General features: G+C 70.5%; 116 protein-coding genes, 4 tRNA genes and 2 pseudogenes. 69 read left to right on the top strand and 53 right to left on the bottom strand.

The window, feature by feature from the left end; genetic code table 11:
• Positions 1–29 precede the first annotated feature (29 nt).
• From FK529_RS03710 to FK529_RS03700, 3 genes are read left to right on the top strand one after another with little or no spacing between them, the layout of a single operon-like run.
• Complete coding sequence (locus FK529_RS03710) at positions 30–1025, top strand: methionine ABC transporter ATP-binding protein (protein WP_146559687.1); 996 nt, start codon at positions 30–32, stop codon at positions 1023–1025.
• Complete coding sequence (locus FK529_RS03705; protein ID WP_146559686.1) at positions 1022–1732, top strand: methionine ABC transporter permease; 711 nt, start codon at positions 1022–1024, stop codon at positions 1730–1732. Before FK529_RS03710 ends, FK529_RS03705 begins: the two co-directional genes overlap by 4 nt.
• On the top strand, positions 1729–2649 hold the full coding sequence (locus FK529_RS03700; RefSeq protein WP_146559685.1) for a MetQ/NlpA family ABC transporter substrate-binding protein: 921 nt from the start codon (positions 1729–1731) through the stop codon (positions 2647–2649). The genes FK529_RS03705 and FK529_RS03700 overlap by 4 nt, the downstream gene beginning before the upstream one ends.
• 48 nt (positions 2650–2697) lie before the next feature.
• Here FK529_RS03700 and FK529_RS03695 read toward each other — a convergent pair whose 3' ends face one another.
• Together FK529_RS03695 and FK529_RS03690 are read right to left on the bottom strand one after the other, a co-directional pair.
• Positions 2698–4671 carry an acyl-CoA dehydrogenase family protein gene (locus tag FK529_RS03695; protein WP_146559684.1) on the bottom strand — a complete coding sequence of 658 codons (1974 nt, stop codon included), beginning with the start codon at positions 4669–4671 and terminating at the stop codon, positions 2698–2700.
• Between the two features lie 50 nt (positions 4672–4721).
• The gene (locus tag FK529_RS03690; protein ID WP_231702909.1) at positions 4722–5357 is read right to left on the bottom strand and encodes a pyridoxamine 5'-phosphate oxidase family protein; all 636 of its coding nucleotides are present in this window, start codon (positions 5355–5357) and stop codon (positions 4722–4724) included.
• Positions 5358–5435: 78 nt separating this feature from the next.
• Between FK529_RS03690 and FK529_RS03685 the strand changes: the two genes are divergently transcribed.
• Entirely contained in the window at positions 5436–6818 is a 1383-nt protein-coding gene (locus FK529_RS03685; RefSeq protein WP_158635038.1) for an aminotransferase-like domain-containing protein, read from the top strand.
• 10 nt (positions 6819–6828) lie between these two features.
• Here the strand turns inward: FK529_RS03685 and FK529_RS03680 are convergent, their stop codons facing one another.
• The 5 genes and pseudogenes from FK529_RS03680 to FK529_RS03660 form a co-directional block, all read right to left on the bottom strand.
• On the bottom strand, positions 6829–8403 hold the full coding sequence (locus FK529_RS03680; RefSeq protein WP_146559681.1) for an alkaline phosphatase D family protein: 1575 nt from the start codon (positions 8401–8403) through the stop codon (positions 6829–6831).
• Positions 8404–8492: 89 nt separating this feature from the next.
• Positions 8493–9983 carry a carboxylesterase/lipase family protein gene (locus FK529_RS03675; protein WP_146559680.1) on the bottom strand — a complete coding sequence of 497 codons (1491 nt, stop codon included), beginning with the start codon at positions 9981–9983 and terminating at the stop codon, positions 8493–8495.
• Between the two features lie 2 nt (positions 9984–9985).
• Positions 9986–11403, bottom strand: a pseudogene (locus FK529_RS03670) (WS/DGAT/MGAT family O-acyltransferase).
• Positions 11404–11463: 60 nt separating this feature from the next.
• Positions 11464–11865, bottom strand: a complete 402-nt coding sequence (locus FK529_RS03665; RefSeq protein WP_146559679.1) for a type II toxin-antitoxin system death-on-curing family toxin — start codon at positions 11863–11865, stop codon at positions 11464–11466.
• Entirely contained in the window at positions 11862–12065 is a 204-nt protein-coding gene (locus tag FK529_RS03660) for a ribbon-helix-helix protein, CopG family (protein ID WP_146559678.1), read from the bottom strand. Before FK529_RS03660 ends, FK529_RS03665 begins: the two co-directional genes overlap by 4 nt.
• A 124-nt stretch (positions 12066–12189) precedes the next feature.
• Here FK529_RS03660 and hemL point away from each other — a divergent pair, with 124 nt between their 5' ends.
• Genes hemL through ccsB form a run of 6 tightly spaced genes read left to right on the top strand, consistent with a single transcriptional unit; the run spans position 12190 to position 18147 of the window.
• Positions 12190–13506, top strand: a complete 1317-nt coding sequence (gene hemL, locus FK529_RS03655; RefSeq protein WP_231702908.1) for a glutamate-1-semialdehyde 2,1-aminomutase — start codon at positions 12190–12192, stop codon at positions 13504–13506.
• Positions 13507–13513: 7 nt separating this feature from the next.
• Positions 13514–14152 (top strand): histidine phosphatase family protein, encoded by a 639-nt coding sequence (locus FK529_RS03650; RefSeq protein ID WP_146559676.1) that lies wholly within the window; start codon positions 13514–13516, stop codon positions 14150–14152.
• Positions 14149–14769, top strand: coding sequence for a TlpA disulfide reductase family protein (locus FK529_RS03645; protein ID WP_231702907.1), 621 nt, complete (start codon positions 14149–14151; stop codon positions 14767–14769). The genes FK529_RS03650 and FK529_RS03645 overlap by 4 nt, the downstream gene beginning before the upstream one ends.
• Positions 14769–15554: a cytochrome c biogenesis CcdA family protein gene (locus FK529_RS03640; protein ID WP_146559675.1), complete on the top strand. Its 786-nt coding sequence runs from the start codon at positions 14769–14771 to the stop codon at positions 15552–15554. Before FK529_RS03645 ends, FK529_RS03640 begins: the two co-directional genes overlap by 1 nt.
• The gene (gene resB, locus FK529_RS03635; RefSeq protein WP_146559674.1) at positions 15554–17146 is read left to right on the top strand and encodes a cytochrome c biogenesis protein ResB; all 1593 of its coding nucleotides are present in this window, start codon (positions 15554–15556) and stop codon (positions 17144–17146) included. The genes FK529_RS03640 and resB overlap by 1 nt, the downstream gene beginning before the upstream one ends.
• Positions 17147–17148: 2 nt before the next feature.
• A complete protein-coding gene (ccsB, locus tag FK529_RS03630; protein ID WP_146560129.1) occupies positions 17149–18147 on the top strand; it encodes a c-type cytochrome biogenesis protein CcsB in 999 nt (332 codons plus the stop codon).
• 84 nt (positions 18148–18231) lie between these two features.
• On the opposite strand, the gene FK529_RS03625 is transcribed toward ccsB, so the two are convergent.
• Positions 18232–18471, bottom strand: a complete 240-nt coding sequence (locus tag FK529_RS03625; protein WP_438947170.1) for a BldC family transcriptional regulator — start codon at positions 18469–18471, stop codon at positions 18232–18234.
• Positions 18472–18570: 99 nt separating this feature from the next.
• Between FK529_RS03625 and FK529_RS03620 the strand changes: the two genes are divergently transcribed.
• Both FK529_RS03620 and cds1 read left to right on the top strand, forming a co-directional pair.
• Positions 18571–18870 (top strand): DUF4229 domain-containing protein, encoded by a 300-nt coding sequence (locus FK529_RS03620; RefSeq protein WP_146559673.1) that lies wholly within the window; start codon positions 18571–18573, stop codon positions 18868–18870.
• A complete protein-coding gene (gene cds1 / locus FK529_RS03615) occupies positions 18867–19967 on the top strand; it encodes an L-cysteine desulfhydrase Cds1 (protein WP_146559672.1) in 1101 nt (366 codons plus the stop codon). Before FK529_RS03620 ends, cds1 begins: the two co-directional genes overlap by 4 nt.
• A 35-nt stretch (positions 19968–20002) precedes the next feature.
• Here cds1 and FK529_RS03610 read toward each other — a convergent pair whose 3' ends face one another.
• Complete coding sequence (locus FK529_RS03610) at positions 20003–20941, bottom strand: SDR family oxidoreductase (protein WP_146559671.1); 939 nt, start codon at positions 20939–20941, stop codon at positions 20003–20005.
• A gap of 118 nt (positions 20942–21059) precedes the next feature.
• Here FK529_RS03610 and FK529_RS03605 point away from each other — a divergent pair, with 118 nt between their 5' ends.
• Complete coding sequence (locus tag FK529_RS03605; protein WP_146559670.1) at positions 21060–21920, top strand: helix-turn-helix transcriptional regulator; 861 nt, start codon at positions 21060–21062, stop codon at positions 21918–21920.
• 120 nt (positions 21921–22040) lie between these two features.
• On the opposite strand, the gene FK529_RS03600 is transcribed toward FK529_RS03605, so the two are convergent.
• From FK529_RS03600 to FK529_RS03565, 8 genes are all read right to left on the bottom strand, one after another.
• Entirely contained in the window at positions 22041–22592 is a 552-nt protein-coding gene (locus FK529_RS03600) for a LysR family transcriptional regulator (protein ID WP_158635037.1), read from the bottom strand.
• A 127-nt stretch (positions 22593–22719) separates the two neighbouring features.
• Positions 22720–23595, bottom strand: coding sequence for a 1,4-dihydroxy-2-naphthoate polyprenyltransferase (locus tag FK529_RS03595; RefSeq protein WP_146559668.1), 876 nt, complete (start codon positions 23593–23595; stop codon positions 22720–22722).
• Between the two features lie 20 nt (positions 23596–23615).
• Positions 23616–25409 (bottom strand): acyl-CoA dehydrogenase, encoded by a 1794-nt coding sequence (locus tag FK529_RS03590; protein ID WP_146559667.1) that lies wholly within the window; start codon positions 25407–25409, stop codon positions 23616–23618.
• Positions 25410–25475: 66 nt separating this feature from the next.
• A complete protein-coding gene (gene menE, locus FK529_RS03585) occupies positions 25476–26645 on the bottom strand; it encodes an o-succinylbenzoate--CoA ligase (RefSeq protein ID WP_146559666.1) in 1170 nt (389 codons plus the stop codon).
• A complete protein-coding gene (locus tag FK529_RS03580; protein ID WP_146559665.1) occupies positions 26621–26980 on the bottom strand; it encodes a DUF3349 domain-containing protein in 360 nt (119 codons plus the stop codon). Before FK529_RS03580 ends, menE begins: the two co-directional genes overlap by 25 nt.
• A 149-nt stretch (positions 26981–27129) precedes the next feature.
• A complete protein-coding gene (locus FK529_RS03575; RefSeq protein ID WP_146559664.1) occupies positions 27130–27444 on the bottom strand; it encodes a DUF3349 domain-containing protein in 315 nt (104 codons plus the stop codon).
• A 7-nt stretch (positions 27445–27451) separates the two neighbouring features.
• Positions 27452–27754, bottom strand: coding sequence for a hypothetical protein (locus tag FK529_RS03570; protein ID WP_146559663.1), 303 nt, complete (start codon positions 27752–27754; stop codon positions 27452–27454).
• Between the two features lie 3 nt (positions 27755–27757).
• Positions 27758–29005 carry an inorganic phosphate transporter gene (locus FK529_RS03565; protein ID WP_146559662.1) on the bottom strand — a complete coding sequence of 416 codons (1248 nt, stop codon included), beginning with the start codon at positions 29003–29005 and terminating at the stop codon, positions 27758–27760.
• A gap of 207 nt (positions 29006–29212) precedes the next feature.
• On the opposite strand from FK529_RS03565, the gene FK529_RS03560 reads away from it, so the two are divergent.
• The gene (locus tag FK529_RS03560; RefSeq protein WP_146559661.1) at positions 29213–30352 is read left to right on the top strand and encodes a BTAD domain-containing putative transcriptional regulator; all 1140 of its coding nucleotides are present in this window, start codon (positions 29213–29215) and stop codon (positions 30350–30352) included.
• 31 nt (positions 30353–30383) lie between these two features.
• Here the strand turns inward: FK529_RS03560 and FK529_RS03555 are convergent, their stop codons facing one another.
• Together FK529_RS03555 and FK529_RS03550 are read right to left on the bottom strand one after the other, a co-directional pair.
• Positions 30384–30803, bottom strand: a complete 420-nt coding sequence (locus FK529_RS03555; RefSeq protein ID WP_146559660.1) for an HIT family protein — start codon at positions 30801–30803, stop codon at positions 30384–30386.
• Positions 30804–30809: 6 nt separating this feature from the next.
• Entirely contained in the window at positions 30810–31736 is a 927-nt protein-coding gene (locus tag FK529_RS03550; RefSeq protein WP_146559659.1) for a 1,4-dihydroxy-2-naphthoyl-CoA synthase, read from the bottom strand.
• A gap of 24 nt (positions 31737–31760) precedes the next feature.
• Here FK529_RS03550 and FK529_RS03545 point away from each other — a divergent pair, with 24 nt between their 5' ends.
• A complete protein-coding gene (locus tag FK529_RS03545) occupies positions 31761–32735 on the top strand; it encodes an o-succinylbenzoate synthase (protein ID WP_146559658.1) in 975 nt (324 codons plus the stop codon).
• Here FK529_RS03545 and FK529_RS03540 read toward each other — a convergent pair whose 3' ends face one another.
• Entirely contained in the window at positions 32736–33203 is a 468-nt protein-coding gene (locus tag FK529_RS03540) for a C40 family peptidase (RefSeq protein WP_146559657.1), read from the bottom strand.
• Between the two features lie 96 nt (positions 33204–33299).
• Between FK529_RS03540 and FK529_RS03535 the strand changes: the two genes are divergently transcribed.
• Positions 33300–33776, top strand: a complete 477-nt coding sequence (locus tag FK529_RS03535; protein ID WP_146559656.1) for a hypothetical protein — start codon at positions 33300–33302, stop codon at positions 33774–33776.
• On the opposite strand, the gene FK529_RS03530 is transcribed toward FK529_RS03535, so the two are convergent.
• On the bottom strand, positions 33773–34405 hold the full coding sequence (locus tag FK529_RS03530; RefSeq protein ID WP_146559655.1) for a TetR/AcrR family transcriptional regulator: 633 nt from the start codon (positions 34403–34405) through the stop codon (positions 33773–33775). The genes FK529_RS03535 and FK529_RS03530 overlap by 4 nt on opposite strands.
• Before the next feature lie 107 nt (positions 34406–34512).
• Here FK529_RS03530 and FK529_RS03525 point away from each other — a divergent pair, with 107 nt between their 5' ends.
• Positions 34513–35946 (top strand): amidase, encoded by a 1434-nt coding sequence (locus FK529_RS03525; protein ID WP_146559654.1) that lies wholly within the window; start codon positions 34513–34515, stop codon positions 35944–35946.
• 26 nt (positions 35947–35972) lie between these two features.
• Here the strand turns inward: FK529_RS03525 and FK529_RS03520 are convergent, their stop codons facing one another.
• Complete coding sequence (locus tag FK529_RS03520; protein WP_146559653.1) at positions 35973–37238, bottom strand: saccharopine dehydrogenase family protein; 1266 nt, start codon at positions 37236–37238, stop codon at positions 35973–35975.
• Positions 37239–37283: 45 nt separating this feature from the next.
• Positions 37284–37418 (bottom strand): hypothetical protein, encoded by a 135-nt coding sequence (locus FK529_RS20685; RefSeq protein ID WP_269432080.1) that lies wholly within the window; start codon positions 37416–37418, stop codon positions 37284–37286.
• A 58-nt stretch (positions 37419–37476) separates the two neighbouring features.
• Here FK529_RS20685 and FK529_RS20475 point away from each other — a divergent pair, with 58 nt between their 5' ends.
• From FK529_RS20475 to FK529_RS03480, 8 genes are all read left to right on the top strand, one after another.
• Positions 37477–37818 (top strand): hypothetical protein, encoded by a 342-nt coding sequence (locus FK529_RS20475; protein WP_231702906.1) that lies wholly within the window; start codon positions 37477–37479, stop codon positions 37816–37818.
• 70 nt (positions 37819–37888) lie between these two features.
• Entirely contained in the window at positions 37889–39547 is a 1659-nt protein-coding gene (gene menD / locus FK529_RS03510; RefSeq protein ID WP_146559652.1) for a 2-succinyl-5-enolpyruvyl-6-hydroxy-3-cyclohexene-1-carboxylic-acid synthase, read from the top strand.
• Positions 39544–39996 carry a DUF3592 domain-containing protein gene (locus FK529_RS03505; protein ID WP_146559651.1) on the top strand — a complete coding sequence of 151 codons (453 nt, stop codon included), beginning with the start codon at positions 39544–39546 and terminating at the stop codon, positions 39994–39996. Before menD ends, FK529_RS03505 begins: the two co-directional genes overlap by 4 nt.
• A 38-nt stretch (positions 39997–40034) precedes the next feature.
• A complete protein-coding gene (locus tag FK529_RS03500) occupies positions 40035–41186 on the top strand; it encodes a glycosyltransferase family 4 protein (RefSeq protein ID WP_146559650.1) in 1152 nt (383 codons plus the stop codon).
• A 22-nt stretch (positions 41187–41208) separates the two neighbouring features.
• The gene (locus FK529_RS03495; protein ID WP_146559649.1) at positions 41209–41898 is read left to right on the top strand and encodes a demethylmenaquinone methyltransferase; all 690 of its coding nucleotides are present in this window, start codon (positions 41209–41211) and stop codon (positions 41896–41898) included.
• 4 nt (positions 41899–41902) lie between these two features.
• A complete protein-coding gene (locus FK529_RS03490; protein WP_146559648.1) occupies positions 41903–42895 on the top strand; it encodes a polyprenyl synthetase family protein in 993 nt (330 codons plus the stop codon).
• A gap of 11 nt (positions 42896–42906) precedes the next feature.
• A complete protein-coding gene (locus FK529_RS03485; RefSeq protein ID WP_231702905.1) occupies positions 42907–43767 on the top strand; it encodes a M48 family metalloprotease in 861 nt (286 codons plus the stop codon).
• Positions 43768–44033: 266 nt separating this feature from the next.
• A complete protein-coding gene (locus FK529_RS03480) occupies positions 44034–44948 on the top strand; it encodes a hypothetical protein (RefSeq protein ID WP_146559647.1) in 915 nt (304 codons plus the stop codon).
• 256 nt (positions 44949–45204) lie between these two features.
• On the opposite strand, the gene FK529_RS03475 is transcribed toward FK529_RS03480, so the two are convergent.
• A complete protein-coding gene (locus tag FK529_RS03475) occupies positions 45205–45696 on the bottom strand; it encodes a YajQ family cyclic di-GMP-binding protein (RefSeq protein ID WP_146559646.1) in 492 nt (163 codons plus the stop codon).
• Between the two features lie 94 nt (positions 45697–45790).
• Here FK529_RS03475 and FK529_RS03470 point away from each other — a divergent pair.
• From FK529_RS03470 to rplA, 11 genes are all read left to right on the top strand, one after another.
• A tRNA-Tyr gene (locus FK529_RS03470) sits at positions 45791–45875 on the top strand.
• Positions 45876–46006: 131 nt separating this feature from the next.
• Positions 46007–46079, top strand: a tRNA-Thr gene (locus tag FK529_RS03465).
• A 32-nt stretch (positions 46080–46111) separates the two neighbouring features.
• A tRNA-Met gene (locus FK529_RS03460) sits at positions 46112–46185 on the top strand.
• Between the two features lie 34 nt (positions 46186–46219).
• The gene (gene rpmG, locus FK529_RS03455; RefSeq protein ID WP_013125415.1) at positions 46220–46387 is read left to right on the top strand and encodes a 50S ribosomal protein L33; all 168 of its coding nucleotides are present in this window, start codon (positions 46220–46222) and stop codon (positions 46385–46387) included.
• 94 nt (positions 46388–46481) lie between these two features.
• The gene (gene hadA / locus FK529_RS03450) at positions 46482–47048 is read left to right on the top strand and encodes a (3R)-hydroxyacyl-ACP dehydratase subunit HadA (RefSeq protein ID WP_146559645.1); all 567 of its coding nucleotides are present in this window, start codon (positions 46482–46484) and stop codon (positions 47046–47048) included.
• Positions 47035–47460: a (3R)-hydroxyacyl-ACP dehydratase subunit HadB gene (gene hadB, locus FK529_RS03445; RefSeq protein WP_146559644.1), complete on the top strand. Its 426-nt coding sequence runs from the start codon at positions 47035–47037 to the stop codon at positions 47458–47460. Before hadA ends, hadB begins: the two co-directional genes overlap by 14 nt.
• A gap of 146 nt (positions 47461–47606) precedes the next feature.
• Positions 47607–47679 (top strand) — tRNA-Trp (locus FK529_RS03440).
• A gap of 76 nt (positions 47680–47755) precedes the next feature.
• A complete protein-coding gene (gene secE / locus FK529_RS03435) occupies positions 47756–48145 on the top strand; it encodes a preprotein translocase subunit SecE (RefSeq protein WP_158635036.1) in 390 nt (129 codons plus the stop codon).
• 42 nt (positions 48146–48187) lie between these two features.
• Positions 48188–49027 (top strand): transcription termination/antitermination protein NusG, encoded by an 840-nt coding sequence (nusG, locus tag FK529_RS03430; RefSeq protein ID WP_146559642.1) that lies wholly within the window; start codon positions 48188–48190, stop codon positions 49025–49027.
• A gap of 61 nt (positions 49028–49088) precedes the next feature.
• Complete coding sequence (rplK, locus tag FK529_RS03425; protein WP_013125420.1) at positions 49089–49520, top strand: 50S ribosomal protein L11; 432 nt, start codon at positions 49089–49091, stop codon at positions 49518–49520.
• 126 nt (positions 49521–49646) lie between these two features.
• On the top strand, positions 49647–50363 hold the full coding sequence (rplA, locus tag FK529_RS03420) for a 50S ribosomal protein L1 (RefSeq protein ID WP_146559641.1): 717 nt from the start codon (positions 49647–49649) through the stop codon (positions 50361–50363).
• A gap of 72 nt (positions 50364–50435) precedes the next feature.
• Here rplA and FK529_RS03415 read toward each other — a convergent pair whose 3' ends face one another.
• Both FK529_RS03415 and FK529_RS03410 read right to left on the bottom strand, forming a co-directional pair.
• Positions 50436–50804, bottom strand: coding sequence for a DUF4190 domain-containing protein (locus FK529_RS03415; RefSeq protein ID WP_146559640.1), 369 nt, complete (start codon positions 50802–50804; stop codon positions 50436–50438).
• A gap of 82 nt (positions 50805–50886) precedes the next feature.
• Positions 50887–51144, bottom strand: coding sequence for a hypothetical protein (locus FK529_RS03410; RefSeq protein ID WP_146559639.1), 258 nt, complete (start codon positions 51142–51144; stop codon positions 50887–50889).
• Positions 51145–51419: 275 nt separating this feature from the next.
• On the opposite strand from FK529_RS03410, the gene FK529_RS03405 reads away from it, so the two are divergent.
• The 9 genes and pseudogenes from FK529_RS03405 (at position 51420) to FK529_RS03365 (ending at position 64673) form a co-directional block, all read left to right on the top strand.
• Positions 51420–52238: a DUF2786 domain-containing protein gene (locus tag FK529_RS03405; protein WP_146559638.1), complete on the top strand. Its 819-nt coding sequence runs from the start codon at positions 51420–51422 to the stop codon at positions 52236–52238.
• Positions 52239–52266: 28 nt separating this feature from the next.
• The gene (locus tag FK529_RS03400; protein WP_146559637.1) at positions 52267–52464 is read left to right on the top strand and encodes a hypothetical protein; all 198 of its coding nucleotides are present in this window, start codon (positions 52267–52269) and stop codon (positions 52462–52464) included.
• Positions 52461–53402: a hypothetical protein gene (locus tag FK529_RS03395; RefSeq protein WP_146559636.1), complete on the top strand. Its 942-nt coding sequence runs from the start codon at positions 52461–52463 to the stop codon at positions 53400–53402. The genes FK529_RS03400 and FK529_RS03395 overlap by 4 nt, the downstream gene beginning before the upstream one ends.
• Positions 53403–53407: 5 nt before the next feature.
• Positions 53408–53899, top strand: coding sequence for a TIGR04338 family metallohydrolase (locus tag FK529_RS03390; protein WP_146559635.1), 492 nt, complete (start codon positions 53408–53410; stop codon positions 53897–53899).
• Between the two features lie 326 nt (positions 53900–54225).
• The gene (gene rplJ, locus FK529_RS03385) at positions 54226–54756 is read left to right on the top strand and encodes a 50S ribosomal protein L10 (protein WP_146559634.1); all 531 of its coding nucleotides are present in this window, start codon (positions 54226–54228) and stop codon (positions 54754–54756) included.
• A 99-nt stretch (positions 54757–54855) separates the two neighbouring features.
• Positions 54856–55248 carry a 50S ribosomal protein L7/L12 gene (rplL, locus tag FK529_RS03380; RefSeq protein WP_146559633.1) on the top strand — a complete coding sequence of 131 codons (393 nt, stop codon included), beginning with the start codon at positions 54856–54858 and terminating at the stop codon, positions 55246–55248.
• A 189-nt stretch (positions 55249–55437) separates the two neighbouring features.
• Positions 55438–56700, top strand: a complete 1263-nt coding sequence (locus FK529_RS03375; RefSeq protein WP_166436373.1) for an ABC transporter ATP-binding protein — start codon at positions 55438–55440, stop codon at positions 56698–56700.
• A gap of 435 nt (positions 56701–57135) precedes the next feature.
• A pseudogene (gene rpoB / locus FK529_RS03370) lies at positions 57136–60686 on the top strand (DNA-directed RNA polymerase subunit beta).
• Positions 60687–60716: 30 nt separating this feature from the next.
• Entirely contained in the window at positions 60717–64673 is a 3957-nt protein-coding gene (locus tag FK529_RS03365; RefSeq protein WP_146559631.1) for a DNA-directed RNA polymerase subunit beta', read from the top strand.
• Between the two features lie 242 nt (positions 64674–64915).
• Here the strand turns inward: FK529_RS03365 and FK529_RS03360 are convergent, their stop codons facing one another.
• Together FK529_RS03360 and FK529_RS03355 are read right to left on the bottom strand one after the other, a co-directional pair.
• Positions 64916–65647, bottom strand: coding sequence for a PDDEXK family nuclease (locus tag FK529_RS03360; protein ID WP_146559630.1), 732 nt, complete (start codon positions 65645–65647; stop codon positions 64916–64918).
• Positions 65648–65815: 168 nt separating this feature from the next.
• A complete protein-coding gene (locus FK529_RS03355; protein ID WP_146559629.1) occupies positions 65816–66190 on the bottom strand; it encodes a YccF domain-containing protein in 375 nt (124 codons plus the stop codon).
• Between the two features lie 34 nt (positions 66191–66224).
• Between FK529_RS03355 and FK529_RS03350 the strand changes: the two genes are divergently transcribed.
• Positions 66225–66563 (top strand): PNPOx family protein, encoded by a 339-nt coding sequence (locus FK529_RS03350; protein ID WP_146559628.1) that lies wholly within the window; start codon positions 66225–66227, stop codon positions 66561–66563.
• Here FK529_RS03350 and FK529_RS03345 read toward each other — a convergent pair.
• On the bottom strand, positions 66560–67477 hold the full coding sequence (locus FK529_RS03345; protein ID WP_146559627.1) for a helix-turn-helix transcriptional regulator: 918 nt from the start codon (positions 67475–67477) through the stop codon (positions 66560–66562). The genes FK529_RS03350 and FK529_RS03345 overlap by 4 nt on opposite strands.
• A 63-nt stretch (positions 67478–67540) precedes the next feature.
• Here FK529_RS03345 and FK529_RS03340 point away from each other — a divergent pair, with 63 nt between their 5' ends.
• Positions 67541–68119, top strand: coding sequence for a TIGR03086 family metal-binding protein (locus FK529_RS03340; protein WP_146559626.1), 579 nt, complete (start codon positions 67541–67543; stop codon positions 68117–68119).
• A 273-nt stretch (positions 68120–68392) separates the two neighbouring features.
• Here FK529_RS03340 and FK529_RS03335 read toward each other — a convergent pair whose 3' ends face one another.
• The 4 genes from FK529_RS03335 to FK529_RS03320 form a co-directional block, all read right to left on the bottom strand.
• Positions 68393–71647 carry a DEAD/DEAH box helicase gene (locus tag FK529_RS03335; RefSeq protein ID WP_146559625.1) on the bottom strand — a complete coding sequence of 1085 codons (3255 nt, stop codon included), beginning with the start codon at positions 71645–71647 and terminating at the stop codon, positions 68393–68395.
• A gap of 66 nt (positions 71648–71713) precedes the next feature.
• Positions 71714–72721, bottom strand: coding sequence for a DUF8320 family protein (locus FK529_RS03330; RefSeq protein ID WP_146559624.1), 1008 nt, complete (start codon positions 72719–72721; stop codon positions 71714–71716).
• Positions 72718–73917, bottom strand: coding sequence for a sensor histidine kinase (locus tag FK529_RS03325; RefSeq protein WP_146559623.1), 1200 nt, complete (start codon positions 73915–73917; stop codon positions 72718–72720). Before FK529_RS03325 ends, FK529_RS03330 begins: the two co-directional genes overlap by 4 nt.
• Complete coding sequence (locus FK529_RS03320; protein ID WP_146559622.1) at positions 73905–74603, bottom strand: response regulator transcription factor; 699 nt, start codon at positions 74601–74603, stop codon at positions 73905–73907. The genes FK529_RS03325 and FK529_RS03320 overlap by 13 nt, the downstream gene beginning before the upstream one ends.
• Positions 74604–74687: 84 nt before the next feature.
• Here FK529_RS03320 and FK529_RS03315 point away from each other — a divergent pair, with 84 nt between their 5' ends.
• Complete coding sequence (locus tag FK529_RS03315; protein ID WP_146559621.1) at positions 74688–75020, top strand: LuxR C-terminal-related transcriptional regulator; 333 nt, start codon at positions 74688–74690, stop codon at positions 75018–75020.
• A gap of 9 nt (positions 75021–75029) precedes the next feature.
• Here the strand turns inward: FK529_RS03315 and FK529_RS03310 are convergent, their stop codons facing one another.
• A complete protein-coding gene (locus tag FK529_RS03310) occupies positions 75030–75953 on the bottom strand; it encodes a LysR family transcriptional regulator (protein WP_146559620.1) in 924 nt (307 codons plus the stop codon).
• A gap of 122 nt (positions 75954–76075) precedes the next feature.
• Here FK529_RS03310 and FK529_RS03305 point away from each other — a divergent pair, with 122 nt between their 5' ends.
• From FK529_RS03305 to FK529_RS03295, 3 genes are all read left to right on the top strand, one after another.
• A complete protein-coding gene (locus FK529_RS03305; RefSeq protein ID WP_146559619.1) occupies positions 76076–77437 on the top strand; it encodes an MFS transporter in 1362 nt (453 codons plus the stop codon).
• 5 nt (positions 77438–77442) lie between these two features.
• Positions 77443–78162 (top strand): SDR family oxidoreductase, encoded by a 720-nt coding sequence (locus FK529_RS03300; protein WP_146560126.1) that lies wholly within the window; start codon positions 77443–77445, stop codon positions 78160–78162.
• A gap of 306 nt (positions 78163–78468) precedes the next feature.
• Positions 78469–79878 carry an acyltransferase gene (locus tag FK529_RS03295; RefSeq protein ID WP_146559618.1) on the top strand — a complete coding sequence of 470 codons (1410 nt, stop codon included), beginning with the start codon at positions 78469–78471 and terminating at the stop codon, positions 79876–79878.
• Here FK529_RS03295 and FK529_RS03290 read toward each other — a convergent pair.
• From FK529_RS03290 to FK529_RS03280, 3 genes are read right to left on the bottom strand one after another with little or no spacing between them, the layout of a single operon-like run.
• The gene (locus FK529_RS03290) at positions 79875–81512 is read right to left on the bottom strand and encodes a dihydroxyacetone kinase family protein (protein WP_146559617.1); all 1638 of its coding nucleotides are present in this window, start codon (positions 81510–81512) and stop codon (positions 79875–79877) included. The genes FK529_RS03295 and FK529_RS03290 overlap by 4 nt on opposite strands.
• A 9-nt stretch (positions 81513–81521) precedes the next feature.
• Positions 81522–81953 (bottom strand): SixA phosphatase family protein, encoded by a 432-nt coding sequence (locus FK529_RS03285; protein ID WP_146559616.1) that lies wholly within the window; start codon positions 81951–81953, stop codon positions 81522–81524.
• 10 nt (positions 81954–81963) lie between these two features.
• Entirely contained in the window at positions 81964–82416 is a 453-nt protein-coding gene (locus FK529_RS03280; RefSeq protein WP_158635035.1) for a SixA phosphatase family protein, read from the bottom strand.
• 40 nt (positions 82417–82456) lie between these two features.
• Between FK529_RS03280 and FK529_RS03275 the strand changes: the two genes are divergently transcribed.
• Genes FK529_RS03275 through FK529_RS03265 form a run of 3 tightly spaced genes read left to right on the top strand, consistent with a single transcriptional unit; the run spans position 82457 to position 83561 of the window.
• The gene (locus FK529_RS03275; RefSeq protein WP_146559614.1) at positions 82457–82669 is read left to right on the top strand and encodes a hypothetical protein; all 213 of its coding nucleotides are present in this window, start codon (positions 82457–82459) and stop codon (positions 82667–82669) included.
• Positions 82670–82671: 2 nt separating this feature from the next.
• Positions 82672–83028: an RNA-binding S4 domain-containing protein gene (locus FK529_RS03270; RefSeq protein WP_146559613.1), complete on the top strand. Its 357-nt coding sequence runs from the start codon at positions 82672–82674 to the stop codon at positions 83026–83028.
• A complete protein-coding gene (locus tag FK529_RS03265) occupies positions 83025–83561 on the top strand; it encodes a GNAT family N-acetyltransferase (protein WP_146559612.1) in 537 nt (178 codons plus the stop codon). The genes FK529_RS03270 and FK529_RS03265 overlap by 4 nt, the downstream gene beginning before the upstream one ends.
• Here FK529_RS03265 and FK529_RS03260 read toward each other — a convergent pair.
• The 3 genes from FK529_RS03260 to FK529_RS03250 form a co-directional block, all read right to left on the bottom strand.
• Positions 83459–85081 carry an adenylate/guanylate cyclase domain-containing protein gene (locus tag FK529_RS03260; RefSeq protein ID WP_146559611.1) on the bottom strand — a complete coding sequence of 541 codons (1623 nt, stop codon included), beginning with the start codon at positions 85079–85081 and terminating at the stop codon, positions 83459–83461. The two genes, FK529_RS03265 and FK529_RS03260, sit on opposite strands and share 103 nt — an antisense overlap.
• A 90-nt stretch (positions 85082–85171) precedes the next feature.
• Positions 85172–85657, bottom strand: coding sequence for an SRPBCC family protein (locus FK529_RS03255; protein ID WP_146559610.1), 486 nt, complete (start codon positions 85655–85657; stop codon positions 85172–85174).
• Positions 85654–86037: an ArsR/SmtB family transcription factor gene (locus FK529_RS03250; protein WP_146559609.1), complete on the bottom strand. Its 384-nt coding sequence runs from the start codon at positions 86035–86037 to the stop codon at positions 85654–85656. Before FK529_RS03250 ends, FK529_RS03255 begins: the two co-directional genes overlap by 4 nt.
• Before the next feature lie 123 nt (positions 86038–86160).
• Between FK529_RS03250 and FK529_RS03245 the strand changes: the two genes are divergently transcribed.
• Together FK529_RS03245 and FK529_RS03240 are read left to right on the top strand one after the other, a co-directional pair.
• Positions 86161–87609, top strand: a complete 1449-nt coding sequence (locus tag FK529_RS03245) for an ABC transporter substrate-binding protein/permease (RefSeq protein WP_146559608.1) — start codon at positions 86161–86163, stop codon at positions 87607–87609.
• On the top strand, positions 87606–88361 hold the full coding sequence (locus FK529_RS03240; RefSeq protein ID WP_146559606.1) for an amino acid ABC transporter ATP-binding protein: 756 nt from the start codon (positions 87606–87608) through the stop codon (positions 88359–88361). The genes FK529_RS03245 and FK529_RS03240 overlap by 4 nt, the downstream gene beginning before the upstream one ends.
• A 60-nt stretch (positions 88362–88421) precedes the next feature.
• Here the strand turns inward: FK529_RS03240 and FK529_RS03235 are convergent, their stop codons facing one another.
• From FK529_RS03235 to FK529_RS03220, 4 genes are read right to left on the bottom strand one after another with little or no spacing between them, the layout of a single operon-like run.
• Positions 88422–88838 carry a type II toxin-antitoxin system VapC family toxin gene (locus FK529_RS03235; protein WP_146559604.1) on the bottom strand — a complete coding sequence of 139 codons (417 nt, stop codon included), beginning with the start codon at positions 88836–88838 and terminating at the stop codon, positions 88422–88424.
• The gene (locus FK529_RS03230; protein WP_146559602.1) at positions 88826–89095 is read right to left on the bottom strand and encodes a hypothetical protein; all 270 of its coding nucleotides are present in this window, start codon (positions 89093–89095) and stop codon (positions 88826–88828) included. The genes FK529_RS03235 and FK529_RS03230 overlap by 13 nt, the downstream gene beginning before the upstream one ends.
• Positions 89096–89124: 29 nt before the next feature.
• Positions 89125–90279, bottom strand: coding sequence for an N-acetylglucosamine-6-phosphate deacetylase (locus FK529_RS03225; protein ID WP_146559600.1), 1155 nt, complete (start codon positions 90277–90279; stop codon positions 89125–89127).
• Positions 90276–91511 carry a PTS transporter subunit EIIC gene (locus FK529_RS03220; RefSeq protein WP_146559598.1) on the bottom strand — a complete coding sequence of 412 codons (1236 nt, stop codon included), beginning with the start codon at positions 91509–91511 and terminating at the stop codon, positions 90276–90278. The genes FK529_RS03225 and FK529_RS03220 overlap by 4 nt, the downstream gene beginning before the upstream one ends.
• Positions 91512–91616: 105 nt before the next feature.
• Between FK529_RS03220 and FK529_RS03215 the strand changes: the two genes are divergently transcribed.
• From FK529_RS03215 to FK529_RS20470, 4 genes are all read left to right on the top strand, one after another.
• On the top strand, positions 91617–91844 hold the full coding sequence (locus FK529_RS03215) for a PTS sugar transporter subunit IIB (protein WP_146560125.1): 228 nt from the start codon (positions 91617–91619) through the stop codon (positions 91842–91844).
• On the top strand, positions 91841–92296 hold the full coding sequence (locus FK529_RS03210; RefSeq protein ID WP_146559596.1) for a PTS sugar transporter subunit IIA: 456 nt from the start codon (positions 91841–91843) through the stop codon (positions 92294–92296). The genes FK529_RS03215 and FK529_RS03210 overlap by 4 nt, the downstream gene beginning before the upstream one ends.
• A 160-nt stretch (positions 92297–92456) precedes the next feature.
• Positions 92457–93731, top strand: coding sequence for a DUF445 domain-containing protein (locus FK529_RS03205; protein ID WP_146559594.1), 1275 nt, complete (start codon positions 92457–92459; stop codon positions 93729–93731).
• Positions 93728–94564 (top strand): Abi-alpha family protein, encoded by an 837-nt coding sequence (locus FK529_RS20470; RefSeq protein ID WP_231702903.1) that lies wholly within the window; start codon positions 93728–93730, stop codon positions 94562–94564. The genes FK529_RS03205 and FK529_RS20470 overlap by 4 nt, the downstream gene beginning before the upstream one ends.
• Before the next feature lie 9 nt (positions 94565–94573).
• On the opposite strand, the gene FK529_RS03195 is transcribed toward FK529_RS20470, so the two are convergent.
• Both FK529_RS03195 and FK529_RS03190 read right to left on the bottom strand, forming a co-directional pair.
• On the bottom strand, positions 94574–95299 hold the full coding sequence (locus tag FK529_RS03195) for a GntR family transcriptional regulator (protein WP_146559592.1): 726 nt from the start codon (positions 95297–95299) through the stop codon (positions 94574–94576).
• Between the two features lie 37 nt (positions 95300–95336).
• Positions 95337–95930 (bottom strand): alpha-ketoglutarate-dependent dioxygenase AlkB, encoded by a 594-nt coding sequence (locus FK529_RS03190; RefSeq protein WP_146560123.1) that lies wholly within the window; start codon positions 95928–95930, stop codon positions 95337–95339.
• Between the two features lie 61 nt (positions 95931–95991).
• Between FK529_RS03190 and FK529_RS03185 the strand changes: the two genes are divergently transcribed.
• Positions 95992–96978, top strand: coding sequence for an LLM class F420-dependent oxidoreductase (locus FK529_RS03185; protein ID WP_146559590.1), 987 nt, complete (start codon positions 95992–95994; stop codon positions 96976–96978).
• Here the strand turns inward: FK529_RS03185 and FK529_RS03180 are convergent.
• A complete protein-coding gene (locus FK529_RS03180; protein ID WP_146559588.1) occupies positions 96921–98123 on the bottom strand; it encodes a pyridoxal phosphate-dependent aminotransferase in 1203 nt (400 codons plus the stop codon). The two genes, FK529_RS03185 and FK529_RS03180, sit on opposite strands and share 58 nt — an antisense overlap.
• A gap of 38 nt (positions 98124–98161) precedes the next feature.
• Between FK529_RS03180 and FK529_RS03175 the strand changes: the two genes are divergently transcribed.
• From FK529_RS03175 to FK529_RS03160, 4 genes are all read left to right on the top strand, one after another.
• Positions 98162–99469, top strand: a complete 1308-nt coding sequence (locus FK529_RS03175) for a phytoene desaturase family protein (protein WP_146559586.1) — start codon at positions 98162–98164, stop codon at positions 99467–99469.
• A 77-nt stretch (positions 99470–99546) separates the two neighbouring features.
• Positions 99547–99828, top strand: a complete 282-nt coding sequence (locus tag FK529_RS03170) for a helix-turn-helix transcriptional regulator (protein ID WP_146559584.1) — start codon at positions 99547–99549, stop codon at positions 99826–99828.
• Positions 99825–100367, top strand: a complete 543-nt coding sequence (locus tag FK529_RS03165) for a hypothetical protein (protein ID WP_146559582.1) — start codon at positions 99825–99827, stop codon at positions 100365–100367. Before FK529_RS03170 ends, FK529_RS03165 begins: the two co-directional genes overlap by 4 nt.
• 100 nt (positions 100368–100467) lie before the next feature.
• On the top strand, positions 100468–101700 hold the full coding sequence (locus FK529_RS03160; RefSeq protein ID WP_146559580.1) for an HNH endonuclease: 1233 nt from the start codon (positions 100468–100470) through the stop codon (positions 101698–101700).
• Between the two features lies 1 nt (position 101701).
• Here the strand turns inward: FK529_RS03160 and FK529_RS03155 are convergent, their stop codons facing one another.
• On the bottom strand, positions 101702–103369 hold the full coding sequence (locus FK529_RS03155) for a DNA repair helicase XPB (RefSeq protein ID WP_146559578.1): 1668 nt from the start codon (positions 103367–103369) through the stop codon (positions 101702–101704).
• A complete protein-coding gene (locus tag FK529_RS03150) occupies positions 103370–104200 on the bottom strand; it encodes a tyrosine-type recombinase/integrase (protein WP_231702902.1) in 831 nt (276 codons plus the stop codon).
• Positions 104201–104993: 793 nt separating this feature from the next.
• On the opposite strand from FK529_RS03150, the gene FK529_RS03140 reads away from it, so the two are divergent.
• On the top strand, positions 104994–105608 hold the full coding sequence (locus FK529_RS03140; RefSeq protein ID WP_146559574.1) for a DUF5642 family protein: 615 nt from the start codon (positions 104994–104996) through the stop codon (positions 105606–105608).
• Between the two features lie 181 nt (positions 105609–105789).
• A complete protein-coding gene (locus tag FK529_RS03135) occupies positions 105790–106413 on the top strand; it encodes a hypothetical protein (RefSeq protein ID WP_146559572.1) in 624 nt (207 codons plus the stop codon).
• Here FK529_RS03135 and FK529_RS03130 read toward each other — a convergent pair.
• The 3 genes from FK529_RS03130 to FK529_RS03125 form a co-directional block, all read right to left on the bottom strand.
• A complete protein-coding gene (locus FK529_RS03130; RefSeq protein WP_158635034.1) occupies positions 106407–106739 on the bottom strand; it encodes a type II toxin-antitoxin system Phd/YefM family antitoxin in 333 nt (110 codons plus the stop codon). The genes FK529_RS03135 and FK529_RS03130 overlap by 7 nt on opposite strands.
• Positions 106736–106954 carry a hypothetical protein gene (locus tag FK529_RS19950; RefSeq protein ID WP_158635033.1) on the bottom strand — a complete coding sequence of 73 codons (219 nt, stop codon included), beginning with the start codon at positions 106952–106954 and terminating at the stop codon, positions 106736–106738. The genes FK529_RS03130 and FK529_RS19950 overlap by 4 nt, the downstream gene beginning before the upstream one ends.
• A 260-nt stretch (positions 106955–107214) precedes the next feature.
• A complete protein-coding gene (locus FK529_RS03125) occupies positions 107215–107640 on the bottom strand; it encodes a DUF6069 family protein (protein WP_231702901.1) in 426 nt (141 codons plus the stop codon).
• Positions 107641–107832: 192 nt separating this feature from the next.
• Here FK529_RS03125 and FK529_RS03120 point away from each other — a divergent pair, with 192 nt between their 5' ends.
• Both FK529_RS03120 and FK529_RS03115 read left to right on the top strand, forming a co-directional pair.
• The gene (locus tag FK529_RS03120; protein WP_146559568.1) at positions 107833–108195 is read left to right on the top strand and encodes a YciI family protein; all 363 of its coding nucleotides are present in this window, start codon (positions 107833–107835) and stop codon (positions 108193–108195) included.
• Positions 108192–109409 carry an RNA polymerase sigma factor gene (locus FK529_RS03115; RefSeq protein ID WP_146559566.1) on the top strand — a complete coding sequence of 406 codons (1218 nt, stop codon included), beginning with the start codon at positions 108192–108194 and terminating at the stop codon, positions 109407–109409. Before FK529_RS03120 ends, FK529_RS03115 begins: the two co-directional genes overlap by 4 nt.
• 1 nt (position 109410) lies before the next feature.
• Here the strand turns inward: FK529_RS03115 and FK529_RS03110 are convergent.
• Positions 109411–110526: helicase-associated domain-containing protein (locus tag FK529_RS03110; RefSeq protein WP_166436372.1), on the bottom strand; the 1116-nt coding region annotated here is incomplete at its 5' end.

Genomic DNA, 110526 nt, shown 5'->3' with positions numbered 1-110526 from the left:
CTGTTCTCCTCACATCGCGAGGAGGACAGATGATCGAGGTGCGCAACCTCACCAAGACCTACGGGACCGGCGCGGCGGCGACGCCCGTGCTGCGCGACGTGGGCTTCACCGTGGCCGCGGGCGAGATCTTCGCCGTCGTCGGCCCCAGCGGCGCAGGGAAGTCGACGCTCGCCCAGTGCCTGAACCTGCTGGAGCGGCCGACGAGCGGCACCGTCGTGATCGGCGGGCAGGACCTGACAGCGCTGCCGGAGGGGGAGCTGCGGGCGGCGCGCCGCCGGATCGGCACCGTCTTCCAGGCATCGAGCCTGTTGCGCCGCCGCACCGCGGCCGAGAACGTCGCGCTGCCGCTCGAGTACCTGGGCGTCACGAAAGGGGAGGCGCGGGCCCGGGTCGCCGAGCTGCTGGACCGAGTGGGCCTGGCAGACAAAGCCGGACACTATCCGTACCAGCTCTCCGGCGGCCAGCGGCAGCGCGTCGGGATCGCCCGCGCCCTGGCGCTGAGGCCCAAGGTCCTACTCTCCGACGAGGCCACGTCGGGCCTCGACCCCGAGGCCACCGCGCAGTACCTCGACCTGCTCCGCGACGTGCGCGACGAGCTGAACCTCGCCGTCGTGCTCATCACGCACGAGATGGACACCATCGTCCGCGTCGCGGACAGCGCCGCCCGCCTCGACCACGGCGTCCTCGCCGAGCAGGGCGCCCTCGTCGACCTGCTCACCGACCCGGAATCGGTGCTCGGCGAGGCCCTGCGCGCCGCCGGACCCGCGGCGAGCGCACCGTCGGGCCAGGCGACGGTGCGACTGACCTACGACACGGCGGTACCGGCCGACTGGCTCAGCCGCGTCACTCTCGAAACCGGGGCCGCCGTCGCGCTGCTCGCGGCGTCCGTGCAGGCCGTCGGGGGTGTCACGGTCGGGACCGTCACCGTCGGCGTGGACGACGGTGACCTGCCCCGCGTCCTCGAGGCGGCACGCGCCCTCGGCCTGCGCACCGATGCCGCCTCGCGCGAGGTGGTGGCGGCATGACCCTCCTCGCCTCCGGGATCACCGTGCCGATCAACGAGATCCCTGACCTGGTGTTGCCCGCGCTGCGTGACACGGTGATCATGGTCGGCCTCGTCATGGTGATCGTGCTCGTCGTGGGGGTGCCGCTCGGTGCCCTGGTGCACAATCTCGCACCCGGCGGGCTGCTCGCGAAACCGTCGCTGCACCAACCGCTCACGTGGGTCATCAGCATCGGGCGGTCGCTGCCCTTCCTCGTGCTGATGACGGCGATCATCCCGTTCACCCGGTTCGTCACGGGCACCAACATCGGGATCGCCGCCGCGGTCGTCCCGATGTCCATCGCGGGTATCGCGTTCTTCGCGCGCATCGTCGAGAACAGCCTGCGCGCCCTGCCTCCCGACGTCGTGACCGTGGCCAAGGCATCGGGCGGATCGAATGCCCAGATCATTTGGGGCGCACAGATCCCCGAGGCGCTTCCCGGCATCGTCGGCGGCCTCACCATCAACACCATCGCCATGATCGAGTACTCCACGATCGCCGGCACCATCGGCGCGGGCGGCCTCGGGTACGTCGCCGTGACCTACGGTTACCAGCGCTTCGACCACGGCGTCATGATCGCCACCATCGTCGTGCTCATCGTCGTGGTCACCGCGATCCAGCTGACCGGCGACGCCCTCGTGCGCTACCTCACCCCCGAACAGACCGTCCTCCGAAAGGCCCTCGCATGAGCGACACCCAGACCCCCACGCCCGCAGAATCCTCCGCGGACGACGATCACGGCTTCACCACGCGCGGCTCGCGCCGTCCCCTGATCATCGGCGCCGTCGTCCTCGTGGCGCTCGTGGTGGCCGGATTCGTGGGGTGGCGCGCCCTCGGCGGGTCGGACGCGAAGACCGCCAACGAGACCGCCGGAGCGACCCTGCTGGTCGCCACCACCGAAGGCAATGCGGCGGAGAAGGCTCTCATCGAGTTCATCGCGCGGGACGTGGCCCCGCGGCACGGCATCAAGGTCGCCTTCAAGGGCCTCGCCGACTCCACCACGATCAACCGTGCCGTCAGCGAGGGCGAGGTGGCCGCCACCATCTACCAGCACAAACTGTGGCTCGGCCAAGTGCTGCAGGCCAATCCGGACTTCCAGGAGGAGGCCGCGACGCCCGTCTTCCGGTGGGGCTTCGGGCTGTTCTCCGACAAGTACACCGACCCGCAGCAACTCCCGCAGAACGCCAAGGTGTCGCTGTACTCGGACCCGGCGAACGAGGCCCAGGGGCTGTGGTTCCTCGAGCGCGCAGGGCTCATCACCCTCAAGCCCGGCGTGAACAAGTGGCAGGCCACCGTCAAGGACATCGCGACGAACCCGAAGAACCTGCAGTTCCCCCTGCTCGACTTCGCCGCACAGACCCGCGCGCTGCCCGACCTCGACGCCGCCGTCGGCTACACCGAGTACTACCTCGCCGCCGGCGTGAGCATCGACAAGGAGATCTTCGCGCCGCCCGCCCCCGACGAGTTCGCCGGGCAGCTGACCATCGGCACGCGCTGGAAGGACACCGAGAACATCACGAACCTGGTCGCGGCGTTCAAAGATCCCGCGGTACAGGATTTCCTGCGTACCGATCCGCGCGTGAAGGACATCCTGCTGCCGCTGTAGGGGCCGCCCCTGTCGCTCCGCCGCGGGCGGGGCGACACCGGGGAGACGCTAGCGGACGGCGACGCTGTTCGCGGGGTCGAGCAGCGGCACGTCGAGGGCGACGGCGGGAACGCCGAAGGCGTCCACCAGCGAGTCGGCCAGTGGCCGCGCCTTGCCGCACAGCTCGTTCACACCGCGGCGGATCGCCTTGGCGCGCTCCACCGAGATCTGCCGGTGCATGAGGAACCAGCCCAGGTCGCGCTCGAGCAACGAGTACACGTACAGGTTGCGCATGAGCTTGAGCGCGTCGCGCGTCGCACGGTCCTGCACGTCGGTGATCGCATCGACGAAGGCCTCGAGAACGATCCGCTCGATGTGGGCCTCGCCCACCTTGATCAGGTGGTCCTGCGTCTCCGTGAAGACCTCGAGCGGGTCGGCGTCTTCCTCCTTGGCGCGACGCATGCGGGCGGCGGCGGTGCGCAGCAGGTGATCCTCCCGATTGCGCAGCAGGCGCAGTTGGGTGCCGGGGTGGGTGAGCTCGCTCTCCTCGGTGTCCTCGTTCGAGTCGTCGAGCAGCGTCTGCACGACTTGGCGGGCAGCGGTCTTCTCGAGCACCACATCGCGCGCCATCTCGGCGACGAAGCGCACCCAGCCCACGGCGTCGAGGCCCTGGACATCGGCTGCGTACGCGGTCAGCTGCTCCTTGGCGACGAGCTGCGTGAGTACCAGGTTGTCGCCCTCGAACGTGGTGAAGACGTCGATGTCGCCACGCAGCAACGGAAGCCGGTTCTCCGAGAGGTAGCCGGCGCCGCCGCAGGCCTCGCGGGCCGCGCTGATCGCGTCCGAGGCGAGGCGGGTGTGGCCGGCCTTGATCGCGGCGGCCTTGCCTTCGATCTCGCGGGCGTAGTCGGGATCGACGTCGTTGGGATCGGCGGTCTGCAGCTCGTGCAGTTCGGCGGTGAGCTCGTTCTGCGCGATCGCGAAGGCGTAGGCCCGTGCGACCAGCGGTAGCAGTCGGCGCTGGTGGGTGCGGTAGTCCAGCAGCAATAGCTCGTTGTCGCCCCCCGGCGCGTCGAACTGGCGGCGCACCAGCGCGTACTTGGTGGCGAGGGTGATGCCGAGGCGACCCGCAGCGCCCGCCGCGGCGCCGACGGTCACGCGGCCGCGGATCAGGGTGCCGAGCATCGTGAAGAAGCGCTTATTGTCGGATTCGATGGGGCTGGAATAGGTTCCGTCCTCCGCGACGTCCGCGTAGCGGTTCAGCAGCTCGCGCCGGGGGATGCGCACGCGGTCGAAGACGATGCGGCCGTTGTCCACGCCGGGCAGGCCACCCTTGTAGCCGCAGTCGGAGGTGGTGATGCCGGGCAGGTCGTTGCCGTTCTCGTCGCGGATCGGCACGACGAAGCAGTGCACGCCGCGGCCCGTCGGCTCCTCGCCGGGGCCCGCGGTGATGAGCTGGGCGAACACGGTGGCCCAGCGCGCGTGCGCGGCGGCGCCGCCGATGTAGTCCTTGCGGGCGCTGGAGGTGGGGGAGTGGATCTCGAACTCGCCGGTCTCCGGGAAATAGGTCGCGGTGGTCTCCAGCTCCTGCACGTTGGAGCCGTGTCCGGTCTCGGTCATGGCGAAACAGCCGAGCACGTCGAGGTCGATCAGCCCCTTGACGTACGTGTCGTGGTGGTATTGCGTGCCGAGGTTCTCCACGGCGCCGCCGAACAGGCCCCACTGCACGCCCGCCTTGACCATCAGCGACAGATCGCCGTAGCCCAGCGTCTCGATCGCGCTGACCGCGGCCCCCACGTCGCCCGTGCCACCGTGGTCGGACTTGAAGCCGTCGGCCGGAAAGCCCAGCGGCACCATGTCCTTCATCTGCGAGAGCATCAGCTCGCGGTACTCGTCCAGGCTCAGCCCCGTTTTCGGGACGACGTTTCCGTCCTGGATCTGCTCGCGTACCACGTCCTTCGTCGCGGCCCACCGGCCGTCCAGGATGGCGCGCAGCGCTGCGGTCAGTTCGGGCGACGATGATGACGAGGTCGGAGCACTCATAGTTCAACCGTACCCAGCGCGGGTGATTTGTGCCCGTTCCGAGAGGGGAATCACGAGGTCGGAGCGCAGCACGCCCCTGGGCCACTCGCGTCGACCGCCGCGCGGACCGACGCGGGCACCGGGGTTTCACGACCGGGGGTGGGCTCGATACGGGCGTAGCCCTTCCTGAGTGGCAGTACGCCCGACCATCCTCCCTCGGTCGACGGGGCTCCTCCAGTGCGCGCCTTAGCGATCCAGTTGTCTGCCGTGATCGGGAAGGTGAGCACGGTCGTCGCGGCGAGCTCCTTGCGGGTGTTGGTGCGAATCTCGGCGCTGCGGCCGGGAAGTATCTTGTCGATGAACGAGTCGAGCAGGTCCGTGCCGTCGACCTCCGCGGTGAGTGCGCCGCGCAGTACCGCCGAGCGGTAGTTCATCGAGTGGCCGAAGGCAGTGTCGGCCACGACCAGGGCATCGAGGTGAGTCACGGTGAGCGTGGCAGGGGCGCCCGCAGCGACGTGCCGCAGGGCGCCGGCCCCCGTCGAGCCGTGCACGACGATTCTATCGCCGAGGCGGGCGTAGGCGATCGGCACCGACCATGGGAGTCCGTCGGCGATCGTCGACAGCACGGCGACCATGCCCTCGTCCAGGATCTCGTCGAGGAGGCGGCGGTCGCCGCCGCGCTCGGGGTATCGGGTGAGCGTATCCATGACACCCATCCTGAACTGGATACCGGTGCACCGAAAGATCCAGAATTCCTCGATTCTAAGAACCAGTATTCTCGGTGCGTGGCCCGCCTACCCGCGTCCCTTCCGGACTTCTGGATCGCGCTCGCGCACGCCGGCGACCCGCTCCCCGGCGCCGCGATCGTTGACGCCGTGCTCGACGGGCTCGACCGGGGCGCTCTGCATCCAGGTGACATGCTGCCGTCCTCGCGGGCGCTCGCCGCCGGTCTGGGCGTCGCCCGGAACACGGTGATCGCCGCCTACGACACTCTCGCCGCAATGGGTGTCACGGCCGCGGTCCCCGGCAGTGGCACCAGGATCGCGCCGGGAACCGACCGGTTCGCGCACGCGCTGCACGCCGCGTCCGCCCCGCGGTGCGCGGAGGAGGCACCGTCGGACCCGTGGGACACGATTCTCGTGCCGGGCGTGCCCGACGTGGGCCTCATCGACGAGCGCCGGTGGCGGCGATCGTGGCGGCACGCGACCGCACTCCCGCCCTCGACCTCGACGGCGCCGCACGTCGCGGCGCTGCAGGAGGCGCTCGCCGTGCACCTGAGGCGCCGGCGCGCGGTGCGGACCGCGCCCCGTGACCTGCGCCTGTTTCCGGGCGTGAATCCGGCCCTGGCGACGATCGCCGGGGAGTTCGGCGCCCCGGTCGTGGTGGAGACGCCCGGCTACCGTCGGGCCTTCGACGCCTTCCGTGCGACGGGTAGCGAAGTTGTGGGCGTACCCGTCGACACCGCCGGACTTGTCGTCGACCGGTTGCCGCGCCGCAGATGCCTCGTCTACACGACCCCGGCGCACCAGTACCCGACCGGTGTGCGGCTCTCGATGGCTCGTCGGCTCGACCTCGTCGACTGGGCGCGCGAGACGGGCAGCGTGATCGTCGAGGACGACTACGACGGTGAATTCTCCTACGACGTGGCGCCGCTGCCCGCGCTGCAGACCCTCGCGTCCGACCGGGTCGTCTACCTCGGCACCGCCTCGAAAGCGCTGAGTCCGCAGCTGCGGCTCGCATGGGCCGCGATCCCCGAGTCGCTGCGTGGGCTGCCGCACGCCGGGCACAGCTCGAGCGCGGGCGTCGACGGTGCCGCGGCCTCGATGCTGGCTCACTTCCTCGACTCCGGCGCCTGGGACGCCCACGTCGCCCGGGCGGCCCGCACCTACGGCGCTCGCCGCGCCGCCGTCCGGCGGGCGCTCGCGGAGTACCTCCCGAATGCGCTCGTTCTCGGCGCCGACGCGGGCCTACACCTCACTGTGGACCTGGGCTCCGAGGCGGCGCTCGCCGCCGCGACGGCGACCCTGGCCCGGCACCGCTACCGCGTCTCGACTCTCGCCGAGCACGCCCTGACCGACGGCGACGTCGACGACACCGCGCTGCTGCTGTCCTTCGCGCTCATCCCCGAGACCCACGCCGCCGCCGTCGTCGCGCTGCTCCGCGCCTGACGGCGGTCGGTCAGACCTGCTGCAGGCCGCGCACCCCGTCGTGGATGGTGAACGAAGCCGCGGTCTCCACCGGCGCCCCGGGCTTCGAGACGTACGGCAGCACACGATAATCCGCACGGACGGTCTCGGGCGTGATCCGGGTGCTGATGTAGCCGCGCTGGTTACGCAGCAGCCGGATGTGCGGGTTGTCGCGCAGCTGCGCCGTCTCCCGCTCACTGTGGTCCGCGGAGCCGTCGCCGCCGCTGGTGATCGACGTCGCCGTCAGCTCGGAGGCGACCACGGCGTCGCCGCGTCGGATGTCGTTCGCGTAGTGGGTGTGCACATCGCCGGTGAGCACCAGGGGGTTGCGCGTGCCCGCGGCCTGCCAGCCGTCCATGACCCGGTCGCGCGAGCCGACGTAGCCGTCCCAGGCGTCGGGGTTGTAACCGGTGGCTTCGGTGGGGTCATAGTCGATGGGGGCGAACATCACCTGCTGCCCCAGCACGTCCCAGCGCGCCCGCGAGGCGTGCAGCCCGTCGAGAAGCCACCGCTCCTGCTCGGCGCCGGTGAGGCTGCGCGTGGGATTCCGGTTCTCGGGGTCGGTGGCCGGCACGGTGTCGTTGCCCACCTGGTCGTCGCGGTACTGACGGGTGTCCAACATGTGGAAGGTGGCGAGGTCGCCCCATTGCACGCGGCGGAACAGGCGCAGCGACAGCCCGTTCGGCACCTGCGCGCGGCGCAGCGGCATGTTCTCGTAATAGGCCTGGAACGCTGCGCGGCGGCGCTCCAGGAAGTCGGGCTGCGGCTTCTCGGGCTTCTCGTAGACCTCGCCGGCCCAGTTGTTGTCGACCTCGTGGTCGTCCCACACGGCCACCCACGGCGCGGCGGCGTGCGCGAGCTGGAGGTCCGGATCGGACTTGTACTGCGCGTACCGCTGCCGGTAGTTCGCCAGCGTGACGGTCTCCGGGCCGCGGTGGTCGCGCACGTTCCCGGTCTTGAGCTCGTAGCCGCCGGCTTCGTACTCGTACTGGTAGTCACCGAGGTGCAGGATCAGGTGCGGGCGCTCCTCCGCGAGGTGCCGGTACGCGGTGAAGTAGCCGTGCTCGTACTGCGAGCAGCTGGCGAAAGCCATCGCCAGCGGCGTCATCGCCCCGGGCTCCGGCGTGGTGTGCGTGCGCCCGGTCTGCGACAGCGCGCCCTCGGCGCGGAAGCGGTAGAAGTACTCCCGTCCGGGGCGCAGGCCCGCCAGCTCGACGTGGACGCTGTGGCCGGCCTCGGGCGCGGCGGTCGCATCGCCGCGCTGCACGACCTTCGTGAACCGCTCGTCCTCGGCCACCTCCCACTGCACGGGGAAGGCTCGCGCCGGGATGCCGCCCATGCCGTCGTCGGCCAGCGGATCGCGTGCGAGCCGGGTCCAGAGCACGGCACCGTCTGGCGTGGGATCACCCGACGCGACGCCGAGCGCGAACAGATCGCCGCGCGGCGTCGCGCTGGGCGAGGTGCCCGGGGCGGGATCGCCGCCCGGGGCACAGCCGACGCTCCCGAGCGCCGCCGCGCCCGCGGCGCCGAGGAGGAAGGTACGACGGGAAACGAACGGTGAGGGCATGCCTGCACGGTGCCCTCCCGGGGTGACGCGGGCACGTCGCCGACATGAGCACGCGGTGAACGCGTCGCCGGGGCTGCGCCAGGGATGGCTCAGCGGCGGGCGGCCTCGAACGCGTCCCAGGCGCGGCGGATCTCGGGGGAGGGGTCGTAGACGATGCGGTTGCGGTCGTCGATCACCAGCGTCGCGCGGGAGGTGCCGTTGTACGTCGGCCACTCGCCCGCGGGATGGCCGGTGCGGGCGAAGGTGATCCAGTCGCGCTGCATGCCGTCGGAGACGCGCATCGCGATACGGCGGTCGCCGAGCGCACCGAGCACCCACCCCGTCGTGCCGTGGTAGACGCCGAAGACGGCCATCAGCTCGGAGGCGTGGGTCGGGCCGTAGCCCAACAGGTCCAGCGTCTTCGGGGAGAAGTCGTAGCGGTAGAAGTAGGTCGGCGCGTGCTTGGCGTGCGCCTGCGCGATCCGCAGCGACGGCGCCCAGAACATGTAGTCGCCGATGATCCGGTTCAGCGCCGCCACGCCGGGGAAGCCCGGGTACGCCGCGGCGAGCGGAGCGAACGTCTCCGGCGTCGCGCCCAGGGTGTGCGCGGCCCGCTCGGCCGACGGCTTGCCCATGCCCGGCATCTTCGTGAACAACGTCGCCTCGGTGCGATTCGTGCCGATGATGAGTGGCACCTGCGCGCCCCGTCCGGCCGCGATCGCGACCTCGGGATCCTCCGGGAGGTAGTCACCGTCGACCGTGGGGCCGAAGGGCACCACGCCCAGCTGCGCCCGGTTGAGCTCGCCCATGAGGCGGTTGCCCGCGCGGCCGAGCTCCTCCGAGGTGGCCGCGTCGAGGTGCTCGGGGCCGCCGACGATCTCGACGAAGCGCTTTCCCCAGCCGCGGGCGGTGACCGCGTCGACGGTGAGCCCGGGAGCCGAGCTCTGCGCGATGGCGCGGTGGAACAGGCCCCGGGCGGCGGGCGTCGCGAGCAGCGTGGTGACGGCGTTGCCGCCCGCGCTCTCGCCGAAGATCGTGACGTTGCCCGGATCGCCGCCGAAGGCAGCGATGTTGCGGTGCACCCACTCCAGCGCCGCGACCTGGTCGCGCAGGCCGAGGTTGCCGTCGATCGGACGCTCCGCGGTGGAGAAATCCGTGAGGTCGAGGTAGCCGAGGGCGCCGAGGCGGTAGTTGATCGAGACGAAGACCACGTCGCCGCGCTCGACCAACGAGTTGCCGTAATACAACGGCGTCGCCGAGCTGCCCATGAGATAGGCGCCGCCGTGGATGAAGACCATCACCGGCCGGGGCGCCGTGGCCTCCCGCGCCGGGGTGACCACGTTGAGGGTGAGCGAATCCTCGCTGGTGGGCTGGTACTCGCGGAAGCCGACCAGCGTGTACTTCTTGTTCTGCGGCGCCGCAGCGCTGAACTCCGTCGCCGGGCGGACACCCTCCCACGGCTCGACGGGCAGCGGCGCGCGGTACCGCAGGGGCCCGACGGGCGGCTGGGCGTAGGGGATGCCGCGGTAGGCGTGCACTGTTCCCTGGTCGCGGCCGGAGATCTCGCCGCTGTCGATGTGCACCCGCGGGCCGTCGGTCATGGTCAGCCTTCCTTGGTGCCCGCCGCGTCGACGGCCGCGACCAGGGCCGCGATCTCGCGCTCGAAGGCGCGGACGATCGGCCACGGGTCGGGTACCTGCGACTTGCAGGCGATGACACCGATGTTCAGTGTGCCCTCCTGGGAGAAGACCGTGATGTTCAGGCCCGCGCCGTGGAACACCGGCCCCAGCGGATACATCGAGTGGATCCGCGCGCCCAGGAAGTACAGCGGGATGTCGGGGCCGGGCACGTTGGAGATCACCAGGTTGTAGATCACCGGGTGCAGTTCGGGCAGGTTCTTGTCGCCGTAGAGCCGCGCGCCGAGGTGCATGATCGACGCGGGGGCGAACTGCGCCCAGGAGCGGAGCAGGTTGTCGTCGAGTTCGCCGTGGTGCTCCTTGCTCGTCGCGACTCGCTCGCGGATCGCCTCCAGCCGAGCGACGGGGGTGTCGACGTCGGTGGTCATCCGGGTGAACATGCCCGTGACCTTGTTGGTGCCCTCCGTGAGCGTCGCGCCGACCTCGGCCTCGTGGACCGAGACGGGGATCATCGCGATGAGCGGCTGCGCGGGGAGCTCGCCGCGGTCGTGCAGGAACTCGCGCATCGCGCCGGAGCACGCCGCCAGCACCACGTCGTTGACCTTGACGCCGAAGTGGTTCTTGATCTTCTTGACGTCGGGCAGCGGCACGGAGGCGAAGGCGATGGAGCGCCGGCCGGTGATCGAGCTGTTGAGCGAGGTGCGGGGTGCGCTGAACGGGGCCGGCATGGCGGCCCCGCGGCGTGAGCGGGTCCACCACCGGACGGGCACCGGCAGGGTGCGCGGCAGCAGCGAGACCAGCGACAGCGGGCGGAGCAGGACGTTCTTCGCGCCCTCCGTCGCGAGCGCCAGCAGTGGCGCGCCTCCGGTGGATTTGCCCACCATCGCGGGGTCGAGCGGGGGCGGCTCGGGCGTGAGCGAGCACAGCTGCGCCAGGAGCCCGGCGCCGGTCACGCCGTCGACGGCCGCGTGGTGCATGCGCATCATGATCGCGATCCGGCCGTCGGCCAGGCCCTCGATGACCCACATCTCCCACAGCGGCTTGCTCCGGTCCAGCACCTGGCCCGCGATGTGCGCGCAGAGGTCGGCGAGCTCGTGATCGCCACGGGGGCGGGGACCGCGATGCGGTGCACGTGCGCCTCGATGTCGAAGGACTCGTCCTCCACCCACACCGGGTGATCCAGGTTGGCCACCGCGTCGTGCAGCTTCCGGCGGAATGCGGGCATCGCGGTGACCCGTCGGGCGAGCTCGCTGCGCAGGTCTTCGAAGCGGTAGCCGCCGTCGACGGTGCCGGGGTCCAGTTCGAGGATCCCGCTCACGTGCATCAACTGCGACCGCGACTCGAGGTACAGGAAGGAGGCATCCAGTCCACTGAGTCGTTCCATGTGCGCGCCCCCGAGGTGTGTCAGTGGTGATGTGCGGCTGCAGTCAGCGGACACCGCCCACTATAAGGGCTGGGCGCCCCGGTGCGGCGCGGGCCAGGGATTCGTCCACGCGGCGAGCGCCGCGGCGCTCGCCCGGTAGTCGATGCGACCCTCGGCAATTCCGATGACCAGGTCGTACGCGGGGGCCTCCGGCGCGTCCAGGTCGACGCCGTTGAGCGCGTAGAAGATCACCGTCGCGAGCCAGCCCAAGCGCTTGTTTTCGTCGATGAGGGGATGGTTGCGGACGATCGACTCCAGGAGCGCCGCTGCCTTCTCGTCCAGGGTCGGATACGCGTCCTCGCCGAACACCGAAGTACGCGGCCGCATCGCCGCTGCCTCGAGAAGGCCCGCGTCGCGGATCCCGGGGAGGTCTGCCTCGTCGGCGATCGCGCGCAGGAGGCCGAGGTCGAGGTGGACGGTCACTGTGCGAGTCGGTCGAGGAGGGGGCCGTACCGCGCCACTGCGTCGCGCGTCAGGCGTCGCACCTGCGTCTCGCGGCTCAGCTGCGCGGACTTCTCCCGGATGGCCCGCAGAGCGGCCTCCTGCTTGCTGACCCCCTCGGCCGCGGCGAGTGCGGTGAGTGCGGCGTCGTCGTCATCGGTGAGGCGGAGCGTCATGGCCATGACTCCACCGTACGCGCGCTGATACCACTGTGGTATCGGCTTTCCTTCGCGGCCGTCGATGCGGATCCGGCGTCTCCTACACCCTGTAGTTGACGATTTGGTGCCGCCTGGGACACTGGAGGCCGTGAGTTCTCCCGAAGCCCCCGGCGCGGCCCCTGCGAGCGCTGTGTTGTTCGACCGCGCGGCCCGCTCGATCCCGGGTGGCGTGAACTCTCCGGTGCGCGCCTTCTCGGCCGTCGGCGGCACCCCGCGGTTCATCGTCTCGGCGTCCGGCGCGCAGCTCGTCGACGCCGACGGCAAGCGTTACGTGGACCTCGTCGCCAGCTGGGGCCCGATGATCCTGGGCCACGCGCACCCCGCCGTCGTCGAGGCGGTGCAGAGCGCCGCCACCACCGGCCTGAGCTTCGGCGCCCCCACCGAGGCCGAGGTCGCGCTCGCCGAGGAGATCATCGCCCGCGTCGCGCCCGTCGAGCGGGTGCGCCTGGTCAACTCCGGCACGGAGGCCACCATGAGCGCCGTCCGCCTGGCGCGCGGCGTCACCGGGCGCGCCAAGATCATCAAGTTCGCCGGCTGCTACCACGGCCACGTCGACGCCCTGCTCGCCGACGCCGGCTCCGGCGTCGCCACCCTCGGCCTGCCCACCAGCCCCGGCGTGACCGGCGCGCAAGCGGCCGACACCGTCGTCCTGCCCTACAACGACCTCGCCGCGGTGCGCGAGGCCTTCGCCCAGTACCCCGGGCAGATCGCCGCCGTCATCACCGAGGCCGCCGCCGGGAACATGGGCGCCGTTCCGCCCCGGCCGGGCTTCAACGAGGGCCTGCGCGAGGTCACCCGCGCCGACGGCGCCCTCCTCATCCTCGACGAGGTGATGACGGGCTTCCGCGTCAGCCCGTCCGGCTGGTACGGCCTCGATCCCGTCGACGCCGACCTGTTCACCTTCGGCAAGGTCATGTCGGGTGGGCTCCCGGCCGCGGCCTTCGGCGGCTCGGCCGAGGTCATGGGGCATCTGGCGCCGCTCGGCCCCGTCTACCAGGCAGGCACGCTGTCCGGGAACCCCGTCGCCGTGGCCGCGGGCCTCGCGACGCTGCGGAACGCCACCGACGAGGTGTACTCGAAGCTCAACGCCAACGCGATCCGCCTCGGCGGGCTCATCGGCGACGCGCTCACCGCGGAGGGCGTGCGGCACCACGTCCAGTACGCCGGCAACCTCGTCTCCGTCTTCTTCAGCGACGGCCCCGTCGCCGACTACGCGCAGGCCAAGGCAGCCGAGACGTTCCGCTTCGCGCCCTTCTTCCATTCCCTGCTCGAACAGGGGATCTACCCGCCGCCCAGCGCCTTCGAGGCGTGGTTCGTCTCCGCCGCGCTCAGCGACGACAACTTCGCATCCATCGAGGCGGCACTGCCCGCCGCCGCCCGCGCGGCCGCCGCGGCGACAGAGTGAGGGCCCTATGACCGCCAAGGAAACGACGATCGTGCACGTGATGCGGCACGGCGAGGTGCACAACCCCGACGGCATCCTCTACGGGCGCCTCCCCGGGTTCCGCCTGTCCGAGAAGGGCCGGGCCCAGGCACAGACGGTCGCCGACGCGCTCGCCGACCACGACATCACCGCCGTCTTCGCCTCGCCGCTGCAGCGCGCCCAGGAGACCGCGACCCCCATCGCCGAATCCCACGGACTGACCATCATCACCGACGAGGAGCTCATCGAGGCGGGGAACCAGTTCGAGGGCCTCAAGGTGGCCGTCGGCGACGGTGCCCTGCGCCAGCCCAAGCACTGGCCCAAGCTGCGCGACCCGTTCACCCCGTCGTGGGGCGAGCCCTACCTGCAGATCGCCCACCGCATGGTCGGCGTCGTCGACATCGCCCGCGAGCGGGCCCGCGGCCACGAGGCCGTGCTCGTGAGCCACCAGCTGCCCGTCGTGACCCTGCGCCGCCACCTCGAGGGCAAGCGGCTCTGGCACGACCCGCGCAACCGGCAGTGCTCGCTCGCCTCGCTCACCAGCCTCGTCTACGAGGGCGACGAGCTCGTCGACATCGTCTACTCCGAGCCGGCGGGCGCCACGGACCCGCTGGTGCGCGGAGCGTGAGCCGCGCCCGCCGCGGCGCCGGGCGCTCCGCGATCGTCCGCCGCGCCGCCGCGCTCCTCGTCGCCGGCGCGGTCGCGTTCGGCACCTCCGGCTGCGTCCAGCTCTCCGATCAGGCCGCCAAGGGCGGCGTGATCGCGCCCGGCGGCAAGGTCCGGCAGTTCTACGAGCCCGGGCAGCGCAGCGCCGTCGAGAACCTGTCCGGGCGCAGCGTGACCGACCCGAACACGACCCTGAGGCTCTCCGACTACGCGGGCAAGGTCGTCGTGGTCAACGTGTGGGGCAGCTGGTGCGCGCCGTGCCGCATCGAATCCCCCGAGCTCGAGCGGACCTTCGTCGCCACCAAGGACAAGGGCGTGCAGTTCCTCGGCATCAACGTCCGCGAGACCGCCGGTGACGACGCCGCCCGCGACTTCATCGCCTCGCAGGGCCTGACGTACCCGTCGATCTACGACCCGCCGGGGAAGACCCTGCTCGCCATCGGCGAGGAGTATCCGACCACCGTGGTGCCGATGACCTTCGTGCTCGACCGGCAGCACCGCGTGGCCGCCGCCTATCTCACGACCGTCGGCGAGCAGGAACTCACCGCCACGATCGAGAAGGTCCTGGGGGAGGGCTGATGGGGGACGCCTTCGCCAACGCCGCCGTCTCGGGCCCGCTGCTGCTCGCGCTCGGCGCCTGCCTGCTCGCCGGACTCGTCTCCTTCGCCTCGCCGTGCATCGTGCCCCTCGTGCCGGGTTACCTGTCGTACCTGGCCGGGCTGGTCGGGGCCGAGGCGCCCGCCGCCACCGTCGACGAGGCGCGGGCCGGCGCGCGAGCGGGCCGCTGGCGGGTCCTGGGCGCCGCGGTGCTCTTCGTCGCGGGCTTCACCGCGGTCTTCCTGCTGATGACGATGTCGGTCTTCGGGCTCGCCGCCTCGATCCGGCTCAACGCCGAGACGCTCATGCGGATCGGCGGCGTCATCACCATCGTCATGGGCCTCGCCTTCATCGGCCTGGTCCCGATGCTCGAGCGCGACGTCCGGTTCGCGCCTCGGCAGTGGACCACCCTCGCGGGCGCGCCGCTGCTCGGCGGCGTCTTCGCACTCGGCTGGACCCCGTGCATCGGGCCGACGCTGGCCGGGATCCTGTCCATCGTCGTCGGCACCGACGCCGAGCCCGCCCGCGGCGCGATCCTCATCGTCGCCTACTGCGCGGGGCTCGGCCTGCCCTTCATCGTCCTGGCCCTCGGGTCGACGGTGGCCGTCCGCGCCGTCGGGTGGATGCGCCGAAACTCGCGCCGCATCCAGGTCGTCGGCGGCGTGCTGATGATCGCCGTCGGCATCGCCCTGGTCACCGGCTACTGGGCCGAGTTCATCGACCTGGTGCGCCGCCTCTTCATCTCCAACACAGTGATGCCGATCTGATGAGTACCTCCCGCACGCAGTCCCCGCTCCGCCGCGCCCTCGCCGCAGTCCGCAACGCATGGCGCTCGCTCACGTCGATGAAGACCGCGCTGGTGCTGCTTTTCCTCCTGGCCGTCGCGGCCATGCCCGGTGCGCTGCTACCCCAGCGCGACGTCGAGGCCGAGGCCACCGCGAACTACATCGCCGAGCACGGCACCGTCGCCGAGATCATGGACAAGCTCCAGCTCTTCGGCGTCTTCAAGTCGGTGTGGTTCACGTCGATCTACGCACTCCTGTTCGTCTCGCTCGTCGGCTGCATCGTGCCGCGGTGTTTCGAGCACTTCCGCGCCCTGCGCACCCCGCCCGTCGCGACCCCGCGCAATCTGTCGCGGCTGCCGCGGCACACCACCCGCGAGAGTGACGAGGACCCGGAGACCGCCGCGCAGACCGTGCTCGCGGGGCTCAAGGGCTGGCGCAAGATCTCCCGTGTCGGCGGCGCGAACGAGGCCGAGGGCACCGTCACCGTCTCCGCCGAGAAGGGCTACCTCCGCGAGGCCGGCAACCTGGTCTTCCACATCTCGCTGGTGGGGATCCTCATCGCGATCGGCGTCGGCCAGCAGTTCTCCTACGAGGGCTCGCGCATCGTGATCGCAGGCGACGACGGCTTCTGCAACATCTCGTCGAACTACGACAACTTCCGCTCCGGCAACCTCGTCGACGGCACCGGGCTCGCGCCCTTCTGCCTCAAGGCCGACAAGGTGCTGGCCACCTTCCTGCCGAACGCGCAGCCCGACATGTTCCGCACGACGGCCTCGTACCAGGATCGTGAGGGACTGCGCGACGGCACGTGGAAGCAGTACGAGATCGAGGTCAACAAGCCTCTCCGCATGGACGGCGTGCGCGTCTACATGCTCGGTCACGGCTACGCCGCCACCTTCACCGTGACCTACCCGAACGGTGCGGTGCGGAAGCAGACCATGCAGTTCGCCCCGCAGGACAGGATCAACTTCCTCTCCTCCGGCGCCCTGCGCTTCGATCCGCCCGCCGAGCTCTACCCCTCCGAGGAGGAGCGGCGCACCAAACAGATCGGGATCGAGGGGTTGCTCGCCCCCACCAAGCAGCTCGACGGGACGCTGCTCACCTCGCGGTTCCCCGCGGCGAACGATCCGGCCGTCGCGGTGGACATCTACGAGGGCGACACCGGGCTCGACACCGGCAAGCCGCAGAACATCTTCTCGCTCAGCCGCGATCAGATCGACTCCGGCCGGCTCGCGAAGAAGGCGCGGGTGAACCTCTCCGTCGGGCAGTCGACGACCATCGAGGGCGGCACCCAGGTCCGGTTCGACGGGGTGACCAACTTCGCGGCCCTGCAGGTCAGCCACAACCCGGCGCAGAACTGGACGCTGATCTTCTCGATCGGGATGCTGGGCGGGCTCATCGTCTCGCTCACCGTGCGCCGTCGGCGGGTGTTCGTCCGGCTGACCCCGCGCGAGCACGGCGGTACGGTGATGGAGATCGCCGGCCTGGCCCGCACCGACCTGGCCGGATGGACCGAGGACTTCGAAGCACTGGCCGACCGCCTGGTCGGCCCCAACGGTGAGAAAGTGGCGTGACCATGGGAACCGAGACGAACGTCGACCTGGCGAACTTCGCCGATGTGCTGTTCACCAGCGCCACCGGGATCTACGCGCTCGCGCTGGTCCTGATGGTCGTCGAGCTCGCGACGTCGCGGGTGGACGCTTCCACCGCGCGCGACCGCAAGCGCGAGCTCGTCGCCGCCGGCGGCGGCCCGATCGCCACCGACTCCGCTCCCGGGCGGGTGGTCGACGACACGCCCCGTCGCTCGAAGTCCGAGCGGATCGGCCGCATGGGGTACGCCCTGGTCGTTGCCGGACTGCTCGTACACGCGACCTCGATCGTGCTTCGCGGCGTCGCCACCGAGCGCATGCCCTGGGGCAACATGTACGAGTTCATGTCCATCATGTGCGCGGGCGCGGTCTTGGCCTCGCTGGTGTTGCTGCGCAAGCCTGAGGCCCGGCCGATCCTCGGGTTCGTGCTGGTCCCGATCCTCATCTTCATGTTTATCGCCGAGGCCGTCCTGTACACGACCGCCGGTCCCGTGGTGCCCTCGCTGAAGTCGTACTGGCTCGCGATCCACGTCTCGATCGTCTCGATCGGTGCCGGCATCTTCCTGGTCTCCGGCGTGGCCAGCCTGCTGTACCTGATCCGCCGGCGGTTCGAGCTGCCCGACGGTTCCGTCACGGTCACCTCCGGCGCCGGCGGCCGGCTGCTGCAGGCCATCCCGCCCACGCAGGTGCTCGATCGCGTGGCCTACGGCACCGTGATCGTCGCTTTCCCGCTGTTCAGCGCCGGCGTCATCTGCGGCGCGATCTGGGCCGAGGCCGCGTGGGGCCGACCGTGGGCCTGGGACCCGAAGGAGACCACCTCGTTCATCGCGTGGGTCTTCTACGCGGCGTACCTGCACGCCCGGGCCACGTCGGTGTGGCGCAAGGCCGCGCCGTACCTGAACCTGCTCGGCTTCGCGGTGATGGTCTTCAACCTGTTCGTCATCAACTACTTCGCGACGGGCAGCCTGCACTCCTACGCCGGCTGAGCCCGCTCGCGCGCTCATCGACGAAAACGGGCGCCGCCCCGCCGAGGACCTCGGTGGAGCGGCGCCCGCCGGCGTTGACGAGAACTACGCGGTGGTGTTCTGGTTCAACAGAGCAAAGACTTCCGATGCGCGGAAGCGACGGTGTCCGCCCGGCGTCCGAACGGAGCCGAGCAGGCCCGCGCCGGCCCATCGGGTGACGGTCTTGGGGTTCACGTTGAACAGTGAGGCCACCTGGCCTGGGGTCATGAGCCGCTCGGGCTGACGGGGAGCAGCGGTCCGCGGGTCCGCTGCGCGCTGGGCGAGATTCGGGTGTGCCGTGGTCATGATGCCCAGTATGCAGCGATTTGCCCGAGTACTCGAACCTCTATCGGAGTGCCAAGAATTGGTAAAGTCGTATTTCGGGCGGGGAGTAAACTGTTGCTCATGACCGAGACGAGTACGGCCAAGCGGGCCCTGGTGCGCGACATCTTTTTCTATACGCTGTTCCGCCTGGGACTCGTCGTCGCCGTCTTCGCGGTGCTCTACGGCATCGGGTACCTCGTCCTCGACGAGGTGCCGCCCGTTCCCGTCTTCCTGTTCGCGCTCGTGGTCTCGCTGCCCCTGTCGATGGTGCTGGGTAAGAAGCTGCGCACGAGGGTGAACGAGAGCGCGGCCGTGATCGACGAGGCGCGCAAGGCCAAGCGTGACGACTTCCGACGGCGGCTCCAGGGCGCGGACGAGTGAGGACCAGCGTCCACGACCGGTCCGCGGACCGGTCGTGGGTGGACAACGCCGTCCGCCTGATCGAGGCCGACGCCCGTCGCAGTGCCGATACGCACCTGCTGCGCTTCCCGCTGCGGGAGTGGTCGTGGGACGCGGGTATCGACCTGTACCTCAAGGACGAGACCACGCACATCACCGGCAGTCTCAAGCATCGCCTGGCCCGGTCCCTGTTCCTGTACTCCCTGTGCAACGGTTGGGTCCGCGAAGGTACGACGGTGATCGAGGCCTCGTCGGGCTCTACGGCGGTGTCGGAGGCGTACTTCGCGAAGCTGCTGGGGTTGCCCTTCATCGCGGTGATGACGCGCTCGACGTCGCCCGCGAAGGTGGCGCTCATCGAGCGCGAGGGCGGCACGTGCCATTTTGTCGACCGCGCCGACGAGGTGTACACCGAGGCCGCCCGGCTCGCCGCTGAGCGCGGCGGCCACTACATGGATCAGTTCACGCACGCCGAATGCGCGACGGACTGGCGTGGCAACAACAACATCGCCGAGTCGATCTTCTCGCAGCTCTCGCTCGAGAGGCACTCCGAGCCGGCGTGGATCGTGGTCGGCGCGGGCACGGGTGGCACCTCGGCGACCATCGGCCGCTACATCCGCTACCGCCGGCACGCGACCCGCCTGTGCGTGGTGGACCCGGAGAACTCCAGTTTCCTGCCCGGGTTCGTCGCCGGCGACTGCACGGTGCAGACGGGGCAGTCCTCCCGCATCGAGGGCATCGGTCGCCCACGGGTGGAGCCCTCGTTCATCCCGGAGATCGTCGATCGGATGGTCGGGGTACCCGACGCCGGTTCGATCGCCGCGGCCCGCGTCGCCTCGGCCGTGCTCGGCCGCCGCGTGGGCGGCTCGACCGGCACCAACCTGTGGGGCGCGTTCGGCGTGATCGCCGAGATGCTGCAGGCGGGCCGCTCCGGCAGCGTCGTCACCCTCCTCGCGGACGACGGGGACCGGTACCTGGACACCTACTTCGACGACAGCTGGGTGCAGCGGAAGGGCTTCGATCTCGCCTCGCCCACGCTCACCGTCGAGCGCTTCCTCGCCGACGGGACGTGGCAGGAGTAGGGGCCGTCGTGGGTGCCGCGCCGGCGGTCGCCGGGTCAGTCCGGGAAGGCGACCCCGGTCATGCGTTGCGAGATCTGCCACATGCGGCGGGCCTCGTCCTCGCTGCGGAGCCTGCTGTAGAGGGGCTGTACTGCGGGCGGGCCGCCGAGGTGCATCACGCCCTTGGGGCCGTACAACCGGCCTCCCGCGTCCGGCGTCGTCGCGGCCAGGAGGGCGGGGAGTGCGGCGGTCTCCGCGGTACCGACGACGAGCCCCAGCGACGACAACCGTCGGATGATCCGCACCCCCAGCGTGTCGCCGTCCCGGCCGATCTCCGGTCGCGCCGCCAGGAGGCTGGTCGGGGCGACCCCGGGGTGGGACAGAGTGCTGGTGATTCCCCAGCCCCGCTCCCGGCTCATCCGGTCCAGTTCGAGCCCGAACAGGCCGAAGGCGATCTTGGACTGGCTGTAGGCGCCGGAGCCCTTGTACGACGCCTCCCAGTTCAGGTCGTCCCAGTTGATCGCCCCCTCGTTGGCGGCGATGCTGATCTGCGACGTGACGCGGGCCCGCGACTCGCGGAGCAGCGGCAGGAGGTGCGCGACCAGCGCGACGTGGCCGAGGTGGTTGGTCCCGAACTGGAGCTCGAAGCCGTCGGCGGTCGTCTGCCGGGTGGGCGGGGTCATCACGCCGGCGTTGTTGATGAGCAGGTCGATGGGGCGGCCGTCGTCGAGCAGCGTGCGGCCGAGCGCCTCCACCGACGCGAGGGACGACAGGTCGAGGGGGTGTGTGGAGACGGCCGCCGCCGGCGCAGCGGCGCCGATCGCTGCGATCGCGGACTCGGCCTTCGCGGCGTTCCGCGCGGGCAGGACGACCTCCGCGCCGGCCGCGGCGAGGCGCCGCGCGATGACGAGGCCGATGCCGTCGGTGCCGCCGGTGACGACGGCGCGCTTGCCGGTGAGATCGGGGAGGGTGAGGTCGATCGGGGTTCGCTTCATGGCTTCACCCTCGCAGGGTCTCCGGCGCGGAGCCAGGGATCGTCGATCCCCGGATGAGGACGCCGCCCAGGACCCGCGATCGATCCGGCCCCAGTAGCGTCGTCGACAGGAGGTGCGGATGATCGACCGAGAAGGGCTCGCGGAGTTCCTCCGCCGGCGGCGGGAGGCTCTGCAGCCGGAGGACGTCGGACTCCCACGGGGACAGCGGCGGCGGACGCAGGGCCTCCGGCGGGAGGAGGTGGCGGCGCTGTCCCACATGTCGGTCGACTACTACACCCGGCTCGAACGGCAGCGCGGCCCGCACCCGTCGCCGCAGATGATCGCAGCCATCGCGCAGGGCCTGCACCTGAGCCTCGACGAGCGCGATCACCTCTTCCGGTTGGCCGGGCAGCACGCCCCGCCCCGGGGTTCGACGGGCGATCACATCAGTCCCGGGTTGGCTCGCGTCCTGGATCGCCTGTCCGACACTCCGGCGGAGATCGTCACCGAGTTGGGGGAGACCCTGCGACAGACGCCGCTCTCGGTGGCCCTGACGGGTGACACCACCGGCTACACCGGCCCCGCACGCAGCGTCGGGTACCGGTGGTTCACCGACCCGGCGAGCCGCGCGATCCACCATCCGGACGATCACGCGTTCCTGTCGTCAATGTTCGTCTCGGGCCTGCGCGGGGTGGCGGGGCTCCGGGGGCCCGGTTCCCGCGCGGCGGAGTACGCGGAGTTGTTGCTCGCGCGCAGTGCTGAGTTCGCGGCGCTGTGGGAGGCGCATCCTGTGGGGATCCGCCCGAGCGCGGTGAAGCGCTTCATCCACACGGAGGTCGGGGCGCTCGAGCTCGACTGTCAGCACCTCGTTGACCCGGAGCAGTCGCACCTGCTGCTCGTGTACACCGCGCAGCCCGGATCGGAGAGCTACGAGAAGCTGCAGTTGCTCTCCGTCGTGGGTGCCGCGCCGGCCAGCGCGAGCGGGAGGCAGGGCGGGTAGTCGCTGCGGGAAGCCATGCGCGCCACGCATGGATGGAATCTGCGCAGTTCAGGAGCTGTTTTTCGGGATCGGTCCATGCGTCGGGCGCATGGCCTGATGACGAGCGCGCCGGTGCGGTGATCAGACGCGGGCGACGAACGCGGCCGCCTCGGTGGGCGGCTCGGGCAGGTGCAGCAGCTCGATCCGTTCGAGACGCGTCACCCGCACCATCACCGTCTCGAGGTCCGGGAGCAGCGGACCGCTGTTGGCCACGAGCGCGAAGGAGGCCTCGCCGGCGCGGATCGCCGCGACCGGATCCTCGACGACGATCGGCTCCACCGCGGGCGTGTTCTCGCGGTTCCACAGGACGACCGTGTCCTCGAGGCGGGCCGGGACCGGTAGGTTCGCGCGATGCGCGAGGCGGAACGCCGCGGGGCGGTCCGCGCCGAGCACCCGCAGCTCGTCGAAACCGCCGACGATCCGCTCGATCAGGCCGATCGCCGATCGCGCGCCCGCGGGCGGCTGCGCGCCCTCCACGGTGCGCCGGAACAGGGGGAAGCCCACGAGTTCCTCCGCCGCCGCCACGGCCCGCGTGACCGTGGACTGCGCGACCCCGTGCACCCGGGCCGCCTCGCTGATGCTGTGCGTGCGGGCCACCGTCGCCACCACCCGCAACCGTTCGATGTCTGACATGCCGGGACGGTACCGCCGGCCACTGACGAGAACGGTCGCGGCGGCGCGGGTCGGTCCCCCAGCGGACGGCATGCGCGGGCCGCATGGCTCGCCCGATCGACTACGTCCGGTCCGGCGGCCGTGAGCGTCACGCGCCCAGGAACAGGCCGACTGCGGCGCCGATGGACCAGACGAGCATGGCGAGGCCGGTCTGGGCGAGGGCGGGGATCAGGGCGGGGCCCTGACCGCCGCGGACCACGGGACGTGCGGCGCGGACGGCGAGCGGCAGCGACAGGAGCGTGAGCAGCGCCCACGGCGTGGCGACGGCCGCGAGGGCCAGGCCCAGCACCGTCGGGACGGCGACGAGGACGGCGAAGAGCACGCGGGTGCGGGAGTCCCCGAGCCGGACGGCGAGGGTGATCTTGCCGGACTCGCGGTCGGTGGGGATGTCGCGCAGATTGTTGGCGACGAGCACCGCGGAGCTGTACGAGCCCACAGCGCAGGCGGCGAGCACGCCGGATGCGTCGATCCGCCCGGCCTGGACGAACTCGGTGCCCAGCACGGCCACCAGGCCGAAGAACACGAACACCGCGATCTCGCCGAAACCGAGGTAGCCGTAGGGCCTCGTCCCGCCGGTGTAGAACCACGCCCCGGCGACGCAGGCCAGGCCCACGAGGATCAGCCACGGCGCCGACGTCAGCGACAGCACCACGCCGGCCACGCCGCCGACCCCGAAGCACGCGAACGCCGCGCGCTTCACCGCCGCGGGCGAGGCGAGCCCCGCACCGACGAGCCGCAGCGGGCCCACCCGGTCGTCGTCGGTGCCGCGAATGCCGTCGGAGTAGTCGTTGGCGAAGTTCACGCCCACGATCAGCGACAACGACACCACGAGCGCCAGGAGCGCCTTCCACCAGACCGCCTCGCCCAGGAAGCCCGCCGCCCCCGTGCCCGCGATCACCGGGGCGATCGCGTTCGGGAGCGTGCGGGGCCGAGCCCCTTCGAGCCACTGCGCTGCGGTTGCCATGCGCCCAGCCTATGCAGTCGCTACAGGACTGAGGTGTCCAGGTCGAGCGTGGTGCGGTCGAGCGTGGCCAGCAGGTCGAACTCCGTGTGCGCCTTCGGCAGTTCGTACACGAAGAAGTACTGCGTGGCGGCCCGCTTGCCGCGGTAGAACGCATCTTCTCGCGCGGTGCCGTCCTCGGCGTACGTCGCGAGGGCCTGGTCCAGCCACAGCCACGCCACCACGACGTGCCCGAGGCCGTCGAGGTACGACGTCGCATTCGCCAGCGACAGCGCCGGGTCGCCGGTGCCGCCCAGCGCCATCGTGACCTCGACGGCGCGCTGCGCGGCCGTCCGCAGTGCGGCGGCGTGCGGCGCTAGCTCCTCGACCTTGTCGGCGCGGGCGGCCGTCGCCTCGATCCGGCCGAGGAGCGCACCGAACGCGGCGCCGCCGTGCTGCGGCACCTTGCGACCGAGCAGATCAAGGCCGTGGATCGCCTTGGCGCCCTCGTGGATCGCGTTGAGCCGGTTGTCCCGGTACAGCTGCTCGACGTTGAACTCGCGCGTGTAGCCGTAGCCGCCGTGGATCTGGATCGCGAAATCGTTGGCCTTGGTGGCCCATTCGCTGGGCCAGCTCTTGATGATCGGGGTGAGGAAGTCGAGCAGCTGCCCGGCGGCGGTCCGCTCCTCCTCGGAGTCGGCGGTCTCGGCGTCGTCCACCAGGCGCGCCCCGAACAGCGCGAGGGCCAGGCCGCCCTCGACGTAACTCTTCTGCGCGAGCAGCATGCGGCGCACGTCGGGGTGCTCGATGATCGGCACCTGCGGCCCCGTCGGGGCGGTCACGGGCCGGCCCTGCACGCGGGTCTTCGCATACTCGAGCGACTGGAGGTAGCCGGTGTAGCCGATCGCCGACGACGCCAGGCCCACGGCGACGCGCGCCTCGTTCATCATCTGGAACATCTGCACCAGGCCGCGGTTCTCCTCGCCCACCAGGTATCCGGTGGCGCCGTCGAGCGAGAGTAGGCAGTTGGTGGTGCCCTTGTTGCCCATCTTGTGGTTCAGACTCACCAGGGTGACGGCGTTGCGCTCGCCGACCGACTGATCGTCGTTCACCAGGTACTTCGGGACGATGAAGAGCGAGATGCCCTTGACCCCGTTCGGCGCGCCCGGGACCTTCGCGAGCACGAGGTGGACGATGTTCTCGCTCATCTCGTGGTCGCCGCCGGTGATCCACATCTTGGTGCCGGTGATGGCGTAGCTGCCGTCCTCGCGGGGCTCGGCCTTGGCGGTGATGTCGGCGAGCGCGGAGCCGGCGTCGGGTTCGGAGAGGCACATGGTCCCCGTGAACCGGCCCTCGATCATCGGCTCGAGGAACAGGCGCTTCTGCTCGTCGGTGCCGAACGAGCGGATGACGTTGCCGTTGCCCAGGGTGAGGCCCGAATAGACGGTGGTCGAAACGTTGGCGGCCTGCATCCACGCGAAGGCGGCCTTGCTGATCAGCGAGGGCAGGCCGATGCCGCCCTCCTCGGCGGGGAGTTCGCCGAAGGTCAGGCCCGATGCGGCGATCGCGTCGAGCCCGGCCTTGGTCGCGGGGAGGGTCTTCGCGGTGCCGTCGGGCTGGATCGTCGGCTCGTTCGCGTCGGCGTCCTTGTAGTGGTTCGACAGCTTCTGCACCGCGATGTCGGCCGCGAGATCGAGCGCGGCGTCGAAGGTCTCCTTCGAATGATCCGAGAAGGGTTCGCGCTTGGTGAGGTCCTCCGCGTGCAGCCACTCGTAGAGCAGGAAGTCGACGTCGCGGGGGTTGAGCAGCGGGGTCTGCGCTGCGATGTTCTGCTTCACGATTCTCCGATCGGGGCTGATTCTGCGGAGTGATCTTACTGGGCGGTAACTTTAGCCGCTATTCCTTCAGCCGTGAATATTTGTGATCTGCGCCGCTAGCGCCCCGCGGTCGATCTTCCCCGGTCCGCGCCGGGGCAGCTCGTCGACGAGGTACAGCGCGCGCGGGGCCGCCGTTCGGTCCAGTTCGGCTTCGACGGCCGCCCGTAGCAGCTCGACGGTGACCTCCGCGCCCTGCGCAGGCACGACCGCCGCGGCCACCCGCTGCCCGAGCCGCGGATCGGGCTGGGCGAACACGGCGACCTCGGACACGCCGGGCACCCGCGCGAGCACCTCCTCCACCACCTGGGGGAGCACCGTCAGTCCGCCGGTCGAGATGGCCTCGTCGAGCCGGCCGGTAACGGTGAGAACGCCGTCCGTGAGCGTCCCCGCGTCGTCGGTGCGGAACCACCCGGGTTCGGCGAAGGCGGGGTGCTCGGGCAGGTTGCGGTAGCCGAGGGCCACCGTCGGGCCGCCGAGAACGACGCGCGACTGCGGGCCGTCGAGGCGGATCCGAACGCCCGGGAGGGGCGCACCGTCGTACACGCACCCGCCGGCGGTCTCGCTCATCCCGTACGTGCGGACCATGCGGATACCGGCGGCGAGCGCCGCCTCGCGGACCGGGGCGGGACACGCGGCACCGCCGATGAGCACCCCGTCGAAGCGCGCGAGGGCCTCCGTCGCGGCGGGATCGGCGAGGACCTTGACCAGCTGGGTCGGGACGAGGGAGACGTACCGACGGTCCGCGGTCATGCGCGCGTGGGCCCCGGCGAGGGCGGTGGGGTCGAAGCCGGCGCGCACGTCGACCTGCGCGGGCGCGTGGCCCGCGGCGAGGGAGCGCAGCATCACCTGGACCCCGGCGACGTGGTACGGCGGCATCGCGAGCAGCCACTGCCCCGGCCCGCCGAGCCGCGCGTGCGTGCCCGCGGCGCTGGCGACCAGGGCCGCGCGGGTGAGCATCGCCCCCTTGGGGGTGCCCGTCGTGCCGGACGTGGCGACCACGAGGGCCGCGCGCTCGTCGATCGGGCTGCCCGCGGCGAGCGCGCCGGTGAGCCGCTCGGCCTCGCGCGGGTCGTGCGCGGGCACGGGCAGCCACGGGGGCGCCGCGCCCTCGAGCAGGGCCGAGAGCTGTGGCAGGGCGGATTCGACGGTGTCGATCGGCAGCGGTTCGAGGTTCACTCGCCCTCGGACCTGGGGCATCCGTCCGGGTTGAGCGGGGCGTCGTCGAAGGGCCAGCCCTTGCGCTCGAGGCGCTCGCGGACGCGCAGGATGTCCTTCTCGAGCGGCATCTCGTGGGTGTGGCCGCTGATGGCGACGCCTGCGTCGACGCGGGTGATGGGTTCGACTCCCTCCGGGGAGAGGTTCACGTCGTCGATCAGCTCGCGGGTGACCTCCCGCAGCTCCTCCTTCGTCAGCTGCCGGTCGAGCAGCGCGAGGAGCGGCTGGTAGTCGGTGCCGGGTACGCCGTCGGGATACCCGGCGCGCAGCCAATCGATGATCCTGGCCAGGAAGCCCGGACTCGACCTCGAACTCATGAAGACCCACCTCCGGTGCGGGATGCGCCCTACGGGCGCGGTTGTGCCGTCGATGCGGACACCGAAACGGAACGGCCCCCTATCTGTGTTCCAGGATAGGGGGCCGGACCGCGTGCGGCGCTGTGGAGCGACGGCTGAGCGCTCGCGGGTCAGCGGGCGAAGCCGGTGAGCGGCCAGCCGCCCGCGGCGAGCTTGCTCGCGACGTTGCGCAGATCCTCGTCGCTCGGCTCAGCCTGCGTCACCTTGGTGATCGCCGCCTCGATCTCGTCCTTGTGGACCTCGTCGGGACGCTGGGCGAGGATGCGGCCGATCACCGCGTCGACCTCGGTCTCCGACAGCTGCTTCTTGAGCAGCGCGAGCAGGGGGAAGTAGTCCTTCGGCGGAACGCCCTCGGGATAGCCGGCGCGGAGCCAGTCGAGGACCTGGACGAGGACGTTGCTGTCCTGGGTGTTCTCGGTGGTCATCGGGGGCCTACGCCTTCTTCTCGAACCACGGGTAGATGTTGTCGAAAGTGAGCTCGTACTTGAAGCCCGACGCGACGATCATCGCGATGCCGAGGAGCACGGCGGCGACGACGACGACGAAGGCGACGATGGCGAGCACGTTGCCGAGCGGGTTCGGCTGGTGGACGGTGCCGTCCTCCCGTTCGTGACCGTTACCGATCGCGAGTCCGCGGACGCCGACGGCGAACAGGGCGGGCAGGCCGGCGCCGAGGAGAAGGCCCACGAGGAGGACCCTCCAGACCGCATCGAGGGCGAGGGAAAGGGTTTCCATGTCTTAGACCTTCGCAATCTTCTGATCGGCGGGCACGACGGAGTTGTTCTCGTCGTCCCAGTCGGCGTTGACGTTGTTGGAGTCGACCTTCTGCTGCTGCGCGCGCCAGTACATGTAGCCCGAGAGCGCGACCAGGATCGCGAAGGCGACCAGCGGGCCGGCCAGCGTCGGGATCTTGGCGGCGACCACCCACGTGATCGCGCCCACGACGGCGGCAGCGGGAAGGGTGATGACCCACGCGGCGACCATGCGGCCGGCGACGTTCCACCGCACCTTGGCGCCCGGCTTGCCGACGCCCGAGCCGAGGATCGAGCCGGTGGCGACGTGCGTGGTGGAGAGCGCGAAGCCGAGGTGGCTGGAGGCCAGGATGATCGTGGCCGACGAAGCCTCGGCGGCCATACCCTGCGGCGAGCTGATCTCGATCAGGCCCTTGCCGAGGGTGCGGATGATGCGCCAGCCGCCGAGGTAGGTGCCGAGGGCGATCGCCACGGCACACGCGACCTTGACCCAGAACGGCACGCCCTGGGTGTCGTGCCAGGCGAACAGGCCCGTCGAGTCGGGAGTGGACGCGCTGTACGCGAGGAGCGCGAGGGTGATGACGCCCATCGTCTTCTGCGCGTCGTTGGTGCCGTGCGCCAGCGAGACGAGCGAGGCGGTACCGATCTGGCCCCAGCGGAAGCCCTCCTCGGTGAACCGCGCGGCGACGCCGGCGACGATCCGGAAGATCAGGAAGGTGCCGACGGCGGCGACGATGCCGGCGACGATCGGCGCGAACAGCGCGGGCATGATCACCTTGCCGACGACACCGTCGAGCTTGCCCTGGCCGACCCAGACGACGCCGGCGCCCGACGCGAGCGCGGCACCGATCAGGCCGCCGAACAGCGCGTGCGAACTGGAGCTGGGCAGGCCGAGCAGCCAGGTCAGCAGGTTCCAGATGATGCCGCCGATGAGGCCGGCCAGCACGATGATCAGCAGGGCGCGGCCGTGCTGCACCGTGAACTCGGTCTTGGGTGAGCCGTCCTTGTTCTGGATCTTGATCACCGCGTTGGTGACGGTGAGCGCCACCTCGACGGAGAGGAAGGCGCCCACCAGGTTCAGGACCGCTGCGAGAGTGACGGCGGTCTTGGGCTTGAGGGCACCGGTCGCGATGGAGGTCGCCATCGCGTTGCCCGTGTCGTGGAAGCCGTTGGTGAAGTCGAAGGCGAGGGCCGTCACGATCACCAACAGCAGGATGATGAGTTCGCTGTTCATGGAAAAATAGTGCGGCCGAAGTGCCCGTTCCACCAAACATCGGAGGCGGGTGCGGAACCCTTCTGACCTGCAAGTTCGCTCGCGTCGGGAAAGCGTTCACTCAGTGTTCATTCAGGGCGCTCTTAACGATATCACGGATTTGTCCGTTTTATATCGTTTCAGTGGCGCCCTGCGGGTCGAATGACGCGCCGTGACTACTATCTGCGCATGGCGTCTTTGGATATCCGCGTGCTGGGCCAGGTCTCGCTTTCCGTGGACGGCGCGCCGAACGAGGTGTCGGGGGTGAAGCCGCGCTCCGTGCTCGCGCTGCTCGTGATGAACCGCGGTCGCGCCCTCACCGTCGACTCGCTCAGCGAACAGGTGTGGGACGGCAACCCGCCCGCCTCCGCGCGCGCCAGCCTGCAGGTCTTCGTCAGCGGGCTGCGCAAGGCGCTGCGCGGCCCCGGGGCCGGTTCGGGCCTCGACGGCCTGTTGGTCACCTCCGGCTCCACCTACCGCCTCGACCTCGAGCCGGAGCAGTCCGACATCGGGAGGTTCGAGGCGGCTCGGCGCCGCGGCGCCGAACTCGCCGCCGCCGGACGGTACGACCAGGCGTCGCTGGCCTTCGCCTCCGCGCTCTCCGAGTTCCGCGGCGACGCCGTGGCCGACCTGCGGGGCCTGCAGTTCGCCGACACCTTCGCCATCGGCATGGCGGAGGAGCGGGCCGCGGTCCAGTCCGCGATGTACGACGCGGAGATCGCCGCCGGCCGCGCCGCGTCCGTCATCGGCGACCTGCGGCGCCTCGTCTCCGAGCATCCGCTGCAGGAGCCCCTCTGGGGGCAGCTGATCACCGCGCTCTACGTCTCCGGACGCCAGGCGGACGCCCTCGAGGCTGCGCGCGACCTGCGCCGCACCCTCGCCGACGAGCTCGGTGCCGATCCGACGCCGGCCCTCGTCGAGCTGGAGGGCAAGGTGCTGCGGCAGGAGCAGCTGGCGTTCACCGCCGCGCGGCCCGCGGCGCAGCCGGGCGACGGGCGGGCCTTCGAGAAGACCGAGACCGACGTGACCATCGCCGGGGCCGGTCCCCGAGGCACGCTGACCGCCGAGGACGGCACGGAATACGTGGTGCACGGCGAGGTCCGGCTCGGCCGCCTCCCCGACAACGACATCAGTATCGACGACACCAAGGTCTCCCGTGAGCACGCCGTGATCACCGGCTCCGTCAGCGGCTTCGCCGTGCGCGACCTGCACTCGTCGAACGGCACCTACGTCGGGGAACGCCGCGTCGCCGGCCAGCACCCCCTGTCCGACGGTGACGAGCTCACCCTCGGCCGCTCCACCTTCCGGTTCCGCGTGATCGAGGAGTAGTCGTGCTGGGGCCTGCTGGCGTCGTCGAGCGTCAGTCCGGCAGCGCCTCGCGGAGGAGGGCGGCGGCGCCGTCGGATGTGCGGGGCCGGCGGCGGAGGAACCTGCCGAGCAGGGCGCGCCGGTCGCCCGCGAAGCGTGGGATCACATGCAGGTGAACGTGATCGACGGTCTGGAAGGCGGCCCGGCCGTCGTTGAGGACCAGGTTCGCCCCGTCCGCCCGGAGCCCGCCCTCCTGCGCGGCCCGGGCCAGACGGTGGCCGAGCGCGAACATCCGCGTGCCGTCATCGGCGGGGAGGTCGGCGAGGCGCCCCGCGTGCCGCTTCGGCACGACGAGGGTGTGGCCCTCGCTGACGGGGCGGACGTCGAGGAAGGCGATCACCTCGTCGGTCTCGAAGACCACCGCCGCGGGCGCCTCACCCGCGACAATGGCGCAGAACACGCACGGCGCCATGATGACTCAGTAGTAGTAGGGGAACGGCGACCAGTCGGGGGCGCGCTTCTCCAGGAAGGAGTCGCGGCCCTCGACGGCCTCGTCGGTCATGTACGCCAGCCGCGTGGCCTCGCCGGCGAAGAGCTGTTGCCCGACGAGTCCGTCGTCGGGGAGGTTGAAGGCGTACTTGAGCATCCGCTGCGCCTGCGGGCTCTTGCCGAGGATCTTGGCGGTCCACTCGAGCGCGACGTCCTCGAGCTGGTCGTGGTCGACGACGCGGTTCACGGCGCCCATGCGGTGCATGTCCTCGGCGCTGTACACATCGCCCAGGAAGAAGATCTCGCGGGCGAACTTGTTGCCCACCTGCTTGGCGAGGTAGGCGCTGCCGTACCCGGCGTCGAAGCTGCCCACGTCGGCGTCGGTCTGCTTGAACTTGGCGTGTTCGCGGCTCGCGAGCGTGAGGTCGCAGGTCACGTGTAGCGAGTGGCCGCCGCCCGCGGCCCAGCCGTTGACCAGGGCGATCACCACCTTCGGCATGAACCGGATGAGGCGCTGCACCTCCAGAATGTGCAGCCGGCCGCCCTCGGCCTTCACCCGCGCCTCGTCGACGCCGTCCGCGGTCGCCGCCTCGACATCGGAGTCGTGGCTCGTCGCGTACTGGTACCCGGAGCGACCGCGAATGCGCTGGTCGCCGCCCGAACAGAACGACCAGACGCCGTCCTTGGGCGCGGGGCCGTTGCCGGTGAGCAGGACCGCGCCCACATCGGCGGACCGTCGCGCGTGGTCCAGCGCGCGGTACAGCTCGTCGACGGTGTGCGGCCGGAAGGCGTTGCGCACCTCCGGCCGATCGAAAGCCACGCGGACGGTGCCCTGCGTGATGTGCCGGTGGTACGTGATGTCGGTGAGGTCCTCGAATCCGGGGACCGGCTGCCACAGCTCCGGGTTGAAAGTCACCCGACCGACTCTACTGTTGGGGTCGTGGTGGACGTCGACGAACTGGTGGCCGCGGCGCGGGTGGTGCGCCTGCCGATGCGGGTGCGGTTCCGCGGAATCACGACCCGCGAGGCCGTCGTCTTCGAGGGTCCGGAGGGGTGGGGCGAGTTCGGGCCCTTCCCCGAGTACGGCGACGCCGAGGCCGCGCACTGGTTGCGGGCCGGGATCGAGGCGGCCTACCTCGGCTTCCCGGAGCCGCTGCGCACCGCTGTGCCGGTGAACGCGACGGTGCCCGCCGTCCCGCCCGACCGGGTCCCCGAGGTGCTCGCGCGGTTCCCCGGCTGCCGCGTCGCGAAGGTCAAGGTGGCCGAGGCCGGGCAGGCACTCGCCCAGGATCTGGATCGCGTCGCGGCCGTGCGGGAGGCGATGCCCGGCGGCGCAGTACGGGTGGACGCCAACGGCGGCTGGACGATCGATCAGGCCGAGCGGGCGCTCCTGCGGCTGCTCGAGGGCGGCCCGCTCGACTACGCCGAACAGCCCTGCGCGACGGTCGAGGAACTGGCCGAGGTGCGCCGCCGGCTGGACGGCGCCTGCGAGATCGCCGCCGACGAGTCGATCCGCCGCGCCGACGATCCGATGCGCGTGGCGGAACTCGCCGCCGCCGACGTCGCGGTGGTGAAGGTGGCACCACTGGGCGGTGTCCGGGCGGTGCTCGACGTGGCCGCCGCGCTGAAAGCGGCTGCGGGCGTGCGGGTGACGGTGTCCTCGGCGCTGGACACGGCCGTCGGGTTGTCGGCCGGGATCGCGGCCGCGGCGTGCATCCCCGACGGCAATGCCGCGGGCCTGGGCACCGGCGGGTTCTTCGCCGCGGACCTCGGCGAGCATCCGCTCGTCGACGGCGCGTTGCGGGTACGGGCCGTCGCGCCGACCGAGGAGCGGCTGGCGGCGGTCGAGGTGACGGGGGAGCGCCGGGACTGGTGGCTCGACCGCCTCCGGCGATGCCACACGCTGCTGCCCTAGCTACTTCCAGGGGGCGTACGCCCAGCCCAGCACGCTGGAGTTGGGCGCGATATCGGGCTCCGGGATGACCTGGATCTGCGAGCCGTCGCCCCACCCGGCGGACAGCCCCTGGACGCCTCCGCTGAGGTAGGTGCCGTCGCCGAGCGAGATGTCCACGTGGTAGCCGTAGTCGCTCTGGGAGAAGACGAGCGCGCCGCGCGGCGCGGGGAGCGAGGAGTGGCCGAGGCCCTTGGCGGCGAGATTCGCGTAGAAGGACCGTGCGGAGTCGTGGGGGATGCCGGTGGCGACGGTGCGACCGTAGGCGAAGTCCACGAAGTCCTCGCAGCCGTACTCGCCGAAGGTATCGGTGCCGACCAGCGTCATGCCGCGCGCGATCGCCGCCTCGACGCCGGCCGCCTGCACCGGCGGCGCGACCACCAGCGCGAGCATCAGCGTGGACAGGACGGCGGTCGCCAGGGTGCGTCTCATCAATTCTTTGTAGTCCTACGTATGCCGCATCCGGGGGATTTCGCGGTCGACGTCGGCTGGGAGTTTCCTGTCGGTGGCGGGGACTAGGGTGCGGGTATGGAGAACCTGATGACGGAGCTCGGTGCCGCGATGACGGGCGAGCCCGCCGAGCGGAAGCAGAAGCTCGAGTCGACGTGGGCGCGGATCGCGCCCGGTGATCACGCGGCGCGGTGCATCGCCGCGCACTACATCGCGGACGTGCAGGAGGATCTGGACGCCGAGGTGGAGTGGGACGAGGTGTCGCTCGCGGAGTCGGCGCACGTCTCGGACGCGCAGCTGCAGGCCATCCACCCGTCGCTCAGTGTGGCGGGCTTCATGCCGTCGCTGCACCTCAACCTCGCGGAGGGCTACCGCCGCCAGGGCCGCTTCACCGACGCGGCGGACCGGCTGCAGACCAGCCGCGAGTTCGACTTCGCGCTCGATACGGCGATCGATCCCGCCTACGCCACCGGGATCCGCGAGGCGCAGGAGCGGATGGCCGCGCGCATCGCCGCGGCGGACAGCACCCGAACGCTGGCGCCGGAGCTCAGCTAGTCCTGTGCGCCGTCCCGCAGCGCCCGCGCGGCGTCCTCGTGGCCCTGCTCGAACAGGGCGCCGATCAGCATCGTGCGCAGGGCACGCATCTTGATCGCGACGTCGGCGGCGTCCGGCAGCGCGGAGTCGAGCATCGTGAAGCCGTTGATCAGCGCGACCACGCCCCGGGCGGTCTCGGGGTCGATGTCGGCGCCGGCGAGCGCGGCCGCGCCCTGCGCCACCGCGTCGGCGGCGCGCAGGTACTCCTCGACCAGGACACGCGAGGCCGGGTCGCGCGCGGCGCGCAGGTAGGCCTCGACGAGCGCGAGGGACTCGGTGCCGCGCGCCGCGGAAGATGCGGCGAAGGCGGCGATCACCTCGCCGGGACTCGCGGAGGTGTTCTCGAGGAAGGCCGACAACGCCGCGAGCCGCTCGAACTCCTCGGCCACGAAGGTGCGCATCGCCTCGTTCGTGAGGTCGTCGATGGACGCGAAGAAGTAGCCGATCGTGGTGGTGGGCAGGCCCGCGCGGGCGGTCACGGCGCGATGCGTCACCGAGGCGTAGCCCGATTCGCCGACCGTTGCGACGGTCGCCTCGAGCAGCGCGCGCTTGCGCTCGAGCGTGCTCCGCCGGTGTCTGCGCTCCTCCACTCCCGCAGTCTAGGGCGCGACAAAAGTCTGTACAAATTTCCAGACTTGGGCTATCGTCTATTTCTGTAAGTTTGTACAAACTCGGCCAGCGGGCCGGAGGAGCTGACATGACCACGGACACCACCCGCCCCGGCACCCGGGTGAACGCTTTCACCGACGACGCGCTGGGCACCCTCGACGCCACGGGCGTCGCCGAGGCGATCGCAGCCGGCACCCTCGGTGCCGCCGAGGCGGCCGCGGCCGCGACGGAGCGGATCCGCACCGTCGACCCGGCGACGCGGGCGGTGCGCTGGTGGCTGCCCGAGGGGGGTGCCGGCCCGCAGGCACCCGCGGACGCCGCGTTCTACGGCGTCCCGGCGGCGGTCAAGGAGAACACCGCCTTCGCGGGCCTGCCCACCACGATGGGGTCGGCCGCTCTGCCCGCCACGCCCGCCGAGCGGTCCGGGCCCGTCGGCGAGCAGTTCGCCGCGACCGGCGTGAACGTCCTGGCCTCGACGGTGATGCCGGAGTTCGGGATGACCGCGAGCGCGGAGTTCGCCGGCCGCGCGCCCGCCCGCAATCCGTGGAACACCGACTACAGCGTGGGCGGATCCTCGTCGGGTTCCGCGGCGCTCGTGGCCTCCGGCGCGCTGCCGATCGCGCACGGCAACGACGGCGGCGGATCGATCCGCATCCCCGCGGCCCTCAACGGCCTCGTCGGGCTCAAGGGCACCCGGGGCCGCCTCGTCGAGATGCCCGAGCTCAAGGTGCTGCCCGTCAACATCGTCTGCGAGGGCGTGCTCACGCGCACCGTCCGCGACACCGCGCGCTACTTCGCCGCGGCCGAGCGGCACCACCGGAACCCGGCGCTGCCGCCGGTCGGGCACGTGCGTGGGCCGGGCCGGCGCCGGCGGATCGGGCTGGTCACCGAGTCGGTCACCGCCTTCGGCATCGCCGACGAGTGCCTCGCGCCCGTGCGCAGCCTCGCCGACGAGCTGGCCGGCCAGGGGCACGAGATCGTCGAGCTGAGCATGGCCGACCTGCGCATCGACGCCGGCTTCGTCGACGACTTCCTGCGCTACTGGAGCCTGCTCGCGGGGATCGAGGTGGCCGGGACGGCCATCGCGGCGCGCGGCCGCAGCTCCTACTCGGCTCTCGACCCCGTGACACGCAGCCTGCTGCGTTCCGGCGTGCGCGGCGCGCCGTCGATCCCGGGGGCGATCTCGCGGCTGCGCCGGGTGGCCGGGAACTACGAGCGGATGTTCGTCGAGCGCGGCGTCGACGCGATGCTCTCGCCCACCATGACGAGCACGACCCCGCGGATCGGCCACCTCGATCCGACCCAGCCCTTCGACGAGTTCATGGCCCGCACCATCGCCATGGTGGGGATCACCCCGCTGAACAACGTCTCCGGTGGCCCCGCGATCTCCGTGCCCTGCGGTTTCGACGATGCCGGGCTCCCGCTGGGTGCCCAGTTCGCCGGGCCGGCGGGGATGGAGACGACGCTGCTCGAGCTCGCCTACGAGGTGGAGGAGCTCCGCCCCTTCGCGCGCATCTCCTAGCCCCCGCGCGCCGGCGAACGCCGCGGCTAGCGCACCTCGTCGACCGTGACGGTGAAGTCCCGCGCGCGCAGGCGGTCCGCGAGCACGTCGCCCAGCGCGACGGCCGGCGTGAGGACGCCCGCCCGGTCGGGGAGCGCTGCGCCGCCGCGGGCGGTGTCGCCGTCCAGCGCCAGCGCCAGGCTGGACTCGCCCAGCATGACCGCGGTGCCGCTGTAGCCGGGGTCCAGGCGTGCGCCGATGGTCGCGCGGTAGCGGCGGCCGCTCGTCGTGCGGGTGTACACGTCGGCGATGAACGAGCCCTTGGCCTGCGACTTCTCGCTCGGGCCCTCGCCGGGCGACGGGAGGATCCGGTCCAGCACGGGGCGCAACGGCTTGATCGCGAGCGCCGCCATGCCCACCGCGAGCGCGCCCTGCACGGCGTGGGCGGCCACGGCCTTGACGACGGGCGGGCCGGGCACGGCCATCGTCTCCCGGTACGTGAAGTCCGGGCCGTAGGCGAAGTCGAGCAGGCCGTTGGAGCGGCGCACCACGCGGGTGTTGTAGCTGGCCATGAAGAACGGTGCGAGCTTCCCGGTCAGCGACGGATCGACGGTCTTCGCGTCGACGACGGACAGGTCCCCCGGCTGCTTCGGCGTCTCTCGGGTGTGGTCGACGCTCAGCGAGTGCGGGCGCCCGGCGACGCGGCGCGCGTCCCGGTCGGCGCTCACCTCGTCGGCGAGGCCGATCGCGGAGGCGATGGTGCCGCCGCTCGCGCCGCCGCGCAGGTCGCGCATGACCAGGGTGGTCGAGCCGAGAGTGCCGGCGCCGTCGGACCGGGCCTTCTCGTAGACGAGGAATGTACCGAGGTCGGACGGGATGGAGTCGAAGCCGCAGGAGTGCACGATCTTCGTGCCGTTGGCGACGGCCTGCTCGTGGAACTTGTCGATCGAGCGGCGCGCGAAGAGCACCTCGCCGGTGAGGTCGGTGTAGTGCGTGCCGGCGTTGACGCACGCGCCCACCACCGTCTCGCCGTACAGCGCATACGGCCCGACGGTGCTGCACAGCACCGTCGTGCGGGCGGCCATGGAATCGAGCGTCGAGGGGCGGTCCACGTCGGCGACGACGATGCCCCAGTCCCGCGCGCCCTCACCCAGCCCGGCGCGCACCTTCTCCAGCTTGGCCTGCGTGCGGCCGGCGAGCGCGATGCGCACGCCGTCGGGTGCGTGCGCGGCGAGGTGGCGCGCCGTCAGTGCGCCGACGAAGCCCGTCGCGCCGAAGACGATGAGGTCGAATTCCCGGGTGCCTGCTGTCATACCGCGATGTTAGCGGTGTTCGCAGGGGCGTGGGGGAGTCGCGGTCTACAGGTCGACGACGCCGTCCGCGCGCAACAGGTTCTTGATCCCGTCGTCGTCTCCGAAGACGTAGGCGCGGGCGAGGAGATCGTTGAACGTGTCCGCGACCGACGGATCGTCGTGCGGATTCGATCGGGTCAACCCCGACAGCCGCCTCGACAAGGCCCTGCAACTCGGTGGCGGAGACCGCATCGGGGGCGTGCCGGCCGTACCGGGTGCGTACGCCGATGCCCTGTTCGGGCGTGCGCAACCGGCCCGGGTGAAGGGCCGCGCTGCGGGTGAGGCGCGCGTTCAGATCGCGGACGAAGGACGCGTCCGTGGGGCGCGCCGGCTCGTCGAGGATGGCAGTGGCGACGTCGCGCAGGTCCTCGAGCAGAGCGAGGTCGGCCCGGGAAGTGATGCCGTCGGTGCTGCCCGATCGCAAGAAGTTCTCGGTATCGAGACGGCCCGTCGACAGCCCGTCGAAGACCTTGCCGGAGGAGTACACGACGCGCGCGAGGTCGGCGACGGTGATCGCGGGCATCTCGACTCCTCGCTGTAGCGGTCGTCCACGACGGTAATGACCCGCCGCGCGCACGGGCAACCGGGAATGCGGTCGTAAGGTGGTCCGCATGCAGAAGCCGCCGAACCCGTCCACGCTCCAGGCGCGCGTGATCGTGGACGAGCTGGTGCGCGGCGGCGTCACCGACGTGGTGCTGTGCCCCGGCTCGCGCAACGCGCCGCTCGCCTTCGCCGTCCACGCGGCGGACAAGCGTGGCGAGCTGCGGCTGCACGTGCGCATCGACGAGCGCACCGCCGGCTTCCTCGCCGTCGGCCTCGCGGCCGCCGCCCGGCGCCCCGTCGCGATCATCATGACCTCCGGCACCGCCGTCGCGAACCTCGCGCCGGCCGTCTACGAGGCCAACTACGCCCGCGTCCCGCTGCTGGTCGTGAGTGCGAACCGGCCCTACGAGCTGCTCGGCTCGGGCGCGAATCAGACCGTCGAGCAGCTCGGCATCTTCGGCACGCAGGTCCGCGCGTCGCTCTCGCTCGGGCTCGCCGAACCCGGTCTCGACCGCAACTCGCAGTGGCGCAGCGCCGTCTGCCGCGCCCTCGCGGCCGCCCGCGGCGCCCGCACCGGCAACGCCGGCCCCGTCCAGTTCGACATCCCGCTGCGCGAGCCCCTCGTCCCCGACGATCCGTCGCCCGAGTTCGCGCACGGCCGGTCCGACGGCGGCCCGTGGACCGTCGCGCCCGTCGCCACCCTCGACGTGCCGCTGCCCATCGACCTGACCCCCGACACCGTCGTGATCTCCGGGCACGGCGCGGGGGAGAACCCTGCCCTCGCCGGGCTGCCCACCGTCGCCGAGCCGACGGCACCGTCGCCCGAGAACGCCCTGCACCCCTGGGCGCTGCCGGCCCTGAAGCCGCGGCAGGCCATCATCTGCGGCCGTCCGACCCTGCACCGCGAGGTGAGCGCCCTGCTCGCCGACCCCGGGGTCACCGTCTACGCGGTCACGACGGGGCCGCGCTGGCCCGACGTCTCCGGCAACGTCGCCGCGACGGGGACGCGGGTCGTGCCCGTCGGCGAGCCCGACCCGGCCTGGCTCGAGCGGTGCGCCGCCGCCGACGCCGCCGCGCGCGAGGCGGTCGCCGAGGGCCTCGCGGCGGAGCCCGTGACCGGCCTGCACGTCGCCCGCGCCGTCTGCGCGGCGCTGCGCACCGGCGACCAGCTGGTGGTCGGCGCGTCCAACCCCGTCCGCGACGTCGCGCTCGCCGGCGACGTCCCGCGCGGCGTCCGCGTGCTCTCCAACCGCGGCGTCGCGGGCATCGACGGCACCGTCAGCACCGCCGTCGGCGCCGCGCTCGCCTTCCCGGACCGGCGCACCGTCGCGCTGATGGGCGACCTGACCTTCGTGCACGACGCCTCCGGCCTGCTCATCGGCCCCGAGGAGCCGCGCCCGCGGAACCTCACCGTCGTCGTCGCCAACGACAACGGGGGCGGCATCTTCAACCTGCTCGAGCAGGGCGAGGAGCGGTATTCCGGCGCGGAGTACGACGGGGCCGCCGCCCGCGTCTTCGGCACGCCGCACGGCACCGACATCGGCGCGCTGTGCGCCGCCTACGGCGTCGAGTACGTGCGCGCCGAGCTGGACGACGACCTCGTCGGCGCGACCCGCGCCGACGGCCTGCGGGTGGCCGAGGTGCGCACCGAACGCACCGGGCTGCGCGCATTGCACGCCGGGATGCGGGCCCGGATCAGCGCGGCGGCGGCGGGGGAGGGCGCGTGAGCCGCACCGCGCTGCGGCGCGTGCAGATCGTCCTGCTGAGCGCGGCGATCCTCATCACCGGGCTCTGCGTGGTGCTGGTCGCGGCCGCGTGGCGCGACGACCGCACCATCGAGGCCGATCGCGGCACCGCGACCGCCGAGGTGCTCTCCGCCGGGCCCCGCCGCTCGACGATCAGCTTCTACACGACCGACGGCGTCAACCACAATCCTCCGCTCGGCGTCCTGTACCCCAGCGAGCTCAACGTCGGCGACCGCATCCAGGTCGAGTACAGCCGCTCCGAGCCGGAGCTGGTGCGCGTCGCCGGACGGTCCGCCGCCGTCGCGGTGCTGCCCGCCGCGTCCGTCGCCGCGGGGACGTGGCTGGTGGTGGGGGCGGTCATGCTGCTCATCGCCGCCGGATACCACCGGGGTGAGAGTTCACCTGACGTTCCGCGCACCGTCGACCGGTAGGGAACCTCACGGTCACCGCCCCGCGGCACACTGCTGACGTGCGAATCGCGATCGTGGCCGAGTCCTTCCTGCCGAACGTCAACGGGGTCACCAACTCGGTGCTCCGGGTCCTCGAGCACTGCCGCCGCACCGGCGCGGAGGCGATCGTCATCGCGCCCGATACGGTCGCGGGCGAGGAGCCGGCGCCGTTCGAGCACCTCGGCTTCCCCGTGTACCGGGTGCCCGCGCGGATGCTGCCGAAGATCTCGTCGCTGCCGGTCGGGCAGCCCTCCATGCTCATCGTCGACGTGCTGCGCGACTTCCGGCCCGACGTGGTGCACCTCGCCTCGCCCTACTTCCTGGGCGCGGGCGGCCTCGCCGCGGCGAAGCGGCTCGGCATCCCCACCGTCGCGATCTTCCAGACCGACGTCGCCGGGTTCGCCGGCTCCTACGGACTCCGCCCGCTGCAGCGCGCCGCGTGGTGGTGGACGCGGCAGATGCACAAGCAGTGCGACCTGACCCTGGCGCCGTCGTCGGCGTCGGTCGCGGACCTCGAGGCGCACCGCATCCCCCGCGTGCAGACCTGGGCGCGGGGCGTCGACGCGGAGCGCTTCGCACCGGCGCACCGCTCGCCCGCGCTGCGCGCCTCCTGGCTGGGCGACCGGCCCGACCGGCTGGTCGTCGGCTTCGTCGGGCGGCTCGCCGCGGAGAAGCACGTCGAGCGGCTCGCCGGCCTCGCCCACCGCGACGACGTGCAGCTCGTCATCGTGGGCGACGGCCCCGAGCGCGCCCGGCTCGAGAAGCTGCTGCCGCACGCCGTGTTCACCGGCCAGCTGGGCGGCGCCGACCTGGGTGCCGCCTACGCCTCGCTCGACGTCTTCGTCCACGCCGGCGAGCACGAGACCTTCTGCCAGGCCGTGCAGGAGGCGCTCGCGTCGGGCGTCCCGTCGATCGCGCCCGACCAGGGCGGTCCGCGCGACCTCGTCGCGCACTGCCGCAACGGTTACCTCCTGCCGACCGCCGAGTTCGCCGAGCTGCTGCCCGGCGTCATCGACACCCTGGCCGATCCCGCGCTGCGCGCCCGGTTCGGCGAGGCCGCCCGCAAGTCCGTCCTGGCCCGCACCTGGCCGGCCCTGTGCGACCAGCTGTTCGGGCATTACGCCGAGGTGATCGCCGGGCCTCGCGGGTTCTCGGTGGGCCGGGCCGTCTGAGATTTCGTGTAGTTTTCGGGGCATGGCAAGGGCCTCCCTCGACAAGAAGCCGGGCGACGTCGCGTCGATGTTCGACGGTGTCGCGCGCCGGTACGACCGGACCAACACGCTCATGACGGGCGGGCTGGACCGGTACTGGCGCGCCCGCACGCGGCGCGCGCTCGGCCTCCGGCCGGGGGACCGCGTGCTCGACCTCGCCGCCGGCACCGGCGTCTCGACGGTCGACCTGGCCCGCTCCGGCGCGTGGGTCGCGGCCTGCGACTTCTCGACGGGAATGCTGCAGGCCGGCGCGTTCCGGCGGGTGCCGATGGTCGCGGGCGACGCCATGGCGCTGCCGCTGGCCGACGCCTCCTTCGACGCCGCCACCATCTCCTTCGGCCTGCGCAACGTGCAGGACACCGTCGCGGGGCTGCGGGAGATGGCCCGCGTCGTGCGGCCGGGCGGTCGCCTCGTGGTCTGCGAGTTCTCCACCCCCAGTAACGGCGCCTTCCGCGCGCTGTACGAGAAGGTCGCGCTGGAGGCCATCCAGGTGGTGGCGAAGGGATCGTCGAACCCGGAGGCCTACAGCTACCTCGCGGAGTCGATCCGGAACTGGCCGGCGCAGGCCGAGCTCGCGGACCTCGTCCGCGAGGCGGGCTGGGGCGATGTGGCCTGGACGAACCTGACGGGCGGCATCGTCGCGCTGCACACCGCGACCCGCCCGCTAGGCTGAACCTGTGGAGAAGACGGTAGCCGGGGTCTCGCTGGGATCCGACGAGTTCGCGGCCGGGGTCCGCGCGGATCTGGCCCGCGTGGAACAGGTCATCGCGGAGGGGATCGCCGAGGCCGACGGGTGCGTGATCGAGGAGGCTCTCCACCTCTTCCAGGCCGGCGGCAAGCGGTTCCGGCCCATGTTCACGATCCTTTCCGGTCGCATCGGCGGCGCACCGTCGGACCAGGTCATCACCGCGGCGGCGGCGATGGAGCTGACCCATCTCGCGACGCTGTACCACGACGACGTGATGGACGAGGCGGACACGCGCCGCGGCGCACCGTCGGCCAATGCGCGGTGGGGCAACTCGATCGCCATCCTCGCCGGCGACTACCTGTTCGCCCGCGCCTCGTCGTACGGCGCCGACCTCGGCCCGCGCGCCGTGGGCGTCATCGCGCAGTGCTTCGGTGAGCTGGTCACGGGCCAGATGCTCGAGCTCAAGGGCGCCCAGGACTCCGATCCGGTGCAGCACTACCTGGACACCATCTGGGGCAAGACCGGCAGCCTCATCGCCACGTGCGGCCTGCTCGGCGCGCTGCACGGCGGCGCCGACGAGGAGACGGCGCAGCGGATGTACCGCATCGGCTCCGCGATCGGCATCGCCTTCCAGATCAGCGACGACATCATCGACATCAGCTCCGTGGCGCAGGACTCCGGCAAGACGCCGGGCACCGACCTGCGCGAGGGCGTCTTCACCCTGCCGGTCCTCTACGCGCTGCGTGACGAGGGCCCGGAGGCGGACCGGCTGCGGGAGATCCTCGTCGGCCCCGTCACCGACGATGCGCTCGTCGACGAGGCCATCGAGCTCCTCGGCCGCTCCGCGGGAATGAAGGAGGCGCAGGCCACGCTGGCCCGCTACGCCGACGACGCCCGCGCCGAGCTGGCCGAACTGCCGGAATCCGAGCCCCGCTCCTCCCTCGAATCCTTGGTCACCTTCACGGTCGCCCGCCTGGGCTGAGGTTCCCGGAAGTGCAGGGCCTGGGGAGTAGGACCGGCAATCAGATCCGCACCGCGCTGCTGCTGGCGCTGGTCGCGGGGTTCCTGATGGCGACCGGCGCGGTCTTCGGGCAGACGGCCTTCCTGCTTTCGATCGTGCTGGCTGCCGGCGTGTGCGCCTACCTCTACGTCAGCGGGCCGTCGCTGCCGCTGCGCGCCATGCACGCGCGCAGCGTTTCCGAGCTGCATCAACCCGCCCTGTTCCGGATGGTCCGCGAGCTGTCGACCTCCGCGCGGCTGCCGATGCCCGCGATCTACGTCTCACCCACCGCCGCGCCCACCGCCTTCGCCACCGGCCACGGCCCCGCGCACGCCGCGGTGTGCGTCACGGTCGGCCTGCAGGAGCTGCTCTCGGAGGACGAGCTGCGCGCCGTCCTGGCGCACCAGCTCGCACGAATCGGTTCGCGGGACACTCTGACCGCGTCCGTCGCCGGGGCTCTCGGCGCCGTGATCTGTGGTTTCGCCGGTTTCGGCTACCTGCTCGGCTTCGGCGACGGCGGCGCCCGGCGCAGCCGGGTCGTCGACGCCATGCTGTCGGTGCTCGCCCCGGTCGCCGGCGCGCTGATCCGCCTGGGCGTGTCGCGGACCGTCGACTACCGCGCGGACCACGCGGGCGCGCTCCTCACCGGCGCCCCGTCCACGCTGGCCCGGGCCCTGGAGAAGGTTTCCGACGGTGCCGCCCGCGCCCCCCTGCCGCCCGAGCCCGAGATCGCGGTGCACGCCAACACCATGCTGGTGTGCCCGTTCCTCGCCAGCGACCGCATGGGCCGGATCTTCCGCACCCAGCCGCGCGTCGACCGCCGCGTCGCGCGCCTGCAGGCGCTCACGTCGTAGCCCGACGGTCCGCGGCGGCGTGTCGGCCGGCCCGTCGGCGGCGTGTGGTCTCGGCGACTGGCGGCGGCGTGTGGTGGGGGACCGGTCGTCGAGCGGGGGACGTTCGAGCCCCCACCCGAGGTGCGGCGTCCGGTGGGGGACGGAACCTCTGGGTGGGGAATCGGCGCGGAGCGGGGGACGAAAAGCTGTGAGTACTCGCCGGTAGCCTGTGGATGAACGGGCCTGCGGAGCCGAACCCGACTCCCCGCACTGATGGAATGTGGTGCATGGGGGAGCTGCTGACAAGGAACTATCTCCTCGCCACGGGTCGGAGCAGCGCGGAGATCAGTCGCGCCGTGGACCGGGGCGAGCTGATCTGGCTGGCGAAGGGCGTCTACGCGCTCGGTGCGGACTACTCGGCGCCCGACCTGTACCGAATGCGAGTGCTGGCGGCCGCGAGGTCGTGCAGCGGGGTGCTCAGCCACGAGAGCGCGACGGTCCTGCTCGACGTTCCGTACCTGCGGCCGGAGCGGAAGGACGTGCATCTCACCGTCGACCGGGTCCACGGCGGCGGCCGGCGGCCGGGGATCCACGTCCATCCGCGGCCACTCGTCGCCGAGGAGATCCTGGAGGTCGACGGGGTGCGGGTGACCTCCCGGGTCCGGACGCCGATCGACGTCGCCATGACCGGAGACCTGGTCCGCGGGGTCGCCGCGATCGACGCGGTGCGTCTCGTGCCGCGGTTTCCGAAGCCGACGGATCCGCCGCCGGTGTCGCTGGCGGCGCTGACGGAGTGCCTCGATCGGCTGGGGCGGCGACGCGGTTCGGCGACAGCCCGTCGCGCGCTGGCGATGTCCGTGGACTGCGCCGAATCGCCGGGAGAGTCCTGGTCACGGGTGTTGATCCACTCGTGGGGCCTGCCGGTGCCGCGGCTGCAGACTCCGTTCGACTTCGGCGGACGTCAGGTGTTCGCCGACTTCGAATGGGGATCGCTCATCGGCGAGTTCGACGGCAAGGGCAAGTACGGCACCACCGACGCCGAGCGCGCCGCGGCGCTCGAAGCGGAGAAGGACCGGCACGCGCTGTTCGTCGATGCCGGCTTCGAGGTCGTGCGGTGGGACTGGGACGACCTGCTCGTCGACGTTCGCCTGCGCAACAAGCTGACCGCGACCCTTGCCCGCCACGGCCTCCTCTCGGCGTAGAACCCCGGGCGCCCGGTGGGGGAGTCGGCTTCTGCTTGGGGAGAGCTGACGTGTGGTGGGGGACCGGTCGTCGAGCGGGGGACGTTCGAGCCCCCACCCGGCGGTGCGGCTTCTGCTGGGGGGAGAGCTGGCGTCTAGTGGGGGACCGGTCGTCGAGCGGGGGACGTTCGAGCCCCCACCCGAGGGGCGGCGTCTGGTGGGGGACGGAACTTCTGGGTGGGGAATCGGCGCGGAGCGGGGGACGAACGAACCGGGATCAGCGGTAGTTGACGAACTGCACCGCGATGTCGAGGTCGGCGTTCTTGAGCAGCGACTGGACGGCCTGCAGGTCGTCGCGCGACTTGCTGGTCACGCGCAGCTCGTCGCCCTGGATCTGCGCCTTGACGGACTTGGGGCCCTCGTCGCGGATGAGCTTGCTGATCTTCTTGGCGTTCTCGCTGGTGATGCCCTCGACCAGCGTGCCGGTGATCTTGTACGTCTTGCCGGAGGCGACGGGGTCGCCGGCGTCGAAGGCCTTGAGCGAGAGGCCGCGCTTGATGAGCTTCTCCTGAAAGACCTCGAGGCCGGCCTTCGCGCGCTCCTCGGCGTCGGAGGTGATCACGATCTTGTCCTCGCCCGACGCCTCGACGGTGGTGTTCGTGCCGCGGAAGTCGTACCGCTGGCTGAGCTCCTTCGAAGCCTGGTTGAGGGCGTTGGCGACCTCCTGGCGATCGATCTTGCTCACGACGTCGAACGACGAATCAGCCATCTCGGCGGGACTCCTACTCCATTGACCTGCAGGTTTGCGCGCCCCCTACGGGGCCGTTGTACTCTACTCTCCGCTGCCTTCACCGGCAGTGCACGGCACGTTGCCCGAGCGGCCAATGGGAGCGGACTGTAAATCCGTCGGCTTTGCCTACGTAGGTTCGAATCCTACACGTGCCACCAGCTGCGACCCCTGACGTCCTTGCGTCGGGGGTCGCAGCGGTAACGAGCTGACCTGCGGATTTGGATGAACTCCGCCGCGGTGTGTAATCTCGTTGAGGCTCTTGGAGCGCCGGTTCGGCGCGCTGAGACACGCCCCCTTAGCTCAGTCGGCAGAGCGTTTCCATGGTAAGGAAAAGGTCGACGGTTCGATTCCGTCAGGGGGCTCGCTAGACCAGTGCAATGTGCTGATAGCTCAGGGCGGTGTAGCTCAGCTGGTTAGAGCGCACGACTCATAATCGTGAGGTCGGGGGATCGAGCCCCCCCACCGCTACAACTGACAAGAGATTTGCGAAAGAGGGACCGTCGTGGCTTCGTCGACAGATGTCCGCCCCAAGATCACCTTGGCGTGCGAGGTGTGCAAGCACCGTAACTACATCACCAAGAAGAACCGTCGCAACGATCCTGATCGTCTCGAGCTGAAGAAGTTCTGCCCGAACTGCGGATCGCACCAGGCGCACCGAGAGTCGCGCTGACGCCGACGTCGACAAGGGGGAGGGCATCCACGGCGGATGCCCTCCCCTTTGGCATACTGCCCTTCAGCCCATTCACGATAGGTAGGTTCGTTACGTGAGCAAGGACATCGATGTGCCGGGGGGACCGGTCACCGAGCAGCTCAGCCCCGACGAGGTCGCGGAGCGCACGCGCGCAGCGGTCGGCTACAACTACGAGTTCGAAGAGAAGTACGTGGTCAGCCGCGAGAAGATCCACGAGTTCGCCAACGCGAGCCAGCTGCTGGACCCGGTGCACCACGACGTGGAAGCGGCCCGCGCTGCCGGGTACGCCGACATCGTGGCGCCGCCGATCATGTTCTCGCTGATCGGCATCATCGCGCATCGCCCGCTGTTCGAGAACGCGATCGTCGGCTACGGCCGCCGTCCCGTGATGCAGACGGAGCAGAAGGCGCAGTTCCACGCCCCGATCGTGGCGGGAATGATCCTGACGACGCACGTGCACTTCGACTCGTTCCGTCAGATCGCGGGTGTGGACCTGATCACGACGCGCAACGAGATCTCCGACCAGGACGGCAATCACCTGGTCACCTCGTGGACCACCCTGGCCGGCCGGTCGGGCGAGGACGAGGACGCCGAGTTCGTCAGTGCAATGGAAAAGGTGATGATGTATGGCGCTTCGTAACTTCGCGGACGTGACGGTGGGCGAGGAGCTCCCGGAGCGCATCTTCGAGCTGACCCGCGGCGATCTGGTGAACTACGCCGGCGTCACCGGCGACCCGAACCCGATCCACTGGTCCGATCACATCGTGAAGCTGGCCGGCATGGAGGACGTCGTCGCGCAGGGCATGCTCACGATGAGCCTCGGTTCGAACTACATCACCGAGTGGCTAGGCGATCCGGGCGCGCTCAAGGAGTACAGCGTGCGCTTCACCGCGCCGGTGTACGTCGCCGCCGACCAGAAGGCCGAGCTCGTCTACTCGGGCAAGGTCAAGTCCCTCGACGAGGAGACCAAGACGGGCGTCGTCTTCCTCACCGTGAAGCAGGGTGAGCGCAAGATCTTCGGCAAGCCGGTCGCCACCGTCCAGTTCGCCTGACGGTCCGCGGCCCGTCAGGCCGCATGACCGGTGCGTTTTGAGGTGCGGCACCGACGTGCCGTACACTGAACTGTCCGCGTAGAACGGCGGGCGTGCGAAAGCGCGCCCTTCGGACGGTGCGGGTGCGGGGCCGGAAGGTCCCGCAAAGGGGTGTAGCTCAGTTGGTAGAGCAGCGGTCTCCAAAACCGCAGGTCGCAGGTTCGAGTCCTGTCGCCCCTGCATAGCGCGGGCCCCCGGCCCGGCTGTCGAAATCGGCGGGCCGACGCCCGCTGGAAGATCCAGCGGAGGGAAGTGCGTGAGCGACGACAAGGACGACGCGACCACCGGCAAGAACGCCGGCGACAGCGGCGTCGACGACGCCCAGCAGGCCCGCCCCTCCGGTAAGCGCTCCAGCGGCCGTCGCGGCCGCACCGCGCTCGCCGAGGCGCCGGAGCCCGGTTCGGCGGTCGAGTCCGGCGCCGCGAAGAAGCCGGCGGAGGCGAAGCGCTCGCGCAACCCGTTCGCCGCCATCTGGCTGTTCATCCGCCAGGTCATCGCGGAGCTGCGGAAGGTCATCTGGCCGACCCGGAGCCAGATGATCAACTACACGATCATCGTGCTGGTGTTCGTGGTGGTTCTCACCGCGATGATCAGCCTCATCGACCTCGGCTTCGCGAAGCTGATGTTGTGGGCGTTCGGCAAGTAGCCGAACCGCACGGATAGACGAGACGGAAGGAACTTCGGCGCTGTGAGCACCCCGGAGCACAACGAGGCAGAGCTGCACGTCCAGGCGGACGCGCAGGTCGATGACGCTGCCGTGGCGACCGAGGTCGAGGCGGCCGAGGACGAGGCGCTCATCGAGGTCGAGGAGGGCGTCTTCGGCACCCCCGAGGAGGATGCGGCCGCCGGTGACGGCGCCGAACTCGTCGAGGAAGAGGCCGAGGAGGAGATCGACCCCGTCGAAGAGCTCAAGGCGCAGCTGCGGACCGCTCCTGGCGACTGGTACGTCATCCACACCTACGCGGGCTACGAGAACAAGGTGAAGGCCAACCTCGAGACCCGCGTCCAGAACCTCGACGTCGGCGACTACATCTTCCAGGTGGAGGTCCCCACCGAGGAGGTCACCGAGATCAAGAACGGCCAGCAGAAGCGGGTCAACCGCAAGGTGCTGCCGGGCTACATCCTGGTGCGCATGGACCTCAACGACGAGTCCTGGGGCGCGGTGCGCAACACCCCCGGCGTCACCGGATTCGTCGGCCTGACCAGCAAGCCCTCGCCGCTCACGATGAACGAGGTCGTGAAGTTCCTGCTCCCCGAGAGCGCGCGGACCAAGCCGGCCAAGGACAAGGCCGGCGCCGCGTCCGACGGTGCCGCCGCCTCCGGCGGCGCGGTCTCGCAGGGCCCCGCGGTCGAGGTCGATTTCGAGGTCGGCGAGTCGGTCACCGTCATGGACGGCCCGTTCGCCACGCTGCCCGCGTCCATCAGCGAGATCAACGCCGAGCAGCGCAAGCTCAAGGTGCTGGTGTCGATCTTCGGTCGTGAGACGCCCGTCGAGCTCGCCTTCAACCAGGTCGAGAAGATCTCCTAGCGAGACACCCATGCTTCCCGCGCCGGTGCCCGGTGCGGGGTGAAGAAAAAGGAAACTGAGGATGCCCCCGAAGAAGAAGAAGGTCGCCGGGCTCATCAAGTTGCAGATCCAGGCCGGGCAGGCCAATCCTGCTCCGCCCGTGGGTCCCGCGCTTGGTCAGCACGGCGTCAACATCATGGAGTTCTGCAAGGCGTACAACGCCGCGACCGAGTCGCAGCGTGGCAACGTCATCCCCGTCGAGATCACGGTCTACGAGGACCGTTCTTTCGACTTCAAGCTGAAGACTCCTCCGGCCGCAAAGCTGCTGCTCAAGGCAGCGGGCGTGCAGAAGGGCTCGGGCGAGCCGCACAAGACCAAGGTCGCCAAGGTGACCTGGGATCAGGTGCGCGAGATCGCCGAGACCAAGAAGGAGGACCTGAACGCGAACGACGTCGATCAGGCCGCGAAGATCATCGCCGGCACTGCTCGCTCGATGGGCATCACCGTCGAGTAAGTCACCAGGGCGCGCTCCCGCGCCCGAGTGTTGTCGAGAGGCACGCGCTTCTCGTGGGAGGGCCGGCTCGGCCCGCAGAACCACTCACTGCCCAGTAGCTGGGCAAGAAACGAAAGAGCTGGATACATGAGCAAGAACAGTAAGGCCTACAAGGCCGCTGCCGAGAAGGTCGACAAGGACAAGCTGTACAGCCCGCTCGAGGCCGTCACGCTCGCCAAGGAGACCTCCTCCACCAAGCAGGACGCCACCGTCGAGGTCGCCGTGCGCCTCGGTGTCGACCCCCGCAAGGCCGATCAGATGGTGCGCGGCACCGTCAACCTGCCGAACGGCACCGGTAAGACGGCCCGCGTGATCGTCTTCGCCGTGGGCGACAAGGCCGAGGAGGCCAAGGCCGCGGGTGCCGACGAGGTCGGCGCCGAGGACCTGATCGAGAAGATCCAGGGCGGCTGGCTCGAGTTCGACGCCGCGATCGCCACCCCGGACCAGATGGCCAAGGTCGGCCGGATCGCTCGCGTGCTCGGCCCGCGTGGCCTCATGCCGAACCCGAAGACCGGCACCGTCACCCCCGACGTGACGAAGGCCGTGGGCGACATCAAGGGCGGCAAGATCACCTTCCGCGTCGACAAGGCGTCGAACCTGCACTTCGTGATCGGTAAGGCGTCCTTCGACGCCAAGCAGCTGGTGGAGAACTACGGCGCCGCGCTGGACGAGATCCTGCGCGCGAAGCCGTCGGCGGCCAAGGGGCGGTACGTGAAGAAGGTCACCGTCTCGACGACCACCGGACCGGGCATCCAGGTGGACCCGTCGCGAGTGAGCAACCTCGCGGAGGAGGACGAGGCGTAAGCCTCTCCAGCACCGTCTGACGCAAGCCCCCGATCGCTGACCGAGCGGCCGGGGGCTTCGTCGTGTCCGGGGTCAGATCAGCGCGGTCCCCGAGCCCGTGGCGAGGAACACCAGGAGGAACAGGCCGCCGTACGCGAGGACCGCGAGGAGCGTCAGACCCGTGAGCACGCCGCCGATGATCATGCCGACCGTGGCGAGCGTGTTCTTGTAGCCGCGATCCCGCGACTGCCGGTGCGCGATCCAGCTGACGAGCAGGCCCACGGGGTAGCAGCCCAGCACCGACAGGATCAGCCCGACGATGCCCATCGCCTGGTCCGGGTCCTGCAGGCCCTGCGGCGGCGGGTAGCCGGGGTGGGGCGGGTACGACGGGTAGGGCTGGGCGGGGTACGACGGTGGCTGCCCGTACGGGTCGTAGCCGTGCGGATCCTTGGGCGTCGACATCGTGAACGTTCCCCCTCGTCATTGCGGAGATCGGTGTGCGCCGAGCGTAGCCGAGCGCGCCGACAGGACGGAGTGTGGCGTCTCAGAGGATGAGCAGGAGCCGGATGAGGGCGGATGCGAGTCCGGACAGCAGGAGCAGCATGCACAGGGTCATCGTGATGACGGCGATCACGTTGGTGTGGCCATACCGCTTCGAGACGCAGAACGCGCGGACCGAAAGGAACAGTGCGGCCATCGTCGCCGGCAGATAGAACGTCGGATTCAGGTCGAACACCATGCCGATCACGACGATCGGCAGCGCGATGACGAAGAACAGCACCAGGCCGACGACCGCGATCATCAAGCCCGGATCGCCGGCGGGGCGCGGCCGGGGTGGGACCGGGGCGTACGGCCGGCCGAAGGGGTGTGCCGGAGCGGGCTGCGGGTACGGCTGATACCGACCAGGTGCGGGAGGGCGAACCGACACTGACTTCTCCTTCGACGGGGATCCGGGTGACTGAGGTCGACGGTATTCCTCGGGGCACGGCGATCCGCTTGTCGTTCGCTTGGGGCGCGGAGCCTCCGGCCGGCTCGCGGCGTCGGGAACGTGTCGGTCGGCGTCGGTATCCTCGCGCCATGGACGACGACAGGCTGTTGACGCGGATCGGGGCGCTGCTGCGGCAGGCCGAGGGGACCGACAACGAGCACGAGGCGGCCACATTCACGGAGGCGGCGCAGCGGCTCGCGACGGCCGCGTCGATCGACCTCGCCGTCGCCCGCGCCCACCAGCGCGGCACCGAGCGGGCCCGGGCCGTCCCCGAGCAGCGCACCGTCCGGATCGGGGAGGCGGGCCGGCGCGGCCTGCGCACCTTCGTCGAGCTGTTCGTCGCGATCGCCCAGTCGAACGACGTGCGGTGCGACGTGGCCGCCAACTCCACCTTCGTCTTCGCCTACGGCTTCGCGGAGGACATCGACGCGTGTGAGGCGCTGTACGCGTCCCTGGTCATCCAGATGGTCCGCGCGTCGGACGCCTACCTGCGGTCGGGCGCCTACAAGTCGGAGACGGTGCAGCAGCTGTACGAAGATCGGCGCACCCGGCGCCGCTGGGTGGAGACGAAGCCGGTCGCGGCGGTCACCGCCCGGATCAACTTCCAGTCCGCGTTCGCCGCCCGCATCGGGGCGCGGCTCGCGGAGGCCCGGGCCGAGGCCACGGCGCAGGCCACGGAGCGGGGTGAACCCGGCACCGCGGTCGCGCTGCGCGACAAGGAGGTCGAGCTCGCCTCGTTCTACCGGGGCGAGTCCACGGCGCGGGGCCGGTGGCGCGGGTCCACCGCGTCGGCCGGGTACTCCGACGGTGCCCGCCGCGCCGGTGACCGCGCTGGCCGGTCCGCGCGCCTGGGCGCCCACTCCGAGCTGGGCGGCAGTCGTGGCGCGCTGGAGCAGGGCGCGCCGTGAACCCGCTCCCGCCTCCGTGGGTCCCAGCGTGCCCGCCGCCCGCGTCGTCGGGCGGATCCTCGTCAGCCGCGCCGGTCTGGCGATCACGGGAGACGTGGTTACTGTTGTGGTGATCGGCTCGGCGCCCCAGGCATACTTCGAGTCGGACACCCCGATCGGGGACACCGCCCTCGCGGCGGTGACCCAGCAGGTCTTCGAGCAGCTCAAGGTGGCGAGGGACGTATGAGCAACCCGCAGGATCCGTACGGGCAGCAGCCCGATCCCAACGCGCAGCCAGACCCGTATGCGCGGCCCGATCCGTACGCCCAGGGCGGTTACCAGTACGGATACGGGCAGCAACAGCCGTACCAGCAGGGATACCAGCAGCAGGGCTACCAGTACCCGGGCCAGCAGTACTCGGGCCAGCAGTACCCGGGCCAGCAGTACTCGGGCCAGCAGTACCCCGGGCAGCCGCCGCAGAAGCCTAACCGCACTGGCCTGTACGCGGCGGTCGGCATCGCGGTGGTTGTCGTGATCGCCGTCGCCATCGCCGCGGTTCTGCTCGTGGTGAACTCGAACAGCAACGAGAGCGATGCCTCCGCGGGGCCCAGCACCGGCCCGACCTCGGTCACGCCCAGCACGGGCGGCGACTGCGGTGTGCCCGGCACGGGCCTCGCCTCCGAGATCACCGACCGAGTGGCCTCGGGCCCGCTGTCCTTCCCCGTCTCGGCCGCGCCGGGATGGGAGAAGGAGAGCTACACCGTCTACGCACAGAGCATTGCCGCCGCGGGCCTGCAGAAGTCGATGGACGACGGCCAGCCCTGGCAGGCCGGCGCGGAGGTCGGCCAGACCAACTTCAACTCCAAGCTCGACCCCAAGGACGCCGCCTCGCGGATGATCCAGTGCATCGCCGATGGCGCCGGCTACCTCAACGTCACGTCGAAGCGGGTGGAGCAGTCGGCGGCGGAGTCGATCACCGTCGACGGCGTGCCCGCCGCGAAGGTCACCGGCAAGATCCTGGTCACGGGCGACAGGCTCACCGTCGCGGGTGACGACATCACGGTCATCGTCATCGCGTCCGCGCCGCAGACCTACGCCATGCTGGTCATCCCGATCGGCCGCGACGACATGGCCGCCACCGGCAAGGCCATCATCGAGCAGCTCAAGGTCGCCAAGGATGTGTAGCCACGCTGGCTAGGGACGCACAGCGGGCCGCGGTCTATCGCGCGGAGGAGTTGGTCCGCGGCCTGTTCGAGCACGCCGGGGCGGGGCGCACCGTCGACGTGTTGGGGGTGTCGCTGACCCTGCCGCCCGAGGCCCGATTCGCCTCCGTCGACGCGGTGCAGTCCTACGCCGACCGGGTTCTCGGGCCCGGCGCGGTGCGGGTGCGGGCCCGCGCGGGCGCCGGCGGCGCGCACTACGAGAGCGGTCCGGCCGGTCCGGTCATCGCCGTCCCCGCCGGGCGCGACGGTGCCTGGGCGCTGCGCGAGCTGGTGGTCCTGCACGAGCTCGCCCACCACGTCGTCGCCGCCGCGGGTGTCGACGGCGCGGGTATCGACGGCGCCGCTCACGGCCCCTCGTTCACCGCCGCGTTCGTCGACCTCGCGGCCCGGATCATGGGCCCGGAGGCCGGCCTAGCCCTGCGCATCGTCTACACGGAATCGGGCGTCGCCGTCGGTTGACCCGGCTTCTCGTGGGGGACGCGGCGCCGCGCGGGGGACGACGGACGTGGGCCGACCTGGCTGGACGCGCGGCACCGTCGCACCACGATTTGGTGAACTCGCGCACCGCCGGTACTCTGGTCCCCTGGAATCCGGTGACAACCGGATCGTTCCACCGAAGACCGTCGGTCATCAGGCGCGAGCCTGATCGAAGGTCCGGCCCCGTGTCGGCGACCCACGCAGGAGGACGAGGCTTCTTCATGAACCCCGTGCGCCCTGCGCCGGGGTTCTCGTCGTTTCAGGGTAGGGCCTCCGCAGACGGATGACACGTAGAGAGGAGGCGAAGTATGGCAAACGCCGAGAAGGTCGCAGCAGTCGCTGAGATCGCCGAGCAGTTCTCGAAGTCCACGGCCACCGTGGTCACCGAGTACCGCGGGCTGTCGGTCGGTTCCATCACCGAGCTGCGTCGTTCGCTCGGAGAGGGTGCTACCTACTCCGTCGCCAAGAACACCCTGGTCAAGCTCGCCGCCAAGGACGCCGGCGTCGAGGGCCTGGACGAGCTGTTCGTGGGCCCGACCGCCATCGCCTTCATCGAGGGTGAGCCGGTCGAGGCCGCCAAGGCGATCAAGAAGTTCGCCAAGGACAACAAGGACTTGGTCATCAAGGGCGGCTACATGGACGGCAAAGCGCTGTCCGTGGCCGAGGTCGAGCGCATCGCCGACCTCGAGTCGCGCGAGGTGCTCCTGGCCAAGCTCGCCGGTGCGATGAAGGGCAACTTGGCGAAGGCCGCTGGCCTGTTCAACGCTCCCGCCTCGCAGGTGGCCCGCCTGGCCGCCGCGCTGCAGGAGAAGAAGGCCGCCGAAGAGGCTGCCGCGTAAGACCGCTGATCCAGCGAACCCCCGCGGGCACCGCTCGCGGGAACCATCACCACCTTGCCTCGCGGATCAGCGAGCAAGACTGAACGGAAGGACGCCATCATGGCGAAGCTCACCACCGACGAGTTGCTTGACCAGTTCAAGGAGCTGACCCTGCTCGAGCTCAGCGAGTTCGTGAAGGCTTTCGAGGAGACCTTCGAGGTCACCGCCGCTGCTCCGGTCGCCGTCGCGGCTGCCGGTGCCGCCCCGGCCGCCGGCGGCGCCGACGCCGCTGCCGAGCAGGACGAGTTCGACGTCATCCTCGAGGGTGCCGGCGACAAGAAGATCCAGGTCATCAAGGTCGTCCGCGAGCTGGTTTCGGGCCTCGGTCTGAAGGAGGCCAAGGACCTCGTCGAGGGCGCCCCCAAGGCGATCCTGGAGAAGGTCGACAAGGAGGCCGCCGAGGCTGCCAAGGCCAAGCTCGAGGAGGCCGGCGCGTCGGTTTCGGTCAAGTAATAGCCGAACCGCACGTCAGTGCTCCGAACCGCCCCGTCGCCCAGTGCGACGGGGCGGTTCTCGTTTTCCGACGGTGCCGCCGGTCCGAGTAGAACAGGTCCGGTACCGCGACCAGCGGCTACTGGGGTACTGTGCTCCCAGCGGCTGTGGCGCGAGCCACACCTGGAGTGCGACGAAAGGTCTACGGCAGTGGGTGTCGAAGTAACTACCAAGAACCTGACGAAGTCGTTCGGGTCCCAGAACATCTGGTCCGACGTCTCGCTGACCCTGCCGGCGGGTGAGGTCTCGGTTCTGCTCGGCCCGTCGGGTACCGGCAAGTCGGTGTTCCTGAAGTCGCTGATCGGCCTGCTCCGCCCCGAGGAGGGCGAGATCATCATCGACGGCACGGACATCCTCACCTGTACGTCGTCGGAGCTGTACGAGATCCGCAAGATGTTCGGCGTGCTGTTCCAGGACGGCGCGCTGTTCGGCTCGATGAACCTGTACGACAACACGGCCTTCCCGCTTCGTGAGCACACGAAGAAGAAGGAGAGCGAGATCCGTCAGATCACGATGGAGAAGCTCGAGATGGTCGGTCTGATCGGCGCGGAGGACAAGCTCCCCGGTGAGATCTCGGGCGGTATGCGTAAGCGCGCCGGCCTGGCCCGCGCCCTCGTGATGGATCCGCAGATCATGCTCGTCGACGAGCCGGACTCCGGCCTCGACCCCGTGCGTACCACCTACACCAGCCAGCTGCTGATGGACATCAACGCGCAGATCGACTGCACGACGCTGATCGTCTCGCACAACATCAACATCGCCCGTACGGTGCCCGACAACATGGGCATGCTCTTCCTCAAGCACCTGGTCATGTTCGGTCCCCGCGAGGTGCTGCTCACCTCCGAGGAGCCGGTGGTCAAGCAGTTCCTGTCGGGTTCGATGATCGGCCCGATCGGCATGTCGGAGGAGAAGGACACGGCGCAGATGGAGGCGGAGCGCGCCCGCGTCGCCGCCGGCCATTCCGACGGTGGCGTCGACGTGCCGGACGAGATCGCCCCACAGATGCAGCCCACGCCGGGCATGCCGCCCCGCAAGGGCGAGCAGCGACGCAAGGCCCGCGTCCGCCAGATCCTGCCGACGCTGCCGGAGAAGGCGCAGATCGCCATCCGCCGCGACCTCGGCGACGACCCGGCCGACTACGCCACGACCGCGCCCGCCACCGCCGCGCCCGCCGCCACCGCCACGGCGGCGCCCGCCACGGCGCCTACCGCGACTGTGCCCGCGGCCGCCGCCACCACCGCGGCCGCCGCCACCACCGCGGCCGCAGCGCAGCACCAGCAGGCCCCCGCGACCGCCCCCGTCTCGATTCAGAAGGGGTACGCGGGGGACGACTCGCCGACCGCGGCCTACGAGGTGGCGCATCCGGACGAGAACCCCACCGACCACCTGCCGAAGGTCGAGGGCGGGCGCTGACCGCACCGTCGTAGCAACTGACCGACACCGGCCCGGGAACGCTCTCCCGGGCCGGTGTCGTGGTCCCGGGAGCACCATCGACGCCGATATTCGAAGGAAATCGGCGGTTTCGCTTGACGTCCGCGCGGTTTCGGGTCACAGTTATCGGCAGGACGCGATGTGCTCGTGTCCACGTGAGAGCATCCTCGGGTGCATCCGGACCGCACGGCAGCCAGCCCGCGGCCGGGGCGACCGGCAGTGCCGACCGACGATGCCGGTGTTCGAAGAATGACGCGCGTCATGCTTGCGCGGAAGCCCCGAGGGGCTTAGTCTGGACTGCCCCTTGCGGGGCGGTCAATCCTCTGTTAATGTTGGACGTTGCGCTGGCTGCCTCCTGCCCATCTGAATATTCGCCCTCGTAAGGGCCGTACTCTGCGGGTTGCCGTCAGCACAATTTTGGCAACGTTACTAGTCACAGCAGAGGACGCATCTTGGCAGTCTCCGTCTCCAGCCAGACTCAGAACGATCAGAACGACGCCGTGGTGCCCGGAGCGCCCAAGCGTGTGTCGTTCGCGAAGATCTCCGAGCCGCTTCCCGTACCGGGCCTGCTCGATCTGCAGATCGACTCGTTCGAGTGGCTCGTCGGTACGCCCGCTTGGCGGGAGAAGGCCGCGGCGCGCGGCGAGGCGCAGCCCACCGGCGGTCTGGAGGACATCCTCGCCGAGCTGTCGCCCATCGAGGACTTCTCGGGCTCGATGTCGCTGTCCTTCTCCGATCCGCGCTTCGACGAGGTCAAGGCCTCGATCGAGGAGTGCAAGGACAAGGACATGACGTACGCGGCGCCGCTGTTCGTCACCGCCGAGTTCATCAACAACAACACCGGCGAGATCAAGTCGCAGACCGTCTTCATGGGCGATTTCCCCATGATGACGGACAAGGGCACGTTCATCATCAACGGCACCGAGCGCGTGGTCGTCTCGCAGCTCGTCCGTAGCCCGGGCGTGTACTTCGACGAGAACATCGACAAGTCGACCGAGAAGCCGCTGCACAGCGTGAAGGTCATCCCGGCCCGCGGCGCGTGGCTGGAGTTCGACGTGGACAAGCGCGACACCGTCGGCGTCCGCATCGACCGCAAGCGCCGCCAGCCGGTCACCGTGCTGCTCAAGGCCCTCGGCTGGACCAGCGAGCAGATCCTCGAGCGCTTCGGCTTCTCGGAGATCATGCGGTCCACCCTGGAGAAGGACAACACGGCCGGCACCGACGAGGCGCTGCTCGACATCTACCGCAAGCTGCGCCCGGGCGAGCCGCCCACGAAGGAGTCGGCGCAGACCCTGCTGGAGAACCTGTTCTTCAAGGAGAAGCGCTACGACCTGGCCCGCGTCGGCCGGTACAAGCTCAACAAGAAGCTCGGTCTCCCGGCGAACTCCGACGGCACGCAGCCGCTGGTGCTCACCGAGGAGGACATCGTCGCGACGATCGAGTACCTCGTGCGCCTGCACGAGGCACCGTCGGAGCAGCTGACCTACATGACCGTGCCGGACGGCGTCGAGGTCCCCGTCGAGGTCGACGACATCGACCACTTCGGCAACCGTCGCCTGCGCACCGTCGGCGAGCTGATCCAGAACCAGCTGCGGGTGGGCCTGTCCCGCATGGAGCGCGTCGTGCGGGAGCGCATGACCACGCAGGACGTCGAGGCGATCACGCCGCAGACCCTGATCAACATCCGCCCGGTCTCGGCGGCGATCAAGGAGTTCTTCGGCACCTCGCAGCTCTCGCAGTTCATGGATCAGAACAACCCGCTGTCGGGCCTGACCCACAAGCGTCGTCTGTCGGCGCTCGGCCCCGGTGGCCTCTCGCGTGAGCGCGCCGGCCTCGAGGTCCGCGACGTCCACCCGTCGCACTACGGCCGCATGTGCCCGATCGAGACGCCGGAGGGCCCGAACATCGGCCTGATCGGTTCGCTGTCGGTGTACGCGCGGGTCAACCCGTTCGGCTTCATCGAGACGCCGTACCGCAAGGTCGTCGACGGCCAGATCACCGACGAGGTCGTCTACATGACGGCCGACGAGGAGGATCGCTACTACATCGCGCAGGCCAACGCGACCACCGACGCGACCGGCCGCCTCACGGACGACAAGGTGCTCGTGCGTAAGCGCGGCTCCGAGGTCGAGTTCGTGCCCGTCTCCGCCGTGGAGTACGTGGACATCTCGCCGCGCCAGATGGTCTCGGTCGCGACCGCGATGATCCCGTTCCTCGAGCACGACGACGCCAACCGTGCCCTCATGGGCGCGAACATGCAGCGTCAGGCCGTGCCGCTGGTCCGTTCCGAGTCGCCGCTGGTCGGCACCGGTATGGAGCTGCGCGCCGCGGTCGACGCCGGCGACGTCGTCATCACCGAGAAGGCGGGCGTCGTGGAGGAGGTCTCGGCCGACTTCATCACGGTCATGGCCGACGAGGGCACCCGCAAGACCTACAAGCTGCGCAAGTTCGCGCGCAGCAACCAGGGCACCTGCGCCAACCAGCGTCCGATCGTCAACGCCGGCCAGCGCGTCGAGGGTGGCCAGGTCCTGGCCGACGGCCCCTGCACCGACAACGGTGAGATGGCGCTCGGCAAGAACCTGCTCGTGGCGATCATGCCGTGGGAGGGCCACAACTACGAGGACGCGATCATCCTCTCGCAGCGCCTGGTGGAGGAGGACGTGCTCACGTCCATCCACATCGAGGAGCACGAGATCGATGCCCGCGACACGAAGCTGGGCGCCGAGGAGATCACCCGGGACATCCCGAACGTCTCCGACGAGGTGCTGGCCGATCTCGACGAGCGCGGCATCATCCGCATCGGCGCCGAGGTCCGCGACGGCGACATCCTGGTCGGCAAGGTCACCCCGAAGGGCGAGACCGAGCTGACCCCGGAGGAGCGGCTGCTCCGCGCGATCTTCGGTGAGAAGGCGCGCGAGGTCCGCGACACCTCGCTCAAGGTGCCCCACGGCGAGACCGGCAAGGTCATCGGCGTCCGCGTCTTCTCGCGCGACGACGACGACGAGCTGCCCCCCGGCGTGAACGAGCTGGTCCGCGTGTACGTGGCCCAGAAGCGCAAGGTCCAGGACGGCGACAAGCTGGCCGGCCGCCACGGCAACAAGGGCGTCATCGGCAAGATCCTCCCCGCCGAGGACATGCCCTTCCTGCCCGACGGCACCCCGGTCGACATCATCCTCAACACGCACGGCGTGCCGCGTCGTATGAACATCGGCCAGATCCTGGAGACCCACCTCGGGTGGGTCGCCAAGACCGGCTGGGACGTGCGCGACGAGAAGGGGAACATCCCGGACTGGGCCTCGGCGCTGCCCGAGGAGATGTACAGCCAGCCCAAGGACACCAACACCGCCACCCCCGTCTTCGACGGTGCGCGGGACGAGGAGCTGGCCGGCCTGCTCGGCTCGACGCTCCCGAACCGCGACGGCGACGTGATGGTCCAGGCCGACGGCAAGGCGACGCTGTTCGACGGCCGCTCGGGCGAGCCCTTCCCGTACCCGGTGGCCATCGGCTACATGTACATCCTGAAGCTGCACCACCTGGTGGACGAGAAGATCCACGCCCGCTCCACCGGCCCGTACTCGATGATCACGCAGCAGCCGCTGGGTGGTAAGGCGCAGTTCGGCGGCCAGCGCTTCGGCGAGATGGAGTGCTGGGCGATGCAGGCGTACGGCGCCGCCTACACGCTGCAGGAGCTGCTCACCATCAAGTCGGACGACGTGGTCGGCCGCGTGAAGGTGTACGAGGCGATCGTCAAGGGCGAGAACATCCCGGAGCCCGGCATCCCCGAGTCGTTCAAGGTGCTCCTCAAGGAGCTCCAGTCGCTCTGCCTGAACGTGGAGGTGCTGTCGTCCGACGGTGCCGCCATCGAGATGGCCGACGGCGACGACGAGGATCTCGAGCGCGCTGCTGCCAACCTCGGCATCAACCTCTCGCGCAACGAGAACGCCTCCGCCGAAGACCTCGCGAACTAGTCCACGCCAACCGAACGAATAAGGAGAGAAGTGCTCGACGTCAACTTCTTCGACGAACTGAAGATCGGTCTGGCGACCGCCGATGACATCCGCAACTGGAGCTACGGCGAGGTCAAGAAGCCCGAGACCATCAACTACCGCACGCTCAAGCCCGAGAAGGACGGACTCTTCTGCGAGAAGATCTTCGGTCCGACGCGCGACTGGGAGTGCTACTGCGGCAAGTACAAGCGCGTCCGCTTCAAGGGCATCATCTGCGAGCGCTGCGGCGTCGAGGTCACTCGCGCCAAGGTGCGTCGTGAGCGGATGGGCCACATCGAGCTCGCCGCGCCCGTCACCCACATCTGGTACTTCAAGGGCGTCCCGTCGCGCTTGGGCTACCTGCTGGACCTGGCGCCGAAGGATCTCGAGAAGATCATCTACTTCGCCGCCTACGTGATCACCGAGGTCGACGAGGAGCAGCGCCACAACGAGCAGTCCACGCTCGAGGCCGAGATCACCTCCGAGAAGAAGGTGCTCGAGGACCAGCGTGACGTGGACCTCGAGAACCGCGCCAAGAAGCTGGAGGACGACCTGGCCGTCCTCGAGGCCGAGGGTGCCAAGGCCGACCAGCGCCGCAAGGTGAAGGACGGCGGCGAGCGCGAGATGCGGCAGATCCGCGACCGCGCGCAGCGTGCCATCGACGAGCTCGACGAGATCTGGACGACCTTCGTCAAGCTCGCGCCGAAGGACATGATCGTCGACGAGAAGCTCTACCGTGAGCTGCAGGACCGCTACGGCGAGTACTTCAAGGGCGCCATGGGTGCCGAGGCGATCAAGAAGCTCATCGAGAACTTCGACATCGACGCCGAGGCCGAGTCGCTGCGCGAGACGATCCGCTCGGGCAAGGGGCAGAAGAAGCTCCGTGCGCTCAAGCGCCTCAAGGTCGTGGCCGCGTTCCAGCAGTCGGGCAACTCGCCGCTGGGCATGGTCCTCGACGCGGTGCCGGTGATCCCGCCGGAGCTGCGCCCGATGGTCCAGCTCGACGGTGGCCGGTTCGCCACGTCCGACCTGAACGACCTGTACCGCCGCGTGATCAACCGCAACAACCGCCTCAAGCGACTGATCGACCTCGGCGCGCCCGAGATCATCGTCAACAACGAGAAGCGGATGCTGCAGGAGTCCGTCGACGCGCTGTTCGACAACGGCCGCCGCGGCCGGCCGGTCACCGGACCGGGCAACCGCCCGCTCAAGTCGCTGTCCGATCTGCTCAAGGGCAAGCAGGGCCGGTTCCGGCAGAACCTGCTCGGCAAGCGCGTGGACTACTCTGGCCGTTCGGTCATCGTCGTGGGTCCGCAGCTCAAGCTGCACCAGTGCGGCCTGCCGAAGCTGATGGCGCTCGAGCTGTTCAAGCCCTTCGTGATGAAGCGCCTGGTGGATCTCAACCACGCGCAGAACATCAAGTCGGCCAAGCGGATGGTCGAGCGGCAGCGGCCTCAGGTGTGGGACGTCCTCGAAGAGGTCATCGCCGAGCACCCCGTGCTGCTCAACCGTGCCCCCACGCTGCACCGCCTGGGCATCCAGGCCTTCGAGCCGCAGCTCGTCGAGGGTAAGGCCATCCAGCTGCACCCGCTCGTGTGTGAGGCCTTCAACGCCGACTTCGACGGTGACCAGATGGCCGTGCACCTCCCGCTGTCCGCGGAGGCGCAGGCCGAGGCCCGCATCCTGATGCTGTCCTCGAACAACATCCTGTCGCCGGCGTCGGGCCGCCCGCTCGCCATGCCCCGTCTGGACATGGTGACCGGCCTGTACCACCTGACCACCGAGAAGGCCGACGCGAAGGGCGCGTACACGCCCGCCGCGAAGGACCAGCCGGAGACCGGTGTGTACTCCTCGCCGGCGGAGGCCATCATGGCCGTCGACCTGGGCGACCTGTCGATCCAGGCCCCGATCAAGGTGCGGCTCACGCAGCAGCGCCCGGCGGCCGACGTCGAGGCGGAGCTGTTCGACGGTGCGTGGACCCGCGGTCAGGCCTGGACGGCCGAGACCACCCTGGGTCGCGTGCTGTTCAACGAGCTGCTCCCGGCGGACTACCCGTTCATCGACGAGCAGATGCCGAAGAAGCGTCAGGCCGTGATCATCAACGACCTGGCCGAGCGGTACCCGATGATCGTGGTCGCGCAGACCGTCGACAAGCTCAAGGACGCCGGCTTCTACTGGGCCACGCGTTCGGGCGTCACCGTCTCGATGACCGACGTGCTCGTTCCCCCGAGCAAGAAGGACATCCTCGACCGCTACGAGGAGCGGGCCGACGGCATCGAGCGCAAGTACGCCCGCGGTGCCCTCACCTCCGGTGAGCGCCGCGACGCGCTGGTCGAGATCTGGAAGCAGGCCACGGACGAGGTCGGCAAGGCGATCGACGAGTTCTACCCCGAGGACAACCCGATCACGATGATTCCGAAGTCGGGCGCGACCGGCAACATGACCCAGGTGCGCAACCTGGCGGGCATGAAGGGCCTGGTGACGAACCCGAAGGGCGAGTTCATCCCGCGTCCGATCAAGTCCTCGTTCCGCGAGGGCCTGACGGTGCTGGAGTACTTCATCAACACCCACGGTGCTCGTAAGGGTCTGGCCGATACCGCTCTGCGTACCGCTGACTCGGGCTACCTGACCCGTCGTCTGGTCGACGTCTCGCAGGACGTCATCGTCCGCGAGACCGACTGCGGCACCAGCCGCGGCATCATCGTGCCGCTGGCGGAGGTGCAGGCCGACGGTTCGCTGATCCGCGACGCGCACGTCGAGACCTCGGCGTACGCCCGCACCCTCGCCGAGGACGCGGTCGCGGCGGACGGCACCGTCGTCGTCGAGCGCGGTCACGACCTGGGCGATCCGCAGATCGAGGCGCTTCTCGAGGCCGGCGTCGCGGAGGTGAAGGTGCGCTCCGTGCTCACCTGCACCACCGGCACCGGTGTTTGTGCCACCTGCTACGGCCGCTCGATGGCGACCGGCAAGCTCGTCGACATCGGCGAGGCCGTCGGTATCGTCGCCGCGCAGTCGATCGGTGAGCCCGGTACCCAGCTGACCATGCGTACCTTCCACCAGGGTGGCGTCGGTGACGACATCACCGGCGGTCTGCCGCGAGTCACCGAGCTGTTCGAGGCCCGTGTCCCCAAGGGCAAGGCCCCGATCGCCGAGGTCTCCGGCCGCATCCGCCTGGAGGACGACGACCGGTTCTACACGATCACCATCACGCCGGACGACGGCAGCGACGAGGTCGTGTACGACAAGATCAGCAAGCGCCAGCGTCTCCGCGTGTTCAAGCACGAGGACGGCTCGGAGCGCCTGCTGGCCGACGGTGACCACGTGCAGGTGGGCCAGCAGCTCCTCGAGGGCGCTGCCGACCCGCACGAGGTGCTGCGCGTCATGGGCCCGCGTCAGGTGCAGGTGCACCTGGTCAACGAGGTCCAGGAGGTGTACCGGTCGCAGGGTGTGTCGATCCACGACAAGCACATCGAGACGATCGTCCGGCAGATGCTGCGTCGCGTGACGATCATCGATTCGGGTTCGACGGAGTTCCTGCCCGGTTCGCTCACCGAGCGTTCCGAGTTCGAGTCCGAGAACCGTCGCGTCGTGGCCGAGGGCGGCGAGCCCGCGGCCGGCCGGCCGGTGCTCATGGGCATCACGAAGGCCTCGCTCGCGACCGACTCGTGGCTGTCGGCGGCCTCCTTCCAGGAGACCACCCGCGTGCTCACGGACGCCGCGATCAACACCCGCTCCGACAAGCTGGTGGGCCTCAAGGAGAACGTCATCATCGGTAAGCTCATCCCGGCCGGTACGGGCATCAACAAGTACCGGAACATCCAGGTGCAGCCGACCGAGGAGGCCCGCGCGGCCGCGTACTCGGTGCCGACCTTCGACGACCAGTACTACGGCCCGGAGGGTGCGTTCGGCGCCCCGTCCGGCGCCGCGGTGCCGCTCGACGACTACGGCTTCTCCGACGGTTACCGCTGAGCTGAGTAGCTGACAACGGCCCCCGACCTGCTTCTGCAGGTCGGGGGCCGTCCTCGTTGGTCCGACGGTGCCCCTCGCTCTGAGATTGCTAGTGGTTTCGGCGATCTCGACCTGCGATTTGCCCACTGATTCCGCTGGCAACCGGCTGGTCGGCTAACAGGAGACGCGGCACCGTCGGCGTGGGGCCCGACCAGCCGCGGTGTCGGAGTTCGGATTCGATGCGTGTGACGAAGGCCGCGAGGTCACCCGGTGAGCGTCTCGGATGTCACACGAATGATCGCCCACTCCTGTCCTGTGATGGCGTTCCAGCGCCGGATGTCCTTGCGCTGCTGCCGTACTGACCGGTGATACCCGCCGTCGTACTCGATGGCGATCAGGTGTTCCGGATCGCCCAGGTCGACGTGGTAGCCGGTGCCGGGAACCGGTGTCTGCGGTGTGAAGAAGGTCAGGCCTGCTCGGTGCACCGCGAGGCGGGTGTAGGTCTCCCAGTGCGAGTCGGCGCCGATGCTCGATTCGGCGAGGACGGCGCGCACTCGGTGCCCGCCGTAGAACCCGGGGTGCGCGTCGAGGTAGGCGAGAACGGCCTTCTGCGTGGTGACCGACCTGCCGTAGTCGTCGACGCGCAGGCACTGGTCGAACCCCGCGATCCCCTCGTCGGTCGTGCTGTGGCGTGCGATGTCGGCGGCGGTGAGCGGGCCCGATGTCGCTCGCCGGCGTAGGACTGTCTGGATGTCCTCCTTGGGAAGGTGACCGGTGCGGATGATCACGTTCTTGCGGGCGCGCTGCTGCGGAAGCCAGATCTCCGGCGGGTGGCAGTCGGTGTACAACGCGCCGTGGAGTGCGGCGGCGGTCCATCCGGTGAAGACGGCCTCGGGGTAGGCGAAGGCGAGTGCGTCGCGGATCTCCTTAGCCGTCGCGGACTCCACGCCGTCCTTCCGGAGGCCGTGCAGAACCGACGTGGACTCGATGCGCATGGCGTGTGCGGTCTGAGTCCGGAGCAGGTCGCGCGTTCGGCGGATCACATCATTGGACGCACCATCTCCGCTGGCGGTTCCCAGTCGACCGGTTCCTAGTGGTTACGGCGCCCCCGACCTGCGATTCGTCCGCCGAAACCACTAGGAATGGCGACGATCCTTCGAGGGCTACGAGGTCGGGACGATCTCCGAGCCGAGCGGCAGCAGCGAGAGCCGGATCATCTTGAAGTTCGCGATGGCCATCGGGATGCCGATGATGGTCAGGCACAGCGCGATCCCGGTCAGGATGTGCCCGATCGCGAGCCAGATCCCCGCGACCAGCAGCCAGATGATGTTGCCCAGCAGCGACGCCGCGCCGGCTCCGGGCCGGTCCACGACGGTCCGCCCGAACGGCCAGAGCGCGTAGTTGGCGATGCGGAACGACGCGAGTCCGAACGGGATGGTCACGATCAGCAAGCAGCAGATGATCCCGGCGATCGCGTACCCGACGGCCATCCAGAACCCGCAGAACACCAGCCAGATGATGTTGAGGATCAGCTTCACCACACCAGTATGCCGCCGCGGCTACCGTGGTGGCATGAACCTCTTCCAGCGCGGAGCCAAGCTGTTCAACACCGCCTTCACGCCGCTGTTGTCCCTGCCCGTCGTCGGCCCCGCGCTGGGGAAGTCGATGGTCACCGTCAGCTACACCGGCCGCAAATCCGGCAAGTCCTTCTCCCTGCCGGTCGCGTACCGTCGCACCGGCGACGAGGTGGTCATCGGCGTCGCGATGCCGGAACAGAAGCAGTGGTGGCGCAACTTCCTCGGGGAGGGTGCCGACCTCACGCTCCACTTCCCCGACGGTGACCGCACGGGCCGGGCCGTCGCGACCAGCGGGGAGAAGGGCACCGTCGTCCGGGTCGCCCTGGCCCCCTAGCTCGGGCCCAGCGCCGCGGCCGCCGCGGCGAGGCGGTCGGCGAGCGCGGCGCGCACCGCGGGCGGTCCGACGATCTCGACGTGCGGGAGCGCGCCCCACAGCGTCCACACCGCGCGTCCGAGGTCGCTGAAGCCGAGCGTGCCGGCACCGTCGGGCCCGGGCGGGGCGACGATCGTCCCGAGACCGGAGAGCTTGGTCCAGCCGTACTCGTCGGCCCGGAGCTCGACGGTGATCGCCTCGCGGCCGGAGCGGAACGACGCGCGGGACTCCTCGAACTCGGCCGCGAGGTCCACCTCCGCGGGGCGCCGAGCGGGCTCGGCGAGCACCGTGACGGCCTCGAACCGCGAGGTCCGGTAGGTGCGCCGCGCGCCGTCGCGCAGGGCCATCAGGTACCAGGACTGGCCGGCGTGGACCAGGCCGACGGGGTCCAGCGTCCGCTCCGCCGCGCCGGACCCGCGCGGCCGGTACGTCGCCCGCACGCGCAGCCCGTCGATGACGGCGCGCTGCAGCTCGCCCAGGTGAGGCTCGGGCTCGGGCGCGCGGGCGAATCCGTCGGGGCGCACGTGGATTCGCTGGGCGGCGGCCGCCGCTTCCCGACGGTGCGCCTCGGGCAGCGCCGCCGCGACCTTGCGCATGGCGCCCGCGAACGCGGGGGAGTCGGGCGCGCCGGCGAGTAGGGCCTTCGCCTCGTCGAGGGTGAGGCCCGTGAGGTCGGTGCGGTAGCCGGGAAGCAGGCTGATGCCGCCGCCGCGGCCGCGGTCGGTGTAGACGGGGACGCCCGCGACGCCGAGCGCCTCGACGTCGCGCAGCACGGTCCTGGTCGAGACCTCCAGCTCCGCGGCGATCTGCGCGGCCGTCATGGTGCCGCGGTGGCGCAGCAGCATGAGGACGGACAGGAGGCGGTCGGCGCGCATGAATCTCAGATTGCCAGACAAACATGACACAAGGTGTCATGTTCTGCCGGTTGAATCGTTCCCATGACCAACACAGCAACTGATCCCCGTCCCTCCTACGCCGTCGCCACCGCGTGGGTGCACTCCCTCCTCGCCGGCGTCACCCAGGAGCAGCTCACGCTGCCCACCCCGTGCGACGATTTCGACGTCCGCGCCCTCGCCGAGCACCTCGTCGCCGTGATGATGCGCGCCGAGGCGCTCGCCACGGTCGCGACCGTCGAGGGACAGCCCTTCCGCGCCGACGAACACGACGCCGCCACGTATGCCGCGATCCGCGAGCGCGCGTTGGCGGCGTGGGAGGCCGCCCCGCTCGAGCGCGAGGTCACCGTGCCCTGGGGCGTCGTCCCCGGTTTCGCGGCGCTCGGGATGTACATCAACGAGACGCTGGTGCACGGCTGGGACCTGGCGGTCGCCACCGGTCAGCCGGCCGAGTTCCCCGAGCCCGCGGTGCCCGAGGGCGCGCTGGCCGTGGTGAAGAATGTACTGCCCGCCGATTTCCGTGGCGGCGACGTCCCGTTCGGCCCCGTCGTCGAGCCCCGCGAGGGCGCCGGCCCCACCGAGCGCCTGGCCAACTGGAACGGTCACCGCTGGTCCGCGGCGTGAGCCGTTGACATGGACGAAGGTGAGGCCCTAGAAAGCCGGCTCCTGGTGGGGGAGTCGGCGCCGAGTGGGGGACGACCGAGCCCCCACCAGGTGCGCGGCGTCTGGTGGGGGAGTGAACGTCGAAGCCGCGGTTCGGCGCGGCGCGGGGGACGTCTGACTGCGGAACTCAACCCGGCGGAGTCACGCGTCATGCTGCGCCTGAGCCATGCGCCCCGCGCATGGCTGTTCGCATCGACTACCGCCCCGGCCCCGGCCCCGGCCCCGGCCGGAATCTCAGTCCTCGAACAGCGCGCGAATGTCGGAGGCGGCCAGGCGCGCATCGAAGCCGCCCTCGCCGCCGACGACGGAATCGAACAGGGCGGCCTTGCGCTCCTTGAGCGCCATCACCTTGTCCTCGATGGTGTCTGCGGAGACCAGGCGGTAGACCATCACGCTGCGGGTCTGGCCGATACGGTGCGCGCGGTCGATGGCCTGCGCCTCCGCCGCGGGGTTCCACCACGGGTCGAGGAGGAAGCAGTAGTCGGCCTGCACCAGGTTCAGGCCGAAGCCGCCGGCCTTGAGCGAGATCAGGAAGACCTGGACCTCGCCCGAGGTGAACTTCTCGATCGCCGCGGGCCGGTCCGTCGTCGAGCCGTCGAGGTAGGCGTACTCCACGCCCTCCTCGTCGAGGCGCTCCGCGGCCTTGTGCAGGAAGCCCGTGAACTGGCTGAACACCAGTACGGCGTGCTTCTCCTCCAGCAGCTCGTCCAGCTTCTCCACCAGGAAGTCGAGCTTGGCGACGTCCTCGACGGCCAGCTCCTCGTCCACCAGCGACGGGTCGAGCGCGAGCCGGCGCAGCATCGTCAGCGACCGGAGGATCTCGAACCGGTTGCCCTCGAAGTCGTCCAGCAGGCCCAGCAGCTTCGCCCGCTGATCGGCCAGTACCCGGTCGTAGGTGTGCCGGTGCTCCTCCGAGAGCTCCACCTGCACCACCGATTCCGTCTTCGCCGGCAGGTCCTTCGCCACCAGGTCCTTGGTGCGGCGCAGCATGAACGGGCGCACGCGCCGCCGTAGCCGGGCCAGCCGGTCGTCGTCGCCGCCGCGCTCGATGGGCCGCCGGTACTCCTCCGCGAACCACGACCGCCCGGGGAACAGCCCCGGCACCGTCAGCGCGGTGAGGGCCCACAGCTCCTCGAGGTGGTTCTCCATCGGAGTACCGGTCACGGCGAGGGTGAACGCGCGGTCCAGCAGCGAGACCGCCGCGAAGGCCTTCGACCGCGGGTTCTTCACGAACTGCGCCTCGTCGAGGATCACGCCCGCCCACGAGACCGCCGCGTACTCCTCGGCGTCCAACCGCAGCAGCGTGTACGAGGTCAGCACCAGGTCGGCACCCGCCACCACGGACGAGATCGACGAGCCCGACTTGCGTGCGGTCTCGGAGACCACCGCCACCGACAGGTGCGGCGCGAACCGCTTGCACTCGGCGGCCCAGTTGCCCACCACCGAGGTCGGCGCCACCACCAGGAACGGGCCGGGCCGCTCGGCCGCGGTCTCGTGCGCCCGGCAGATCAGCGCCAGCGTTTGGACCGTCTTGCCGAGGCCCATGTCGTCGGCGAGGATGCCGCCGAAGTCGTTGTCGTACAGGAACGAGAGCCAGTCCAGGCCGTCGCGCTGGTACGGCCGGAGTTCCGCCTTCAGTGTCGACGGTGCCTCCTGCCGCGCCAGGTCGCCCGCCGTCAGGGCGCCGACCCGGCGGGACCAGTCACCGTCGAAGTCGGTGGCGTCGGCGAGGTCCGCGAGGTCGTCGACGAGGCCCGCCTGGAAACGGCTGATCCGCAGGCCGTCCCGGTCCCCGGAGCGGTCCCCGGGCCCGGTGCGCGCGCCGCGCCGCGCGCCCCGCGCCGGCAGGTCCCGCGCCTCGCCGATCAGCTCGCGCAGCCGGTCGAAGCGCTCGCCGTCGATGCGGGCCAGCACGCCGCCGGGCGTGACGAGGGTGTCGTGGCCCGCGGCGACGGCGGTGAAGACGTCCCGGAACGGGACCTCCTCACCGTCGACCTCGACGGCGACCTCGAGATCGAACCAGTCGGTCGACGGGCCGTCGGATTCCGGCCGCACCCGCACGGACACCGAGGCCGAGTTCTGCGCCCAGCGGAAGCCGGGGTCGTCGGTGACCTCGACGACGACCGACGGCACCGATCGCAGGACCGGCGCGACCTCGGCGAGCCAGACCGCGGCCTCGGTGCCCCGGTAGAAGCCCTGCGAGTGGTCCACGCCGACGGCGGCCTCGCGCAGCGCCTCGGCCATCGCGCGGGTGATCCGCTGCTGTCCGACGGCGTCCGCCAGGCCGGCCGGCTCGCGGCCCAGGGCGTAGTCGGTCGGCTCGCCGACCCCTTGGCTCACGACCGTGTAGCGCCACTTCCAGTCGACCTCGAGCTCGGCGGCCTCGGGGTAGTAGCGGGCGGTGCACAGCAGGGCGGGGCCCGAGACCTCCACCTCGCCGACGAGCTGGTCCGGGTCGCGCACGGGCGCGACGGCCGCCAGGTAGGGCAGGTACTTCTCGCGCAGCTCCGGCACGGCCTCCGCGGGCACCTGCACCGGGGTGAACCGCCGCAGCGCCGTCGTCTGCTGCGGGGTCAGCGGCGGGGCCAGCGGGGCGAGCCGCAGCACGTCGCCGTCCTGCTGGAAGGCACCGAGTGCGCGGTGCGCGCCGAGGAGCCCGCCCGTGAAGGGCCGCGGCCCGTCGCCGAAATCGACTTCCCGGTCCAGCTCGACGTTCCCGCCGACCGAGCGGGTGACGAGTCCGAGCCGCGTCGGCGGGCCCAGTACGACGGTGCCGCGCGCTCTCTTGCTCAGCAGCGGCACGCCCGCGTCGCGGACGGCGCGCAGCTGATCCCAGAGCAGCGGAGTGTCGACCATCCCGAGATCGGCCCATGCGTCCACGCCGTACAGCGACCAGGTGATGAGCTGCGCCAGCGGCGCGAGGACGTCGCGCTGCGCGGGCGCGACCCGGGGCGCGGTGGCAATGGTGCGCCACCGCACGTCGCCGGCGACCCACGAGCCCTCGCGCATGCCGGGTGTCGCGAGGCGCACCTGCAGTCGCTGCCCGGAGACGACGCCGCGCTCGTCGACGTCGAACTGCAGCGCGACGGGCAGCACCGCGGCGCTGGTGCGCGCGGGCTCGGGCAGGAGGGAGGCGAGCTGCCGCTCCCACGGGTCGGGCTGCGGGGCCTCGCTCTCCTCGACGTCCTCCGCGGTGAGCTCGAGTAGCAGCGCGGCGCCGTGCTTGCAGTTGAGCGCCACGGGGCAACTGCACAGGCTGCGCACGGGGCGCCAGCCGGAGCCGCCGGGCTCGATCCACACCTGCGTGTCGTACTCGCGGGTGCCGGCGACGACGCCCGTGACGAGGCGCTTCTCGTCGTCCCACTCGAGATCGCCGATGAGGCCGGTGCCCACGTACTCGCCCGCGCGCCGCACCGTCGGCCCCCCGAAGAAGCCGTTGAGGTCCTCGGGGGTGAACGCGGGGCCTCCGCCGGTAGTCGATGCTCTCATGGTCAAGCGGACAGTCTAGCGCGGTTCGGTGAATCCCCGCAGGGCCGTACCGCGGGGTCCCTCGGCTCAGGCCGGGCCCGGCAGCTCGATCCGCGTGGTCGTCCCGTCGACGTCGCGGAGCAGGATGGTGGCCGCCAGCGCGCGACCGGGCGGCACCGCGCGGGCGGTCACCGCACCGCGGGGAAGCGACTCGACCGCCTCGGCGATCCGGTCGCGGATCGCGGCCGCCGCGGGCGGGGCCAGGTCGCGCAGGCCTCCGTCGTCGAGGAGCACCACGTCGACGCCCCGGCGGCGGGCACTGTCGGCGGCCGCCGTGAGTCGTGGGGAGAGCAGCCCCGGGGCGCGCACCGAGTCGCGGAGCCTGGCCTCGACGATGCGGCACTCCAGCCGTTCCTGCGCCGTGAGAGGTACGCCGGTGGCGAGCCGCTCGAGCATGGGGCGAGCCTCGCGGTCGAGGAAGTCACGGCGGCGGCTGCGCTCCTCGCGCGCCGTCGCGGCGGCGGCCTCCGCCGCGCGTCGCTCAGTGGTGCGGGCCCGCATCGCGAAGGTCTGCCGGGCGACGGGGCGCAGGGTCAGCGCGAAGAACGTGGCGGTGAGGGTGACGGTCGTACTCGGCAGGCAGCGGAGCACCCCGTCGACAGCGCCGTGTCCGCGGTCAACGGCCCACCACACCACGACGGCCGCGGTGAGCGCGACCGACAGCCACGTGATGGCGATGCGGCCGCGCACCGCGAGATAGGCACTGAGGACGGCGCCGCCGCCGATCGGCCAGGTGGTGAGCGCGAAGGCGTACTCGCCCGGCAGGAACGGGAACACGCTGAGCGCCGCGATCGGCCCGCCGCCGGCGACGACCGCGGTCCACCGGTAGGGCAACGGATCCCCGGGCGCGCGGATGAGTACCAGCGCGCCGACCAGCAGGGCCGCGACCCCCAGGGCCTGCGGCCAGTCGCGGTCCAGGTCGCTGCGCGCGTACCAGGCGAGAACGGCGAAGGTCGCCGCGAAGCCCCACACCAGGACCTTCGCCCCGGTGTGTCGCATCCCGAGGATGTCGCGGACGTCGTCGTCGTCGGTCACCGCGACCACCGGATCGAGACCGTGGTGCCCGCGCCGGGCGCGGACTCCACAGCCGCGGCGCCGCCGGGCGTCGACGCCATCCGCCCGACGATGCTGCCCGCGAGCCCGAGCCGATCCGGTGCAACGGTGCGCGGGTCGAAGCCGGCGCCGTCGTCCTCGATGGTCACGCAGAAGCCGTCGGCGTCGAAGTCGGCGAGGACCGTCGCGCGGGCGCGGGGCCCGGCGTGCCGTTGCACGTTGCGCAGCGCCTCGGAGACCGCCGCGGAGGCGGCGGTCAGGGCGTCCGACGGTACGCGGCACGCGTCCGGCCCGATGTCCGCGGACCAGTACGCGTGCGGCGCGATGCGGCCCACTGCGGCGCCGAGGACGGAGGCGGCCACCGCCGGCGGCGCGTCGTCGTGATCGGCGTGCCCCTCGTACTCGTCGACCGCGGTCAGGACGGTCCGGGCGTGCCGCGCGATGGCCGCGGCATCGTCGATGCGCGTGGACGCGAGGAGGGTCGCGATCACGTCGTCGTGGACGAGCGCGGCGAACCGCTGTTGCTCGTAGCCGCGGGCCTGCGCGGAGGCATCGGCGGCGGTCGCTTCGAGTGCCTCGGCGTGGGCCAGGTCGAGGCGGCGGCCCGTGCGCCAGGCGACGATCGATGCCGAGAGGAAGACTGCGGAGAAGACCAGGGAGAACAGCATCGACGGCAGGTAGGGGTCCCGCGCGGTGCCGACGCGGTGGTTGAGGACCACCGTGCCGACCACCGCGAGCGTGCCATAGCCGACGGCGACCGCGGGCCGCACCGGCATCGCGATGGCCATCGCCGCGAGCGCGGGGATGTAGTAGAGGAAGTGGTCTCCGGACACCTGCACGTGCGCGATCTCGCCGGCCGCGAGCCACAGCACGACGGACGCGAGGTACGTGCCCGCTGCGAGCATGGAAGCCCGGCCGATCGTCCGGCGATGGTCGTGTGCATAGCTCGCCGGGAGCAGTGCGGCGCCGCTGCCGAAGACGGCGGTCGCGGTGATCACCGTGAGCGCGGGTGCCACCCGGTAGGCGTCGATGACGGTGGGGAACGTCGTGAGCAGGTTGAACAGGTAGCCCGCGGCGATGAACCGGGTGAAGACGCGGGTGAGTCGCTCGTCCGCGCCGATGCCCGGAGTCGCCGGTGGGACGCCCGGCAGCGACGCCGTCGGCGTCAGCGCTGCCATCGGTGCCTGCGAGGGGCCTGGAGGAATCCGTCCTCGACGGCCCGCTGGTACATGTGCAGCTTGGTCTCGGCGGGGCGGCCCTGCACCGCGTACTTGGACTTGATCCGCTCGATGTAGCTCTCCACCGTCTTCGGCGCGAGCCCCGCGAGCTCGGCAACGCGGGACGTGGTCTCGCCCGAGGCGTACAGCGCCAGCACCTCCCGCTGCTGAGGACTCAGGCCCACGTCGTTGAAGTCGGGGTCGCCGTCGATCGCGGCCGCCCACTCGGTGGTGACGACGGGCCGCCCCTCCGCGGTGTCGCGGACGGCCTGCACCAGGTCGTCGCCGCTCACCGTCTTCGGGACGATGCCCCAGACTCCGGCGCGGGCGGCCTGTCGCGGGAGGTAGGGGTCGGTGTCGAAGCTGCCCGTGTACACCAGTACGCGCGCGCCTCCGAGGTGGAGCTTCTCGATGTTGGCCTCGGGGGCGGTGCCGTCGGCGAGGAGCAGGTCGAGCACCACCACGTCGGGGCAGCAGCGGTCGAGCAGCTCGTCCACGCCCGCGGCGTGGCCGCTGAAGGTCAGGTCGGGCGCGGCGGCGAGGCTGGCCTCGAAGCCGAGCACGATGAGGGCGTGGTCCTCGACGATGCCCACGGTGTGCTGTCGACGGTGCGCCGTGGTCTCGACGCCCGTCTCGGGTCCGGTCATGGATCGAACATACGCTGCGTTGCGTGGGCGCGGGGGATGTCGAAAGGTCTTCTCCGATGATCTGTTTCGTTGTCTTTCGCCACGATGAGGGGTGTTTCCCGGGCGGGGCGGACCCGCTACCGCGGCACCCCGCCCGTCGATACCGTCGAACCAATCGAGCTGGAGGTGGGGATGAGCGGCGCGGTGCTGTCAGCGGTGGGTCTGACGGATCGGGAGGTGGAGGTGGTGCGCGCTTGGCTGCGCACGGACAGCAAGGCTGCCGCGGCCGGCCGCCTGTTCATCGCGGAATGCACCGTGGCGGAACACGTCACCCGCGTGCGCGCGAAGTACGCCGCGGCCGGGCGGCCGGCCGCGACGAAGGCCGCGCTCGCCGCGCGGCTCCTGCAGGACGATTACGTCCGCCTGGATGAGCTGTAGGCACACACTTCAGGAATCGGCTCGATCGCGGCTCAGCGGGTCGCCGAGCAGGTCCCGCCGTACCGATGCCACCTGCGCCCGCAGCGCCGTGACGACCGCGGCCACTTCGCGTCGCTGCGCAGCCTCGGGCCGCACCACCATCCAGTACTCCAGCTGCACCGAGACGTCGTCGGGGAGCACCCGCACGAGATCGGGGCGGGCGTCGGCGAGGAAGCAGGGGAGCAGGCCCAGGCCGGCGCCCGCGCAGGTCGCCTCGACGTGGACGAGAACGTTCGTCGAGCTGAGACGGTCGGTCATGCCGGGCACCACGACGCGGGCGAGGTCCAGGTCGTCGACGGTGAGCATGGAATCGATGAAGTAGACCAGGGGGCGTCCGGCGAGGTCGCGCGGCCGCTGCGGCGTCCCGTCGGCGGCGAGGTAGTCGCGTGAGCCGTACAGGCCCAGCCGGTAGGGCGCGAGCAGCTCGGGTTCCACCCGGTAGGTGTCGGGGCGGCCCACCACGACCTCGATGTCCACGCCCGACCGGGTCGACGGTGCGCGGCGCGTCACGGTCAGCAGGTCGACGGACAGCCGCGGGTGCGCGCGTCCCAGCTCGGCGATCGCGGGTGCCACGACGCGGGCGCTGAAGCCGTCGGTCGCGGCGATGCGGACCGTGCCGTGCAGGTCGGGCGCGGTGTCGGCGTCCAGGCCGTGCAGAACCTCTTCGATCCGCTCCGCAGCGGCGACGCCCGATCGGCCCAGCTCGGTGAGCTCCCAGCCGGCGGCGCCCCGGGCCAGGAGCGGGCCGCCGAGCGCCTGCTCGAGCGCCGCGACCCGGCGCGAGGCGGTGGTGTGGTTGATCCCCAGGAGGTCGGCGGCGGCCGTGTAGCGGCCGGTCCGGGCCACAGCCAACAGGGTGAGCAGGCCGTCGGCGCTCGGCTCAGGAGTGTGCATGAATGCAGATCCGATCCGCGTAGGTGGTCATTGTGTGTGCGAATTTATCCATACATACTGCGGTAAGCATGGCGTGCATCACATCGCGGTCCGTGCCGTGATACATCTCACAAGGAGTGAACATGACGCAGACCGATCTGGACCAGCCGCGGGGGCTCCGGAAGATCGTCGCCGCGTCGATGGCCGGCACGGTCGTCGAGTGGTACGAGTTCTTCCTCTACGGCATCGCGGCCACGGTGGTGTTCAACAAGGTCTTCTTCAAGCCCGGCTCTAGCGAGTACGACGCCATCATCGCGGCGTTCGTGACCTACGCGGTGGGCTTCGCCGCCCGCCCGATCGGCGGCATCGTGTTCGGCCACCTGGGCGACAAGTTCGGCCGCAAGAAGCTGCTGCAGGCCTCGATCATCATGGTCGGCGTCGCCACCTTCCTCATGGGCTGCCTGCCCACGTTCGAACAGATCGGCTACTGGGCGCCCTTCCTGCTCGTGGTCCTGCGCTTCATCCAGGGCTTCGCGGTGGGCGGCGAGTGGGGCGGCGCCGTGCTACTCGTCGCCGAGCACAGCCCGAACGCCCGGCGCGGCTTCTGGGCGTCGTGGCCGCAGGCCGGCGTACCGGGCGGCAACCTGGCCGCCACCGTCGTGCTGCTGATCCTGACGAACGCGCTCCCCGAGGACGCCTTCCTCGCCTGGGGCTGGCGCGTCGCCTTCTGGCTGTCGGCCGTGATCGTGCTGGTGGGCTACTACATCCGCACCCAGGTCGACGAGTCGCCGCTGTTCAAGGAGGCCCGGCGGGAGATCGAGCAGGAGAAGAACGTCTCCTACGGCGTGGCCGAGGTCGTCAAGCGGTATCCGCGCGGCGTGCTCTCGGCCATGGGCCTGCGCTTCGGCGAGAACATCTTCTACTACCTCGTGGTCACCTTCTCGATCACGTACCTCAAGACCGTGGTCAAGATGGACACCTCCGACATCCTGATGTGGCTCCTCATCGCGCACGCGGTTCATTTCGTGGTCATGCCGATGGCGGGCGCGCTGACCGACCGCGTCGGCCGGCGCCCCGTGTACTGGGTGGGCGCCGCCCTCGCGGCCACCTGGGGCTTCTTCGCCTTCCCGATGTTCGACACGGGTCACGGGGTGCTGGTCGTCGCCGCGGTGACGATCGGCCTGATGTTCCACGCGCTGATGTACGCGCCGCAGCCCGCGATCATGGCGGAGTCCTTCCCGACCCGCATGCGCTATTCGGGCGTCTCCGTCGCCGCGCAGGTCACCTCCGTCGTCGCCGGCTCGCTGGCGCCGATCATCGCGACCAAGCTGCTCAAGGACTTCGGCTCGTCGGTGCCGGTCGCGATCTACCTCGCGCTCGCCTGCGGCATCACCTTCGTCGCCGTGTTCTTCGTCCGGGAGACCAAGGGCATCGACCTGGCCACCGTCGACGAGGAGGACCGGGCGGCCCTGCGGGCGGAGCGGGCCGCCGGGGCGCGCGCGTGAAGGCGATGGTGACCGGCGGCGCCGCGGGGATCGGGGCGGCCATCGCGCGCCGCCTCGCCGCCGACGGTGCCGTCGTCACCGTCGTTGATCGCGACGGCGCCGCGGCCGCAGCGCTCGCCGGGGAGATCGGCGGCGCCGCGCTCGAGCTCGACCTCACGGACACGGTCGCCCTCGCGGATCTGCGCCTCGACGTCGACGTGCTGGTCAACAATGCGGGCGTGCAGCACGTCGCGCCGATCGAGGACTTCGACCCGGCCTGGTTCCACCGCATCCTCACGCTGATGCTGGAGGCGCCCTTCCTCCTGACCCGCGCCGCGCTGCCGGGCATGTACGAGCGCGGCTTCGGTCGCATCGTGCACGTCTCCTCGGTGCACGGGCTGCGGGCATCGAAGTACAAGGCCGCGTACGTCGCCGCCAAGCACGGCGTGGAGGGCCTGTCGAAGGTCACCGCGCTCGAGGGCGGCGAGCACGGCGTCACCAGCAACTGCGTGAACCCCGGCTACGTGCGCACCGCGCTCGTCGCGCAGCAGATCGCCGAGCAGGCCGCGGCGCACGGGATCTCCGAGCAGCGCGTCACCGACGAGGTCTTCCTCGCCCGCCCGGCGATCAAGCGCCTCATCGAGCCCGACGAGGTGGCGGGGCTGGTGGCGTGGCTGTGCAGCCCCGCCGCCGCGATGGTCACCGGCGCCGCGTACACGATGGACGGCGGCTGGACCGCGAACTGAGCCGGTGGGAGCGGGCCCCGCAACCACCCCCGAGTCCCGCACCACGCTGCACGTCCAAGCCATGCGTGTCGCGCATGGGGCACCGCCGAAAAATATGCCGTGAACTGCGGAGATGATGGGCATGCGTCGCACGCATGGCTTCTGTGATCGCACGCATCGCCTCCGCGGGCGAGGCTGGCAATCTGCTGGGAGCGTGCGCGCTGAGTTGGAGCGGCGCACTCGCGGCGGCTACCGTACGAGGCGGCCTGTGACCAGGTGTTGCCATGCTGTAGTTGGGATTGTTGATCAGTGGGTGTGGACCGGACGATGAGCGAACGCGGGGCCGAGTCGGCGCCTGAGTCGATGGACGGGCCCGCCCCGGCGGCACCGTCGAAGCCCAAGCGCGGCGGCGGCCACCTCTTCGAGCTCGACATCGTGCGCATCGTGACCTTCGCGGGCGTCGTCTTCGACCACTGCGTCTCCGGCACGACGTTTCCGTTCAGTGTCGCGTCGAACGCGGTCCAGACCGTCTTCCACTACACCCGCAACGCCTTCTTCGCGCTCACCGGGTTCGTGCTGGTGTACCAGTACCGAGACCGCAAGCTCGACCCCGTCGACTTCTGGCGCCGCCGGTACAAGGCGGTGGGCCTGCCGTTCCTGACCTGGAGCGTCTTCTACTGGCTCTATCACATGTACGTGATGTGGCCGCCGGCGTTCTCCAACGTCACGCGCACGTTCCAGACGTGGGAGTCGACGCAGGCCGCGCTGAAGGTGCTCGCCTACGACCTGTTCACCGGCGACGCCTGGTACCACCTCTACTTCGTCTTCGTGACGATGCAGGTGTACCTGATCTTCCCGTTCCTGCTGAAGTTCCTGCGCTGGACGATGGGGTATCACAAGTACCTGCTGGCGGCGAGCTTCGTCTTCCACCTGGTCCTGCTGCACTACATGACCACCGCGCGCCCGGAGATCTTCAACTACGGGCTGCTCGCGAAGCTCTGGAACCACCTGCCGGCGACGCTGTTCCCGTACCTGTTCTTCACCCTGCTCGGCTGCATCGCCGCCATGCACCTCGAGGAGGTGCGGGCGTGGTGCTCGCGCTTCCGCGGCTGGGTCATCACGACCGCGATCGGCGTCGTCATCGCCACCCTCATCGCCTACGGCTACAAGACGAGCATGGAGGGGATGTTCCCCACCGATGCGGCGAACGTCTTCCGCCCCTACGCCGCGGTGATGTTCGTGATGATCATCCTGGCCCTCTACGCGGCCGGCACCTACTGGGCCGACAACCGGACCGAGGGTTCCTTCTGGGACCGTTTCCTGAAGGTCGCCTCCGACCGGTCGTTCGGCATCTTCCTCGTGCACGCCTTCGCCCTGCAGGAGCTGGCGCCGACGATCCAGCGCCTCCGCTTCGACGTCTACGCGCCCATCCTCACCATCGGCACGTTCGTGGTGACCGCCTTCCTCACCGTCGCGATCAGCGAGGTGCTGCGGCGCACCCCGGTCAGCCTGTGGACCACGGGCCGCACGATGATCCCGATGGCGAAGCAGAGCCTGCGCGTCTCGATCGGCATCGGAGTCGCGATGATCGCGATCGGCGCGATCTTCTACTGGCCGCTCGAGGTGCCCGCCGGCGCGGTCGCGGTGACCCTCGGTGCGGTCCTGCTGGTCTGGCAGGGTCTGGGCCGCACGATCTTCGCCGGCCCCGCGGGCGCCCGCCCGGCCGCCACCTCCTAGCGGCTGCGCGCGGCGGCCTCGAACAGCCAGGACACGACGAGCGCACCGGGATCCGGCACGCCGATCACGGCGTCGCCGAGGTAGCTGGCCCGGCCGCGCGAGGCCGTGCTGTCGGCCGTCGCCGCCACACCCTGCGCCGCCGCGGCGGCCGCCTCCTCGAGGGTCCCGCCGGCGTCCAGCACGTCGGCGGCGGGGGCGAGCGCATCCACCACGGTCTTGTCGCCCACGCGCGCACCGCCCAGCTCGACCACGGCGTCGAGCCCGGCCCGCACGCCGGCGGCGAAGCCGGCACCGTCGGCCTGCAGGGCCCGCCCGAGCTCGGTGAAGAAGGTGCCGAAGACGGCGCCGGAGGTGCCGCCCGCGCGCACCAGGAACGAGGTGGCCAGCGCACCGAGCGCCGAATCGTCCGGGCCGCGCAGGGGCAGCGGGAAGTGCCCGAGTGCTGCGCTCATGTTCGTGCCGAAGTCGCCGTCGCCGGCCTTGCGGTCCAGGTCGGTGAGCTCGTCGACCGAGCGCTGTACGCGCCCCACGAAGTCGGAGAGCCAGACGTTCGGCTCGCCCCGGTCGGCGGAGTCGTCCGGGCGGGCCGTCGCGAGCGGGTCCACGGACGACGGTGCCGCGGCGGCCGCGTTCGGCCAGCCCGGCGCGGTCGTCGGCGCGTCCCACAGCCCGATGAGCTCGTCGTCGAGGGGGACCACGGTGAGCGAGGCGCCCGCCATGTCGAGCGCCGTGACGAACCGTCCGACCAGCGAGCGCGTGACCTCGATCCCGCGCTCGCCCAGTTGCTTCGTCGCCTCCGCGAAGAGCACGCCCGTCTCGAGATCGGTGACCGCGCCGAGGTTGTTCACGACGACCAGTGCGCGGTCGCCGGAGCCGAGGCCGGTGCCGGGCAGGATCCGTGCCAGCAGCTCGGTGACGATCTCCTCGGCGGACTCCGCGGGCCGCTCGTCGCGGGCGCGTTCGCCGTGGATGCCGACGCCGAAGGCCAGCTGCCCGGCGGGCAGGTCGAACGACGGGCCGTCGGCGCCGGGCACGGTGCAGGCCGAGAGGGCGACGGCCATGGACCGGGCGCGGGCCGCGGTGCGCCGGCCGACCGCGGCGACCTCCGCCAGCGACGATCCGCGGTCGGCGGCCGCGCCGCACACCTTCTCCACGACGATCGTGGCGGCGGTGCCCCGGCGGCCCGGCCCTGCGGTGTCCTCGGTGGCGACGTCGTCGTCGACCAGCACGAACTCGGTGGCGACCGCCGGGCCGTCGCCGTCGGGCGCGCCGACCAGGCGGCGGGCGACGGCGAAGTTCATGACGTCGCCGGTGTAGTTCTTCACCACGTGCACGACGCCGGCGCCCGTGTCCACCGCGCGGGTCGCGGCGGCCACCTGCACCGCGTTGGGAGAGGTGAAGATCAGGCCCGGGCAGGCGGCGTCGAGCATCCCCGCGCCGACCAGGCCGATGTGCAGGGGTTCGTGGCCGGAGCCGCCGCCGGAGACCACGGCGACGCCGGAGGTCCGGGGCGTGCGGCGGGCGACGAAGCCCGCGTCGTGCCAGGTCGCGTCGGGGTGGGCGGCGAGGATGCCCCGCAGCCCGTCGGTGAAGAGGGAGCCGGCGGAGTTCTCGAACCGTGCGCGGTGGGTCATGACCTCACGCTAGCGAGGGATGTGCAACTCCGCGTGACCCTTCCTGATGACCGTGAAGGCGGACGTGGGGAACTTGGCGAAGGTGAAGGTGGGGTCGAGGATCTGCGCCGCCTCCGCGAGCCCGGGGTCGTGGCCGACGACGAGCACCGTGGCCGCATCGCCCCGCTTGGACTCCACGATCTTGAGGATCTCGGCTCCGCTGGCGCCGTACAGCGCGGACAGGTGCCGCACCGGCGCGTCGATGGCCGCCTGTTCCAGCGTCGCGCGGGCCCGCTCGGCCGTGGAGCACAGGACGAGATCGACGTCGTGGCCGTATCGGCGGATCGCCTTGCCGGCGAGCGCGGCCTGCCGGACGCCGCGCGGCGCCAGCGGCCGATCGTGGTCCTTGACCTTGTCGGGGTACGCGGACTTGCCGTGCCGCAGCAGGATCAGGGTGTCCATATCGGGCATCCTACGGGGTGTACCAGGACAGCATCCGCCCCGAACCGGGGGACGCCGGGCCGTCGTCGAGGTCCAGGAGGACGACGGTGCCGGGCGCGAAGCCCGGGAGGTCGGCGCCCGGGTCGAGCTGCGCCGCCGCCTCCGGCAGGCCGGGGAAGTGGGCGACGACGAGGAGCACGTCCACGTCGCCGGGGACGCCGTTGATCTCGTCGAGCACGCGGCGTCCGGGGCACGCGTAGAGCTCCTCCGTCGCGGTCATGGTGCAGCGCAGGCCCATCGCGTGGAAGGTCTCGACGGTGCGCCGCGCCGACGAGACCAGCGCGTGGCCCGGCGCGAGCCCCTGTTCGGCGAGCCAGACCGCGGACCGTCGGGCCTGGTCGCGTCCGTTCGCGCTGATCGGGCGGGCCTCGTCGGGCACCGACATTCCCGCCTCGCCGTGTCGCATGAGCGCCAGCACCGTCATGCCCCGATCTTGCCCTGCCGGGAATGCGTACATTGGTGACATGGCTGGAAAAGAGCTCGATCCCGCGCGCAAGAAGGCCGCGCTGGACGTTGTGAAGCAGCATCCGGGGATGATCGCCGCGATGGCCGCCCCCGCGGTGGTGGTCGTCGCGGTGGGCTGGTTCATCGGCGGTGCGGGCGTCGGCCTGCTCCTGCTGGTGGCGTTCGGCGTGCTCGGCGCCGTGGGGCTGTCGCGGCTGCTGCGCGCACGGTAGCCGTGCGGGTCGACGCCTGGCTGTGGGCGGTGCGGCTGACCAAGACGCGGTCGGTCGCGGCCACCGCGTGCCGCGGCGGCCACGTGCGCGTGAACGGCGCCACGGCCAAACCCGCGCAGCACATCGTCGTGGGCGACGAGGTGCGGCTGCGGATCGGAGGCCGGGAGCGGATCGTCGAGGTCGCCACCCTCCTGCCGAAGCGGGTCGGCGCGCCGGTCGCGGCCACCTGCTACATCGACCACAGCCCGCCGCCCCCGCCGCGGGAGATCCTGCTGTCCATGCCGCAGCGCGACCGGGGCGCGGGCCGGCCCACCAAGCGCGAGCGGCGCGAGACCGACCGGCTGCTGGGGCGCGAGTGACGAACCCGACCGAACCGCGGGTGCGCCGCGCCGCGCCCGGCGACGCCGCCGCGGTGGCGGCGCTCGCGGCTCGCACCTTCCCGCTCGCCTGCCCGCCCACGCTGTCGCGCGAGCACATCGCGGCCTTCGTGGCGACGCACCTCAGTGAGGCCGAGTTCGACCGGCACCTGGCCGATCCCGCGCACCGGGTCCTCGTGGTCGACGGGGCGGACGGCCCCGTCGGATACGCCCTGGTGCTGCACGGCGCGCACGCCGAGGGGCCCGCGGCGCTGCGCGGCGCACCGTCGGCCTACCTGTCCAAGCTCTACGTCGACCCGGGCCACCACGGCGGCCCGGTGGCCCGCGCGCTGCTCGACGCGGTCCGCGCCGACGCCGGCGGCCTGCCGGTGTGGCTCGGCGTGAACGCCCACAACGCCCGCGCGAAGGGGTTCTACGCCAAGTCCGGGTTCGTGACGGCGGGGGTGCGAGACTTCACCGTCGGCGGCACGATGTTCGTCGACGACGTGCTCGTCCTGGAGGGCGACGGGGAGTAGAGGCGGGTCAGCTCGTCGCGCCCGCGCAGCTCCAGTTCGTCCGTGAACCGCCAATGCTGCGATTCCGCCTCGCGGGAGCCCATGACCGCGGGCTCCGACGCCACCGGGAGGGTGGTGTCGCGCTTGGCGACCTCGGACAGGCGCGCGGACTCGTTGACGGGGTCGCCGATCACGGTGTACTCGTAGCGCTCGATGGCGCCCACGTTGCCCGCCACCACCACGCCGTAGGACACGCCGATTCCGGCGGTCAGGTCGGGCACCGCGGACGGCAGGCGCTCCGCGATGAGCCGGGAGGTGCGCAGGGCGCCGCCCGCCGGGTCGGGGTGGGGCAGCGGCGCGCCGAAGACCGCGAGAACGGCGTCGCCCTCGAACTTGTTGACCAGCCCGTCGTTATCCTCGACGGCGGTCACGATCACCTCGAAGAACCGGTTGAGCAGCTCGACCACCTCGGTCGCGGGACGTTGCCGCGCCAGCGTCGTCGAGCCCACGACGTCGACGAACAGCACGCCGACCACCTGCTCGGAGCCGCCCAGCTGCACACCGTGGCCCAGAGCCGACTCGGCGACGTCGCGGCCCACGTGCCGGCCGAACAGGTCGCGCAGCCGTTCTCGCTCTGCGAGCCCTGCGGTCATCTCGTTGAACCCGGCCTGGAGCTCGCCCATGTCGGACCCGTCGAAGATGCGGACGGCCACGTCGGTCTCCCCGTCGCGGACACGGCGGATGGCGCGGCCCAGCACGCGCAGGGGCGCGGCCAGGGCGTCGATGTTCAACAGGGTGACGAGCGGCCCGGTGAGCAGTGCGATTCCGGCCAGCGCGGCGACCGCGACGAAGATGTCGAGCTTGGTGGTGTCGTCGCGGAAGGCGCCGAACAACACCACCAGGAAGATGCCCAGGATCGGCACGCCGGAACCGATCGCCCAGGCGGTCGCGGCACGCATCCGCAGCCGGCCCTTGCGCCGGGCGCGGTACCCGGCCTCCAGCGCGCGCGCCGCAGCGGGCCGCAGCGCGAACTCCGTGATCTGGTACGAGATGGCGCACACCACCACCCCGGACAGCCCGGTGACCAGGGCGATCTTCGGGATCAGTTCGGGGTCGATGCTGCCGTAGCCCACCGTCATCACCACGGTGCCGACACCCCACAGCAGCGCTTGCAGGATCGTGAGTCGCCACGGGCCGACGATCGCGGCGCGCGCCTGCGCGGCGTTCGGTTCTTCGCCTCGGATCGACCAGCGCAGTGAGCGGACCAGCCGGACGGTGCCCAGCGTCGCGCCGAGGACGAAGGCGAACGTGATGTACAGCGGGAGCACCAGGTAGTTCATCCACCAGGCGTCCCAGGGGATCGACGGCTCGGGGATGCCGACGGTGGCCAGCGCGATGGCCAGGCCGACGCCGATGAGGTTCGCGACGATCACGCCGATCGTGATCACCAGCTGGACCCGCAACCGGGTGAGTTGTGAGCTGTCGTCCGCCGACCCGAGGAGGATCGATCCGTAGTCGGCGCGGAGCCGGGGCAGCTTCATGGTGTCAAGTTACCGGGTCGTCCTCGCCGCACGATGGTCCTTTCGCGGCGAGGAACCCCGTCGTCCCGCCCGCCCTCAGTGGCCGTACGGCTACACCTCTCCTTCCGCGAGGAGTCGATCGAGCGCGGCGTAGCCGTCGACGATGCCCGTTTCCATGCCGCTGGAGAGCATGCCGTCGCGGCTCTCGAAGCTGTCCAGGAGCGAGACGGCGCGCAGCCGGGTGCGGCCGTCGCCGAGGTCCTCGAAGGTCATGGTCTCCAGCGAGACCGACTCGGGCAGGTCGTCGTAGGTGAAGGTCTGCACGATCCGGTCCTCCTGGACGTCGTGGAAGCTGCCGTGGAAGGCGTAGCGCTCGTCACCGCGCTTGCTGACGTAGGCCCAGCTGCCGCCGGTGCGCGCGTCCCAGTGCACGATCTCGGTGTCGATGTCCGACGGCCCCACCCACCGCGAATAGATCGCCGGGTCGGTGTGGGCGCGGTGCAGCTGCGCCGGCGTCGCCTGGAAGTCGCGGGTGATGGTGATGGTGGGGAGGGTGGCGGAGGCCTCGATGCCGGCCTCGGCGTTGATGATGGTCATGATGCTGCTCCTTCGTCGGTGGTGGTGTTCTCTTCGGCGTTCATCTCGGCCAGCACCGCGTCGAGTCGCTGGTAGCGCTGTTCGGCACGGCGCCGGTACCGCTCGATCCACCCGTTCATGAGGTCGAAGACCTCGGCCTCGAGGTGGGCGGGGCGCGCCTGGGCGCGGCGGGTCCTGCTGATCAGGCCGGCGTTCTCCAGCACCGTGAGGTGCTTCGAGACGGCCTGGATGCTCACGTCGTAACGCTCCGCGATCTCCGTGAGCGTGGCGTCGCCGTCGGCGAGGCGGGCCACGATGTCGCGTCGGGTGGGGTCCGCGAGCGCCGCGAACGCCTTGGACAGGTCGTCGGGGTCGTCGTTCGTGGTGCACCTCCGTTGTATTCAACTAGTTCGTTGAATACGACGATATATCCTCGGCCCGCCGTATTCAACCCTTAAGTTGAAAAAGATTCCGACACGCGAGTCCTCGCCGCGCCGGACCGGCTCCGGTGCTAAGAACGACGCATGCGATCAGCCGTCCGCACCGCGCACCGCGTCCTTCTCGTGCTGCTCGCGATGCTCGTCGTCGCGGCGCCGCTGCCCGCGCAGGCCGAACCGGTACCGCCGGCGGGCGGTGTGCTTCGGGTGGGCACCGAGGGCGTGTACCAGGTGTACAGCTACCACGACGACGCCGGGAAGCTCACCGGGTACGACGTCGAGATGATCACCGCGATCGCCGAGAAAATAGGCAAGCGAGTGGAATTCGTCGAAACTCCGTGGGATTCGATGATGGCGGGGCTGGAGTCGGGCCGTTTCGACCTGGTCGCCAACCAGGTCACGGCCAGCCCGGAGCGCGCGGCGAAGTACGACCTGTCGGACACGTACCTGCAGACGGGCGGCTCGATCCTGGTGCGCAAGGGCGACACCTCGGTGCGCTCGCTCGCCGATATCCGCGGGAAGACGGCGGCGCAGAGCATCACGAGTAGCTGGTCCGGCGTGGCCGAGAAGGCGGGCGCGAGGATCGAGCCGGTCAACAGCTTCACCGACGCGGTCAATGTACTGGCGCAGGGCCGCGTCGACGTCGTCGTCAACGACACGGGCGTCGTGCGCAACTACCTGACGGTGACGCCGGGCGCACCCGTCGAGATCGCCGCGGAGACGCCGGACAAGTCCGACTCGGTGTTCGCCGCCCGGAAGAACTCCGGGCTGATCGCCGAGATCAACCGCGGCCTGGCCGAGATTCGCGCCGACGGGACCGCGCAACGCATCTCCGACCAGTTCTTCGGGGCGGGCGCGCAGGGCCAATCCCCGGCGAGCACGTGGGACATGGTGCAGCGCAACCTCGTCCCGATGCTGCGGGCCACGGTCACCACGACGATTCCGCTGACGGCGATCAGCTTCGTGCTCGGACTCGCGATCGCGCTCGTGGTGGCGCTCGCGCGGATGTCGAAGCGGCGGGTGGTCAGCGGGATCGCCCGCGCCTACATCTCGATCATCCGCGGCACGCCGCTGCTCGTGCAGTTGGTGATCATCTTCTACGGGCTCCCCCTCGCCGGGGTGGTCTTCGATCCCTTCCTCGCTGCGGTGATCGCCTTCTCGCTCAATGTGGGCGGCTACGCCGCGGAGATCATCCGGGCGGCGATCGGCGCGGTACCGCGCGGCCAGTGGGAGGCGGCCGCCACGATCGGCATGGACTACCGCACCTCGTTGCAGCGGATCATCCTGCCGCAGGCCGCGCGGACCGCCACGCCGCCGCTGGCCAACACGCTGGTCTCCTTGGTCAAGGACACCTCGCTGGCGTCGGCCATCCTGGTGACCGAACTCTTCCGGCAGGCCCAGATCGCCGCGGCGCCCACCTACGACTTCTTCATCATGTACGTCGTCGCGGCCTGCTACTACTGGGTGATCTGCCAGGCGCTCAGCCTCGTGCAGTCCCGTCTCGAGGATCGATTCGAAAGGTACGTGGCACGATGACCGACCTGATCTCGGTGCACGGCCTCACCAAGTCCTTCGGCGATGTGGAGGTGCTGCGCGGCATCGACTTCGCCGTCCCGGAGGGCACGGTCACCGTCATCATCGGGCCGTCCGGATCCGGCAAGACGACGGTGCTGCGCTCGCTCAACGCGCTCGAACTCCCGGACGGGGGCACCGTCACCGTCGGCGATGCGACCGTGGACTTCGGCGCCGGCGCGCCGGGGAAGGCGGAGCTGAAGCGCTACCGCGCGCAGAGCGCGATGGTCTTCCAGTCGCACAACCTCTTCCCGCACTTCACCGCGCTGCGGAACGTGACCGAGGGGCCGGCGGTCGTGCAGAAGCGGCCCGCGTCCGAGGTCGAGTCGGAGGCGCGCGACCTCCTCGCCCGCGTGGGCCTCGAGGACCACGTGGACAAGTATCCGCATCAGCTCTCGGGCGGTCAGCAGCAGCGCGTCGGGATCGCGCGGGCCCTGGCGCTGCGCCCACGGGTCGTGCTGTTCGACGAGCCGACCTCGGCGCTCGATCCGGAGCTCGTCGGCGACGTGCTCACCGTGATGCGCGACCTGGCGACGGAGGGCCGCACGATGGTGGTCGTGACGCACGAGATGGCCTTCGCCCGCGAGGTCGCGGATCAGGTGCTGTTCATCGACCGCGGCGTGGTGCTCGAGTCCGGTCGCCCCGCGGATGTCATCGGGAACCCGCAGCAGGACCGCACCCGCGAGTTCCTCGACCGCATCCTGCGGCCGCTGTAGGGCGGAAAGCGGGTCGCGGAACGGCGGCTCGGGCCTCTACCCTCGGTCGGCGCGGCGTGGTCACCGTGGCTCGCCGCTGAGTCCGTAGTCGAGCGCAGCCGTTCGCAGTCGCTCGTCGTACGTCGCGACCGAGACGCTGCGGCCGCCGTCCGCCATGTCGAGAGCCGTCATCAGAACGACGGCGTCGGGGAGCTTGACGCGGGCCTCGTGCCGGATCCGGGCCAGCCGCGGCGCGAAGGACGGCGGCAGCGGCACGCGGGCGACCCCCAAGTCGGCCAGGTCGGCCTCGGCGGTGTCCAGTCCGCCCCACTGGACAGGGCCCACCAGGAACTCGGCGACGGTCAGCTCGCTCGCTGCGAGTCGGTCGCCGCCGGACAGCGCGCGCGTCAGTGAGGCGACCGCACGGTCGTGGAATCGGTCTGACGGCTCGAAGGCGGCGATCAGCACACTGGCGTCGACGACGATCAGTCCGGCCATTCGGACCGAAGATTCTCGAGATAGCCGTCGGGGAACCAGTCGGTACGGCGACCTGCAATGCGGGTGAGGGCTGCGAGACGCCGCTCGATCTCGCTGTCGGTCGATTCCTCGACCGCGTCCGCGCCCGCGGCGATCAGCTCGCGGAGCAGGCGCGACGGGCTCTCGGCGTGCGCGGGCCACCGCCGTCGGGCGACCTCGAGAGCGCGCGTGATCTCGGGGGTCTCCGTGATCGCGTGGCGGGGCCGAGTCGTGGGCATACCCGAGTGTAACACCTAGAATCGCGGTGTTACACCTGCCGACCGCCGCGGAGCACCCGCTGCAGCTCCAGGTCGGCGGAGAGCTCCAGCACGTCGGCGCGCAGGCCGGCGGCGAGCTCGCCGCGGTCGTGCAGGCCCAGCAGCCGGGCGGGCGTGGTGGCGCCGGCGCGCGCGGCGTCGGCGAGCGACACCCCCGAGTGCCGGACGGCGCGCACCACCACGTCGAGCACCGACGAGGTGCCGCCCGCGATGGGGCCCGGCGTACCGTCGGGCGTGGTCAGGCGCGCGACGCCGCCCCCGACGGTGACCTCCAGCGGTCCCAGCGAGTACTGGCCGTCGGGCATACCCGCGGCCTGCATCGCGTCGGAGACGAGCGCGACATGATCCGGCCCGACGGTGGCGAAGACCATCGCGACAGTGCCGGCGGCGAGGTGCACCCCGTCGCCGATGATCTCTGCGACGGCGCGGCCCTCGCCCGCGACCGCCAGCGCCGCGCCGACGGCGCCGGGGTGCCGGTGGTGCATGGGTGGCATGCCGTTGAACAGGTGCGTGATGCTGACCGGGCCGTCCGGCGTGCCGAGCGCCCGGGCGACGGTGTCGTAGTCGCCCGCGGTGTGCCCGACGGAGACCACGGCGCCGGCGGCGGAGAGCTGTCGCGCGAGGTCGGCGAAGTGCGGCGTCTCCGCGGCGACGGTCATCGACCGGATCCGCCCGCCCGCGGCGTCGAGCAGCGTCGCCAGCAGCGCGGGATCGCCATCGAGGATGTACCGCGGATCCTGCGCGCCGCAAACCTCCTGCGCCAGGAACGGGCCCTCGAGGTGCAGGCCGGCGACGGTGTCGTCGTCGACCAGCGGCGCGAGCGTCGCGATCCGCTCGAGCAGCTTCTCCGGCGCCGCGGAGACCAGCGAGGCGAGCAGGGTCGTGGTCCCGCGGCCGAGGTGGTGCGCGGCGGCCGCGCGGGCGCCGTCGACGTCCGAGCCGGGGAAGTCGAAGCCCCCGCCGCCGTGGCAGTGCACGTCGATCATGCCGGGCAGGTAGACGCGGTCCGACGGTGCCGGGAGCGTCGCGGCGGAGAACGCGGCGGCGGGCCCGACCGCGGCGATCAGGCCGTCAGCGAGGGCCAGGACACCGTCGTCGATCGTCCCGGAGGGCGTGACGACGGTGCCGCGAAAGAGCTCCGTCACGCCGTGGTCTCCGCTTCGGTGTCCTCGTCCTCACGACCGGGGGTCTTGAGGTTGCGCCGTCGGATGATGAAGCTGAACGCGAAGTAGTAGATCACGGCGTAGACGAGGCCCATCGGGATGAGCCATAGGGGGTTGGTCGCCTTGCCGAAGTTGAGCACGTAGTCGATGGCGCCCGCGGAGAAGGTGAAGCCGTGGTGGATGTCGAGCCAGTTCGCGATGAGCAGTGAGCTGCCGGTGAGGAGCGCGTGGACGAGGAGCAGCGGCCAGGCGACGAAGATGAACGCGAACTCGAGCGGCTCGGTGATACCGGTGAGGAAGCTGGTGATCGCGACCGAGAGCATGATGCCGCCGACGGTCTTGCGGTTCTCGGGCTTGGCGCAGCGGTAGATCGCGAGGGCCGCGGCCGGCAGGCCGAACATCATGATCGGGAAGAAGCCGGTCATGAACGTGCCCGCGGTCGGGTCGCCCTGCAGGAAGCGGGCGATGTCGCCGTGCACCACCTCGCCGTTCGGTGCCGTGTAGTCGCCCAGGATGAACCACACGACGGAGTTGATGATGTGGTGCAGCCCCAGAGGGAGGAGCAACCGGTTGACGGTGCCGAAGACGCCGCCGCCGACGACCGAGTGCTCGGCGACCCAGTTGCCGAGGCCCGTGAGCGCCCAGTTGAACAGGGGGTACACGAGGGACATGAGGACGCCCACGACGATCGCGGCGGACGCCGTGAGGATCGGGACCAGGCGCCGCCCGGAGAAGAAGCCGATGTAGTCGGGCAGGGCGGTCTTGTAGAACCGTTGCCACAGCACGGCCGACATGATGCCGATGACGATGCCGCCGAGGACGCCGAAGTCGACTACCGCCGGGTCGCCCGCCTTGTCGACCTTGCCCGCGAGCACGACCGGCGACATGGCCTTCTCGACCGCCTGGAAGGAGAGGTAGCCGACGAGCGCGGCGAGCGCGGTGGAGCCGTCGGCCTTCTTCGCCCAGCCGATCGCGATGCCCACCGCGAACAGGATCGGCAGGTTCGAGATGAGCGCATTGCCGGCGCCGCCGATCACGGCCGCGACGGTCTTCAACGAGTCGAACCTACCCAGGAGATCGTCCTGGCCGAGCCGGAGCAGGAGGCCCGCCGCGGGCAGCACCGCGATGGGCAGCATGAGGCTGCGGCCGAGTTTCTGGAGACCGCTCAGATCGAGCCGTCGTGCTGATATACCGGATCCGGATGAGGAACTCATTTTTCGCTCCTGTCGAGGGACGAGTCCACTAGGGTGACGACAGGTTATAACCAGTTCGGCCGGTACGAGCCGGATTCCCCGAACCCGAAGAGAAAGACGGCCGGTATGTCGAAGGCGCAGGACATTGTGAACGGGCTCGGCGGGGCCGACAACATCGAAGAGGTCGAGGGCTGCATCACCCGCCTCCGCTGCGAGGTCAAGGACGCCGGCCTCGTCGACCGGGGCGCCCTGAAGAAGCTCGCGCACGGCGTGATGGTCTCCGGTTCCGCCGTGCAGGTCGTCGTCGGTCCGACCGCCGACGCGCTCGCCGAGGAAGTGCAGGACCTTCTGTGACCGACGTGCAGGCGCCCGTCGCCGGGCGGCTCCTCCCGCTCTCGGCCGTGCCCGATCAGGTCTTCGCGGCGGAGATGGTGGGCTCGGGGGTGGCCATCGAGCCGGCCGTCCCCGACGACGGTGCCGACGCCGTCGTCGTGTCGCCGGTCGCCGGGACGGTGCTCAAGCTGCATCCGCACGCCGCGATCGTGCTCACGGACCGGGGCGTCGGCGTCCTGGTGCACGTCGGTATCGACACCGTGGGTCTCGAGGGCGAGGGGTTCACGCGGCTGGTCGCGGAGAAGGCGAAGGTGGAGGCGGGAGATCCGCTGATCGCGTTCTCGCCGGCGGGCATCCGTGACCGCGGGCTGAGCGCGATCTGCCCCGTTGTGGTGATGGACTCCCAACCCGGGTCGATTGCGAATCTGGAAGAACGTGACGTGGCGGCGGGCGATTGGATCTTTACTGTCTGAACGACGAGTCGATTCGGCGTGTTCGTCTGGTCACAGTGATCGAATGAAGGGGTAATCCTCTCACTATCTTGAGTAGCGTGAGCGCGAATGTTGTCGAACGGGTGAAAGGCGGACGACCGGTGGTGAGTTCGACGGGACGCCTCGATGATGGAGGCGTGCCATGGATGCGAACCTGATCTCGCACCTCATCACCGTTCCGCTGTTCACCGGCGTCATCGGCTACATCACCAACTGGACGGGCATCCTGATGCTGTTCGAGCCGAAGAAGTTCCACGGCGTCAAGGTGCCCGGCATGGCCACGCTCTACCCGCTGCTCCCGCGCCGCGTCCAGGTGATCCCTGCGATCATGCCCGACGGCCGCGTCGGCTGGCAGGGGATCGTGCCCTCCCGCGCGGAGAAGATGGCGAGCATCGCCGTCGACAAATCGCTCAACAAAGTGGGAAGCATCGCCGAGTTCTACCAGGTGATGGATCCGGAACACGTCTCCGAGGTGCTCACCCGGGCGGCGCTGCCGATGATCCCGTCGATCGTGGAGTCCGTGATGCAGCGCGAGAATCCGCGTCTGTGGTACTCGCTGCCCGAGGACGTCAAGCTCCTGGTCTACCGCCGCGTCTCGGCCTCGCTGCCCAAGGACGTCCGGAAGATCACGTCGACCATCGGCGAGAACATCGACGACTACATCGACGCCAAGCTCCTGGTGATCCGGTACCTGACGAACAACCCGTCGGTGCTCAAGGACATCTTCTACAACATGGGCCGCAAGGAACTGAAGTTCATGCAGAACTTCGGCTTCTACTTCGGCTTCCCCATGGGTTTCCTGCTGGTCGCGCTGCTGCACTTCTTCCCGTACTGGTGGCTGCTGCCGCTCGGCGGGATCGTCATCGGCTACGTGGTGAACTACATCGGCATCCTCATGATCTTCGAGCCGATCCACCCCACCTGGTGGGTGCCCTGGAAGCAGGGCCTCTTCCTCAAACGCAAGAAGGAGATCGGCGAGCAGTACGCCATCGTGATGGCCGATAAGGTGATCACCATCGAGAACATCTGCGACGAGTTGCTGCACGGCCCGAGGTCCGACCGCACGCGCGCCACCGTCGAGGCGGTGCTGCGCGATTCGATCGACAACGCCGCCGGCTGGGCGCGCGGCTTCGTCAAGCTGTCGGTGGGCTCCGAGGCCTACGACCGGGTGCCGCAGCTGGTCGGCGCCGAGGCGCTCAAGGTCGCCCAGGCCACCGTCAGCGACCCGAAGTTCGTCGCCGAACAGCAGACCAAGGTCCGCGAGTTCGTGATCGAGCGGATGAGCAAGCTCAGCCCGGAGGACCTCAGTGAGCTGCTCCGGTCGGCGATCAAGCAGGACGAGTGGTTGCTGTTCCTGCACGGCGCGGTGCTCGGCTCGTTCGCCGGGTTCCTCCATCTAGCGATATTCGGGGTGTGACAGACGTGAGTGAGAAGTCCCGTTCCTCCGCAGCGTCCGGCGAGGCGGTCGCGGACGAGAACCGCGAGCTCGCGCTCCGCGACGGGGGCGGCGAGGTGGCCGCGGCCGACAAGCAGGAGTCCGGCGGGCTCCTGGGCCGGCTCGGTCGCGTCTCGAACTCCGCGTTCAGCGTGACCCGCGAGCTCGGAGGCTCGGCGCAGCGCCTCACCCAGCAGTTCGTGAGCGAGGCCGGACATCTCGTGGACGTCGCGCTGACCACGGACGTCGCGCCGCGCGTCGTCGTGCACGGCGAGGTCGTCGACGAGGTGCCCGAGCAGGCGCCCGACCCCGTCGCGACCACCGAGGAGCTCCGCCGCAGGGGTGATCGCCTCCTCGCCCAGTCCGCCGAGCCCGCCGGCGCGCAGGCGCCGCATCCGGCCTACGAGCACCTCCTGTCGGAGCTGTGCCCCGACGAGGCCCGCATCCTGCGGCTGCTCGTCACCGACGGTGCCCAGCCGGCCATCGACGTGCGCACGAACCGCCCGTTCGGCGTGGGCGCCGAGACCGTGGCCGCCGGCGTCTCGATGATCCCCGAGGTCGCCGGCTGCCGGAACCCGGACCGGATCGCCGAGTACCTCGGCAACCTGCACCGCCTCGGCCTGATCTGGTTCTCCAAGGAGCAGGTCGACGTGCGGCGGTACGAGCTGCTGCAGGTGCAGCCGCAGGTCATCGACGCGATGAGCGCCGCGGGCCGGTACGCGAAGACCGTCCGCCGCCGGATCGAGATCACCCCGTTCGGCCGCGCCTTCTACCGCACCTGTTTCTCGCCGTCGCAGGGTTCCGCAGGGGAGTGAGCCGAGCGCCTACGGCGCCGCGGCGGTCTCCGTGACCGTCATCTGGACCTGGTAGCGGTCGGACCGGTACCAGGAGTAGCTGTGCTCGACGCGGGTGGCGCCGGCGAAGGCCACGCGGTCGAAGGCCAGCAGGGGCGCTCCCGAGGGGACCCCGAGCACGCGGGCGAGCTCCCCGTCGGACGAGATGGCGCCGATGGACTGCTCCGCCCGGTCGATTGTCTGCGCGAACTCGGTGCGCAGCAGCGTGTAGATCGACTGCGTCAGGTCGTGCGCGTCCAGGTCCGGCGCGATCGCCTGGGGGTACCAGGCGTCGTCCACGGAGATGGGCACGCCGTCGGCGAGCCGCAACCGCTTGACGCGGTAGGCCTTGTCGGCGGCACGGATCTGCAGGGCCGAGGTGGTCGACGGGGGCGGCACCCGCAGCTCGGTCAGCAGGACCACGGTGGACGGGGTGCGGCCCAGGCGGCGCATGTCCTCGTGGAACGAGGCGAGGTGCAGCCGAGACCGCGCGGGCCGGTCGGCCACGAAGGTGCCCTTGCCGCGGATCCGCACGAGCGTGCCCTCGGCGACGAGCTGCCGCAGCGCCTCGCGCACGGTGATCCGGGAGACGCCGTACGCCTCGCACAGTTGCCGCTCGCTGGGGAGCGCGGCACCGGGCTCGAGTTCGCCCGTGCAGCGCTGCTCGAGGAGCGCCCGCAGCTGCTCGTGCTTCGGAATCGGGCCGTCCGAGATCATTGACCCATCGTGTCACACCAGGTCATGACCAGTGGGGCTAACGGACGCCGGAGGCGCGGAACTGCACGCTGATCCGCGGGCCCGCGTGCGGCACCTTGGGCACCGCGTGCTCCCAGGTGCGCTGCGCGGAGCCGCCCATTGCGAGCAGGTCGCCGTGGCCCACCGTCAGCTTCGTCGACGCGCCGCCGCCGCGCGGGCGCATCAGGAACGGGCGGGCGGCGCCGAGGGAGACGATGGCGACGATCGTGTCGTGCGTGGCGCCGCGGCCGATCGTGTCGCCGTGCCAGGCCACCGAGTCCGCGCCGTCGCGGTACAGGCACAGGCCGACCGAGGTGAAGGGCTCGTGCAGGTCGTCCCAGTACAGCTCCGTCAGGTCGGCCATCGCCGCGGCGAGCGCGGGGTGCGGGAGGGCGGCGCCATCGCCGTAGTACCGCAGCAGCCGGGGCACGGGCAGCGTCCGCTCGTACATGCGCCGCCGTTCCTCGACCCACGGCACGTCGCGCTGCAGCGCCGCGAAGAGCTCGTCCGCGCCGGCCTGCCACCCCGCGCGCACCTCGAGCCAGGCCCCGTCGGACAGGTCCCGACGGTGCGGGGCCAGCGGTGCGGCGTCGTCGAACAGCGATTCCTGCATCGCCTCCGACGATACGACCACGCACCGACACTTTTCGCGCGACCTCCGTAGGGTTGGAGGCGTGCGATTCGGACTCTTCCTCCCGCAAGGCTGGCGCTTCGACCTCGTCGGCATCGACCCGGCGGACCACTGGTCCGTCATGAACGGCCTCGCCCAGCGCGCCGACAGCGGCCCGTGGGATTCGGTGTGGGTGTACGACCACTTCCACACCACCCCGGTCCCGAGCCGGGAGGCGACCCACGAGGCGTGGACGCTGATGTCCGCGCTCGCCGCCACCACGAGTCGGGTGAAGCTCGGCCAGATGTGCACCGCCATGAGCTACCGCAACCCCGCCTACCTGGCGAAGGTCGCCGCCACCGTCGACCTGATCTCCGGCGGCCGTACGCAGATGGGCATCGGCGGCGGCTGGTACGAGCACGAATGGCGGGCGTACGGGTACGGCTTCCCGTCGGCCGGGGAGCGGCTCGGCCGCCTCGACGAGGGCATCCAGATCCTGCGCCAGGCGTGGACCGAGGGCTCGGCGACGCTCGACGGGAAGTACTACCAGGTCGACGGTGCCATCTGCGAGCCCCGGCCGCTCCAGGACGGCGGCATCCCGCTGTGGGTCGCGGGCGGCGGCGAGAAGAAGACGCTGCGGACCGCGGCGAAGTACGCGCAGTACACCAACTTCGACGGGACCTTCGAGGGCTTCGCCCACAAGTCCGAGGTGCTGCGGAAGCACTGCGCCGACGTGGGCACCGACTTCGACGCCATCACCCGCTCGGCCAACTACAACATCGCGATCGGCGAGGCCGCCCGCGACGTGCAGACGCGACTCGACGAGACCCGCAACCGGCTGCTCGACCACGCGCCCGAGGCCGCCGTCGACGCGACGATGGGCGCCTACCTCGGGATGCCGGGCGTCGGCACCCCGGCCGAGATCGTGGCGAACCTGCAGCGCCTCGAGGCCGAGGGCATGACTTACGCGATCTGCTACTTCCCCGAGATCGCCTACGACACCTCGGGGCTCGAGCTCTTCGAGCGCGAGGTGATCCCGGCGTTCAGCTGACCGATCCTGCGGGCGCCCTCCACCAGCACCTCCTCGCGCTTGGCGAAGGCGAAGCGCAGGAGGTGGCCCCAGCGGGCCTGATCGTCGGCGAGCGCGCTCACCGGCACCGCCGCGACCCCGATCCGCTCGGGCATCGCGCGACACAGGGCGCCGGCGTCCTCGAAGCCGAGCTCGCGGGCGTCGGCGACGACGAAGTAGGTGCCCTCCGAGGGGTGCACCGTGAACCCGGTCTCGCGCAGGGCGGCGGTGAGCAGGTCGCGGTTGTCCTGCAGTGCGGGCGAGAGCTTCTCGAGCCACGAAAATTCGTTGTCGAGGGCGTGCGCGACGGCGTGCTGCAGGGGCGTCGCACCCGTGAAGGTGAGCCATTGCTTCGCGGCGCGGCACGCGTCGGCCAGTGCGCGCGGGGCGGTGATCCAGCCGACCTTCCAACCGGTCACGTTGAAGGTCTTGGCGGCGCCGGAGATCCGGACGGTGCGCTCCCGCATCCCGTCGAAGGCGGCGAGCGGCCGGTGTGCGCGGCCGTCGAAGAGCAGGTACTCGTAGACCTCGTCGGTGAAGCAGAGCAGGTCGCGCTCGATGCACACGTCGGCGATGAGCTGCAGGTCCGCGTCGGAGAGCACCGTGCCGGTGGGGTTGTGCGGCGAGTTCACGATGATCGCCGCCGTCTTCTCCGTGACGGCGGCCCGCAGCCGGTCCGCGTCGAGGGCGTACCGTCCGGCGTCCTCGACGAGCGGCACGACGACGCGGTGCGCGCCCGCCATCGCCACGGTCGCGGCGTAGGAGTCGTAGAAGGGCTCGATGAGGATCACCTCGCGGCCGGGCTCGACGAGGCCCAGCACGGCGGCCGCGATCCCCTCGGAGGCGCCGACGGTGACCAGCACCTCGCCGTCCGGGTCGTAGCGCAGGCCGTACTCGCGCTGCACCTGTGCGGAGACGGCGCGGCGCAGCTCGGGCAGGCCGTCGCCGGGCGGGTACTGGTTGAGCCCGCCGTCGATCGCGTCCTTCGCGGCCTGCAGCATGCCCGCCGGCCCGTCGGTGTCCGGGAAGCCCTGCCCCAGGTTGACGGCGCCGGTCGCGGCGGCGAGCGCCGAGATCTCCGCGAAGATCGTCGACGTGAACGGCTGGAGGCGTCGGACGGTGCGCATGTCCGCAGCCTAGTGGTCCGCGTGGCTACCGTGGGGGCATGACAACCGCCGTCGTCGTCGGGTCAGGTCCCAACGGGCTCACCGCTGCCGCGTCGCTGGCGCGCGTGGGCCTCGACGTAACCGTGCTCGAGGCCTCGACCACCCTCGGTGGAGCGTGCCGGTCGGACTCGCTGCGGGGGACCGTGATGGACCGGTTCTCGACGGGGCATCCCCTCGCGTACGCCTCGCCGGCCCTGCGCGACGTGGGTGTCGAGATCGACTGGGGCACGGCGGAGATCGACGTGGCGCATCCGCTTTCGCCCGACCCGGCGGACGCGGTGGGCACCCTGGCCGATGTGCCGGACTGCGGGCCGGAGGTCATGCCGGTCTTCTTCGGCCCCATGACGGACGTGCCGCGTCACCCCGTCGTCGCGACGCGGTGGGGACCGCGGTTCCTCCTCCCGGCGGCGGTCACCGCCGCCGCGCTCGGGCGGACGGGCGGCGCCGTCTTCGCCGGGGTCGCCGCGCATTCCATCAGTCCGCAGCACCTGCCGATGACGTCGTCGATCGGGTACCTGCTCTCCGGCGCGCGGCCGTGGCCGGTGCCGATCGGCGGCTCCCAGCGGATCTCGGACGCACTGGCCGCCATCGTCGTGGCACACGGCGGGACGATCCGGACGGGGGAGCGGGTGACGTCGCTGCCCGACTCCGACCTGGTGATGCTCGACACCGGCCTGCCCGCGGCGCGGGACCTGCTCGGCGATCGTGCTCCCGGGTGGTTGCGCCGGCGGGTGCGGCAGTGGCGGTTCGGGCCCGCGGCGTTCAAGGTCGATCTGGTGCTGGACGGCGGGATCCCCTGGGCGCACGAGGAACTCCGACGGTCGGCCTTCGTCCATCTGGGCGGCACGGCGCGGGAGATCGCGCGCAAGGAGCTCATGGTGAACCGCGGCCGGATGCCCGAGCGGCCCGTGATCATCCTCTCGCAGCAGTACGTGGCGGATCCGTCGCGCTGCGCCGGTCCACTCGTGCCCGTGTCCATGTACGCGCACTGCCCCAACGGTTTCCCGGGCGACCTCACCGCATCGATCGTCGCCGAGGTCGAGCGGCACGCGCCCGGCTTGCGGGAGCGGATCGTCGAGGTGCGCTCGGTCGGGCCGGCGGCCCTACAGGCGGGGAACGCCAACCTCGTCGGCGGAGACATCGCCGCCGGCGCCGCCCTGCCCGCGCAGCTGGTGCGCCGGCCGAAGCTGGTCGACCCCTACCGCCTCACCGACCGCGTCTTCCTGTGCTCCTCCGCCGCAGGTGCGCCCGGCGTGCACGGGATGGTGGGCTGGCACGCCGCGGCCTCGGCGCTGCGGTCGCTGTAGGGCGCGGCCACGCGGCCGGAAGCATGAAGTGCATGCCTCTCTTGACAGAGTGTTGGGTTTTCCTAACAATAGGTTGCATGAGTCCGGTGAAACGGGAGGGTTCGCTCCCCATCTTCAATCGCATCGGAGTGCTTCGCGCCGAGCGCCGGATGACCCGGAAGGAGTTGGCGGCGGCAATCAATGTCAACCCGCAGACGGTGGGCGCGTTGGAGCGTGGGGATCACTATCCCAGCCTCGATCTCGCGTTCCGCGTGTGCGCGGTCTTCGACCTGCCGGTCGAGGCTGTGTTCTCCCGCAGCGAATTCGGGCCCCTGTCAGCAGAGCTGTACGGACGCAACGAAAGAGGTGTAGCACGATGACGACGAGCTTGATCACCCGCTACCAGGAGCGCCGCGCCCGGAAGTTCCGGGAGAACGAGGAGCGGTGGTCTACGCTGCTCCCATCGTTGCGCACCCGTTCACGGCGACGACTGTTGGTCGCCGTGTTGCTCATCAACTATCTCTTCATGTTCGTCGTCGCGGTGCTGTGCCACTTCGACGTACCCAACGCGCCGCTGCTCTGGTTGCCCGCGTACCTGGTTAGCGTTCCGATCTGGGTGATGGTGCAGATCGTCTCGGGTAGGCAGGGCGATGCCCCCGCCACCGCGCTGGACGAGTGGGAGGTCGAACAGCGCAACGAGGCCCGGTCCATGGGATTCACCGTCATGGGGAACCTGGTGCTGCTGGCAGTCGCGTACACCGTGGTCACCTCGGTGGTCGCGCAGCCGGACGGGAATCCGTCGTGGCACTACGCCGCGGGCCTGTTCACCCTCGTCGCGGTGCTGATCGGCATGACGACGCCCGCCATGATCCTCGCGTGGACCCGCCCCGATATCGACGCGGAGGACGCGGCGGTCTGACTCGCCGGCCGCTTCGTAGGTACCTCGTCTCTTCGACGAAGATGTTCGACTATCGAGCAGAGATCGAAAACTTGTCAGTGGGTCGATGTAGCGTCGGGCCATGGAGGAAGATGCTGGCGTAGAGGATGATCGGCCGCCCGATCCGGGGTCTGGCGACGGTGCGGCCGAGCGGTTGCGTTCGATGGAACAGCGGCGCTGCCGGACGGTGTTCGAGCAGTACCGGTTAGCGGTCGAGCTGCTGCGGGAGCGGGTCTGCGAGCGGATCGCCGCCGGGCTGCCGCAGGACCGGTGGCAGCAGGGGGTGGCCGCGGAGGTCGGGTTGGCGTTGCATCTGTCGCCGCACACGGGCGCGAAGTTCCTGGCGCGGGCGGTGGAGTTGGACAAGCACCTGCCGCACACCCTTGCCCGGCTGCGCGAGGGCGACCTGTCACCGGAGGCCGTCCCGGTGATCGTCGCCGGCCTATCGCACCTGGACGACGCGGACCGGCGCCGCGCGGACGAGCAGCTGTGCTCCGACCCGACGACGCTCGCGGGCATGGGCCTCAAGCAGCTCGCCGCCCGCGTGAAGCAGGCCGCGTACGCGCTGGACGGGCGGGGCACCGTCGATCGGGACGCGTGGGCGGAGAAGGACCGGACGGTGACCATCCGCCCGCTGCCCGAGGGCATGGCGCGGGTGTCGCTACTGCTGCCGGTCGCGCAGGGCGTCGGCGTCTACGCGGCGTTGCGCCGGCACGCGGACACCGTGGTCGGGGTCGCCGGGGACGTGCGCACCCGAGGGCAGGTCATGGCCGATACCGCGTTCGCCCGGCTCACCGGCCGGGCAGCTGCGGAAGGGCAGCCGGTGCTGGTGAACCTGACAATCCCGGCGACAGTGCTCCTCGGTGACCGGCCCGGGACGGCGCACCTGGACGGCGGCGGGACGATGCCGGCGGAGATCGCCCGCAACCTCATCGGGAAAGCCACCGCCGCGGGCGTCGCCTGGGTCAAACGGTTGTTCATCGCGCCCGAGTCGGGTGCGGTGGTCGGGATGGACTCGAGGGCGCGGTGCTTCCCCGACGGGCTGGCGGAGATGATCCGAGCACGGGACCGGTACTGCCGCACCCCGTACTGCGACGCACCCATCAGCCACATCGATCACATCACCCCACACGCGCACGGCGGACAGACAGAGTTCGCGAACGGGCAGGGCCTGTGCGCCGCATGCAACTACGCCAAGGAAGCCACCGGCTGGCACAGCGCAGTCATCGACGACCCGAGCGGACGGCACACCGTCGAGACCCGAACACCGAGCGGACATGTCCACCGGTCCAGAGCGCCGGAACAGGCGGCGTGAGTCAGTTCGCTTCGCCGATGGCGGGGCCGAGGATGTCGTCGGCGTCGACGATGCGGTAGGCGTAGCCCTGCTCGGCGAGGAAGCGCTGGCGGTGCGCGGCGTAGTCGGCGTCGAGGGTGTCGCGCGAGACGACGGAGTAGAAGTGCGCCGTGCCGCCGTCGTGCTTGGGGCGCAGGAGCCGACCGAGGCGTTGCGCCTCCTCCTGCCGCGAGCCGAACGTGCCCGAGACCTGCACGGCGACGGAAGCCTCCGGCAGATCGATGGAGAAGTTCGCGACCTTGCTCACCACCAGCGTGGAGATCTCGCCGGCCCGGAACCGGTCGAACAGCGCCTCGCGGTCCTTGTTCTTCACCGAGCCGGTGATGACCGGGGCGTCGAGCTCGCGGCCCAACTGCTCCAGCTGATCCAGGTAGGCGCCGATCACCAGCGTGGGGGCGCCCTGGTGTCGCTCGAGGATCGACTTCACCACCGCCACCTTCGTCGGGGCGGTGGACGCCAGTTGGTAGCGCTCGTCGGGCTCGGCGGTCGCGTACTGCATGCGCTGGTTCTCGGTGAGGGTCACGCGCACCTCCACGCAGTCGGCGGGCGCGATCCACCCCTGCGCCTCGATGTCCTTCCACGGCGCGTCGTAGCGCTTCGGCCCGATGAGTGAGAAGACGTCGCCCTCGCGGCCGTCCTCGCGCACGAGGGTCGCGGTGAGCCCGAGTCGCCGGCGGGACTGCAGATCGGCGGTCATCCGGAAGACGGGCGCGGGCAGCAGGTGCACCTCGTCGTAGATCATCAAGCCCCAGTCGCGCGAGTCGAACAGGTCGAGATTCTTGTACTCGCCCTTAGACTTCCGCGTGAGCACCTGGTAGGTGGCGATGGTGACCGGGCGGATCTCCTTCTTCTCGCCCGAGTACTCGCCGATCTCCTCCTCGGTGAGCGACGTCCGCGCCAGCAGCTCCCGCTTCCACTGCCGCCCCGCGACGGTGTTCGTCACCAGAATCAGGGTCGTGGCCTGGGCCCGCGCCATCGCGGCCGCGCCGACCATGGTCTTGCCCGCGCCGCACGGCAGGACGACGACCCCGGAACCGCCCAGCCAGAACGAATCCGCCGCGACCTTCTGGTAGTCGCGCAGCTCCCACGGGTCGGACTCGGTGTCCAGCGCGATGGGGTGCGACTCGCCGTCCACGTACCCGGCGAGGTCCTCGGCGGGCCAGCCCACCTTGAGCAGCAGCTGCTTGAGATGGCCCCGCTCGGACGGATGCACCACGACGGTGTCGTCGTCGATGCGGGCGCCCACCATCGGGGCGATCTTCTTGTGCCGCAGCACCTCCTCCAGCACCGCCCGGTCCAGCGAGACGAGCGTGAGTCCGTGCACCGGGCTTTTCACCAGCTGCAACCGTCCGTAGCGGCTCATGGTGTCGACCACGTCGACCAGCAGCGGCTGCGGCACGGGGTAGCGGGAGAAGCTGACGAGGGCGTCCACCACCTGCTCGGCGTCGTGCCCGGCGGCCCGCGCGTTCCACAGCGCGAGCGGCGTCACGCGGTAGGTGTGCACGTGCTCCGGGGCGCGCTCGAGCTCGGCGAAGGGCGCGATCGCGGCGCGCGCGGCGCCCGCCAGCTCGTGGTCGACCTCCAGTAGGAGCGTCTTGTCGGACTGGACGATGAGGGGTCCGTCGGTCATCTAGTTGTCTCCGTCCGTATCTGTGCTGGTAGAAGGTCCAGGGTCCCAGGTGAAAGGCTCGTAGTCAGGCTCCGATCCCGCAGCGATCCCGCAGGAGTTGGCGGCGGGAGCGTCAGCGTCGAGCGCGGTGATCGCGGCGTCGAGGTTCGCTGCTACGGCGTCGAGGTCAGAGTCGAAGAGGTCGCTGTACACATCGAGCGTCATCGAGGCTTTCGAGTGCCCGAGCATCCTCTGGACGCCGAGGACGTTTGCGCCCGCTGATATGGCAAGCGAGGCAGCGGTGTGACGTAGGTCGTGCGGTGTGAAGGTGGGGAAGGTTTCGTCGTCGGCGCGGCATCGAGCGAGGGCGGGGCGGAACACTCTGTTGCGCCACGTGCCGACCCGCAGCACGGTCCCCCGCGTGTTGGTGAACACCAAGTCCTCCCGCCCCTTGCCGCTCACATGGTCGGCGAGTAGGTCGGCGAGCGCCTGGGGGAAGGGCACGCTGCGGCGCTCGTGGCTCTTGGGTGTTTTCCAGTCGAGCTTGCTCGCCTCCACGACAGCGCGGCTCACGTTGATCCGTCGCCGCGCCAGGTCCACGTCCATGACGCGGAGCGCGGACATCTCGCTCCATCGGAGCCCTGTGTAGCCCAACGTCAACACCACGAGCCCATCATCCTCGCAGTGCTCCGCCAACTCACGAAGCTGCTGGTGGGAGAGGTAGCCGCGATCAGGGTGGGTGCGCTTCGGCAGCATGATCCCCGCAGCGGGGTTGCGGGGGAGCCGCCCATCCTCCACTGCTGCATCGAGCACCATGCGGAGTAGGCCGTGGGCGTTCTCGATGCTGGGCACGCCCACCTCCTGATCCACGAGAGCTGCGATCCAGGAACGCACGGCAGATGTCTTGACTTCACGGCGACTGTCGTCACCCCAACTCTCACCACCGCGACTGCCCCGCAGACTACTGCCCCGCAGGTCCCTGAGACCACAGCACCGCAGCAATACCCGAAACCGACACAGGACTATCCGACAGGCACCCCCGCGCAGCCCACCGTGACTGAGGTGCCGCAGGCGCCAACGGAGACGCCTCCTGTAGCTCCGCCGAAGCCGACACAGACTGAGAAGCCTGCTGACGTGCGTGCTCCGACGACTCAAGCAGCTCCTGAGCCTGCCAAGGCTGGATGGTGGAGTCGCAACTGGAAGAAGGTTGCGGTCGGCGTTGGTGTGGGAGCACTGGTGGTTGCAGGTACGGCCTGCGTAGTGGCAACGGCCGGAATCTGTGCGGCTGTCGGCGCAGGTGCAGCAGGCGCGGGAGCTGCTGGAGCTGGCGCTGCGGGGGCGGGTGCCGCTGGCGCGGGTGCCGCAGGTGCGGGGGGCGGCTGCCGCTGGCGCTGGTGCTGTTGCGGCAGGTGGCGTTCTGGTGGGTGCGACATCTTGACCCACCAGCCAATGATCGAGGAGATGAACACGTGAGCAACGAAGTCCCTGGGAGCGGCGACGAAACCGAACCCATCGAGCATTCGGCTTCTGACGACCTAGGGTCGTCAGGCATTGAAGCGAGTTCTGCTTTGGCGCGAAAGTCTAGAGTTTGGGTCGCAGCGGGAATGGCAGCTGCGATCGTCGCTGGGGCAGGGGTGTCGTCTGGTTGCTGAATAGCGACAACGATGACCAGCTGAAGTCGGCCACCTTCACGCCGCAGAAGGTCGAGTCGATAGTCTCGAAGTTCCCTGTAGGCACGCATGTAGCGAAGAGTGAGAAGACCCTCGGGCAGGCCGACGTGACGGCACTCGCGGCAAGTGATGAGGCAGTCGTCACTCCTTCGACTTGCCAGGGGAAGCAGAAATTCAATTCGCAGCGCCTGCTTGGCGCGAAAATCAGCACAGTGAATGCTCAGATTGAGGGGGTGCGGTATAGTATTAACGCTCAGCAGATTCCTTCAAGTAACGCATCGCGTACGCCTCGCGATCAGGCGTGCGAACGAATGTCGCTTGCGTACGGCGACGGCAGCTACAGCATCATCTCGCCTGCCGAGTCGCCAAAGGTGGCAGGAGTCGACACTGTGGCTACTCGTACCACTACGCGAACTGTGGCTAAGGAGACAGTCGACAATTTTACGTTTGCAGCTTGGACCGACGACTATCATGCCGTCGTCGTTCTGGCCACTTCCGACCCTTCTTACAAGCCGCAGGCTAACCCCATCGATCCCACCTTCGCGAAGGAGCTACTCTCCGAAGCGGTTAGGCTGGTGACTACAACGTAGATCCGAGGAGGGCGCTATCGACACGGCACAGCTGGTCGAACGTGTAAATGTCGAAGGAGTTCGAGGAGTTGCAGATCGGATCGAGCTATCCGATTCGGATGCATACGCTGAAACTTGGTGGAGGGGCCAGGCGCGCGACGCTCGTGAGAACGCGGCTCTGGTAGCCGATCGCTGGCAAGAGGTGCTTCCCGACAGCTTCAAATTCCTACGCGAGGTCATCCGCGAACACGCGCTCGTGGCACCAGTTTCCCTGATTAAGGAGGGGCGTGAAACGAATTATGGTCTACTCTATCTGATTCAGGGGCCCGACTCCACGTCGGACGCAGATAGCGGGATTGCTTGTTTCGGTTTCCCTAATGTTTCACGAAAGGAAATCGAAACCTCTAGATTCGGGACGCGGTTGCCACAAGATGTACAGGACTTCTACCGTCTGGTGCACGGAGCGTTTCAGATTGTCATTCAGAGCCATGGGGACATGATCGTGCCTGTTGACGAGATTCGGACGTGGAGTGAGCGCACGGGGATATTCGCGCCGGACGAGTTTGAACATGGCAAGTTCGAAAGCATTCTTGAAGGGGCGGAGTACGTTCCAGACCCGGGCAAAATGGCGGTGGTCTGGGAGGCGGGATTGAGTGCAGTCGCTGTGGACCTCGACAGGCCAGAGGAATGCTGGGACTATGCAGGGGGCGTGCTGAACTATATTCCTCGGGTGGGGTCGAGTGGTTTCGTGAACACTCCCTCTACGACCATTGACCTCGCTGTCCTCTCGTTCCTCGGCTATTACCCAGGTATCGACCGCTATTGACGCGCTGCACGATCTCCAGCGGATGTCGATGTAGTGCCATTACTTCGCTGGCTCTCCACCAGCGCGTATCGAGGGCGGGGACGATCCCCCATGCTCTCGTTAACGCCCCGTCGAGCGCGGCCAGGGCGTGCCGACGGGGTGAGCATGGGCTCGTCCTCGACCGCGACCACGCTCGGGTGCACGAGCACGGCGACCGCGTGCCCGTTGCGGGTCAGGGTGATCGGCTCGCGCTCGCACGCGGCGATGAGCGCGGACAGGGCCGCGCGGGCGCGGTGGAGGGGGACGGTCGGCGAGGTCGCCTGCGGCACCTCGCTCCGCTCGGTCACGGGCAGCGACCGCCCCGATGAGGTACGGGCACGCCCGCGCGGCGTAGGCGCGCGGCGAGGTTGCGCGTACCCCGCCAATCCGAGGGCGTGCGCGCGAGCACGAGCACGGGCAGATCGTGGCGGCACGGCGGTGGGATCAACCGCAGGTGGCGGCGGCACGTGTCCAGCCGCCAGCCGTGGGCGACGGCGAGGGCGATGAGCGCGCGCTGATCCATGTGCACGAGCCTGCCCGTGGGGTGGGACATGCGCGGGGGTGGTGGGGAGGGGCGGTCGTCATGTCCCCGAAAACGGCATCATGGCCGATGATCTTTGCAGGTCGCGGGGCGGCTTCCGATCCCGCAAGAATCCCGCAACACGGAGCGTCTCCTCACAAAACACGAGGACAGTCAGAACCATTCCGCTGGAGAAATGGCTGGTAGACGTGTTTTCGGCCCTATCTCTTGTCGGACTGGACGATGAGGGGTCCGTCGGTCATCTATCCATTGTGCCGCGTGAGGCGACGGGCGAGCACCGGCACCACGATCGCCGCCGCGACGAGGTGCGTCAGGATCAGCACCGCGGCGGAGGCCGCGTCGAACCCGAAGGTCAGATCCGGCACGAGCGACAGCACCAGCAGCACTACGCAGGTGCGCACGAAGGTGGAGCGCGGGCGCCGTGCGCGCCTCGCCAGCACGGCGGCGATGCCCACGGCGATCAGCGAGAAGACAAAAGTGAGCTGGGCGAACCCGAGCAGGGGGATGGAGGAACCGTCGGGCCCGGCGAAGCTGACGCCGGCGGCGGACGCGACGGCGGCGATCGCGGTGGTGGCGACCGAGGCGCCGACCGCGGCGCCGACGCCGTGCTTCCACACGGGCAGGCGGTCGGTGCGGGCGGGGGCGGTGGTGGGGGCGATGGTGCTCATGGCGTGCTCCTCAGCGGTGGTGACGGCGCCCGGGATGGGCGGGTCCTACCCCTTCCACGAACGGGGCCGACGGATTTCGACATCGGCGCTGCGAAGAATCTCCCGGGGTGGTGTCGTATCGGTACGCCTGCGTTCGTAGTGAGGGTGAAGGGCGCCCACCGGGGCGGCCCGACGACCGAGAGGAACACGATCATGACGCACTACCTGCTCTCCGTGCACGGACCCGTCGAGCGCGGCGACTTCGGCGACTACGGCACCAAGGAGGCGATGGAGGAGGCCTTCGCACGCACCGACGCCTTCAACCAGCAGCTCAAGGCCGACGGCTACTGGGTGTTCGCGGGCGGACTCGCCGAGGCGACCACGGCCACCGTCGTCGACGGCCGCGGCGACAAGCCGATCATCACCGACGGCCCGTATCTCGAGTCGAAGGAGCTCATCGGCGGCTTCTGGGTGATCGACGCCCCCGACCTCGACGTCGCGCTGCGGCTCGCGGCCGAGGGCTCGAAGGCCTGCGGCGGCACCGTCGAGGTCCGGGCCTTCGACGGGCTGGCATGACCGATTCCGGCGCCGGCGCCGCGCTCGACCGGGTCTTCCGCGAGGAGTACGGCCGGGTCATCGCCTCGCTCGTCCGCCGCTTCGGCGACATCACGATCGCCGAGGAGGCGGCGGGCGAGGCGATCCTCGCCGCCGCAGAGAAGTGGCCCACCTCCGGCGTCCCGCCGAACCCCGGCGCCTGGCTCACCACCACCGCGGGCCATCGCGCGATCGACCGGATCCGGCGCGAGAACCAGCGCGAGAACAAGCACAGGGCGGCCGAGATGATCCACGACGACTCCGGCCCCGAGCCGACCGGCGCGGTCGAGGACGACCGGCTGCGGCTGATCTTCACCTGCTGCCACCCGGCGCTCGCGCCCGAGGCGCGGGTCGCCCTCACGCTGCGCCTGCTCGGCGGCCTGACGGTGCCCGAGATCGCGAGCGCCTTCCTCGTCGCCGAGACCACGATGGGGCAGCGCATCACCCGCGCCAAGAAGAAGATCGCCGCCGCCCGCATCCCGTACCGCGTGCCGGCGGCCGCCGACCTGCCCGACCGGATCGACGGAGTGCTGACGGTGCTCTACCTCGTCTTCAACGAGGGCTACCTGGCCAGCGGCGACGGCGCGCCGATCCGCGCCGAGCTGACGGGCGAAGCGATCCGGTTGGCACGGCTCGTGCGGGGACTGCTGCCCGACGACCCCGAGGTCACCGGCCTGCTCGCGCTCATGCTGCTCACCGAGGCCCGTCGCGAGGCGCGCGTGCGCGGCGGCCAGCTCGTCCCGCTCGACGAACAGGACCGCGCCGGCTGGGACCGCGCCGCCATCGCCGAGGGCCACGACCTGGTCCGCGAATGCCTGGTGCGGAACAGGCCGGGGCGGTACCAGATCCTCGCCGCGATCGGCGCCGTCCACACCGACGCGCCGAGCGCCGACGCCGTCGACTACGCGCAGGTGGTCGCGCTGTACGACCAGTTGCTCGTCATCGACGGATCCCCGGTCGTGCGACTCAACCGGGCGATCGCCGTCGCCGAGCTCGATGGGCCGGAGGTGGCTCTGGCGTTGGTCGACCCGCTGCCGCTCGACGGCTATCACCCCTGGCACGCCACCCGCGCGTACCTGCTGCGCAAGCTCGGGCGCACCGCGGAGGCGAAGGACGCCTACGACGCGGCGATCGCCGCCACCGGCAACACCGCTGAGCGCGCCTACCTCACCCGCAAGCGCGGCGAGCTGGTCTGAGCTACTCCACCGGCTCCGCGGTGGTCACACGGTGCAGGGCGAACCGGCGGGTCGCGTCACCGTCGAGCGCGGCGAGCTGCCCGTGCCGCACCGACTCGGGCACCACGACGTGCCGCGTGAACACCCCGTTCGCGTCCACGTAGCCCAGCCGTACCGGGCGGCCCTCGCCCGCGGCGGACTGCAGCAGCGCCATCAGCTCCGGGCCGGACGTGCGGGGACCGTCGTCCGACGGGGCGTCCTGCCGCCGGATCTGCACCGCCGCGTCGGCGAGCTGCTCGAGCGTCGGCTGCGCGGCCGGGGGACGCGGCCGCGGCGACGGCAGGCGGATGGCGGGGGGCCGCAGATCGACGACGACCCCCCGCGAGTCCTCGGCGGCGGCCGTGAAGCCGGCGGCGGCGAGCCCCGCGACCAGCTCCGACAGGGGTACCTGGGCGATGAGCACCGTCGGGGCGACGGCCCGCAGCGCGAGCGCCTCGGCGGCGGGGGAGGAGAGGACCGCGGCGATGAGCGCCGGGTCGTCGGAGCGCAGGAACGAGCCGGCGACGCCCGCGCGCAGCGCGCCGTGCCGCCGCGCGACGTCGTCGACCAGGTACGTCAGTCCCTGCGGCACCGGCGTCACCGAGTGCGCCACGAAGAAGGCGTGCACCTCCGCGGACGTGCGGCCGGCGTCCAGCGCGCGGCGCACCGAGGCATCCGTCACGCGGTACACCGCGGCGCCGCCGGCCGACTCGAGATCCGCGACCAGCGCGACCGCCGCGGCGAAGTCGTGCGTCGTGGGGCCGGGGATGGTCAGCGTCAGGTCGGCCTGGAGGAGGAACTCCTCGACGGGTCTCGGCAGCGCCGCCGCCATCGCCTGCGCGGGATCGGTGGTGCGCGCGGCCCGGCCGGCCGAGGTCAGCGCCCCACCCGCGACCAGGCCGACGATCTGCGCCTGCTCGACGATGCCCGCGATCGCGTCCAACGTGAGCCGCCGGTACCAGGACGGATGCGCGAACCGGACGGCGGCGTGCAGATCGGGCGCCGCGGGGGCGGCGCCGGGCGGGGCGAGGGCGAGCGCGTCGAGCACGGCCGCGCGGTCCTGCGGGGCGACGGTGCTGCGCGCGGCCCGGTGCAGCGG

Source organism: Tsukamurella asaccharolytica (assembly GCF_007858435.1).
In the GTDB taxonomy this organism is placed as follows: Bacteria; Actinomycetota; Actinomycetes; order Mycobacteriales; family Mycobacteriaceae; genus Tsukamurella; species Tsukamurella asaccharolytica.
Note: the sequence above shows the minus strand (reverse complement) of the source record. Positions and strands in the feature narration are given on the sequence as shown.

Coding starts and splice junctions, on each gene's coding strand:
- FK529_RS03245 (WP_146559608.1), top strand. CDS start 86,161: ATGCGATCAGCCGTCCGCACCGCGCACCGCGTCCTTCTCGTGCTGCTC.
- FK529_RS03310 (WP_146559620.1), bottom strand. CDS start 75,953: ATGCACACTCCTGAGCCGAGCGCCGACGGCCTGCTCACCCTGTTGGCT.
- FK529_RS03285 (WP_146559616.1), bottom strand. CDS start 81,953: ATGGACACCCTGATCCTGCTGCGGCACGGCAAGTCCGCGTACCCCGAC.
- FK529_RS03175 (WP_146559586.1), top strand. CDS start 98,162: ATGACAACCGCCGTCGTCGTCGGGTCAGGTCCCAACGGGCTCACCGCT.
- FK529_RS03240 (WP_146559606.1), top strand. CDS start 87,606: ATGACCGACCTGATCTCGGTGCACGGCCTCACCAAGTCCTTCGGCGAT.
- FK529_RS03125 (WP_231702901.1), bottom strand. CDS start 107,640: ATGAGCACCATCGCCCCCACCACCGCCCCCGCCCGCACCGACCGCCTG.
- FK529_RS03115 (WP_146559566.1), top strand. CDS start 108,192: ATGACCGATTCCGGCGCCGGCGCCGCGCTCGACCGGGTCTTCCGCGAG.
- FK529_RS03360 (WP_146559630.1), bottom strand. CDS start 65,647: ATGCGCATCGAGTCCACGTCGGTTCTGCACGGCCTCCGGAAGGACGGC.
- FK529_RS03235 (WP_146559604.1), bottom strand. CDS start 88,838: ATGGCCGGACTGATCGTCGTCGACGCCAGTGTGCTGATCGCCGCCTTC.
- FK529_RS03660 (WP_146559678.1), bottom strand. CDS start 12,065: ATGGCCATGACGCTCCGCCTCACCGATGACGACGACGCCGCACTCACC.
- FK529_RS03230 (WP_146559602.1), bottom strand. CDS start 89,095: ATGCCCACGACTCGGCCCCGCCACGCGATCACGGAGACCCCCGAGATC.
- FK529_RS03325 (WP_146559623.1), bottom strand. CDS start 73,917: ATGGCAGCGCTGACGCCGACGGCGTCGCTGCCGGGCGTCCCACCGGCG.
- FK529_RS03695 (WP_146559684.1), bottom strand. CDS start 4,671: ATGAGTGCTCCGACCTCGTCATCATCGTCGCCCGAACTGACCGCAGCG.
- FK529_RS03595 (WP_146559668.1), bottom strand. CDS start 23,595: ATGGCAACCGCAGCGCAGTGGCTCGAAGGGGCTCGGCCCCGCACGCTC.
- FK529_RS03565 (WP_146559662.1), bottom strand. CDS start 29,005: ATGAACAGCGAACTCATCATCCTGCTGTTGGTGATCGTGACGGCCCTC.
- FK529_RS03625 (WP_438947170.1), bottom strand. CDS start 18,471: ATGACCACGGCACACCCGAATCTCGCCCAGCGCGCAGCGGACCCGCGG.
- FK529_RS03255 (WP_146559610.1), bottom strand. CDS start 85,657: ATGACCATCATCAACGCCGAGGCCGGCATCGAGGCCTCCGCCACCCTC.
- FK529_RS03610 (WP_146559671.1), bottom strand. CDS start 20,941: ATGAAGCGAACCCCGATCGACCTCACCCTCCCCGATCTCACCGGCAAG.
- FK529_RS03295 (WP_146559618.1), top strand. CDS start 78,469: ATGAGCGAACGCGGGGCCGAGTCGGCGCCTGAGTCGATGGACGGGCCC.
- FK529_RS03275 (WP_146559614.1), top strand. CDS start 82,457: ATGGCTGGAAAAGAGCTCGATCCCGCGCGCAAGAAGGCCGCGCTGGAC.
- FK529_RS19950 (WP_158635033.1), bottom strand. CDS start 106,954: ATGGATCAGCGCGCGCTCATCGCCCTCGCCGTCGCCCACGGCTGGCGG.
- FK529_RS03560 (WP_146559661.1), top strand. CDS start 29,213: ATGGCGTCTTTGGATATCCGCGTGCTGGGCCAGGTCTCGCTTTCCGTG.
- FK529_RS03570 (WP_146559663.1), bottom strand. CDS start 27,754: ATGGAAACCCTTTCCCTCGCCCTCGATGCGGTCTGGAGGGTCCTCCTC.
- FK529_RS03705 (WP_146559686.1), top strand. CDS start 1,022: ATGACCCTCCTCGCCTCCGGGATCACCGTGCCGATCAACGAGATCCCT.
- FK529_RS03620 (WP_146559673.1), top strand. CDS start 18,571: ATGACCGAGACGAGTACGGCCAAGCGGGCCCTGGTGCGCGACATCTTT.
- hadB (WP_146559644.1), top strand. CDS start 47,035: ATGGCGCTTCGTAACTTCGCGGACGTGACGGTGGGCGAGGAGCTCCCG.
- FK529_RS03160 (WP_146559580.1), top strand. CDS start 100,468: ATGGAGGAAGATGCTGGCGTAGAGGATGATCGGCCGCCCGATCCGGGG.
- resB (WP_146559674.1), top strand. CDS start 15,554: ATGAGTACCTCCCGCACGCAGTCCCCGCTCCGCCGCGCCCTCGCCGCA.
- FK529_RS03290 (WP_146559617.1), bottom strand. CDS start 81,512: ATGACCCACCGCGCACGGTTCGAGAACTCCGCCGGCTCCCTCTTCACC.
- FK529_RS03680 (WP_146559681.1), bottom strand. CDS start 8,403: ATGCCCTCACCGTTCGTTTCCCGTCGTACCTTCCTCCTCGGCGCCGCG.
- FK529_RS03540 (WP_146559657.1), bottom strand. CDS start 33,203: ATGAGACGCACCCTGGCGACCGCCGTCCTGTCCACGCTGATGCTCGCG.
- FK529_RS03165 (WP_146559582.1), top strand. CDS start 99,825: ATGACGACGAGCTTGATCACCCGCTACCAGGAGCGCCGCGCCCGGAAG.
- FK529_RS03555 (WP_146559660.1), bottom strand. CDS start 30,803: ATGGCGCCGTGCGTGTTCTGCGCCATTGTCGCGGGTGAGGCGCCCGCG.
- FK529_RS03520 (WP_146559653.1), bottom strand. CDS start 37,238: ATGACAGCAGGCACCCGGGAATTCGACCTCATCGTCTTCGGCGCGACG.
- FK529_RS03320 (WP_146559622.1), bottom strand. CDS start 74,603: ATGACCGGACCCGAGACGGGCGTCGAGACCACGGCGCACCGTCGACAG.
- FK529_RS03410 (WP_146559639.1), bottom strand. CDS start 51,144: ATGATCGCGGTCGTCGGCCTGGTGCTGTTCTTCGTCATCGCGCTGCCG.
- FK529_RS03690 (WP_231702909.1), bottom strand. CDS start 5,357: ATGGATACGCTCACCCGATACCCCGAGCGCGGCGGCGACCGCCGCCTC.
- FK529_RS03260 (WP_146559611.1), bottom strand. CDS start 85,081: ATGAAGCTGCCCCGGCTCCGCGCCGACTACGGATCGATCCTCCTCGGG.
- FK529_RS03395 (WP_146559636.1), top strand. CDS start 52,461: ATGAGCAACCCGCAGGATCCGTACGGGCAGCAGCCCGATCCCAACGCG.
- rplK (WP_013125420.1), top strand. CDS start 49,089: ATGCCCCCGAAGAAGAAGAAGGTCGCCGGGCTCATCAAGTTGCAGATC.
- rplL (WP_146559633.1), top strand. CDS start 54,856: ATGGCGAAGCTCACCACCGACGAGTTGCTTGACCAGTTCAAGGAGCTG.
- menD (WP_146559652.1), top strand. CDS start 37,889: ATGCAGAAGCCGCCGAACCCGTCCACGCTCCAGGCGCGCGTGATCGTG.
- FK529_RS03220 (WP_146559598.1), bottom strand. CDS start 91,511: ATGAGTTCCTCATCCGGATCCGGTATATCAGCACGACGGCTCGATCTG.
- rplJ (WP_146559634.1), top strand. CDS start 54,226: ATGGCAAACGCCGAGAAGGTCGCAGCAGTCGCTGAGATCGCCGAGCAG.
- ccsB (WP_146560129.1), top strand. CDS start 17,149: ATGGGAACCGAGACGAACGTCGACCTGGCGAACTTCGCCGATGTGCTG.
- FK529_RS03350 (WP_146559628.1), top strand. CDS start 66,225: ATGAACCTCTTCCAGCGCGGAGCCAAGCTGTTCAACACCGCCTTCACG.
- FK529_RS03495 (WP_146559649.1), top strand. CDS start 41,209: ATGGCAAGGGCCTCCCTCGACAAGAAGCCGGGCGACGTCGCGTCGATG.
- FK529_RS03120 (WP_146559568.1), top strand. CDS start 107,833: ATGACGCACTACCTGCTCTCCGTGCACGGACCCGTCGAGCGCGGCGAC.
- FK529_RS03405 (WP_146559638.1), top strand. CDS start 51,420: ATGGACGACGACAGGCTGTTGACGCGGATCGGGGCGCTGCTGCGGCAG.
- FK529_RS03710 (WP_146559687.1), top strand. CDS start 30: ATGATCGAGGTGCGCAACCTCACCAAGACCTACGGGACCGGCGCGGCG.
- FK529_RS03575 (WP_146559664.1), bottom strand. CDS start 27,444: ATGACCACCGAGAACACCCAGGACAGCAACGTCCTCGTCCAGGTCCTC.
- FK529_RS03335 (WP_146559625.1), bottom strand. CDS start 71,647: ATGAGAGCATCGACTACCGGCGGAGGCCCCGCGTTCACCCCCGAGGAC.
- FK529_RS03215 (WP_146560125.1), top strand. CDS start 91,617: ATGTCGAAGGCGCAGGACATTGTGAACGGGCTCGGCGGGGCCGACAAC.
- FK529_RS03305 (WP_146559619.1), top strand. CDS start 76,076: ATGACGCAGACCGATCTGGACCAGCCGCGGGGGCTCCGGAAGATCGTC.
- FK529_RS03640 (WP_146559675.1), top strand. CDS start 14,769: ATGGGGGACGCCTTCGCCAACGCCGCCGTCTCGGGCCCGCTGCTGCTC.
- FK529_RS03580 (WP_146559665.1), bottom strand. CDS start 26,980: ATGAGTTCGAGGTCGAGTCCGGGCTTCCTGGCCAGGATCATCGATTGG.
- FK529_RS03340 (WP_146559626.1), top strand. CDS start 67,541: ATGACCAACACAGCAACTGATCCCCGTCCCTCCTACGCCGTCGCCACC.
- FK529_RS03700 (WP_146559685.1), top strand. CDS start 1,729: ATGAGCGACACCCAGACCCCCACGCCCGCAGAATCCTCCGCGGACGAC.
- FK529_RS03525 (WP_146559654.1), top strand. CDS start 34,513: ATGACCACGGACACCACCCGCCCCGGCACCCGGGTGAACGCTTTCACC.
- FK529_RS03650 (WP_146559676.1), top strand. CDS start 13,514: ATGACCGCCAAGGAAACGACGATCGTGCACGTGATGCGGCACGGCGAG.
- FK529_RS03300 (WP_146560126.1), top strand. CDS start 77,443: ATGGTGACCGGCGGCGCCGCGGGGATCGGGGCGGCCATCGCGCGCCGC.
- FK529_RS03205 (WP_146559594.1), top strand. CDS start 92,457: ATGGATGCGAACCTGATCTCGCACCTCATCACCGTTCCGCTGTTCACC.
- FK529_RS03180 (WP_146559588.1), bottom strand. CDS start 98,123: ATGCGCACCGTCCGACGCCTCCAGCCGTTCACGTCGACGATCTTCGCG.
- FK529_RS03195 (WP_146559592.1), bottom strand. CDS start 95,299: ATGATCTCGGACGGCCCGATTCCGAAGCACGAGCAGCTGCGGGCGCTC.
- FK529_RS03480 (WP_146559647.1), top strand. CDS start 44,034: ATGGGGGAGCTGCTGACAAGGAACTATCTCCTCGCCACGGGTCGGAGC.
- FK529_RS03535 (WP_146559656.1), top strand. CDS start 33,300: ATGGAGAACCTGATGACGGAGCTCGGTGCCGCGATGACGGGCGAGCCC.
- FK529_RS03315 (WP_146559621.1), top strand. CDS start 74,688: ATGAGGGGTGTTTCCCGGGCGGGGCGGACCCGCTACCGCGGCACCCCG.
- FK529_RS03170 (WP_146559584.1), top strand. CDS start 99,547: ATGAGTCCGGTGAAACGGGAGGGTTCGCTCCCCATCTTCAATCGCATC.
- FK529_RS03415 (WP_146559640.1), bottom strand. CDS start 50,804: ATGTCGACGCCCAAGGATCCGCACGGCTACGACCCGTACGGGCAGCCA.
- menE (WP_146559666.1), bottom strand. CDS start 26,645: ATGCCCCAGGTCCGAGGGCGAGTGAACCTCGAACCGCTGCCGATCGAC.
- FK529_RS03605 (WP_146559670.1), top strand. CDS start 21,060: ATGATCGACCGAGAAGGGCTCGCGGAGTTCCTCCGCCGGCGGCGGGAG.
- FK529_RS03190 (WP_146560123.1), bottom strand. CDS start 95,930: ATGCAGGAATCGCTGTTCGACGACGCCGCACCGCTGGCCCCGCACCGT.
- FK529_RS03675 (WP_146559680.1), bottom strand. CDS start 9,983: ATGACCGACGGCCCGCGGGTGCACATCGACAGCGGCGAGATCTCCGGC.
- FK529_RS03600 (WP_158635037.1), bottom strand. CDS start 22,592: ATGTCAGACATCGAACGGTTGCGGGTGGTGGCGACGGTGGCCCGCACG.
- rplA (WP_146559641.1), top strand. CDS start 49,647: ATGAGCAAGAACAGTAAGGCCTACAAGGCCGCTGCCGAGAAGGTCGAC.
- FK529_RS03155 (WP_146559578.1), bottom strand. CDS start 103,369: ATGACCGACGGACCCCTCATCGTCCAGTCCGACAAGACGCTCCTACTG.
- FK529_RS03475 (WP_146559646.1), bottom strand. CDS start 45,696: ATGGCTGATTCGTCGTTCGACGTCGTGAGCAAGATCGATCGCCAGGAG.
- FK529_RS03280 (WP_158635035.1), bottom strand. CDS start 82,416: ATGACGGTGCTGGCGCTCATGCGACACGGCGAGGCGGGAATGTCGGTG.
- FK529_RS03345 (WP_146559627.1), bottom strand. CDS start 67,477: ATGCGCGCCGACCGCCTCCTGTCCGTCCTCATGCTGCTGCGCCACCGC.